106 protein-coding genes, 4 tRNA genes and 1 riboswitch (1 of these 111 cut by a window edge) are annotated in these 113,467 nt (G+C 71.0%); of the genes, 73 read left to right on the forward strand and 37 right to left on the reverse strand.

What is annotated here, in order from left to right; all coding sequences use genetic code 11:
• On the forward strand, positions 1-715 hold a 715-nt coding region (locus AC1DP1_RS12040; protein WP_477507055.1), incomplete at its 5' end, for a pirin family protein.
• Between the two features lie 14 nt (positions 716-729).
• A complete protein-coding gene (locus AC1DP1_RS12045) occupies positions 730-1,299 on the forward strand; it encodes a DNA-3-methyladenine glycosylase I (protein WP_477507056.1) in 570 nt (189 codons plus the stop codon).
• A gap of 12 nt (positions 1,300-1,311) precedes the next feature.
• Here AC1DP1_RS12045 and AC1DP1_RS12050 read toward each other — a convergent pair whose 3' ends face one another.
• Positions 1,312-2,043, reverse strand: coding sequence for a class I SAM-dependent DNA methyltransferase (locus tag AC1DP1_RS12050; RefSeq protein ID WP_477507057.1), 732 nt, complete (start codon positions 2,041-2,043; stop codon positions 1,312-1,314).
• Positions 2,044-2,130: 87 nt separating this feature from the next.
• On the opposite strand from AC1DP1_RS12050, the gene AC1DP1_RS12055 reads away from it, so the two are divergent.
• The 7 genes from AC1DP1_RS12055 to AC1DP1_RS12085 all read left to right on the forward strand — a co-directional run bounded on the left by AC1DP1_RS12055 (position 2,131) and on the right by AC1DP1_RS12085 (position 5,965).
• Positions 2,131-3,537 carry an amidase gene (locus AC1DP1_RS12055; RefSeq protein ID WP_477507058.1) on the forward strand — a complete coding sequence of 469 codons (1,407 nt, stop codon included), beginning with the start codon at positions 2,131-2,133 and terminating at the stop codon, positions 3,535-3,537.
• A 94-nt stretch (positions 3,538-3,631) separates the two neighbouring features.
• A tRNA-Thr gene (locus tag AC1DP1_RS12060) sits at positions 3,632-3,704 on the forward strand.
• A gap of 36 nt (positions 3,705-3,740) precedes the next feature.
• A tRNA-Met gene (locus AC1DP1_RS12065) sits at positions 3,741-3,817 on the forward strand.
• A 48-nt stretch (positions 3,818-3,865) separates the two neighbouring features.
• Positions 3,866-4,036, forward strand: a complete 171-nt coding sequence (gene rpmG / locus AC1DP1_RS12070) for a 50S ribosomal protein L33 (protein ID WP_056907127.1) — start codon at positions 3,866-3,868, stop codon at positions 4,034-4,036.
• A gap of 69 nt (positions 4,037-4,105) precedes the next feature.
• The gene (locus AC1DP1_RS12075) at positions 4,106-4,513 is read left to right on the forward strand and encodes an FAS1-like dehydratase domain-containing protein (RefSeq protein ID WP_477507059.1); all 408 of its coding nucleotides are present in this window, start codon (positions 4,106-4,108) and stop codon (positions 4,511-4,513) included.
• On the forward strand, positions 4,510-4,914 hold the full coding sequence (locus AC1DP1_RS12080) for a MaoC/PaaZ C-terminal domain-containing protein (RefSeq protein WP_477507060.1): 405 nt from the start codon (positions 4,510-4,512) through the stop codon (positions 4,912-4,914). The genes AC1DP1_RS12075 and AC1DP1_RS12080 overlap by 4 nt, the downstream gene beginning before the upstream one ends.
• The gene (locus AC1DP1_RS12085) at positions 4,907-5,965 is read left to right on the forward strand and encodes a UDP-N-acetylmuramate dehydrogenase (RefSeq protein ID WP_477507061.1); all 1,059 of its coding nucleotides are present in this window, start codon (positions 4,907-4,909) and stop codon (positions 5,963-5,965) included. The genes AC1DP1_RS12080 and AC1DP1_RS12085 overlap by 8 nt, the downstream gene beginning before the upstream one ends.
• A gap of 10 nt (positions 5,966-5,975) precedes the next feature.
• On the opposite strand, the gene AC1DP1_RS12090 is transcribed toward AC1DP1_RS12085, so the two are convergent.
• A complete protein-coding gene (locus tag AC1DP1_RS12090; RefSeq protein WP_477507062.1) occupies positions 5,976-7,025 on the reverse strand; it encodes an adenosine deaminase in 1,050 nt (349 codons plus the stop codon).
• A 149-nt stretch (positions 7,026-7,174) separates the two neighbouring features.
• Between AC1DP1_RS12090 and AC1DP1_RS12095 the strand changes: the two genes are divergently transcribed.
• From AC1DP1_RS12095 to AC1DP1_RS12120, 6 genes are all read left to right on the forward strand, one after another.
• Positions 7,175-7,247 (forward strand) — tRNA-Trp (locus tag AC1DP1_RS12095).
• Between the two features lie 39 nt (positions 7,248-7,286).
• Positions 7,287-7,544: a preprotein translocase subunit SecE gene (gene secE / locus AC1DP1_RS12100; RefSeq protein ID WP_191194464.1), complete on the forward strand. Its 258-nt coding sequence runs from the start codon at positions 7,287-7,289 to the stop codon at positions 7,542-7,544.
• Positions 7,545-7,594: 50 nt separating this feature from the next.
• Positions 7,595-8,428 carry a transcription termination/antitermination protein NusG gene (gene nusG / locus AC1DP1_RS12105; RefSeq protein WP_477507063.1) on the forward strand — a complete coding sequence of 278 codons (834 nt, stop codon included), beginning with the start codon at positions 7,595-7,597 and terminating at the stop codon, positions 8,426-8,428.
• Positions 8,429-8,531: 103 nt separating this feature from the next.
• The gene (rplK, locus tag AC1DP1_RS12110) at positions 8,532-8,960 is read left to right on the forward strand and encodes a 50S ribosomal protein L11 (RefSeq protein WP_056907132.1); all 429 of its coding nucleotides are present in this window, start codon (positions 8,532-8,534) and stop codon (positions 8,958-8,960) included.
• A gap of 65 nt (positions 8,961-9,025) precedes the next feature.
• Positions 9,026-9,748: a 50S ribosomal protein L1 gene (rplA, locus tag AC1DP1_RS12115; RefSeq protein ID WP_191194465.1), complete on the forward strand. Its 723-nt coding sequence runs from the start codon at positions 9,026-9,028 to the stop codon at positions 9,746-9,748.
• A gap of 173 nt (positions 9,749-9,921) precedes the next feature.
• Complete coding sequence (locus AC1DP1_RS12120) at positions 9,922-10,779, forward strand: SCO4651 family lipoprotein (RefSeq protein WP_477507064.1); 858 nt, start codon at positions 9,922-9,924, stop codon at positions 10,777-10,779.
• Between the two features lie 27 nt (positions 10,780-10,806).
• On the opposite strand, the gene AC1DP1_RS12125 is transcribed toward AC1DP1_RS12120, so the two are convergent.
• On the reverse strand, positions 10,807-11,796 hold the full coding sequence (locus AC1DP1_RS12125; protein ID WP_477507065.1) for a DnaB-like helicase C-terminal domain-containing protein: 990 nt from the start codon (positions 11,794-11,796) through the stop codon (positions 10,807-10,809).
• A gap of 288 nt (positions 11,797-12,084) precedes the next feature.
• Between AC1DP1_RS12125 and rplJ the strand changes: the two genes are divergently transcribed.
• The 3 genes from rplJ to AC1DP1_RS12140 all read left to right on the forward strand — a co-directional run bounded on the left by rplJ (position 12,085) and on the right by AC1DP1_RS12140 (position 14,232).
• A complete protein-coding gene (gene rplJ / locus AC1DP1_RS12130) occupies positions 12,085-12,750 on the forward strand; it encodes a 50S ribosomal protein L10 (RefSeq protein ID WP_191194468.1) in 666 nt (221 codons plus the stop codon).
• Between the two features lie 76 nt (positions 12,751-12,826).
• Complete coding sequence (rplL, locus tag AC1DP1_RS12135; RefSeq protein WP_457185752.1) at positions 12,827-13,219, forward strand: 50S ribosomal protein L7/L12; 393 nt, start codon at positions 12,827-12,829, stop codon at positions 13,217-13,219.
• A 167-nt stretch (positions 13,220-13,386) separates the two neighbouring features.
• A complete protein-coding gene (locus AC1DP1_RS12140; RefSeq protein WP_457185754.1) occupies positions 13,387-14,232 on the forward strand; it encodes a methylenetetrahydrofolate reductase in 846 nt (281 codons plus the stop codon).
• Here the strand turns inward: AC1DP1_RS12140 and AC1DP1_RS12145 are convergent.
• The 5 genes from AC1DP1_RS12145 to AC1DP1_RS12165 all read right to left on the reverse strand — a co-directional run bounded on the left by AC1DP1_RS12145 (position 14,229) and on the right by AC1DP1_RS12165 (position 19,237).
• On the reverse strand, positions 14,229-14,804 hold the full coding sequence (locus tag AC1DP1_RS12145; protein ID WP_477507066.1) for a DUF1638 domain-containing protein: 576 nt from the start codon (positions 14,802-14,804) through the stop codon (positions 14,229-14,231). The genes AC1DP1_RS12140 and AC1DP1_RS12145 overlap by 4 nt on opposite strands.
• Positions 14,805-14,823: 19 nt before the next feature.
• Positions 14,824-16,812, reverse strand: coding sequence for an ASKHA domain-containing protein (locus tag AC1DP1_RS12150; protein ID WP_477507067.1), 1,989 nt, complete (start codon positions 16,810-16,812; stop codon positions 14,824-14,826).
• Positions 16,813-16,899: 87 nt separating this feature from the next.
• Positions 16,900-17,781: a dihydropteroate synthase gene (locus tag AC1DP1_RS12155; RefSeq protein ID WP_457185760.1), complete on the reverse strand. Its 882-nt coding sequence runs from the start codon at positions 17,779-17,781 to the stop codon at positions 16,900-16,902.
• On the reverse strand, positions 17,778-18,443 hold the full coding sequence (locus AC1DP1_RS12160; RefSeq protein WP_457185761.1) for a corrinoid protein: 666 nt from the start codon (positions 18,441-18,443) through the stop codon (positions 17,778-17,780). Before AC1DP1_RS12160 ends, AC1DP1_RS12155 begins: the two co-directional genes overlap by 4 nt.
• Entirely contained in the window at positions 18,440-19,237 is a 798-nt protein-coding gene (locus AC1DP1_RS12165; RefSeq protein WP_300049513.1) for an IclR family transcriptional regulator, read from the reverse strand. The genes AC1DP1_RS12160 and AC1DP1_RS12165 overlap by 4 nt, the downstream gene beginning before the upstream one ends.
• Before the next feature lie 50 nt (positions 19,238-19,287).
• Between AC1DP1_RS12165 and AC1DP1_RS12170 the strand changes: the two genes are divergently transcribed.
• Positions 19,288-20,814 carry a trimethylamine methyltransferase family protein gene (locus AC1DP1_RS12170; protein WP_477507068.1) on the forward strand — a complete coding sequence of 509 codons (1,527 nt, stop codon included), beginning with the start codon at positions 19,288-19,290 and terminating at the stop codon, positions 20,812-20,814.
• A 119-nt stretch (positions 20,815-20,933) separates the two neighbouring features.
• Here AC1DP1_RS12170 and AC1DP1_RS12175 read toward each other — a convergent pair whose 3' ends face one another.
• Complete coding sequence (locus tag AC1DP1_RS12175) at positions 20,934-22,613, reverse strand: formate--tetrahydrofolate ligase (protein WP_477507069.1); 1,680 nt, start codon at positions 22,611-22,613, stop codon at positions 20,934-20,936.
• 29 nt (positions 22,614-22,642) lie between these two features.
• Positions 22,643-23,491 carry a formyltetrahydrofolate deformylase gene (purU, locus tag AC1DP1_RS12180; protein WP_457185768.1) on the reverse strand — a complete coding sequence of 283 codons (849 nt, stop codon included), beginning with the start codon at positions 23,489-23,491 and terminating at the stop codon, positions 22,643-22,645.
• Between the two features lie 75 nt (positions 23,492-23,566).
• Here purU and AC1DP1_RS12185 point away from each other — a divergent pair, with 75 nt between their 5' ends.
• From AC1DP1_RS12185 to AC1DP1_RS12245, 13 genes are all read left to right on the forward strand, one after another.
• Positions 23,567-24,349 (forward strand): IclR family transcriptional regulator, encoded by a 783-nt coding sequence (locus AC1DP1_RS12185; RefSeq protein WP_477507070.1) that lies wholly within the window; start codon positions 23,567-23,569, stop codon positions 24,347-24,349.
• 120 nt (positions 24,350-24,469) lie between these two features.
• Positions 24,470-25,939, forward strand: a complete 1,470-nt coding sequence (locus AC1DP1_RS12190) for an aldehyde dehydrogenase family protein (protein WP_477507071.1) — start codon at positions 24,470-24,472, stop codon at positions 25,937-25,939.
• Between the two features lie 11 nt (positions 25,940-25,950).
• Entirely contained in the window at positions 25,951-27,675 is a 1,725-nt protein-coding gene (betA, locus tag AC1DP1_RS12195; RefSeq protein ID WP_477507072.1) for a choline dehydrogenase, read from the forward strand.
• A complete protein-coding gene (locus tag AC1DP1_RS12200) occupies positions 27,672-28,742 on the forward strand; it encodes a quaternary amine ABC transporter ATP-binding protein (RefSeq protein ID WP_477507073.1) in 1,071 nt (356 codons plus the stop codon). Before betA ends, AC1DP1_RS12200 begins: the two co-directional genes overlap by 4 nt.
• Positions 28,739-30,817: an ABC transporter permease gene (locus AC1DP1_RS12205; RefSeq protein WP_477507074.1), complete on the forward strand. Its 2,079-nt coding sequence runs from the start codon at positions 28,739-28,741 to the stop codon at positions 30,815-30,817. The genes AC1DP1_RS12200 and AC1DP1_RS12205 overlap by 4 nt, the downstream gene beginning before the upstream one ends.
• A 60-nt stretch (positions 30,818-30,877) precedes the next feature.
• Positions 30,878-31,867, forward strand: coding sequence for an ABC transporter substrate-binding protein (locus tag AC1DP1_RS12210; RefSeq protein WP_477507075.1), 990 nt, complete (start codon positions 30,878-30,880; stop codon positions 31,865-31,867).
• A 118-nt stretch (positions 31,868-31,985) separates the two neighbouring features.
• Positions 31,986-33,689, forward strand: coding sequence for a BCCT family transporter (locus AC1DP1_RS12215; RefSeq protein ID WP_477507076.1), 1,704 nt, complete (start codon positions 31,986-31,988; stop codon positions 33,687-33,689).
• A gap of 156 nt (positions 33,690-33,845) precedes the next feature.
• The gene (locus AC1DP1_RS12220) at positions 33,846-36,371 is read left to right on the forward strand and encodes a GcvT family protein (RefSeq protein ID WP_477507077.1); all 2,526 of its coding nucleotides are present in this window, start codon (positions 33,846-33,848) and stop codon (positions 36,369-36,371) included.
• Positions 36,372-36,459: 88 nt separating this feature from the next.
• Entirely contained in the window at positions 36,460-37,233 is a 774-nt protein-coding gene (locus AC1DP1_RS12225; RefSeq protein ID WP_477507078.1) for an electron transfer flavoprotein subunit beta/FixA family protein, read from the forward strand.
• Positions 37,230-38,210, forward strand: coding sequence for an electron transfer flavoprotein subunit alpha/FixB family protein (locus AC1DP1_RS12230; RefSeq protein WP_477507079.1), 981 nt, complete (start codon positions 37,230-37,232; stop codon positions 38,208-38,210). Before AC1DP1_RS12225 ends, AC1DP1_RS12230 begins: the two co-directional genes overlap by 4 nt.
• 107 nt (positions 38,211-38,317) lie before the next feature.
• Positions 38,318-39,814, forward strand: a complete 1,497-nt coding sequence (locus AC1DP1_RS12235) for an amidase (protein ID WP_477507080.1) — start codon at positions 38,318-38,320, stop codon at positions 39,812-39,814.
• A 122-nt stretch (positions 39,815-39,936) separates the two neighbouring features.
• Positions 39,937-41,289, forward strand: coding sequence for a carotenoid oxygenase family protein (locus tag AC1DP1_RS12240; RefSeq protein ID WP_477507081.1), 1,353 nt, complete (start codon positions 39,937-39,939; stop codon positions 41,287-41,289).
• Between the two features lie 24 nt (positions 41,290-41,313).
• Positions 41,314-41,700, forward strand: a complete 387-nt coding sequence (locus AC1DP1_RS12245) for a cupin domain-containing protein (protein WP_477507082.1) — start codon at positions 41,314-41,316, stop codon at positions 41,698-41,700.
• Between the two features lie 30 nt (positions 41,701-41,730).
• Here the strand turns inward: AC1DP1_RS12245 and AC1DP1_RS12250 are convergent, their stop codons facing one another.
• Together AC1DP1_RS12250 and AC1DP1_RS12255 are read right to left on the reverse strand one after the other, a co-directional pair.
• Positions 41,731-42,744, reverse strand: a complete 1,014-nt coding sequence (locus AC1DP1_RS12250; RefSeq protein WP_477507083.1) for an NAD(P)-dependent alcohol dehydrogenase — start codon at positions 42,742-42,744, stop codon at positions 41,731-41,733.
• A gap of 81 nt (positions 42,745-42,825) precedes the next feature.
• Positions 42,826-44,046 carry a lysylphosphatidylglycerol synthase transmembrane domain-containing protein gene (locus AC1DP1_RS12255; RefSeq protein ID WP_477507084.1) on the reverse strand — a complete coding sequence of 407 codons (1,221 nt, stop codon included), beginning with the start codon at positions 44,044-44,046 and terminating at the stop codon, positions 42,826-42,828.
• A gap of 121 nt (positions 44,047-44,167) precedes the next feature.
• Here AC1DP1_RS12255 and AC1DP1_RS12260 point away from each other — a divergent pair, with 121 nt between their 5' ends.
• The 15 genes from AC1DP1_RS12260 (at position 44,168) to AC1DP1_RS12330 (ending at position 65,508) form a co-directional block, all read left to right on the forward strand.
• Entirely contained in the window at positions 44,168-45,124 is a 957-nt protein-coding gene (locus AC1DP1_RS12260; RefSeq protein WP_477507085.1) for an ABC transporter ATP-binding protein, read from the forward strand.
• Positions 45,125-45,131: 7 nt separating this feature from the next.
• Complete coding sequence (locus tag AC1DP1_RS12265) at positions 45,132-45,917, forward strand: MlaE family ABC transporter permease (RefSeq protein ID WP_457185801.1); 786 nt, start codon at positions 45,132-45,134, stop codon at positions 45,915-45,917.
• A gap of 3 nt (positions 45,918-45,920) precedes the next feature.
• Positions 45,921-46,745 carry an MlaE family ABC transporter permease gene (locus AC1DP1_RS12270; protein ID WP_457185803.1) on the forward strand — a complete coding sequence of 275 codons (825 nt, stop codon included), beginning with the start codon at positions 45,921-45,923 and terminating at the stop codon, positions 46,743-46,745.
• Between the two features lie 7 nt (positions 46,746-46,752).
• A complete protein-coding gene (locus AC1DP1_RS12275; protein ID WP_300049558.1) occupies positions 46,753-48,027 on the forward strand; it encodes an MCE family protein in 1,275 nt (424 codons plus the stop codon).
• On the forward strand, positions 48,024-49,061 hold the full coding sequence (locus tag AC1DP1_RS12280) for an MCE family protein (protein WP_477507086.1): 1,038 nt from the start codon (positions 48,024-48,026) through the stop codon (positions 49,059-49,061). The genes AC1DP1_RS12275 and AC1DP1_RS12280 overlap by 4 nt, the downstream gene beginning before the upstream one ends.
• A gap of 64 nt (positions 49,062-49,125) precedes the next feature.
• Positions 49,126-50,088 carry an MCE family protein gene (locus tag AC1DP1_RS12285; RefSeq protein ID WP_477507087.1) on the forward strand — a complete coding sequence of 321 codons (963 nt, stop codon included), beginning with the start codon at positions 49,126-49,128 and terminating at the stop codon, positions 50,086-50,088.
• 3 nt (positions 50,089-50,091) lie between these two features.
• The gene (locus tag AC1DP1_RS12290; protein ID WP_477507088.1) at positions 50,092-51,252 is read left to right on the forward strand and encodes an MCE family protein; all 1,161 of its coding nucleotides are present in this window, start codon (positions 50,092-50,094) and stop codon (positions 51,250-51,252) included.
• Positions 51,249-52,706 carry an MCE family protein gene (locus tag AC1DP1_RS12295; RefSeq protein WP_457185811.1) on the forward strand — a complete coding sequence of 486 codons (1,458 nt, stop codon included), beginning with the start codon at positions 51,249-51,251 and terminating at the stop codon, positions 52,704-52,706. Before AC1DP1_RS12290 ends, AC1DP1_RS12295 begins: the two co-directional genes overlap by 4 nt.
• Positions 52,703-54,016, forward strand: a complete 1,314-nt coding sequence (locus AC1DP1_RS12300; protein WP_477507089.1) for an MCE family protein — start codon at positions 52,703-52,705, stop codon at positions 54,014-54,016. Before AC1DP1_RS12295 ends, AC1DP1_RS12300 begins: the two co-directional genes overlap by 4 nt.
• A gap of 58 nt (positions 54,017-54,074) precedes the next feature.
• Positions 54,075-54,764: a hypothetical protein gene (locus AC1DP1_RS12305; protein ID WP_477507090.1), complete on the forward strand. Its 690-nt coding sequence runs from the start codon at positions 54,075-54,077 to the stop codon at positions 54,762-54,764.
• The gene (locus AC1DP1_RS12310) at positions 54,761-55,576 is read left to right on the forward strand and encodes a J domain-containing protein (protein ID WP_477507091.1); all 816 of its coding nucleotides are present in this window, start codon (positions 54,761-54,763) and stop codon (positions 55,574-55,576) included. Before AC1DP1_RS12305 ends, AC1DP1_RS12310 begins: the two co-directional genes overlap by 4 nt.
• A gap of 257 nt (positions 55,577-55,833) precedes the next feature.
• The gene (gene rpoB / locus AC1DP1_RS12315; RefSeq protein ID WP_457185819.1) at positions 55,834-59,409 is read left to right on the forward strand and encodes a DNA-directed RNA polymerase subunit beta; all 3,576 of its coding nucleotides are present in this window, start codon (positions 55,834-55,836) and stop codon (positions 59,407-59,409) included.
• A gap of 84 nt (positions 59,410-59,493) precedes the next feature.
• Complete coding sequence (locus AC1DP1_RS12320; RefSeq protein WP_477507092.1) at positions 59,494-63,339, forward strand: DNA-directed RNA polymerase subunit beta'; 3,846 nt, start codon at positions 59,494-59,496, stop codon at positions 63,337-63,339.
• 91 nt (positions 63,340-63,430) lie between these two features.
• Entirely contained in the window at positions 63,431-64,678 is a 1,248-nt protein-coding gene (locus tag AC1DP1_RS12325) for a geranylgeranyl reductase family protein (RefSeq protein WP_477507093.1), read from the forward strand.
• Positions 64,675-65,508 (forward strand): lysophospholipid acyltransferase family protein, encoded by an 834-nt coding sequence (locus AC1DP1_RS12330; protein WP_477507094.1) that lies wholly within the window; start codon positions 64,675-64,677, stop codon positions 65,506-65,508. Before AC1DP1_RS12325 ends, AC1DP1_RS12330 begins: the two co-directional genes overlap by 4 nt.
• Here AC1DP1_RS12330 and AC1DP1_RS12335 read toward each other — a convergent pair.
• Positions 65,438-66,466 carry an acyltransferase family protein gene (locus tag AC1DP1_RS12335; RefSeq protein WP_457185829.1) on the reverse strand — a complete coding sequence of 343 codons (1,029 nt, stop codon included), beginning with the start codon at positions 66,464-66,466 and terminating at the stop codon, positions 65,438-65,440. The genes AC1DP1_RS12330 and AC1DP1_RS12335 overlap by 71 nt on opposite strands.
• Before the next feature lie 31 nt (positions 66,467-66,497).
• Here AC1DP1_RS12335 and AC1DP1_RS12340 point away from each other — a divergent pair, with 31 nt between their 5' ends.
• The 3 genes from AC1DP1_RS12340 (at position 66,498) to AC1DP1_RS12350 (ending at position 70,018) form a co-directional block, all read left to right on the forward strand.
• Complete coding sequence (locus AC1DP1_RS12340; RefSeq protein WP_477507095.1) at positions 66,498-67,400, forward strand: NUDIX domain-containing protein; 903 nt, start codon at positions 66,498-66,500, stop codon at positions 67,398-67,400.
• A complete protein-coding gene (locus AC1DP1_RS12345; protein ID WP_477507096.1) occupies positions 67,393-68,661 on the forward strand; it encodes a hydroxyacid-oxoacid transhydrogenase in 1,269 nt (422 codons plus the stop codon). The genes AC1DP1_RS12340 and AC1DP1_RS12345 overlap by 8 nt, the downstream gene beginning before the upstream one ends.
• A gap of 145 nt (positions 68,662-68,806) precedes the next feature.
• Positions 68,807-70,018 carry a class I SAM-dependent methyltransferase gene (locus AC1DP1_RS12350; RefSeq protein ID WP_477507097.1) on the forward strand — a complete coding sequence of 404 codons (1,212 nt, stop codon included), beginning with the start codon at positions 68,807-68,809 and terminating at the stop codon, positions 70,016-70,018.
• A gap of 34 nt (positions 70,019-70,052) precedes the next feature.
• Here the strand turns inward: AC1DP1_RS12350 and AC1DP1_RS12355 are convergent, their stop codons facing one another.
• Both AC1DP1_RS12355 and AC1DP1_RS12360 read right to left on the reverse strand, forming a co-directional pair.
• Entirely contained in the window at positions 70,053-70,208 is a 156-nt protein-coding gene (locus AC1DP1_RS12355; RefSeq protein WP_457185837.1) for an MFS transporter small subunit, read from the reverse strand.
• Positions 70,205-71,599, reverse strand: coding sequence for an OFA family MFS transporter (locus tag AC1DP1_RS12360; RefSeq protein ID WP_477507098.1), 1,395 nt, complete (start codon positions 71,597-71,599; stop codon positions 70,205-70,207). The genes AC1DP1_RS12355 and AC1DP1_RS12360 overlap by 4 nt, the downstream gene beginning before the upstream one ends.
• 128 nt (positions 71,600-71,727) lie before the next feature.
• Between AC1DP1_RS12360 and AC1DP1_RS12365 the strand changes: the two genes are divergently transcribed.
• On the forward strand, positions 71,728-72,606 hold the full coding sequence (locus tag AC1DP1_RS12365) for a hypothetical protein (protein ID WP_477507099.1): 879 nt from the start codon (positions 71,728-71,730) through the stop codon (positions 72,604-72,606).
• Between the two features lie 29 nt (positions 72,607-72,635).
• On the opposite strand, the gene AC1DP1_RS12370 is transcribed toward AC1DP1_RS12365, so the two are convergent.
• Positions 72,636-73,325: an aspartate/glutamate racemase family protein gene (locus AC1DP1_RS12370; protein ID WP_477507100.1), complete on the reverse strand. Its 690-nt coding sequence runs from the start codon at positions 73,323-73,325 to the stop codon at positions 72,636-72,638.
• Positions 73,326-73,405: 80 nt separating this feature from the next.
• Entirely contained in the window at positions 73,406-74,158 is a 753-nt protein-coding gene (locus tag AC1DP1_RS12375) for an SDR family NAD(P)-dependent oxidoreductase (RefSeq protein WP_457185845.1), read from the reverse strand.
• 25 nt (positions 74,159-74,183) lie between these two features.
• Here AC1DP1_RS12375 and AC1DP1_RS12380 point away from each other — a divergent pair, with 25 nt between their 5' ends.
• From AC1DP1_RS12380 to AC1DP1_RS12395, 4 genes are all read left to right on the forward strand, one after another.
• A complete protein-coding gene (locus tag AC1DP1_RS12380) occupies positions 74,184-75,077 on the forward strand; it encodes an RNase H family protein (protein ID WP_477507101.1) in 894 nt (297 codons plus the stop codon).
• Positions 75,078-75,148: 71 nt separating this feature from the next.
• On the forward strand, positions 75,149-75,520 hold the full coding sequence (locus AC1DP1_RS12385) for a hypothetical protein (protein ID WP_477507102.1): 372 nt from the start codon (positions 75,149-75,151) through the stop codon (positions 75,518-75,520).
• 96 nt (positions 75,521-75,616) lie between these two features.
• Positions 75,617-76,873: a D-inositol-3-phosphate glycosyltransferase gene (gene mshA, locus AC1DP1_RS12390; protein ID WP_477507103.1), complete on the forward strand. Its 1,257-nt coding sequence runs from the start codon at positions 75,617-75,619 to the stop codon at positions 76,871-76,873.
• On the forward strand, positions 76,870-77,391 hold the full coding sequence (locus AC1DP1_RS12395; protein ID WP_477507104.1) for a type III secretion system chaperone family protein: 522 nt from the start codon (positions 76,870-76,872) through the stop codon (positions 77,389-77,391). Before mshA ends, AC1DP1_RS12395 begins: the two co-directional genes overlap by 4 nt.
• A gap of 158 nt (positions 77,392-77,549) precedes the next feature.
• Here the strand turns inward: AC1DP1_RS12395 and AC1DP1_RS12400 are convergent, their stop codons facing one another.
• The 3 genes from AC1DP1_RS12400 to AC1DP1_RS12410 form a co-directional block, all read right to left on the reverse strand.
• On the reverse strand, positions 77,550-78,467 hold the full coding sequence (locus tag AC1DP1_RS12400; protein ID WP_477507105.1) for a DMT family transporter: 918 nt from the start codon (positions 78,465-78,467) through the stop codon (positions 77,550-77,552).
• Between the two features lie 141 nt (positions 78,468-78,608).
• On the reverse strand, positions 78,609-79,286 hold the full coding sequence (locus AC1DP1_RS12405; protein WP_300049600.1) for a response regulator: 678 nt from the start codon (positions 79,284-79,286) through the stop codon (positions 78,609-78,611).
• Positions 79,287-79,353: 67 nt separating this feature from the next.
• Positions 79,354-80,586 carry a sensor histidine kinase gene (locus AC1DP1_RS12410; protein WP_477507106.1) on the reverse strand — a complete coding sequence of 411 codons (1,233 nt, stop codon included), beginning with the start codon at positions 80,584-80,586 and terminating at the stop codon, positions 79,354-79,356.
• Positions 80,587-80,706: 120 nt separating this feature from the next.
• Here AC1DP1_RS12410 and phoU point away from each other — a divergent pair, with 120 nt between their 5' ends.
• A complete protein-coding gene (gene phoU / locus AC1DP1_RS12415) occupies positions 80,707-81,357 on the forward strand; it encodes a phosphate signaling complex protein PhoU (RefSeq protein ID WP_300049603.1) in 651 nt (216 codons plus the stop codon).
• 177 nt (positions 81,358-81,534) lie between these two features.
• Here the strand turns inward: phoU and AC1DP1_RS12420 are convergent, their stop codons facing one another.
• From AC1DP1_RS12420 to AC1DP1_RS12430, 3 genes are read right to left on the reverse strand one after another with little or no spacing between them, the layout of a single operon-like run.
• Complete coding sequence (locus AC1DP1_RS12420) at positions 81,535-82,278, reverse strand: phosphoglyceromutase (protein WP_477507107.1); 744 nt, start codon at positions 82,276-82,278, stop codon at positions 81,535-81,537.
• On the reverse strand, positions 82,275-82,760 hold the full coding sequence (locus tag AC1DP1_RS12425) for a hypothetical protein (RefSeq protein ID WP_457185861.1): 486 nt from the start codon (positions 82,758-82,760) through the stop codon (positions 82,275-82,277). Before AC1DP1_RS12425 ends, AC1DP1_RS12420 begins: the two co-directional genes overlap by 4 nt.
• A gap of 21 nt (positions 82,761-82,781) precedes the next feature.
• Positions 82,782-83,492, reverse strand: a complete 711-nt coding sequence (locus tag AC1DP1_RS12430; RefSeq protein WP_477507108.1) for a UbiA family prenyltransferase — start codon at positions 83,490-83,492, stop codon at positions 82,782-82,784.
• Positions 83,493-83,649: 157 nt separating this feature from the next.
• On the opposite strand from AC1DP1_RS12430, the gene AC1DP1_RS12435 reads away from it, so the two are divergent.
• Together AC1DP1_RS12435 and AC1DP1_RS12440 are read left to right on the forward strand one after the other, a co-directional pair.
• Positions 83,650-84,135, forward strand: coding sequence for a CarD family transcriptional regulator (locus AC1DP1_RS12435; protein WP_191194532.1), 486 nt, complete (start codon positions 83,650-83,652; stop codon positions 84,133-84,135).
• Positions 84,136-84,137: 2 nt separating this feature from the next.
• Positions 84,138-84,731 carry a 2-C-methyl-D-erythritol 4-phosphate cytidylyltransferase gene (locus AC1DP1_RS12440; RefSeq protein ID WP_477507109.1) on the forward strand — a complete coding sequence of 198 codons (594 nt, stop codon included), beginning with the start codon at positions 84,138-84,140 and terminating at the stop codon, positions 84,729-84,731.
• Here the strand turns inward: AC1DP1_RS12440 and AC1DP1_RS12445 are convergent.
• Both AC1DP1_RS12445 and ispF read right to left on the reverse strand, forming a co-directional pair.
• Positions 84,712-85,395 carry an IspD/TarI family cytidylyltransferase gene (locus AC1DP1_RS12445; protein ID WP_477507110.1) on the reverse strand — a complete coding sequence of 228 codons (684 nt, stop codon included), beginning with the start codon at positions 85,393-85,395 and terminating at the stop codon, positions 84,712-84,714. The genes AC1DP1_RS12440 and AC1DP1_RS12445 overlap by 20 nt on opposite strands.
• 10 nt (positions 85,396-85,405) lie before the next feature.
• Positions 85,406-85,891, reverse strand: coding sequence for a 2-C-methyl-D-erythritol 2,4-cyclodiphosphate synthase (gene ispF / locus AC1DP1_RS12450; protein WP_477507111.1), 486 nt, complete (start codon positions 85,889-85,891; stop codon positions 85,406-85,408).
• A 37-nt stretch (positions 85,892-85,928) separates the two neighbouring features.
• Between ispF and AC1DP1_RS12455 the strand changes: the two genes are divergently transcribed.
• Positions 85,929-87,446, forward strand: coding sequence for a molybdopterin-dependent oxidoreductase (locus tag AC1DP1_RS12455; protein ID WP_477507112.1), 1,518 nt, complete (start codon positions 85,929-85,931; stop codon positions 87,444-87,446).
• 47 nt (positions 87,447-87,493) lie between these two features.
• On the opposite strand, the gene AC1DP1_RS12460 is transcribed toward AC1DP1_RS12455, so the two are convergent.
• Complete coding sequence (locus AC1DP1_RS12460) at positions 87,494-88,696, reverse strand: peptidase C39 family protein (RefSeq protein ID WP_477507113.1); 1,203 nt, start codon at positions 88,694-88,696, stop codon at positions 87,494-87,496.
• 110 nt (positions 88,697-88,806) lie between these two features.
• On the opposite strand from AC1DP1_RS12460, the gene cysS reads away from it, so the two are divergent.
• The 3 genes from cysS to AC1DP1_RS12475 are packed head-to-tail and all read left to right on the forward strand — an operon-like array spanning position 88,807 to position 92,703.
• Positions 88,807-90,222 (forward strand): cysteine--tRNA ligase, encoded by a 1,416-nt coding sequence (cysS, locus tag AC1DP1_RS12465; protein WP_477507114.1) that lies wholly within the window; start codon positions 88,807-88,809, stop codon positions 90,220-90,222.
• 1 nt (position 90,223) lies between these two features.
• Complete coding sequence (gene rlmB / locus AC1DP1_RS12470; RefSeq protein ID WP_457185877.1) at positions 90,224-91,180, forward strand: 23S rRNA (guanosine(2251)-2'-O)-methyltransferase RlmB; 957 nt, start codon at positions 90,224-90,226, stop codon at positions 91,178-91,180.
• A gap of 2 nt (positions 91,181-91,182) precedes the next feature.
• On the forward strand, positions 91,183-92,703 hold the full coding sequence (locus tag AC1DP1_RS12475) for a metallophosphoesterase (RefSeq protein ID WP_477507115.1): 1,521 nt from the start codon (positions 91,183-91,185) through the stop codon (positions 92,701-92,703).
• Here the strand turns inward: AC1DP1_RS12475 and AC1DP1_RS12480 are convergent.
• Together AC1DP1_RS12480 and AC1DP1_RS12485 are read right to left on the reverse strand one after the other, a co-directional pair.
• Positions 92,687-93,895 (reverse strand): DUF4032 domain-containing protein, encoded by a 1,209-nt coding sequence (locus tag AC1DP1_RS12480; protein ID WP_477507116.1) that lies wholly within the window; start codon positions 93,893-93,895, stop codon positions 92,687-92,689. The two genes, AC1DP1_RS12475 and AC1DP1_RS12480, sit on opposite strands and share 17 nt — an antisense overlap.
• Positions 93,896-93,958: 63 nt before the next feature.
• Entirely contained in the window at positions 93,959-95,800 is a 1,842-nt protein-coding gene (locus tag AC1DP1_RS12485; RefSeq protein ID WP_477507117.1) for a glycoside hydrolase family 13 protein, read from the reverse strand.
• Between the two features lie 49 nt (positions 95,801-95,849).
• On the opposite strand from AC1DP1_RS12485, the gene AC1DP1_RS12490 reads away from it, so the two are divergent.
• A tRNA-Thr gene (locus AC1DP1_RS12490) sits at positions 95,850-95,925 on the forward strand.
• Positions 95,926-96,048: 123 nt separating this feature from the next.
• Here the strand turns inward: AC1DP1_RS12490 and pdxY are convergent.
• The 6 genes from pdxY to AC1DP1_RS12520 form a co-directional block, all read right to left on the reverse strand.
• On the reverse strand, positions 96,049-96,912 hold the full coding sequence (gene pdxY / locus AC1DP1_RS12495) for a pyridoxal kinase PdxY (protein WP_477507118.1): 864 nt from the start codon (positions 96,910-96,912) through the stop codon (positions 96,049-96,051).
• Positions 96,913-96,921: 9 nt separating this feature from the next.
• A complete protein-coding gene (locus AC1DP1_RS12500; RefSeq protein ID WP_477507119.1) occupies positions 96,922-97,695 on the reverse strand; it encodes a dioxygenase family protein in 774 nt (257 codons plus the stop codon).
• A gap of 97 nt (positions 97,696-97,792) precedes the next feature.
• Positions 97,793-98,503 (reverse strand): uracil-DNA glycosylase, encoded by a 711-nt coding sequence (locus AC1DP1_RS12505; RefSeq protein ID WP_477507120.1) that lies wholly within the window; start codon positions 98,501-98,503, stop codon positions 97,793-97,795.
• Positions 98,500-99,948, reverse strand: coding sequence for a pyridoxal phosphate-dependent decarboxylase family protein (locus tag AC1DP1_RS12510; RefSeq protein ID WP_477507121.1), 1,449 nt, complete (start codon positions 99,946-99,948; stop codon positions 98,500-98,502). Before AC1DP1_RS12510 ends, AC1DP1_RS12505 begins: the two co-directional genes overlap by 4 nt.
• The gene (locus tag AC1DP1_RS12515; protein ID WP_477507122.1) at positions 99,945-101,294 is read right to left on the reverse strand and encodes an MFS transporter; all 1,350 of its coding nucleotides are present in this window, start codon (positions 101,292-101,294) and stop codon (positions 99,945-99,947) included. Before AC1DP1_RS12515 ends, AC1DP1_RS12510 begins: the two co-directional genes overlap by 4 nt.
• The gene (locus tag AC1DP1_RS12520; protein WP_477507123.1) at positions 101,291-102,454 is read right to left on the reverse strand and encodes an alpha/beta fold hydrolase; all 1,164 of its coding nucleotides are present in this window, start codon (positions 102,452-102,454) and stop codon (positions 101,291-101,293) included. Before AC1DP1_RS12520 ends, AC1DP1_RS12515 begins: the two co-directional genes overlap by 4 nt.
• 112 nt (positions 102,455-102,566) lie before the next feature.
• Here AC1DP1_RS12520 and AC1DP1_RS12525 point away from each other — a divergent pair, with 112 nt between their 5' ends.
• Genes AC1DP1_RS12525 through AC1DP1_RS12540 form a run of 4 tightly spaced genes read left to right on the forward strand, consistent with a single transcriptional unit; the run spans position 102,567 to position 106,198 of the window.
• The gene (locus tag AC1DP1_RS12525; protein WP_477507124.1) at positions 102,567-103,205 is read left to right on the forward strand and encodes a fasciclin domain-containing protein; all 639 of its coding nucleotides are present in this window, start codon (positions 102,567-102,569) and stop codon (positions 103,203-103,205) included.
• 38 nt (positions 103,206-103,243) lie between these two features.
• Complete coding sequence (locus tag AC1DP1_RS12530; protein ID WP_477507125.1) at positions 103,244-103,873, forward strand: RNA polymerase sigma factor; 630 nt, start codon at positions 103,244-103,246, stop codon at positions 103,871-103,873.
• On the forward strand, positions 103,860-104,576 hold the full coding sequence (locus AC1DP1_RS12535) for an anti-sigma factor (protein WP_477507126.1): 717 nt from the start codon (positions 103,860-103,862) through the stop codon (positions 104,574-104,576). The genes AC1DP1_RS12530 and AC1DP1_RS12535 overlap by 14 nt, the downstream gene beginning before the upstream one ends.
• A gap of 59 nt (positions 104,577-104,635) precedes the next feature.
• A complete protein-coding gene (locus tag AC1DP1_RS12540; RefSeq protein ID WP_477507127.1) occupies positions 104,636-106,198 on the forward strand; it encodes a glutamate synthase-related protein in 1,563 nt (520 codons plus the stop codon).
• 45 nt (positions 106,199-106,243) lie between these two features.
• Here the strand turns inward: AC1DP1_RS12540 and AC1DP1_RS12545 are convergent, their stop codons facing one another.
• Entirely contained in the window at positions 106,244-107,686 is a 1,443-nt protein-coding gene (locus AC1DP1_RS12545; RefSeq protein ID WP_477507128.1) for an alpha,alpha-trehalose-phosphate synthase (UDP-forming), read from the reverse strand.
• Between the two features lie 206 nt (positions 107,687-107,892).
• On the opposite strand from AC1DP1_RS12545, the gene AC1DP1_RS12550 reads away from it, so the two are divergent.
• The 5 genes from AC1DP1_RS12550 (at position 107,893) to AC1DP1_RS12570 (ending at position 111,500) form a co-directional block, all read left to right on the forward strand.
• Positions 107,893-108,186 (forward strand): DUF3263 domain-containing protein, encoded by a 294-nt coding sequence (locus tag AC1DP1_RS12550; RefSeq protein WP_300049655.1) that lies wholly within the window; start codon positions 107,893-107,895, stop codon positions 108,184-108,186.
• Between the two features lie 61 nt (positions 108,187-108,247).
• The gene (locus AC1DP1_RS12555) at positions 108,248-108,790 is read left to right on the forward strand and encodes a LytR C-terminal domain-containing protein (protein WP_477507129.1); all 543 of its coding nucleotides are present in this window, start codon (positions 108,248-108,250) and stop codon (positions 108,788-108,790) included.
• Between the two features lie 76 nt (positions 108,791-108,866).
• On the forward strand, positions 108,867-109,697 hold the full coding sequence (gene otsB, locus AC1DP1_RS12560; RefSeq protein WP_477507130.1) for a trehalose-phosphatase: 831 nt from the start codon (positions 108,867-108,869) through the stop codon (positions 109,695-109,697).
• Positions 109,698-109,773: 76 nt separating this feature from the next.
• Positions 109,774-109,913, forward strand: a riboswitch (SAM riboswitch).
• Positions 109,914-109,923: 10 nt separating this feature from the next.
• The gene (gene thrC, locus AC1DP1_RS12565; RefSeq protein WP_457185910.1) at positions 109,924-111,207 is read left to right on the forward strand and encodes a threonine synthase; all 1,284 of its coding nucleotides are present in this window, start codon (positions 109,924-109,926) and stop codon (positions 111,205-111,207) included.
• A gap of 17 nt (positions 111,208-111,224) precedes the next feature.
• The gene (locus tag AC1DP1_RS12570; RefSeq protein ID WP_457185912.1) at positions 111,225-111,500 is read left to right on the forward strand and encodes a MoaD/ThiS family protein; all 276 of its coding nucleotides are present in this window, start codon (positions 111,225-111,227) and stop codon (positions 111,498-111,500) included.
• Positions 111,501-111,519: 19 nt separating this feature from the next.
• On the opposite strand, the gene AC1DP1_RS12575 is transcribed toward AC1DP1_RS12570, so the two are convergent.
• Both AC1DP1_RS12575 and AC1DP1_RS12580 read right to left on the reverse strand, forming a co-directional pair.
• Positions 111,520-112,017 carry a GDYXXLXY domain-containing protein gene (locus AC1DP1_RS12575; RefSeq protein ID WP_477507131.1) on the reverse strand — a complete coding sequence of 166 codons (498 nt, stop codon included), beginning with the start codon at positions 112,015-112,017 and terminating at the stop codon, positions 111,520-111,522.
• Positions 112,014-113,252, reverse strand: a complete 1,239-nt coding sequence (locus tag AC1DP1_RS12580; protein ID WP_477507132.1) for a DUF2157 domain-containing protein — start codon at positions 113,250-113,252, stop codon at positions 112,014-112,016. Before AC1DP1_RS12580 ends, AC1DP1_RS12575 begins: the two co-directional genes overlap by 4 nt.
• A 124-nt stretch (positions 113,253-113,376) precedes the next feature.
• On the opposite strand from AC1DP1_RS12580, the gene AC1DP1_RS12585 reads away from it, so the two are divergent.
• A protein-coding gene (locus tag AC1DP1_RS12585) for an SGNH/GDSL hydrolase family protein (RefSeq protein WP_477507133.1) crosses the window boundary here: on the forward strand, positions 113,377-113,467 show its 5' portion. 749 nt of this gene lie beyond the right edge of the window; only the first 91 of its 840 coding nucleotides appear in the window; it begins with the start codon at positions 113,377-113,379; the stop codon falls past the right edge of the window.

Consider the following 113,467-nt stretch of genomic DNA (forward strand, 5'->3'; position numbering starts at 1 on the left):
CCGTGACTCCGTCGGCAGCCTGGCCACCGTGCGTCCCGGCGAGCTGAACCTGATGACCGCCGGTCGTGGGATCAGCCACACCGAGGTCTCCACGCCCGACACCACCACGCTCCACGGCGCCCAGCTCTGGATCGCGCTCCCCGACCACAGCCGCCATGTCGAGCCCCGCTTCGAGCACTTCGTCCCCGAGCCGGTCCGCGGACCGGGGTGGGAGGCCCGGGTCTTCATCGGGTCGCTGCTCGGCGCCACCTCGCCGGTCCACGTGCACACGCCGCTCCTCGGTGCCGAGATCATGCTGGCCCCGGGCAAGAGCCTCGAGGTGGACATCGACCCGTCGTTCGAGCACGGGGTGCTCCTCGACGTCGGCGCGATCGACGTCGACGGCCAGGAGCTCGCGCCCAGCGACCTCGCCCACGTCCCGCACGGCAGGTCGACCATCGCCGTGACGGCCCAGGAGGAGGCCCGGCTCCTGCTCCTCGGTGGCCCGCCCTTCGGTGAGCCGATCGTGATGTGGTGGAACTTCATCGGCCGGAGCCACGACGAGATCGCCGCCTACCGCCAGGAGTGGCAGGACCAGATCATGGTGGGCGAGCACGGCGACGTCGTCGCCGACGGACGTGAGGTCGCCGAGGGCCGGTTCGGCACGGTCGACCTCGGCATGCAGCCCATCCCCGCGCCGGTGCTGCCCAACGTGCGGCTCAAGGAACGGCACTGAGCGGCGCCGGCCCCGTGGTCGGCGCCGACGGGATCGCGCGCTGCCCCTGGGGCGCGGGCGACCCCGTCAACCTCGCCTACCACGACACCGAGTGGGGGCTGCGCGTCGACGGCGAGGCGGCCCACCTCGAGCGGCTGACGCTGGAGGCCTTCCAGTCGGGCCTGTCGTGGCGCACGATCCTCGACAAGCGGGACAACTTCCGCTCCGCGTTCGCCGGGTTCGACGCCGACGCGGTGGCCGCCTTCGACGACCGCGACGTGGAGCGGCTGATGGGCGACGCCGGCATCGTCCGCAACCGCCGCAAGGTCGACGCGGCGATCACCAACGCCCGTGCCACCGTCGTGCTGCGCGAGCAGGGTGGGCTGGAGGCGTTCATCTGGTCCTTCCGGCCCGAGCCGGGTCCGGCGCCGCGCACCACCGTCGACGTGCCCACCACCTCGGCCGAGTCGGTCGCGCTGTCCAAGGCACTCAAGAAGGCGGGCTTCGCCTTCGTGGGTCCGACGACGATGCACGCCCTGATGGAGGCCGTCGGCCTGGTCGACGACCACCTCGAGGGGTGCCACCGGCGCGGGTGCGCCGGCTGACCTTGCTCGGGGTCAGGCGGGCTTGCGCCACACCGAGACGTGGCTCTCGCTGTCGTTGGTGAAGGGCGCCCCGTGCCAGTCCGCGACGCGGCGCTCCAGCTCCATCCCGGCGAGCTGGGCCATCAGGTCGCACTCGGCGGGCCAGATGTAGCGGAAGTTGCTCTCGCCGTAGGTGACGGTGCCGTCGTCGCGCCGGTGGTAGTGATGGGACGTGCCCTGCTGCGTGGTCATGTCGTAGGTGTCGAACCCGACGTGGCGACGCCCGACGTGGAACGGCACCGCGGCCTGGCCGGGCGGGAAGCGCCGGATGCCGGGCACCCACAGCTCGACCACGAAGCGGCCACCCGGCGCGAGGTGGCGAGCAGCGTTGCGGAAGCACGCGACCTGCTCGGCCTGCGTGCGCACGTTGCCGATGCTGTTCCAGACGACGTACACGAGGTCGAACTCGCCGTCGACGCAGGTCGTGGCCATGTCACCCACCGCGACGGGGATGTCCGCCTGCTTGCGGTGGAGCTCGTCCGTCATCGGCTGCGACAGCTCGATACCCGCGACCCGGACGCCGCGCTCGGCCAGAGGGATCGCGACCCGCCCGGTGCCGATGGCCATCTCGAGGGCGCCACCGTCGCCGGCGAGCGCGGCCAGGAAGTCGACCGCCGGGTCGAGGACCTCCGGCGCGAACATGAAGGCCGAGCCCTCGTCGTACGTCGCCGCGGTCTCGGCGTCCCAGTAGTCGCTGCTCGTCATGCCGGCCACGCTGCACCACCGGGGCGGTGTGGGCCACCGAATTCCACCACTGCCGCGCGTCCCGCTCAGTCCGTAGGCTGCCCGTCCATGACGCGCGTGCACGCCTTCTCCGCCGACGACGCCCTCACCGACCTCGACGCCACGGGCCTCGTCGAGGCGCTCCGCTCCGGCCTCGTGTCGGTACCGGAGGTCGTCGAGGCCGCGATCGCCCGCACCGAGCAGGTCGACGCCGCTCTCGGCGCCGTGGCGTACGCCGCCTACGACCGCGCCCGGGAGGAGTCCCGGCACCCGCGCGGAGGCTGGTTCGCGGGCGTCCCGACGTTCGTCAAGGACAACGTCGACGTCGCCGGCATGCCGACCCAGCACGGCTCGGACGCGTTCAGCGCCCAGCCGCAGGCGGCCGACGGCGACTTCGCCCGGATGTACCTCGCCACCGGGCTCATCCCGCTCGGGAAGACGCAGCTCTCGGAGTTCGGCTTCTCCGGCGCCGCCGACCACGTGCGCCTCGGGCCGGTCCGCTCCCCGTGGAGCCCCGACCACTACGCCGGCGCGTCGTCCGCGGGCTCCGCCGCCCTCGTCGCCGCCGGTGCGGTGCCGATCGCGCACGCCAACGACGGCGGCGGCTCGATCCGGATCCCCGCCGCGGTCAACGGGCTCGTGGGCCTCAAGCCCACCCGCGGTCGCCTGGCCCAGGACCGGATGATGCGCGACATGCCGGTGCGGATCGTCTCCGACGGTGTCCTGACCCGCAGTGTCCGCGACACCGCCGCGTTCTACCGCGAGGCCGAGAAGGTCTGGCGCAACCCGCTCCTCGCGCCGGTCGGCGACGTCACCCGCCCGAGCCGGGCCCGGCTCCGCATCGCGGTCGTCACCGAGGGGATCGGCCGCTCGTGCAGCCCCGAGGTGCGGGAGCTGACGCTGCGCACGGCCGCCCTGCTCGAGCGGCTCGGCCACCACGTCGAGGAGGTCGACAACCCGGTGCCGGACAGCTTCCCCGAGCACTTCGTCCGCTTCTGGTCGATGCTCGCGCTGGTCATCGCCCGCCGGGGCAAGAAGGACTTCGGCCCCACCTGGGACCCGACCAAGCTGGACAACCTGACCCTCGGCCTGGCCCGGCACGCCGCGCGCAACCTGCACAAGCAGCCGTACTCGATCGCCGTGCTCCGTGGCTCGCAGAAGCTCGCGGCGCGGCACCGGGCGTCGTACGACATCACCCTGACGCCCACCCTCGCGACCGAGACGCCACGCGTCGGCCACCTGCGCCCCGACCAGGACTACGACGAGATCATGAACCGGCTGATGGCGTGGGTGGCGTTCACACCGCTGCAGAACGCGACCGGCGAGCCGGCCGTCTCGCTGCCCCTCGCCACCACTGCCGCCGGGCTGCCGCAGGGGATGATGCTCGCCGCCGGAGCAGGTCGCGAGGCACGCCTGCTGGGGCTGTCGTACGAGCTCGAGGAGGCCGTCGGATGGCCTCGGATCCAAGCGTCCTGATCGGCGTCCTGATGGGCGTCCTGAACGACCGGATCGGGGGGAGGAGCAGCCGATTTTTCAACACGGCGGGCCGTGTGTATCGTTCTCCGTCGTTGCCCCTTTAGCTCAGTCGGCAGAGCGTCTCCATGGTAAGGAGAAGGTCTACGGTTCGATTCCGTAAAGGGGCTCTGGGTCGGATCTCCTCCGGGAAGTCCGTCCTCCGCGGCGGGGTAGCTCAGGTGGTTAGAGCACACGGCTCATAATCGTGGTGTCGCGGGTTCGAGTCCCGCCCCCGCTACCACCAAATCGCAGCAGCCCCCGCACCACTCGCAAACCCAAGGATCTCCTCATGGCCAGCAAGAGCTCTGACGTTCGCCCCAAGATCACGCTCGCGTGCACGGAGTGCAAGGAGCGCAACTACATCACCAAGAAGAACCGTCGCAACGACCCGGACCGGATCGAGCTGAAGAAGTTCTGCCCGCGCGACCGCCGGCACACGATCCACCGCGAGACCCGCTGACGTCGTTCTTCGTCACACCCGACCCGTCCGAGCACTCGGACGGGTTGTCGTGTTTGTAGGCTCGGCCCCATGCCCGTCGACCCCTCGCTGGTGGGGCGCGCGTTCCCCGCACCGGCGCCCCTGTCCGTGACCCCCGAGCGGGTCAACGCCTTTGCCGCCTCCGTCGGCCACCCCGGCGCCGAGGGTGGGGCGGTCCCGCCGACCTTCCCGATCGTGCTGGCCTTCGACGCGATGCAGGCCTTCCTCGATGCCGAGGCGATCGACCTGCACCGGATCGTCCACGGCGAGCAGCGCTTCGCCTACGTGCGCCCCCTGGCCGTCGGCGACGAGCTCAGCGCGACGCTGACCGTCACCGGCCTCCGCCAGATCGGCGGCGCCGACATCATCGCCACGACCAGCGAGATCACCGACGCCACTGGCGCGGTCGTCTGCACCGGCAAGGCCACCCTCGTCCACTCGTCCGGAGGTGCCGCATGAACGCCGGTGACGTCCTCGAGACGTTGACCTTCACGGTCACTCGCGCCGACCTCGTCGCCTATGCCGACGCCAGCGGCGACCACAACCCGATCCACCAGGACGAGGACGTCGCGCGCAGCGTCGGCCTCCCCGGCGTGATCGCCCACGGCATGTACACCCTCGCGCTCGTCGGCCGCGCGGTCGCCGAGTGGACCGGCGGCGCCGAGGTCGTCGACCTCGGGTCGAAGTTCACCAGCCCCGTCGTCGTACCCGCCGAGGGTGGCGCCGACGTGGTCGTCGGCGGCACCGTGAAGTCGGTGGCCGACGGCCTGGTCACGCTCGCGCTCGAGGTGACGTGCGAGGGCAAGAAGGTGCTCGGCATGCCCAAGGCCGTGGTGCGCGAGGCCACCGTCCGTGCCTGACCTGCGCGACCACACCACCCTGCGCCTGGGTGGCCCCGGCCGCGAGTGGGTGCGCGCCACCACCGAGGCCGAGCTGGTCGCCGCGGTGACCGATGCCGACGCCGCCGGCACGCCCGTGCTGCTGCTGGCGGGCGGCTCCAACCTCGTCGTCGCCGACGCCGGGTTCGACGGCCTGGTCGTGGAGGTCGCCACCACCGGCGTCGACGCCGACACCGACACCTGCGACGTCGACGCCCTCGCCCAGTGCGGGGGAGTCGTGCTCACGGTGGCGGCCGGTGAGGACTGGGACGAGCTGGTCGCGCACGCCGTCGACCAGGGGTGGGCGGGCATCGAGGCGCTCTCCGGGATCCCCGGGGCGGTCGGCTCGACCCCCATCCAGAACGTCGGCGCCTACGGGCAGGACGTCTCCCAGACCATCGCTCGCGTCCGCACCTGGGATCGCGTCGACCGCACCCAGCGCACCTTCGCCGCCGCCGACTGCGGCTTCGGCTACCGCCACAGCCGCTTCAAGGCCGAGCCCGGGCGCTACGTCGTGCTCGAGGTGACCTTCCAGCTGCGACAGGGCGACCTGTCCGAGCCCGTGGCCTACGCCGAGCTCGCCCGCACCCTCGGTGTCAGGGCTGGTGAGCGCGCCCCGCTGCAGGCCGTGCGCGACGCGGTGCTGGCGCTGCGCTCGGGCAAGGGCATGGTGCTCGACGCCGACGACCACGACACCTGGAGCGCCGGGTCGTTCTTCACCAATCCGTTCCTGACGCCGGACCAGGCCGCGGCGCTGCCGGAGGACGCCCCGCGGTGGGAGCAGGCCGACGGCACCGTCAAGTCGAGCGCCGCGTGGCTGATCGAGCACGCCGGCTACGGCAAGGGCTACGCCAGCCCGGCCGCGGGGGAGCGGGTGCGGCTGTCCACCAAGCACACCCTCGCCCTCACCAACCGCGGCGGCGCCACCACCGAGGAGCTGCTCGCCCTCGCCCGGGAGTTGCGCGACGGGGTGCGCGAGCGCTTCGGCGTCACGCTCGTGAACGAGCCGGTGACGGTCGGCTGCTCCCTCTGACCTCTGCGGGTCAGGCGAGCCACGCGGCGATGTCCCGCTGGGCCGCGGCCACGACGTCGGACGGCGCCTGGGAGGCCGTGAACGACATCTCCGCCAGCCGGGCCAGCGTCGCGTCGTCGAGGTCGTGCGCGGCGCGCATCGTGGCGTACTGGCCGGCGAGGCGGGAGCCGAAGAGCAGCGGGTCGTCGGCGCCCAGGGCGACCGTCGCGCCCGCGGCGAGGAGCTGGGGCAGCGGGACCGACGTGAGGTCGCTGTAGACGCCGAGCGAGACGTTGGAGACCGGGCACACCTCCAGCGCGACGCCGGACTCGACGAGCCGGTCGAGCAGCGCCGGGTCCTCCACGCTGCGGACGCCGTGCCCGAGCCGGTGGGCGCCGAGGCCGTCGAGGCACTGCCGGACGTGGTCGGGTCCGCGCAGCTCGCCGCCGTGCGGCACGAGCAGCAGGCCGGCCCGGTCGGCGATCCGGAAGGCGCCCTCGAAGTCCGCGGTGCGGCCGCGGCGCTCGTCGTTGGAGAGCCCGAACCCGACGACACCCCGTCCGGCGTACTGGGCGGCCAGGCGTGCGAGCGTACGGGCGTCGAGCGGGTGGCGGGTGCGGTTGGCAGCGATCACCACCGCCATGCCGAGCCCGGTGCGCTCCGACGCGTCGCGCACGCAGTCGAGGACCAGGTCGGTGAACTCGGTGATCCCGCCGAACCTCGCCGCGTAGCCGCTCGGGTCGACCTGGATCTCCAACCACCGGCCGCCGTCCCGGACGTCGTCCTCGGCCGCCTCGAGCACGAGACGTCGTACGTCGTCGGGCGTGCGCAGCACCGAGCGCGCCACGTCGTAGAGGCGCTGGAACCGGAACCAGCCCTTCTCGTCGGCGGCGCTGAGCTGCGGCGGCCAGTCCTCGACCAGCGAGTCGGGCAGCACGATGCCGTCGCGCTCGGCCAGCTCGAGCAGCGTGCCGTGGCGCATCGACCCGGTGAAGTGGAGGTGGAGGTGCGCCTTGGGGAGCCGCGACACCTCGCGACGCGACTCCGCACCCTCCGCCGGCCCCGCCCCCGCACCTGCCATGCCCGCATCGTAGGGGGACGCGGTGTCCCTCCCCGCGCCCGGTGGGGTGCCTCGGTTCGACTGGGACTGGGACTGCCCCGTATGCTTCCGGACTGGTGGTTTCGCCACATGCTTCGGCATGCCCCCAGTGATGGGGATGGAACCACCGGAGGGCACTAGCTCAACTGGCAGAGCATCGGTCTCCAAAACCGAAGGTTGGGGGTTCAAGTCCCTCGTGCCCTGCGAGGAACACTGCACAGCAACAACGAGAAGGTGGATGACGTGGCTGACGGCAACGCGGTTCAGGACCGGCGCGACTCGCGCGGCGACGACCGTGGGCGCACCAGCCCCGCCACGTTCCTGCGCCAGGTGGTGGCCGAGCTCCGCAAGGTGGTGTGGCCCACCCAGCAGCAGCTGATCACCTACTTCTTCGTCGTTCTGGTCTTCGTCGTCGTGGTGATGGCGCTCGTGACGGTCCTCGACCTGGCTTTCGGAAAGCTGGTCTTCGAGGTCTTCACCGGTGGCGGCAGCGTCCAGTGACGACGGGGGAGACAGTTCCCCGCCCCCCGCTACGAACTACGGAGTGAGACGTGTCTGAGAACAATGACGTGGACCAGGTCGACGACCAGGTCGAGTCCGTCGACGAGGCGACCCCGGAGGACGCCGTCGAGGACGTCGTCGAGGACACCCCCGCCGACGAGGACGTGACCGACGAGGTCACCGAGGACGTGGCCGACGAGGCTGACGACGAGTCCGCCGAGGACGACGCTGACGAGGACGCCGCGGAGGCCTCCGCCGAGGAGAACGACCCGCTCGAGGCGTTCCGCCGCGAGCTGTGGGCCAAGCCCGGCGACTGGTTCGTCGTGCACACCTACTCCGGCATGGAGAAGCGGGTCAAGCACAACCTCGAGAACCGCATCATCTCCCTCAACATGGAGGACTACATCCACGAGATCGTGGTCCCCACCGAGGAGGTCGCGGAGATCAAGAACGGCCAGCGCAAGATGGTCACCCGCACCGTCCTGCCCGGCTACGTCCTGGTCCGCATGGACCTCACCGACGAGTCCTGGTCCGCCGTGCGCCACACGCCGTCGGTCACCGGCTTCGTGGGCCACAGCCACCAGCCCGTGCCTCTGAGCATGAGCGAGGTCGAGGACATGCTCGCGCCGGCCGTCGTGGCCGTCGCCGAGGCCGAGGCCGCCGCGTCGGGCGAGAAGGGTGCGTCCACCACGCCCCGCAAGCCGGTCGAGGTCGCCGACTTCGACGTCTCCGACTCGGTCATGGTCGTCGACGGGCCGTTCGCCACGCTCCACGCGACGATCACCGAGATCAACGCCGAGTCGCAGCGCGTCAAGGCGCTCGTCGAGATCTTCGGCCGCGAGACGCCGGTCGAGCTCAGCTTCAGCCAGATCCAGAAGGTCTGACGATTTCCGTCGGTCCGCTCTCCGGGCCGACAATGAACGAGCGACAACCCGTGGCAGGGGGCAGGTGCCCTCGTCATGACCACACGAGAGAAAGTAGAAGGCAATGCCTCCCAAGAAGAAGATCGCCGCACTCGTCAAGGTGCAGCTGCAGGCCGGTTCGGCCACCCCGGCCCCGCCGGTCGGTACGGCGCTCGGTCCGCACGGCGTCAACATCATGGACTTCTGCAAGGCCTACAACGCCCAGACCGAGTCCATGCGCGGCAACGTGATCCCCGTCGAGATCACCATCTACGAGGACCGCACGTTCGACTTCATCACCAAGACCCCGCCGGCCGCCGAGCTCATCAAGAAGGCTGCCGGTCTGTCCAAGGGTTCTGGCGTCCCGCACAAGGACAAGGTCGGCAAGCTGACCAAGGACCAGGTCCGCGAGATCGCGACCACCAAGCTGCCCGACCTCAACGCCAACGACATCGACGCGGCCATGAAGATCGTCGAGGGCACTGCGCGCTCGATGGGCGTCACGACCGACTGAATCCCTGTGGGAGAGCCGCGCTGGCTCGCTGACCACATCCTTCGCACCACAGAAACGAGAAGACTATGCAGCGCAGCAAGACCTACCGCGCGGCCGCCGAGACGTTCGACATGGACGAGCTCTACGCGCCGCTGGCCGCCATCAAGATCGCCAAGGGTGGCTCCAAGAAGAAGTTCGACGAGACCCTCGACGTCGTCATGCGCCTGGGTGTCGACCCGCGCAAGGCCGACCAGATGGTCCGCGGCACCGTCAACCTCCCGCACGGCACTGGCAAGACCGCCCGTGTCCTCGTGTTCGCCAACGCCGACAAGGCCGACGCTGCCCGTGAGGCCGGCGCCGAGTTCGTCGGTGGCGACGAGCTGATCGAGAAGGTCGCCGGCGGCTGGCTCGACTTCGACGCCGTCGTCGCGACGCCCGACATGATGGGCAAGGTCGGCCGCCTCGGTCGCGTCCTCGGCCCGCGCTCGCTCATGCCGAACCCGAAGACCGGCACGGTGACCCCCGACGTCGCCAAGGCCGTCACGGACATCAAGGGCGGCAAGATCGAGTTCCGCGTCGACCGCCACTCGAACCTGCACTTCATCATCGGCAAGGCGTCCTTCTCCGAGGCCCAGCTCGCGGAGAACTACGCCGCCGCCCTCGAGGAGGTGCTGCGTCTCAAGCCGGCCAGCTCCAAGGGCCGCTACATCAAGAAGATCACCGTCTCCACGACGATGGGCCCCGGCATCCAGGTCGACCCCAACCGCGTGAAGAACGTCGCGTCGGAGGACGAGGCCGTCCAGGCCTGATCCACCACGCACCGCTCGGCCCGGTCGCCCCTCGGGGGCGGCCGGGCCGTTCTGCGTCCCGACCGCGTGCCCTCCTGCCGTTTGGCTGCGGGGCCATCGGGTAGAACGTCAGTGGCACACCTGCCGCAGACAGCCTCGTACAACCGTCGTACCACTCGTTCCAGGAGACACACATGCGCGTCCCGTCCCTCGCCCGCCGCCTCGGCTCCGCCGCCCTGGTGCTGACCATGGGGGTCGGGCTCGCCGCGTGCAGCGACGACTCCGGTTCCACCGACTCCTCGAGCTCGGCCACGGACGAGAGCACCGAGGACGCCACGACGACCGACGACGGCGCCGACGAGAGCGAGGAGCCGGCCGAGGCCTCGCTCGCCGAGCTCTCCGCCGACGACTTCTACCCGGCGGTCATGGACGCGATGCGCGGGGCGGAGACCTTCGCCTTCGAGACCACCTCGGGCTCTGCCGGCCAGACCCAGACCATGACGGGCGAGGCCCGCTTCGGCGACGACGGCGTCGAGATGAAGGCCTCCAGCACCGGCGCCCAGGCCATGGAGATGATCCTGGTCGGCAAGGCGATGTACATGAAGTCACCGGAGCTCGGCACGGGCGACAAGTGGCTCAAGATCGACCTGAGCGACCCGAACTCACTCTTCGGGATGATCGGCAAGGCGACCGATCCCGAGGTCATGTTCAAGGCCATGGAAGCGCCGAAGAAGCTCGAGCTCGTGGGAGCCGAGGACGTCGACGGGGTCGAGACCAACCACTACCGGATCACCCTCGACCCGAATCAGTACCTCAAGGCCATGGAGTTCCCGGCCGCGATGGCCGACATGCTGCCCGACGAGCTGGTGACCGAGATGTGGGTCGACGCCGACGACCTGCCGCGCAAGTTCACGCAGACCATGGAGATCCCGGCGGCGGGCGGCGGCAAGCCGACCACCACGACCACCGAGGGCACCTACTCCGACTTCGGCACCGACGTCGAGATCGAGGCGCCCCCGACCAGCGAGGTCACCGAGCAGCCCGGGATGTGAGCGACGGCGGGCGGGGCGCCCGGGAGGTCAGTCCCGGAAGATCCGCTCGTCGATCAGCTGCTCCTTGACCTCCGCGCCCTCGGGCTCGTAGCGGCCCTGGTCGAAGCGGGTGCGGTACTGCAGCACCGCCCCGTCGCGACCGAAGCGGTTCTTCTCGAGCGTCAGGATGGCGTACTCCCGGAACCGCTCGGCGTTGCCGAGGTCGTAGGTCAGGTGGTGGCGCGCGACGATGTCGAACTTGTTGTTGAGCACCAGCACGACGTCGGCCTCGTAGGCCAGGGCGCTCGACCCGCGCAGGTCGTTGGCGCGCATCCGCTTGCCCGAGCGCAGGGCGTCCTTCTCGGCCGCGGCGATCGCGAGGACCGGGGCGCCGATGTCGATGGCGAGGTCCTTGAGGCCCTCGACGATCTCGGTGGTGCTGGACTCCTCGTCGGGGTGGCTCGACTTCACCTTCTGCAGGTAGTCGACGATCACGAGCGGCGTCGAGCCCGACAGCTCGCGCACCGCCACGATCGCGGCCTGGATCGCGGCGAGGTCGGTGCGCGATCCCGTCGAGCGGTGCACGAAGAGCATCTCGGAGTACTGCGCGACCCGGGTCAGCGCCTCGACGCCGGCGGGGACCGTCTCGAGGCGGTGCTCGAGCGAGCTCACCCAGAGGTCGTCGAAGATCGACCGGATGCTGGTGATCCGCACCTGGTCGGAGTCGTCGAGCTCGCCCGCCTCCATGGCGATGAGCTTCTGCGTCAGGTCCTCGGCGTCGTGCTCGTAGGAGAAGTAGAGGACCGGGCGGCCGGTGGCGGCGTTGTTGCGGGCGACCTGCAGCGCGAACGTCGACTTGCCGAGGCCCTGCGGCCCGGCGAGCAGCACGAGGGAACCGGCTCGCATCCCGCCGCCGATCAGGGGGTCGAGGCCCCCGAAGCCGGTCTTCCAGAGGCGTCCGGCGGCGTTGCGTCCGGTGAGCATGCGTTCGTCGCTGCGGGCCAGGGAGGCACCGACGGTCATGAGCTGGTGATCCACGGGGCCATTGCACCAGTGTTGGGCGACCGGCGTAGGAGGATTGGCTGGTTTTGCAGGACGGCTCCGCCGATTTGTCTCGTCCGCGCCCCGACGCGTACTGTTCCATCTCGAAACCAGAGACCGCAGGTTGTCACGAGCTCCTCGCCCGTGACTGAAGGTCCGCAGCAGCGGACGGCCGGCGCAGGATTTCAGAGCAGCGGCCTTCGCCGCATCCACGCCCTGAGCCTGTGCTCAGGGCGTTCCGTCTTTGTGGGCCGGACGCCGGTGGTCAACCCCGGAAGGAGACCCATGGCGCGGGCAGAAAAGACTGCCGCCGTCGCGGAGATCGTTGACTCGTTCAACGACTCGGCCGGCGCTGTACTGACCGAGTACCGCGGGCTCACCGTGAAGCAGCTGCAGGACCTGCGGCGTGCCCTCGGCGAGAACGCCAACTATGCCGTGGTCAAGAACACGCTGGCCAAGATCGCCGCCACCGAGGTGGGCATCGAAGGCTTCGACGACCTGCTGACCGGCCCCACCGCCATCGCCTTCATCAATGGAGACGTGGTCGAGGCCGCCAAGGGTCTGCGTGACTTTGCCAAGGCGAACCCCGCCCTTGTGATCAAGGGTGGAGTCCTGGACGGCAAGCCGCTCGACGCTGCCGAGGTGGCCAAGCTGGCCGACCTCGAGTCGCGCGAGGTGCTGATGGGCAAGCTGGCGGGCGCCATGCTCGCGAGCCTCTCCCAGGCCGTCTACCTGCTCAACGCGCCGATCGCCCAGGCCGCCCGTCTCGCGGGTGCGCTCCAGGCCAAGGCCGAGCAGGACCCCTCGATCCTCGCAGGTGGTGCCGGTACTCCGGCTGCTCCGGCTGCCGAGGACGCCCCGGTCGAGGAGGCCCCCTCTTCGGAGGAGGCCGCCGAGCCCGAGGCGACCGACGAGGCAGCCGAGCCGGCCGCCGAGTCCACCGACGCCTGACCAGGCCGACGTACACCACCTGAAACCCGGCGCAGTCGCACACCGCGACAGCGCCACAGACGAAAGGTTTGCCATCATGGCGAAGCTCAGCACCGACGAGCTCCTTGACGCGTTCAAGGAGATGACCCTCATCGAGCTCTCCGAGTTCGTGAAGCAGTTCGAGGACACCTTCGGCGTGACCGCCGCTGCCCCCGTCGCCGTGGCCGCCGCCCCGGCCGCCGGTGGTGCCGCTGGTGGCGACGCCGCCGCCGAGGAGAAGACCGACTTCGAGGTCGTCCTCGAGGCCGCCGGCGACAAGAAGATCAACGTCATCAAGGAGGTGCGCGCCCTGACCTCCCTCGGCCTGAAGGAGGCCAAGGACCTCGTCGAGGCCGCGCCCAAGACGATCCTCGAGGGCGTCGACAAGGCTGCCGCGGACAAGGCCAAGGAGGCCCTCGAGGCCGCCGGCGCCACCGTCACCGTCAAGTGACGACCTGCTGGCCCTTGGGCTAGCACCCGCTGCTCCGCAGCAACCGTCGAAGGGCGGTCACCCCGGTCCGGGGTGACCGCCCTTCGTCATGCGCGCGACCCTTCTCCTGCGGTCCCCGGACCATTACAGTGAGCACTTCTGATGCGTATCACGAGATGAGTTGCTCCATGCGCAACAAGCGATCAGCCGCCACGCTCATCCGGCTCCTCGAGCACGCTCGCTACGAGGTCCTGCCGACAGCCTCCACGGAGGAGAAGGTGCTCGAGCACCTGCCACGCGACCGCGTGGTCACGGTGACGGCATCGCCGGGCAAGGGCCTGGAGGCGACCTTCGACCTCGCCGAGCGCCTCACCGGCCACGGCTACGTCGTGGTGCCCCACCTCGCGGCGCGGATGGTCACCGGCCGGACCGAGCTCCAGGAGATCGCGGACCGGCTCGTCGGCAAGGGCATCAGCCGGGTCTTCGTGCCCGGTGGCGACGCCGAACCGGCGGGCGACTATCCCGACGCGCTCGCGCTGCTGCAGGACCTCCGCGAGATCGGGTCACCGTTCGCCCACGTCGGCATCACCGGCTACCCCGAGTCCCACCCGACGATCAACGACGACCTCACCGTCCAGTCGATGTGGGACAAGCGGCACTACGCCACCCACATCGTCAGCAACCTGACCTTCGACCCCACCCTCGTCCGCGACTGGATCCGCCGGCTCCGCAACCGCGGTGTGGCCATGCCGCTGCTGCTCGGCATCCCGGGGCCGGTCGAGCGCGCCAAGCTGCTCGGCATGGCCACCCGCATCGGGGTGGGGGAGTCGACGAAGTTCCTCGCCAAGAACAAGGGGCTGTTCGCCCGGCTCGCGGCACCCGGTGGGTTCACCGGCGAGAGCTTCCTGGAGAAGTGCGCACCGGCCCTGGGCGAGGAGGGTGCGCTCGTCGAGGGCCTCCACGTCTTCACCTTCAACCAGATCGGCGAGACCGAGGCCTGGCGCACCGACCTGCTCCGTCGGCTCGGCGACTAGCGCACGAGGTCGGCGAGCGCCTGCTCGAGGCCGTGGTCGCCCGTCGCCACCACGGTGAGCGGCAGCCCGAGGCTCTCCGCCGCCTCGGCGGCCTGGGCGCGGAGCTCCCCGTCGGGCTCCTGGGCCAACCAGACGACGCGCGTGTAGTGGCCGAAGTAGGTGTCGCGGAGCTCGGGGTGGCGGTCGAGGCCCAGCTCCTGGATGACGGTGCGGTCGAACGACCGGACGAGGAAGTCGGTCAGGAGATAGGTGCCCGGCTGCTCGTCGAAGAACCGCTCGAGGCGCGACTGCCCGGCGAAGACGTCGTAGCAGTGCAGCCCCGGAAGCCGCTGGATCCCGAGGTCGTCGCAGACGCCGTCGAGGGCGCCGTACGTCCCGCAGTCGGCGTAGCCGACGACGACGCGACCGTAGGACGGCCCCAGCCTGGCGGCCAGAGCGCGCACCTGGTCGGCGATCCGGTCCGGGTGGTTGTGCAGGAGCGGGGGAAGGGGGTGGACGTCGACGGGCCAGCCGCGCCGCGCGACGACCGCGGCCGCCGGCTGGGCGATCGCGCCGCACGCGATCAGTGCCACGCGGCCCTCAGGGAGGGCCTCAGGGATTGAACGAGAGCTGGTCGACGAAGGCGTCGTTGAAGCCGGGACGGTCGGAGAGCTCGACATAGGTCACCTCCTCGAGCAGCGCCCGCGCCCCGGCCCGCTCGCGCACCGAGAGGAGCGCCATCTTGGCGCCCTCGCCGGCGACGTTGCCCGCGGCGACGATCCGCAGGACGGGCAGGCGGGGGACCAGGCCGATGCGGACGGCCGATGCGGGGGAGAGGTAGCTGCCGAACGAGCCCGCGAGGAGCACCTGCTGCACGTCGCGGTGCTCGAGGCCGAGCTCCTCGAGGAGCAGGGACCAGCCGGTGGAGATGGCTGCCTTGGCGAACTGCAGCTCGCGCACGTCGCGCTGGGAGAGGTAGACGCACTCGGCCGTCTCGGCGTCAGGCGTGGGCCGGTGCAGGATGAACACCCGCTCCTCGCCGATCCTCGACATCCGGTCGGCGAGGGCGGGGGCGATGCCCTTGGCGTCCTCCTCGGGCACCAGCCGCCCCGTGGCGTCGAGGAGGCCGACGCGGACGAGCTCGGCGACCGCGTCGACCAGGCCGGAGCCGCACAGCCCCCGGGGCTCGACGTCGCCGATGACCTGCAGCGTGACGGCGGGGTCCTCGCCCTCGGCGTGGGGGTCGACCTTGACGACCTCGATGGCGCCGTCGGCGGCCCGCATGCCGCACCGGATGGCCCCGCCCTCGAACGCCGGACCGGCGGGCGCGGCCGTGGACAGGATGGTCTCCCCGTCGCTGAGCACGATCTCGCAGTTGGTGCCGACGTCGATGAACAGCCGGGTGCGCTTGTCGCGGTCCATCCCGCTGGCGAGCATGCCCGCGACGATGTCGCCACCGACGTAGGCGCCGAGGGCGGGGAAGAGGAAGGCGCGCGCCCGCGGGTGCAGGCTCAGGCCCAGCTCGGAGGCGAGGACCGACGGCGGCTGCGCGGCCGACATCACGAACGGGGCGACGCCGAGCGGCTCGGGGTCGATGCCGAGCGCGAGAGCCGTCATCGTCGCGTTGCCGGCGACGGCCACCTCGTAGACGTGCGCGGGGTCCACCCCGGCCTCGCGGCACACCTCCGCAGCCAACGAGGACAGCGTGCTGCCGGCGAGCTGCTGCAGGCGCCCGAGGGCCTCGGGATCCATCATCGTGGCGCTGATCCGGGTGATGACGTCGCCGCCGAAGGGCTGCTGGGCGTTGAGGGCCGAGGCGACGGCAAGCGGGGTGCCGGTGCCGACGTCGAGGAGCGTGCCGACGACCGTCGTGGTGCCGAGGTCGAACGCGATGGCGTAGCGCGCACCCGTGGTGTCGCCGGGCTCGACGTCGACGAGGGCCTCGTCGAGGATGACCGCGGTGACCTTGAAGTCGGCCGCTCGCAGCACCGTGGACAGCCGGCGCAGCACGTGGAGGTCGGCAGTGAGCTCGAGGTCGTCGATGGCGTCGGTGAGGCGTACGAGGTCGGTGCGCTGGTCGGCGAGGGTGGCCTCGTCGAGCTCGACGTAGCGCTTCTGGAGGGCCGGGCGCAGGATCACCTGACGCCCGATGCCGACGGTCGCGGCCTTGGGCCTGGTGGTCAGCGGAGGGACCTCGACGGCGAGGTCGCGGGTCGCGTGGAGCAGGCAGCCGAGGCGCCAGCCCTCGGCGAGCTGCGCCGCGGTGAAGGTGCGCACGTCGTGGCGGGTGATCGGGGTCGCGGTGTCGGAGGTGACCCGGATGCGGCACTTGTGGCAGGTGCCGTGGCCGCCGCAGGTGGAGTCGATCGCGATGCCGTTCCACGACGCGGCGTCGAAGACGGTCACCCCGGGCGGCACGCGGACGTCGCGCAGCGCCGGCGGGACCTCCGCCCCGTCCTCGGCCTTGGTCATGACGGTGAACGCGAGGGCGACCCGGCCGGTCCCGTCGTGGGCTGCGGGCTCGGCGCCCGGCCTCTCGATGAGGCCCTCGCGGGCCACGTCGGCGAGCGAGAAGTCGGGCCCGTCGGGAGGCCCGCTCATAGCGCTGCGCGGTGGGCTGGAGTCACGGGGTCCCCGCGGCGTTGTCCGGGGGAGCGCAGCGGCGGAGGAGAACGTCGTGGGGTGTCTTCACGCTCGCTCGGCCTCCTGCTTCGCCCGGTGCGCGGTGATCCACGCCATGCCCCAGTCGTCGTGGCCGAGGAACACGTCGGCCGCCTTGACCGCCTCGACGACGTGGGGCGTGCGGGCGTCCATGATCGCGCTCGTCAGCCCCGAGGTCATCGCCATGGGGAGCCACGTGCCGTTGAGGGTGTGCCGGCCCGGCATCCCGAAGGAGACGTTGGAGGCGCCGCAGGTCATGTTGACGCCGAAGTCGTCGCGGATGCGTCGCATCACCTCGAAGGTCACCAGGCTCGTGCTGGTGTCGGCCCCGATGGGCATGGCCAGGGGGTCGATGACGATGTCGGCCTGCGCGATGCCGTACTCCTGCGTGGCGACGCGGACGATCTTGCCGGTGAGCTCGACGCGCTTGTCGGCCTCCATCGGGATCTCGTCGTGGTCGTTGGGCAGGGCGATGATCGCCGCGTCGTACTTCTTGACCAGCGGCAGGATCGCCGCCATGCGGTCGTCCTCGGCGGTGATCGAGTTGACCAGCGCACGGCCCTGGTAGACCGAGAGGCCGGCCTCGAGCGCCTCGACGACCGAGGAGTCGATGCAGATCGGGAGGTCGGTCAGCTCCTGGACCATCTGGATCGCCTTGGCCAGCAGCTCGGGCTCGTCGGTGAGCGGGACGCCCATGTTGATGTCGAGCACGTCGGCGCCGCCCTCGACCTGCGCCTTGACGTCGCGCTCGATCGCCGAGAGGTCGCCGTCGCGGAGCTGCTGCTGGAAGATGCGGCGCCCGGTGGGGTTGATCCGCTCGCCGATGAGGGTGAAGCGCGTGTCGTGCCCGATGACCACCTCGCGGGTGGCCGAGCGCAGGACCGTGCGCAGCGGCTCGGCGGGGCTCACGCTGGCACCTTGGTGCGCTTGGCCTCGATCAGGCTCTTGGCGCGCTTGACGGTCTGGGAGGCGTCGGCGGCGTAGCCGTCGGCCCCGACCGCGTCGGCGTACTCCTGGGTGACGGGTGCGCCGCCGACCATCACGATCACCTCGTTGCGGATGCCGGCCTTCTCGAGGGCGTTCATGTTGGCCTTGAACATCGGCATGGTGGTGGTGAGGAACGCCGAGAAGCCGACGATGTCGGGCTGGTGCTCCTCGATCGCCGCCACGAACTTCTCCGGGGCCACCTGCACGCCGAGGTCGATCACCTCGAAGCCGGCGCCCTCCAGCATGATGTTGACGAGGTTCTTGCCGATGTCGTGGACGTCCCCCTTCACCGTCCCCATCAGGAACTTGCCGACGGTCGCCACGCCCGTCTCGGCCAGCAACGGCCGGAGCCGCTCCATCGCGCCGGCCATGGCGCGCCCGGCGATGAGCATCTCCGGCACGAAGAAGTCACCGCGCTCGAACCGCGCACCGACCTCCTCCAGCGAGGGGATCAGGGCGTCGAAGAGCAGCGTCTGCGGCTCCATGTCGAGGCCGAGGCCCTCGTTGGTCAGCTCGAGCACACGCGGGGCGTTGCCCACGAGGGTCTCGTCGTAGAGGGCCTGAAGGATGTCCTCGGGGGTCATGCGACCACCTCCTGGGTGCGGGCAGCTCGGTGTGCGGGGTCGGTGTGGGCGGGACCGCGAAGCAGCGTGGACAGCGCGGTGGACTGGTCGAGCAGGTGGCGTCCGAGCTCGTCGAGCCGCTCGGCCAACCGGGCCGTGGGGCCCGAGATCCCGAGCGAGGCGACGACGTCGCCGCGGAGGCCGAAGACCGGGACGGCGATGCCGGTGAGCCCGATCTCCAGCTCGTCCTCGGTGACGGTCCAGCCCCGGTCGCGGGCGCGCCGGCCGTCACGGCGTACGGCGTCGGCGTCCGGCAGCGTCGCCGGGGTGAGCTGCTCCAGCTCGCCCTCGGGGAGGTCGAGCGCGCCCCAGGCGAGGAGCACCTTGCCGAGCGCGGAGCAGTGGGCGGGGACGTCGATCTCGGTCCAGTCGCGGGTGCCGAGGAGGTAGGTCGAGTCGATCTGGGCGACCTGGACCACCCGGTCGCCACGGGCGACGCTGAGGTGGACCGTCTCCCCGGTGTCGGAGCCGATGCGCTCCATGACCGGGCGGGCCAGCCGGACCAGCTCGTCCCACGGATCGTGCCGTGCGGCGTAGAGCCAGAACAGCCGGCCGGCGACGTAGGACCCGGAGCCGACGCGCTCCAGCAGCCCCGACCGCTCGAGGGCGGCGAGCAGCCGCGAGGTCGTCGACTTCGCCAGCCCGCTCGCGTCCTGGAGCTCGGCGAAGGACATCGGCTCGTCGGCGTGGACGACCGTCGCGACGAGGTCGGCGGCGCGGTCCAGTGCTCGCGTCCCGGTGGCGGACTCGCTCACGGACGGCTCCTTCGGTCGAGGGGTTCACAGGCGTTCCATGATGTGGAACCGTGGTTCCACATCATGAGGCTAGAAGCCGCCGCGAGCCGAGGTCAAGGGGTCAGCGGAGTCGAGCCGCGAGCGACCCAGGAGGTCCCGTGTTCCGCAACGCGATGCCGCGCTACGAAGTTCTGTCCCAGGAGGCGATGGCCACCCTCGACAAGGGGTGGCGGCGGCTGATGACCGAGATCGGCGTCGAGTTCATGGACGACCGCGCGCTCGAGCTGTTCCGCAAGGCCGGCCAGCGGGTCGAGGACAACACGGTCTTCCTCGATCCCGACTTCGTCCTCGAGCAGGTCGCCAAGGCGCCGCGCGAGTTCGACGTGCAGGCCCGCAACCACGACAACGACATCCACATCGGCGGCGACTCGATGGCGTTCGGCGCGGTCTACGGTCCGCCGTTCGTGCGCCAGGGCGACGTACGACGCGACGCGACGATGGACGACTTCCGGAACTTCACCAAGCTCGCCCAGTCGTTCGCGGTGCTCGACTCGGCCGGCGGCGTCATCTGCGAACCCAACGACACTCCGCTCGACAGTCGGCACCTCGACATGACCTACGCGCTCCAGACGCTGACCGACAAGATCTACATGGGCAACGTGGTCTCGGGGGTCAACGCCGCGGACACCATCGCGATGAGCTCGATCCTCTTCGGGTCCCGCGAGGCGATCGAGGAGACCCCGGCGACGATCTCGCTGATCAACTGCAACTCGCCCCTGCGCTGGGACGACCGGATGCTCGAGGCGCAGTTCGAGTACTCCGGTGCCGGCCAGCCCGTCGTGCTGACCCCCTTCATCCTGATGGGCGCGATGTCGCCGGTGACCATCCCGGCGGCCCTGGTGCAGCAGATCGTCGAGGCCCTGTCGGGGATCGCGCTTTCGCAGCTGATCCGTCCCGGGACCCCGGTGATCTTCGGGTCGTTCCTGTCCAACATCGACATGCAGTCGGGTTCGCCGACCTTCGGCACTCCGGAGTCCGGGCTCGGGCTGCTCTGCACCGGTCAGATCGCGCGGCACTTCGGGCTGCCGTTCCGCACCGGCGGCGGCCTGACCTCCTCGCAGGTGGCCGACGCGCAGGCCGGCTACGAGGCGCTGATGACCCTGATGCCGACCTTCCTCGCCGGCGCCAACTGGGTGATGCACTCCGCCGGCTGGCTCGAGGGCGGCCTGGTGGCGGGCTACGAGAAGTTCATCGTCGACATCGAGCTGCTCCAGATGCTGCGCCACGAGTTCACCCCGCTCGAGATCGACGAGGCCTCGATGGCCTTCGACGCACACCAGGAGGTCGGCCACGGTGGCCACTTCCTCGGCGCGATGCACACGATGGAGCGCTTCCGCACCTGCTTCTACCGGCCGCTGCTCTCGTCGTCGGAGAACTACGAGCGGTGGATGCGCAACGGCGGTCACGACGCCAACCACCGGGCCCAGGTCACGTACCAGAAGACGCTCGAGGACTACGAGCAGCCCGCGCTCGACGACGCGATCCGCGAGGAGCTCGAGGACTACGTCATCCGCCGGCGCGCCGAGCTCGGCGACTGACCGCCGCGGTCGGACGACCATAAGTCGGACGCGCACGCGGGGCGTACACGTGGGTAGGCGGACGACAGCCACTTCTGGTCGTCCGACGCGCCGCGGCTGCGGGGCGATGACCAGCGGGGTCAGCTGAGGCCGAGGATCGTCCCGTCGTCGGCGAGGTCGATGCGCGCGGCCGAGGGGTCCCGGGGCAGGCCAGGCATGGTCATCATGTCGCCGCAGACCACGACGACGAACCCGGCGCCGGCGGAGAGGCGTACCTCGCGCACGTGCAGCTCGTGACCCGACGGCGCACCCAATGACGTGGGGTCGGTCGAGAAGGAGTACTGGGTCTTGGCGACGCAGACCGGGAGCCCGGCGTAGCCGTCGCGCTCGATGCGCAGCAGCCGGCGGCGGGCCTTGGCGTCCCACGTGACCTGCCCGGCGCCGTAGAGCCGGGTGGCGATCGCCTCCACCTTGGCCGTCAGCGAGAGGTCGTCGTCGTAGGTGAAGGAGAACTCGTACGGCGACGGCTGCGCGAGCGAGGCGAGCACGCCCTCGGCGAGGTCCTTCGCGCCGTTGCCGCCGTCGACGAAGTGCGTCGCGGGGAAGGCGCGGACGCCCTCCTCGGCCACGAGCTCGACCACCCTGGCCACCTCCCGGTCGGTGTCGGTGGGGAAGCGGTTGACCGCGACGACGGCGGGGATGCCGTAGACGTCGCGGATGTTGGCGAGGTGGCGGCGCAGGTTGACCATGCCGGCCTCGACCGCGGCGACGTCCTCGGTGCCGAGGTCCGCGAGCGGCACGCCGCCGTGGTACTTCAGGGCGCGCACCGTCGCGACCACGACGGCCACGTCGGGCCGCAGGCCGGACTTGCGGCACTTGATGTCGACGAACTTCTCCGCCCCCAGGTCGGCGCCGAAGCCGGCCTCGGTCACGACGATGTCGGCCAGCCGTAGTCCCGCGCGGGTCGCCATCACCGAGCTGCAGCCGTGGGCGATGTTGGCGAACGGGCCGCCGTGCACGAAAGCAGGGGCCCCCTCGAGCGTCTGCACGAGGTTGGGTGCCAGCGCGTCGCGGAGCAGGGCTGCCATCGCGCCGTGCGCACCCAGGTCGCGCGCGGTGACGGGCTTCGTCGAGCGGTCGTAGCCGATGACGATGTCACCGATGCGGCTCTTGAGGTCGGCCCAGGACTCGGTCAGGCAGAAGATCGCCATCAGCTCGGAGGCCACCACGATGTCGAAGCCGTCCTCGCGGGGGAAGCCGTTGGCGTGGCCACCCATCGCCACGACGACCTCGCGCAGGGCGCGGTCGTTGGTGTCGAGCACGCGCTTCCACGTCACGCTGCGGACGTCGATGTCGAGCTCGTTGCCGTGGTGGACGTGGTTGTCGATGAGGGCCGCGAGCAAGTTGTTGGCCGCGGCGATCGCGGCGAAGTCGCCGGTGAAGTGCAGGTTGATGTCGGTCATCGGCACGACCTGGCTCCAGCCGCCGCCGGCCGCACCGCCCTTCATGCCGAAGACGGGCCCCATGGACGGCTCGCGCAGGCAGGCGACCGTCCGGTGGCCCAGGCCGTGGAGCGCGTCGGTGAGCCCGACGGTGGTGGTCGTCTTGCCCTCGCCCGGCGGGGTCGGGGACAGCGCGGTGACGAGGACCAGCTTGCCGAGGGGGCGGTCGGCCAGGGAGGTGAGGTAGCCGATGTCGACCTTCGCCTTGTAGTGGCCGTAGGGCACGAGGTGGTCCTCGCCGATCCCGAGCGTCTCGTCCGCGATCTCGCGGATGGGCCGCAGGACGGCGGCGTTGGCGATCTCGATGTCGGACTGCATGGTGCTCCTTCGGGTGGTTGCCAACGGGGTCAGCGGAAGACGACGGTGCGATCGCCGTTGAGCAGGACACGTGACTGCGCGTGCCAGCGCACGGCGCGGGACAGGACCTGTGCCTCCACGTCGCGTCCTGCCGCGACGAGCTGGTCCTGGTCGTAGCCGTGGTCCACGCGCAGGACGTCCTGCTCGATGATCGGTCCCTCGTCGAGGTCGGCGGTGACGTAGTGCGCCGTCGCGCCCACCAGCTTGACCCCGCGGTCGAAGGCCTGGTGGTAGGGCCGGGCGCCCTTGAAGCTCGGCAGGAACGAGTGGTGGATGTTGATCGCGCGTCCGGACAGCCGTCGGCACAAGTCGTCGGACAGCACCTGCATGTAGCGGGCCAGCACGACGAGGTCGCTTCCCGTGGAGTCCACGATCTCCATGAGCTGGTCCTCGGCGTCGGACTTGGTCGCCGACGTCACGGGGACGTGGTGGAAGTCGATGCCGTACGACCGGACGAGCGGACCGGCGTCGGGGTGGTTGGAGACGACGGCCGGGATCTCGATCTGCACCGCCCCCGTGCTGGCGCGGAAGAGCAGGTCGTTGAGGCAGTGCAGGTGTTTCGACACCATGATGAGCGTCCGGTATGGCGCGTCCGCCGCCCACAGCTCGAAGTGCATGCCGAACCTCTGGGCGGTGTCGGCGAACGCCTCGCGCAGGGGAGCGGGGTCGGTCGGGGTGGCGGTGGTGAAGGAGATCCGCATGAAGAAGCGGCTGGTCAGCCGGTCGCCGAACTGCTGGCTCTCGACGATGTTGGCGCCGTGCTCGACGAGGTAGCCGCTGACGGCGTGGACGATCCCCGGACGGTCGGGGCAGGACAGGGTCAGGACGAAGTCGCTCACGCCGCCTCCGATCAATGTTGCGCTTGACGAAACAGAGTTTGCGATACGCAACAGCTGCTGCGCTAGTGTCGCGTCATGCGCAACAGCGACGAGACGGGCTCCGGAGGCGGCGGCGTCCAGTCCGTCGACCGTGCGCTGAGCATCCTGGAGGTGCTGGCGCGCACCGGTGAGGCCGGGGTCACCGAGATCGCGAGCCAGCTCGGCGTCCACAAGAGCACGGCGTTCCGCTTGATGGCGACCCTCGAGTCGCACCGCCTGGTCGAGCAGACGGGTGACCGCGGGCGCTACCGGCTCGGTGTCGGCATCCTCCGCCTGGCCGGCGCCACCACGGCGCGGCTCGACCTCGTGCAGGAGGCGCGTCCGATCTGCCGTCAGCTCGCCGCCGACACCGGCGAGACGGTCAACGTCGCGGTGCTCGCCGACGGGTCCGCGCTCTACCTCGACCAGGTGGCCGGCACCTCGGCCCTGCAGCCCCACAACTGGGTCGGCCAGCACATCCCGTTGCACGCGACCAGCAACGGCAAGGTCCTCCTGAGCGGCCTCGACGAGGCGGAGCTCGAGCAGGCGCTCGGCGCGCTGACGACGTACACCGCCCAGACGATCACCGGGCTCCCGCAGCTGCGCGACGAGCTCGCCCGGGTGCGCGATCAGGGCTACGCCGTCGCGATCGACGAGCTCGAGGTCGGGCTGACGGCCGTGGCGGCCCCGGTCCGCAACGCCCACGGGGACGTGGTGGCGTCGATGAGCGTGTCGGGACCGTCGTTCCGCCTCGGTCCGGACCGGATCGACGAGGTCATCACCCTGCTCGAGGAAGCCGCCGGTGAGGTGTCGCACCGGCTCGGCTGGGGTCATCGATAGTCGGCACGTGAACCGCTTGGCCCTTGACGACCACGGGTCGTCGCAGGATCCTGCGAACGTGGCTGGTTGCGCTCGGAGCACCCGGTTGCGACATACGCAACAATTGCCCGAGGTGGTGTGATGCCAGAGCTGTACGTCGACGGAGCGTGGACGAGCGCTGTCGCGGGTGGTCGACGCGAGATCCGGTGCCCCGCGGACGGCTCGCTGGTGGCCGAGGTCGACGAGGCCGGGGCGGAGGACACCGACGCCGCGATCGCCGCGGCGCACCAGGCGTTCCACGACGGCGACTGGCCGACCACGTCCGGTCGTGATCGCGGCGACCTGCTCCTGCGCCTGGCCGACCTCCTCGAGCGCGACGCCGACGACGTGGCCCGCATGGAGTCGCTCGACACCGGCAAGCGCTTCGTCGAGAGCCAGTACGACGTCGCCGACGTCGTCTCGGTCTTCCGCCACTACGGGCGGGTGGCTGCCGAGGACGCCGGCCGCGTCGTCGACACCGGGAACCCCGACGTGGTCAGCCGCATCGTCCACGAGCCGATCGGCGTGTGCGGACTCATCACGCCGTGGAACTACCCGCTCCTCCAGGTCTCGTGGAAGGTCGCGCCCTGCCTCGCGGCGGGCAACACCTTCGTCCTCAAGCCCAGCGAGCTGACGCCGCACTCCGCGATCCACCTGATGCGCCTCCTGGAGGAGGCCGGCCTGCCCGCGGGCGTCGGCAACCTCGTGCTGGGGGCCGGCGCGAGCGCGGGCGCCTCGCTCTCCTCGGACCCGCGCGTCGACCTGGTCTCGTTCACCGGCGGGCTGGAGACGGGCCGGGCGATCATGGCGACCGCCGCGGCGACGGTGAAGAAGGTGGCCCTGGAGCTGGGCGGCAAGAACCCCAACATCGTCTTCGCGGACGCCGACCTCGAGGTCGCCCTCGACTTCGCGCTGACCGCGGTCTTCCTGCACTCCGGCCAGGTGTGCTCCGCGGGCGCCCGGCTGCTGGTCGAGGAGTCGATCCACGACTCCTTCGTCGACACCCTCGTCGAGCGGGCGGGCGCGATCCGTTTGGGCGGCCCCTTCGACGACAAGGCCGAGACCGGCCCGCTGACCAGTGCCGCCCACCGCGACAAGGTGGAGGCGTACGTCGCCCGCGGGCTCGCCGAGGGAGCGGTGCTGCGGCTCGGGGGAGCGCGCCCCGACGACCCCGCCCTGAGTGACGGCTTCTACTACCTCCCGACGATCCTCGACGCCTGCACGACCGGCATGGCGGTCACCCAGGACGAGTCCTTCGGCCCGGTGCTGACCGTGGAGACGTTCCGCGACGAGGACGAGGCGGTGCGCATCGCCAACGACTCGATCTACGGCCTGGCCGGGGCCGTCTGGACCCAGGACGCCGGCCGGGCGCAGCGCGTGGCCGGGCGGCTGCGCATGGGGACGGTGTGGATCAACGACTACCACCCGTACGTCCCCCAGGCCGAGTGGGGCGGCTACAAGCAGTCCGGCACCGGGCGCGAGCTCGGGCAGGCCGGCCTCGACGAGTACCGCGAGACCAAGCACGTGTGGCACAACATCCGCCCCGTGCCGCAGCGCTGGTTCGGCGGATAGGGGCGACGACCATGGGAGCGGACCGGTACGACGTCGTCATCGTGGGAGGTGGCTCGGCCGGGTGCGCGCTCGCCAACCGGCTCTCCGCCGATCCCTCCACCTCGGTGCTGGTGCTGGAGGCGGGACGCACCGACCGGTTCGACCCGCTGATCCACGCCCCGGCGGCCCTGCCGTTCCCGATCGGCAACCCGCTCTACGACTGGAAGTACGAGAGCGAGCCGGAGCCGGCGATGGACGGTCGCCGGATCTACCACGCCCGCGGCAAGGTGCTCGGCGGGTCGTCCTCGATCAACGGGATGATCTTCCAGCGCGGCAACCCGATGGACTACGAACGATGGGCCCGCGAGCCCGGCATGGAGTCCTGGGACTACCGGCACTGCCTGCCCTACTTCAAGCGGATGGAGTCGCTCGTCCTGCCCGACGGGCAGGTCGGGGCCGACGCGTGGCGCGGCGGGTCGGGGCCGCTGAAGCTGGAGCGGAGCCCGGCCACCAACCCGCTCTTCAGTGCGTTCTTCGAGGCGGCCCAGCAGGCCGGCTACCCCTTGACCGACGACGTCAACGGCTACCGCCAGGAGGGCTTCGGGCGCTTCGACCGCAACATCGTCAAGGGCGTGCGGATGTCCGCGGCCCGCGCCTACCTGCACCCGGTGATGAAGCGCAAGAACCTCACCGTCGAGACGTTCGCCCACGCCACGCGGATCCGCTTCGAGGGCCGCCGGGCCGTCGGCGTCGACTACCTCCGCGCCGGCCGACGGCACGAGCAGGTCCGGGCGGGCGAGGTCATCCTCTGTGGCGGCGCGATCAACTCCCCGCAGCTGCTGCAGCTGTCGGGCGTCGGCAACCCCGAGCACCTCCGCCCGCTCGGGGTGGAGATGGTCCACGACCTTCCCGGCGTGGGGGAGAACCTGCAGGACCACCTCGAGGTCTACATCCAGTACTCCTCGCTGATGCCCGTCTCCATCGTGGAGGGCCTCAAGTGGCGCAACCGCCCGCTCGTCGGGCTCGAGTGGCTGTTCAAGCGGACCGGGACGGCCGCGTCCAACCACTTCGAGGGTGGCGGCTTCTGCCGGTCCAACGAGGATGTCGACTGGCCCAACCTGATGTTCCACTTCCTGCCCATCGCGATCCGCTACGACGGCTCGGCGCCGGCCGGGCAGGACAAGTACGCCCACGGCTACCAGGTCCACATCGGCCCGATGTACGCCGACACCCGCGGGTGGGTGCGCATCTCCYCCACGGACCCGCGGCAGAAGCCGAAGATGCTCTTCAACTACCTGTCCACCGACAACGACCGGCGCGAGTGGGTCGAGGCGGTGAGGGTGGCGCGCGACATCCTCAACCAGCCCGCCTTCGCGCCGTTCAACGGCGGCGAGCTCTCGCCCGGGCCGGTGGTGGGGACCGACGAGGAGATCCTCGACTGGGTGCGCAAGGACGCCGAGACCGCGCTCCACCCCTCGTGCACCGCGAAGATGGGCACCGACGACATGTCGGTCACCGACCCCACCAGCATGCGCGTGCACGGCACCGAGGGCCTGAGGGTCGTCGACGCCAGCGTCTTCCCCTTCGTCACCAACGGCAACATCTACGCCCCCGTGATGATGGTCGCCGAGAAGGCGGCCGACCTGATCGCGGGCAACACGCCGCTGCCGCCCGCCGACGTCCCGTACTACCGCCACCGTGACGGCGTGCCGCTGTACCCGCCCGGCGATCCCCGCAACGACCAGGAGCAGCCATGAGCACCACGACCGACCGGGCGACCGGAACCAGCGCGGCCAGCGACGAGTCGGCGCTCTCGGTGCGCAACCTCTGGAAGATCTTCGGCAAGGGCGCGGACTCCATCATCGGCACGGCTGACGCCGACCTGTCGCGCGCCGACCTCAAGGCCAAGACGGGATGCGTCGTCGGGGTCAAGGACGTGTCCTTCGACGTCGCCCCGGGCGAGGTGTTCGTGGTCATGGGCCTCTCCGGGTCCGGCAAGTCGACGCTGGTGCGCCTGCTGACGCGACTCATCGAGCCGACGAGCGGCTCGGTGTCGCTCAACGGCATGGACGTCACGTCCGCCTCTCCTGGTCAGCTGCGCGACGTCCGCCGCAACCAGGTGTCGATGGTCTTCCAGCACTTCGGCCTGCTGCCCCACCGCCAGGTGATCGACAACGTCGCCTACGGCCTCGAGGTGCGCGGCGTCGCCAAGAAGGACCGCCGCGCGAAGGCCGGCGAGATCGTCGACCTCGTCGGCCTGACCGGCTACGAGAAGTCCTATCCCGACCAGCTCTCCGGCGGCATGCAGCAGCGGGTCGGCCTGGCCCGGGCCCTGGCGGGCGACCCGGAGATGCTGCTCTTCGACGAGCCGTTCTCCGCGCTCGACCCGCTCATCCGGCGCGACATGCAGAACGAGGTCATCCGCCTGCACCGCGAGCTCGGCAAGACGATGGTGTTCATCACCCACGACCTCGCCGAGGCGCTCAAGCTCGGTGACCGGATCCTCATCATGCGCGACGGCGCCATCGTCCAGATCGGCTCGCCCGACGAGGTCGTCGCGCGGCCGGCCGACGACTACGTCAAGGACTTCGTCTCCGAGGTGCCCAAGTCGCACGTGCTGACCCTGAAGTGGGTGATGCGCGAGCCGCGGCCAGGTGAGTCCCTCGAGGGCCCTGCGCTGCCGATCACCACCATCGTCCGGCAGGCCGCCCGGGCCGCCATCGCGTCGGAGCACCCGATCCGCGTGATGGACGGCGACCAGATGGTGGGCGTCGTCGACGAGGAGGACATCATGCGCGTGGTCGTCGCCGAGGAGGAGTCGTGACCGCCACCGCCCCGGCTCCCGCCGCCCGCAAGCCCGTCGAGCCCGGGGCCGAGCCGCCGCCCCCGGAGCGCGCGTCGGTCAGCCGCTGGATCCCGGCCGTCGTGATCGTCGCCGTCTGGATCGTCGTCTACTTCCTCACCGAGGGCACCGACACCCTGGCCCTGCCCGGCGTCGCGCGCACCGACCTGCACGACCGGCTCACCGAGTTCAACAACGACCTCCTCGCGAGTCGCGACACCAACCCGATCATGCAGTTCACCAACTCGATCTCCGACCTGTTGCGCAGTGTCTTCGAGTGGGTGCAGCGGATGGTCGTCGTGCCGAACCCGCCCCGCCCCGTGCCCGAGATCGGCTGGCTGGGCGTCGTGGCGATCGCGACGTACGTCGGCCTCGTGATCGCCAACTGGCGTATCGCGATCCTGGTCTGCCTCTCGTTCCTCTCCTTCGGCGTCCTCGGCTTCTGGCAGGACTCGCTCGACCTCCTCATCGTCACCGGCATCTCGGTGGCGATCGTGATCCTCCTCGGGATGCCGCTGGCGGTCCTGGTCGGCACCAGCGCGCGGGCCAACAAGGTGATCACCGTGATCCTCGACCTGATGCAGACGATGCCGACGTTCGTCTACCTCCTGCCGGTCGTGCTGTTCTTCGGCATCGGGGTGAGCGCGGCCGTCGTGAGCACGATGATCTACGCCCTCCCGCCGCTCGTCCGGATTGCCGGCTTCGGGATCCGGGAGGTCCCGACGACCACGATCGAGGCCACCGACTCGGCTGGCCAGACCTACTGGCAGCGGTTGTTCAAGGTGCAGCTGCCGATGGCCCGCAAGACCATCATCGTGGGCCTCAACCAGACCACGCTGGCGGCGCTGTCGATGGCCACCCTGGCGGCCTTCGTCAACGGCCCGGGTCTCGGCAAGCCCGTCCTGGCCGGCCTGCGGATCAACGACGTCGGGGCTGCGTTCGTCCCGGGCGTCCTGATCGTGGTCATGGCCGTCATGCTCGACCGGACGACGACGGCGGCCAGCGAGCGGTCCGAGAAGGTGGCCCGCGGCGGCGGCGGCAACGTCCGGCAGCGGCGCATCCTCCTCGCTGCTGGCGGCGTCGGCACCCTCGTCGCCGTCTACCTCTCGCGCACCTACATCGGGCTCGCCGAGTTCCCCGTCTACACGATCGGCGACAAGCTGGCCACCGTCGTCAACGACGTCATGGACTGGGTCACCAGCACCTTCGGCGGGGTCACCGGCGCGTTCAAGGACTACGTGACCGAGTGGCTGCTCAACCCGATGCAGTCACTCCTGGCGGAGTCGCCGTGGTACGTCTCCTTCGTCGGGATCGCCGCGCTCGCGTTGGTCTTCGGCGGTGCCCGGGCGTTCGTGTCCGCCCTCGTGTGCCTGACCGGCATCTGGTTCTTCGACCTGTGGCACGACGCCATGATCACCCTCACCATGACGCTGGTCGCCACCGTGCTGGTGATGATCCTGGCCCTGGTCTTCGGGGTCTGGATGGCCCGCGACCGCAAGGTCGACCTCGGCATCAGACCCCTGCTCGACGCAGGGCAGACGATCCCGCCGTTCGTCTACCTGATCCCGGTGCTCGCCCTCTTCGGACCGTCCCGCTTCACCGCGATCGTCGCGGGCGTCGTGTACGCCGCACCCGCCGCGATCAAGCTGGTGGCCGACGGCGTCAAGGGGGTCTCTCCGACCACCATCGAGGCGGGCCGCTCGACCGGCCAGACGACGTGGCAGGAGATCAGCAAGGTCCAGCTGCCGATGGCCAAGGGCTCACTCGTCCTCGCCACCAACCAGGGCCTGCTCTACGTGCTGTCCATGACCGTGATCGGCGGCCTCGTCGGCGCCGGCGCGCTCGGCTACGACGTCGTCTACGGCTTCTCGCGCAGCGAGGCGTGGGGCAAGGGCCTGGCCGCGGGCATCACCATCGTGCTGCTCGGTGTGATGCTCGACCGGATCACCCGGGCTGCTGCCGACGTACGTCGTGACGACGGGGCCGGGCCGCGGCGGGCGTTCCACACGCGACTGCCCATCGGCTTCCCCGGCGACCGGAAGGTCGTCGAGACCTGACGCCCGCGAATCGGAGACCCCAACGATGTGCCGATCCATCACCAGATGAGGAGAACCACCATGAGAACTGCCCGCAGCCGGGCTGCGCGACTCGGGGCAGTAGCCGCCGTCGCCACGCTCGCCCTCTCCGCCTGCGGCGGAGGTTCGATCGACGAGCAGACCAAGGCCAACGAGTCGCAGGCCGCCGAGGGTGGTGGCGAGTGCGGTGACCTCAGCATGGCCGTGAACCCGTGGGTCGGCTACGAGGCCAGCGCCTACGTCGTCGGCACGGTCGCCGAGCAGGAGCTCGGCTGCTCGGTCGAGTACAAGGAGCTCAAGGAGGACGTCTCGTGGCAGGGCTTCGGCACGGGGGAGGTCGACGTCGTCATCGAGGACTGGGGTCACCCCGACCTTGAGAAGAAGTTCTTCGCCGAGCAGGGCGACGGGACCGCGACGGACTTCGGCCCGCAGGGCAACGTCGGCATCATCGGATGGTTCGTCCCGCCGTGGCTCGCCGAGGAGCACCCGGACATCCTCGACTACAAGAACCTCAACAAGTACGCCCAGGAGTTCGCGACGTCGGAGTCCGGCGGCCAGGGCCAGTTCCTTGGCGCCGACCCGTCCTACGTGCAGTTCGACGAGGCGATCGTGAGCAACCTCGACCTGGACTTCAAGGTCGTCTTCTCCGGGTCGGAAGCCGCCTCGATCGAGGCGTTCCGCAAGGCCGAGGAGAACAAGGAGTGGGTCATCGGCTACTGGTACGAGCCGCAGTACTTCAACGCCGAGGTGGCGATGCAGCGCGTCGCCCTCCCGCCGTACGAGGACGGCTGCCAGGACGACCCGCAGACGGTCGCCTGCGACTACCCGGAGACCGAGCTGAAGAAGATCGTCAGCACCGAGTGGTCCGAGGGCGACTCCACCGCCGTCGACCTGGTGCAGAACTTCACCTGGACCAACGAGGACCAGAACGTCGTGGCCGGCTACATCGCGTCCGACGGCATGTCCCCCGAGGACGCGGCCGCCAAGTGGGTCGACGAGAACCAGGACAAGGTGGACGCCTGGCTCGGCTGACGCTGTTCGGTGGCCCTCCTCCGTGCGACCCTTGACAGTCGCTTGGGGGAGGGTCATCGTACGTTCGTTGCAGGTCACGCACTAGGTTGCGCAAGACGCAACCGGATGGGTAGGCGACATGGCTCTCCGGGAACCGGTCGATCAGTCCCTGGTCCCACCGCACGGGGAGGGTCGCGACCTCTCCCTCGACAAGGTGACGTTCGGCGTCGCGGCGGCCCTCGCGATCGCCTTCCTCGTCTGGGGGGTCGTCGACTCCGAGGGGATGGGCACGACCACCGGCGAGCTGCTCGGGTGGCTGGAGACCACGTTCGGCTGGCTGTTCATCCTGGTCAGTGCGTCGTTCCTGCTCTTCTCCGCCTACCTCGCGGTGAGCCGCTACGGCAACATCCGGCTCGGTCCCGACGACTCCGAGCCGGAGTTCTCGACGTTCTCCTGGGTCTCGATGATGTTCGCGACGGGCATGGGCATCGGCCTGATGTTCTGGGGCGTCGCCGAGCCGCTGACCTACCTCACCGCGACCGACGCCTCGAGCATCCCGCCGGGCCGCGGCGACCCGTCGACCCCCGACAGCGCCCGGGTCGCCATGGAGTACGCCTTCTTCCACTGGGGCTTCCACCCGTGGGCCATGTATGCCGTGATCGGGCTCGCGATCGGCTACTTCGCCTACCGCAAGGGCACCGGCAACCTGGTCTCGGGCGCGTTCGGCCCCCTCCTCGGGCGCCGCGCGACGGAGGGCACGGGCAAGGCGATCGACGTCATCGCGATCTTCGCGACGCTCTTCGGCTCCGCCACCTCCCTGGGCCTGGGCGCCCTCCAGATCACCGGCGGCCTCGACGACGTGTTCGCCACCGGTGAGTCCAAGTGGCTGACCGTGGTGGTGATCGCGGTCCTGACCACCTGCTTCGTGCTCTCCGCCGTGACCGGCATCGAGAAGGGCGTGCAGTTCCTCTCCAACGCCAACGCCATCGCGGCCCTGCTCCTGGTCTTCTTCCTCTTCGTCGTCGGCCCGACGGTCTTCATCCTCAGCACCTTCACCGAGTCGCTGGGCGGCTACCTGACGCACCTGCCGACGATGGCGTTCCGCACCGGGGCCTTCGGTGGTAGCGAGTTCCTCGACACCTGGACGATCTTCTACTGGGCCTGGTGGATCTCCTGGACGCCCTTCGTCGGGATGTTCATCGCACGCATCTCCAAGGGACGCACCATCCGGCAGTTCGTCGTCTACGTGATCCTGGTGCCGAGCGTGGTGTCGTTCGTCTGGTTCTCGATCCTGGCCGGCTCGGCGTTCGACCTGCAGCTCTCCGGCGCCAAGGACCTGGGCGCCGTGCTCGCGAACGAGGGCACCGAGAGTGCCCTCTTCGCCACGCTGCGGGAGTACCCGCTGTCGAGCATCACGGTCGTGCTGGCGGTGTTCCTCGTCGCGATCTTCTTCATCACCGGCGCCGACTCGGCCTCGATCGTCATGGGGATGCTGAGCCAGCACGGTGAGGAGCACCCGATGCGCTGGCTGGTCATCTTCTGGGGCGTCGCCCAGGGAGCGGTGGCCGGGGTGCTGCTGTTCTCCGGAGGGCTCGGGGCGCTGCAGACACTGGTGATCATCGTGGCCGGGCCGTTCATGCTGGTCATCTGCGCCATGTGCGTGTCCCTGATGAAGGCGCTGCGCGAGGAGCCCTACGAGTCGACGCTCCCCTCGCGGGTGCGCAAGGCCGTGCTGCACGCCCAGAAGTACGACTCGGTGGAGAACCACTCGGTCGCCCTGGCCGCGCTCGGCGCGGACCCGGAGGAGGTCACCAGCACTCCCGAGGAGGACGCGAAGGCCTGAGGCCCGACCTCTGGCCCCGGACTGCCGTCCGCCGCCGTCCCGAGCACCCTTGACAGTGCTCCGGGGCGGCGGCGTACATTTCGTGCAATCGCGTATGACGCAACCTGTTGCGTGATGCGCAACCCGCTGCAGGAGAAGGCCCTCAGGAGACCCGTCATGGCAGACGTCCCCACGACCGCAGGTGTCGTCGTGATCGGTGCCGGCATCGTCGGCAACAGCCTCGTGCACCACCTCACCCGGCTCGGGTGGACCGACGTCGTGCAGATCGACAAGGGCGCGCTGCCCAACCCCGGTGGGTCGACGGGCCACGCGTCCAACTTCATCTTCACCGTCGACCACTCGCGCGAGATCACCGACCTGACGCTCGACTCGGTCGCGCAGTACCAGGAGATGGGCGTCTTCACGCAGTCCGGCGGCTTCGAGATCGCGCGCACCGAGGAGCGCATGGAGGAGCTGCGGCGCCGCATGTCGAGCGCCAAGGCCTGGGGGATCGAGTCCGAGCTCGTCAGCCCCGCCTTCGTGAAGGAGAAGGTGCCCTTCATCGAGGAGGACCAGTTCATCGGCGCGTTCTGGACGCCCGGTGTGGGCGTGGTCGACTCGCTCCGCGCCGGCACCATCATGCGCGAGCGGGCCCTTGCCACGGGCGAGCTCACCGTCGTACCGACCGTGGAGGTCACCGGCCTCGACACCGAGGAAGGCCCCCACGGCCGGCGCCGGATCACCCGGGTGCGGACGTCCGGCGGCGACATCGAGGCGAAGGTCGTCGTCATCGCGGCCGGCGTGTGGAGCCCGAAGCTCGGCGACATGGCCGGCATCAGCATCCCGCTGACGCCCGCGGTGCACCAGATGATCAGCGTGGGGCCCTGCCCGCAGCTGGCGGAGACGGAGGGGGAGATCTCCTTCCCGATCGTCCGCGACATGGACACCTTCTGCTACGAGCGCCAGCACGGCGCCGACATGGAGGTCGGCTCCTACGCCCACCGCGCGATCCTCCACGAGCCCGAGGACATCCCGTCGATCGAGCAGGCCAAGCTCTCGCCGACGGAGATGCCCTTCACCTCCGACGACTTCGACCCCCAGCTCGAGCAGGCCTACGAGCTGATGCCCGAGCTGCTGGGCGCCGAGGGCGCGGAGATGCGCTACGCCATCAACGGCCTGCTCTCGCTGACCTGCGACGGCAACCCGATCCTGGGTGAGAGCGAGGTCGCCGGGCTCTGGACGGCTTCGGCGGTCTGGATCAAGGAGGGTCCGGGTGTCGGCCGCGCTGTGGCCGAGTGGATGACCGACGGCCACTCCGAGATCGACCTGCACCACAGCGACATCGCGCGCTTCCACGAGCACCAGAAGCGCCGCGAGCACACCCGGCTGCGCACCACCGAGTCGTTCATCAAGACCTACGGCATCGTCCACCCGGGCGAGCAGTACGAGTCCGACCGCGACCAGCGACTCTCCCCGATGCACGACTCCCAGGCGAAGCTCGGCGCCGTCTTCTTCGAGACCGCCGGGTGGGAGCGCCCGTTCTGGTACGAGACCAACGCGTCCCTGCTCGAGACGTACGGCGACGCGGTGATGCCGCGTGAGCACGAGTGGGACTCCCGCTGGTGGAGCCCGATCATCAACGCCGAGCACCTCCGCATGCGAGAGGCGGCCGCGGTGATCGACCTGTCGGCGTTCTGCATCTTCGACATCAAGGGCCCAGAGGCGCTCGACGTGGTGCAGAAGACCTGTGTCGCCCAGTGCGACGTCGCGGTCGGCAAGGTCGTCTACACGCCCGTCCTGGACGCGAAGGGCGGCTTCCGCTCCGACCTCACGGTGATGCGGCTGGGCGACGAGCACTACCGGGTCGTCACCGGCGGCGCACACGGCATGGCCGACCGGGCCTGGTTCTCGGGGCACCTGCCCGAGTCCGGTTCCACGACGCTCACCGACCTCACCGACGACGTGTCCACCATCGGCATCTGGGGACCGCGGGCACGTGACATCGTCTCCTCGCTGACCTCCGACGACGTCTCCGACGCCGGGTTCGGCTTCCTCTCCTGCCGGGAGATCGAGCTCGCCGGCACGTCCGTCCTCGCCTCCCGCATCTCCTACGTCGGCGAGCTGGGCTGGGAGCTCTACGTCCCGATGGAGCACGCCGCCGGGCTGTGGGAGGCACTGCTCGAGGCGGGCGCGCCCCACGGTGCGGTGCCTGCCGGCATCGGCGTCTACGGCACGACGGGCCGCATCGAGAAGGGCTACCGGGCCTACGGCGCCGAGCTCGACAGCGAGCGCACCATCATCGAGGCCGGCATGCAGCGGCCCAAGGTCAAGGCGGCCGACTTCGTGGGCAAGGAGGCCTACCTCGCGCAGCGGGAGACGGCTCCCAGCACGGTGCTGTGCACGCTCACGGTCGACGACCACACGTCCGCCTCCGGCACCCAGCGCTACATGCTCGGCGGGGAGCCGATCCTGACGCGCGACGGCGGCACGCTCACCGACGGCCACGGGCACCACCCCTACGTCACCAGCGCCGGGTCCGCGCCGTCGCTCGGCAAGCACGTGCTGCTCGCCTACCTGCCGCCCGACCAGGCCGTCATCGGCAACCAGCTCGCCGTCTCCTACATGGAGGAGCTCTACCCGGTCACCGTCGGCTCGGTCGACGCCACCCCGCTCCTCGACCCGACCAACGAGAGAATTCGTTGATCACCCCACGACGTTCTTCGTCTCCCCCGCTTCGCTCCTCCGTCGAACAACGCCGCGGGGACCCCGATCCCTCCCAAGAGGTGTCCATATGAGTGTCCACCCGCTGGTCTGCGTCAAGCGCGTCGTCGACGCGACGAGCGAGGTCGTCCTCACCGAGGACGCCCAGGGCGTCGACGGGCGCTACGCCGGCTTCACGACGAGCGCGCACGAGGAGTGCGCGGTCGAGCTCGCGGTCCGCATCGCCGCCGACGGAGGCGCCGCGACCGTCGTGACGCTGGGCGACGACGACGCCGTCGAGCAGCTCCGAGCCGCGCTCGCCGTGGGCTGCGCCGCGGCCACCCACGTGGTGGCCGACCCACAGTCGTTCGGGCCCGCCGACGTCGCCCGCGAGATCGCCGCCGTCGTCCGCGACCACGAGGCGGCGGGCACGCCCCACGAGCTCGTGCTGCTCGGCAACGACGCGGCCGACACCGGCGACTTCCAGGTCGGCATCCGCCTCGCCTACGAGCTCGGCTGGCCCGTCGTCAACGGCGTCAGCACGGTCTCGGTCGCCGACGGCGAGGTGACGGCGACCGGGTCCGGCCCCGACGGCCACGAGACCTTCCGCCTGCCCCTGCCTGCGGTGGTCACGGTCCTCGAGGGCGGTGTCGAGCCCCGCTACCCCAGCGTCCCCGGCCGGATGAAGGCCAAGAAGGCGCCGATCGAGGAGCGTCGGCCCACGGCCGACCCGGTCGGACCGTCCCGCGTCCGACTGGTGCTGCCCCCTCCCTCCCCGTCGACCGTGCAGGTACTGGGCGAGGGCCCGGCGAGCGCACCCGCGGTCGTCGACCTCTTCGAGCAGCTGGGGGTGCTCGCCCGATGATCATCGTCCTGGTCGAGGTCACGCCGACAGGTGAGGTCGTGGAGACCTCCCGCGAGGCGATGACCTTCGCGCGCGACCTCGCCGCCGCCGGGGGCGGTGTGCCCATCGACGCGGTCGTCGTCGGCCACCCCGACGACGCGCTGGTCGGCACCCTGGCGTCGTACGGCGCCCGCCGCGTGCACGCCCTCACCGGTGCGGCCTACGACTCGTTCTCCGGCGCCGCGTGGGCGGCCGGGCTGATGGCCGTGCGCGAGCGCGCGGGTGCGGTCGTCGTCACCGCCGCCGGCACCCCGCGCGGCAACGAGGTACTGGCCCACGTCGCGGCCCGGTCCGCGCTGCCGATGGCCGCCAACGTCGTGTCGTTCAGCAGCCTGTCGCCGTTCACGGTGACCCGCCAGGTCGTCGGCGGCGCCGCGCTCGAGGAGATGAGCCTGTCCCAGAGGCCGGCGATCTTCACCCTGGCCGGCCACGCGGTGGAGGCCACCCCCGCCGCCACCGCGGGTGCCGGTGAGCTGGTCGTCGAGACACCCGACGTCGCCGACGCCGACCTGCTGGCCCGGGTCGTCTCCACCGAGGAGCCGGAGCCCGACCTCTCGGGCACCCTGAAGTCGGCCCGCGTCGTCGTCGGCGCCGGTCGCGGTGCCGGGTCGGCGGAGGGCTTCGACGACCTCCTCGAGCTCGCCGAGCTGCTCGACGCCCCGCTGGGCGTCTCCCGCGTGGTGACCTCCCTGGGCTGGCGGCCCCACCACGAGCAGGTGGGACAGACCGGCAGCCGGATCTCGCCGGACCTCTACATCCCCTGCGGCATCAGCGGTGCGATCCAGCACTGGGCCGGGTGCAGCAGCGCCAAGGTCATCCTCGCCATCAACACCGACCCCGACGCCCCGATGGTCACCAAGGCCACCCACGCCGTGATCGGCGACCTCCACGAGATCATCCCGGCGGTCAACGCCGAGATCCGCCGCCGCCGCGCCTGAGGGCGCGGGTGACGGCCGCCCGGGTGCCCTGCACGCACGTTCGGGGGCCCACATGGCGGCGGCCCATTCCTCACTCCTGAGGGATGGCGCGCTCCTACACTCGCTCCGTGCACCTTGACGACTACCTGACCACTGACGCGACCGGCCTGGCAGCCCTGGTTGCCGACAAGCAGGTCACTCCGGCTGAGCTGCTGGCCCTGGCACGCCAGCGTGCCGACCAGGTGAACCCGAGGATCAACGCGATCGTCAGGATGCTGGACGATGTGGCCGATGCTCGGGTCGCCGAGCCGCTGAGCGGCCCCTTCGCGGGCGTGCCCTTCCTCGTGAAGGATCTCGCGCAGGAGTACGCCGGGTTCCCCACCACCAACGGCTCGCACGCGCTGGTGGACGACGTGGCCGATGAGCATGCACTCGTCACGCAGCGCTTCCTCGACGCCGGACTCGTTGTCTTCGGCAAGACCAACACCCCTGAGTTCGGAGCGAAGGGCATCACGGAGGACGATCTGCTGGGACGGGCCCGCAATCCGTGGAACCTGGCCCACACTCCGGGCGGCTCGTCCGGTGGCTCGGGCGCCGCGGTCGCCGCGGGCATCGTCCCGGCGGCCGGCGCCAACGACGGCGGCGGGTCGGTCCGCATCCCCGCGGCCTGCAACGGCCTGGTCGGGTTGAAGCTCAGCCGTGGCCTCACGCCCTACGGTCCCCAGGGCACCGAGACCATGTTCGGGATGGTCACCCAGGGCGTGGTCTCCCGCAGCGTCCGGGACAGCGCCGCACTGCTCGATGCGATCGTCGGCGCGCCGACCCGCTACGCGGCGTACGCCGCTGCGACCCCCGATCGGTTCCTTCCGGGGCTCGACCGCCCGCCCGCGCGTCTGCGGATCGGTTTCACGGTCTCCTCGGCCATCAACCCCAGTCCAGACCCCGAGGCGGTCGCCGCCGTCGAGGGTGCCGCTCGCCTGGTCGCCGAGCTCGGCCACGAGGTCGAGGAAGTCGACGCGCCGCACGACGACGACGCCCTGGCCCGTGACTTCCTGAGCATCTGGTTCGCCCAGCTCCACGGTCAGATCAGCCAGATCAAGCACAGACTCGGCTCGCCCGACAGCGCCTTCGCTGCCGACTCGCTCGCGGCAGCCGAGATCGGCCGCGCCGCCGGCGTCGGGGCGCTCTTCGCCGCGCTGGAGAACGTCAACCGGCACGTCCGCGCGCTCGACGACTTCCACCAGCGCTACGACCTGCTGCTCACCCCGACCTTGGCGAAGCCGCCGCTGGAGGTGGGCTCGGTTGATACCCCGCCGTTGCTGCAGCGGGCCTCGCGGATCATCGCGAAGGTGCACGCCGGCAAGCTCCTCAACGCGACCGGCATCCTCGACCAGCTCATCACCGACAACCTGGGCTGGGTGCCCTACACCCAGCTGGCCAACCTCACCGGTCGCCCCGCGATCTCCGTGCCTCTGCACTGGACCGCCACCGGCCTGCCCCTGGGCGTGCAGTTCGTCGGCTCCCTTGCCTCGGACGGTCTCCTGCTGCGGCTCGCCGCGCAGCTGGAGCAGGCACAGCCATGGTTCCACCGGTACGCCGATCTCGACCAGGCGCTCACCGCCTAGCGCGCGGATCCGCGCGGATCCGCGCGGCCGCGGGTCAGCGCAAGAGCGGCTGATTGACGCGTAGCGGGTGAGGGTGTCTATTGGTGGGGCCGGCTCAGCGGCCCGATGCCAGGGAGCAGACGATGACTGCAGCCACCTACCTCGACGGCAACTTTGCGCCGGTGGCCACTGAGTTGACCGCAACGGATCTCGACGTCACTGGCGCGGTGCCAGCGGCTCTGGCGGGCAGGTACATCCGCACCGGACCCAACCCGTTCGCAGCCGACGCTGAGACGTACCACTGGTTCGCGGGCGACGGGATGGTGCACGGCGTCGACCTGCACGGCGGCCGGGCACGCTGGTACCGCAACCGCTGGGTGCGCAGCCCGGAGGCCAGCGCGCACCTCGGTGAGTCCCCGGTGCCCCACGAGGACGGCGGGTGGTACCCCGGCTCGGGCAACACCAACGTGTTCGCCCACGCCGGCCGGATCCTGGCCGTGACCGAGGGGTCGCTGCCCTACGAGCTGACCTGTGACCTGGACACGGTCGCCACGCGCAACTTCGGCGGCCCTCTCCCTGCCGGCATCAACGCTCACCCCAAGTTCGACCCGAACACCGGCGAGATGCACGTGATGACCTACGGCTTCGACAACCCCGCGTTGCGTTATCACGTGATCGACTCGTCCGGGGAGCTCGCCAGCACCGTCGACATCGACCTTCCGGCCCCGGTGATGCTCCACGACATGGGCCTGACCGCCTCCCGGGTCGTGCTGCTCGACCTGCCTGTGCTCTTCGACCTGGAGCTCGCGCTCCAGGGTGTTTCCCTGCCCTTCCGCTGGCGCCCCGACAACGGGGCCCGGGTCGGGCTCCTGCCCCGGGCCGGCACGGGGACCGACGTCGTGTGGATCGACGTCGAGCCGTGCTTCGTCTACCACCCCCTCAACGCCTTCGACGACGGCGATCGGGTGGTCATCGACCTGGTGGTGCACGACCATGCCTTCGCCGAGGACGGCGAGCCCCTTTCCGATCGCCCCCGTCTGGAGCGCTGGACGATCGACCCGCAGGCACGCAACGTCCTCACCGAGACCATCGACGATCGCGGCACGGAGTTCCCACGCGCGGACGAACGACTCACGGGCCGCCGCCACCGCTACGGCTACACGATCGGCGCATCGTCGGTGCGCGACCTGGGCGCGCTGGGCGATGACCCCCGGACAGCTGTGCGCAAGCACGACCTCGTCGGCGGCACCACCGTCGAGGTCGACCTGGGCTCCGGCCGCATCGCCAGCGAGATGGTGTTCGTCCCGGCGGGCAGCGCGGCGGGCGAGGACGACGGTTGGCTCATGGGCTACGTGTACGACGCCGCGCGCGACGCCAGCGACCTGGTGATCATCGATGCCCACGACTTCAGACATCCGGTGGCCACGATCCATCTGCCGGCCCGGGTGCCGCAGGGATTCCACGGGAACTGGATCCCCGACTCCGCCCTCGCCTGAGCAACGAATGGGGATCCTGAACTGATGAGCGGTGAGCTGCCACGGCCCGTACGGGTCTTCACGCCGGCTGACCTGGCTCCAGCAGACCCGACGCCTGGCATGAACCGCGCCTTGGCATTCGAGCTGCCGCTGCTCTGGGCCGGCCAGGTCGAGACCGAGCCAGGAGCGGTGTCGGGCTGGCACCACCACGAGCGCAACGAGTCGAGCCTGTACATCGTGCGCGGCGTGCTGAGACTTGAGTTCGAGGGCCACGACGGCTACATCGATGCTGGCTCGGGCGACTTCGTGCACGTCCCTGCCTGGACCGTCCACCGTGAATCCAACCCCAGCCACGAGCCATCCTTCGCGGTGATCGCCCGGGTGGGCGGCGGCATCCCGACCGTCAACGTCGAAGGGCCCTCAGGGCGCTGACGCGCGACCGCGGCGGGGTGAGCCACCACCTCAGTCGTCGATGCGGAGAACGATCCGTCCCACGGGCTGGCCGGACATGAGGTGTCGCATCGCCTGCGGCGCCTGGCTCAAGGGATAGGTCCGGTCCACCACCACGCGCAGCTGGTCGCTCTCCATGAACCGCGCAAGCGTGTCCATCAGCTCCCTCTTGTCCGGTGGCGCGAACGACCCGCCGCGCAGCTGGGGGGACACCGCAGAGCGTGCCACGAGTCCGAGGAGGCGCGGGATGCTGCCCAGCCAGCGATGTCCCGTCGCTCCGAATGCGTCGTGCGCGATCAGGATGTAGCTGCCTCGCGGGTCCAGTGCGCGGCGCGTCGCCCGGAAGGAATGGTTCCCGGGCACGTCGAAGATGAGGTCCCACTGCTCGCCGCCACGTGTGAAGTCCTCGGCCGTGTAGTCGATGACTCGGTCCGCGCCGAGGGAGCGCACGAGCGTGAGCTTGCTCGAGTGATCGACACCCGTGACGTGCGCGCCATATGCCTTGGCGAGCTGCACGGCGATCGCGCCCACGCCTCCCGCGGCGCCGTTGACCAAGACCCTCGAACCCGTCGGTACCCGACGTTGGGGCAGGTTGTTCAGAGCGATGAGGCCGGCGGTCGGCACTGCCGCCGCCTCCTCGAAGCCGACGCTGGGTGGCTTGAGCGCCACCCCCACCTCGGGGGCCGTGGCGTACTCGGCGAACGCACCGCCGTTGCGCCACTGGACACCGCGAACAGTCTCCCCGAAGACCTCGTCACCTGGCTTGAACCGGGTCACCGCGCTGCCCACCGACTCCACCACCCCAGCGACGTCGGTCCCGGGCACAGGCTCACGGGGGCGTCTGACCCCGGAGCCCATGAGGCGGAGCACCGCGGGCCGGCCGGCTACGACGTGCCACACATCGGGATGGACAGAAGCCGCCCGGACTCGCACCAACACCTCGTCCGCGGCGGGCTCCGGCCGGGGGACCTCACTCACGGTGAGGTCGTCGACGGAGCCGTAGCGCTTCTGGACGACTGCTCTCATGCCCGGACCGTACTGGAGCGGCCCCACCTCGATGCGCGGAAGCCACACGTGGTCCCGCCCCCGAATGGGCTTGATCCTGCGCTAGCCGATGTCCGTCAGTCGGCGATCCGCTGCCTGGTGGTGGATCCGCCACCAACCCCAGGCCAGCCCGCCGATCGGGATCGGCAGCCAGAACGAGAAGAGTCGGTAGAGCAGCGTGCCGATGAGCGCGGTGTCGGCCGGGACGCCGACCAGGACCAGGAGCGCGGTCAGTCCCGCGTCGACGAAGCCCACACCACCGGGAGTGATCGGGATGATCGCGAATGCCTGCGCGACCACATATGCGAGCAGCACCTCGGAGGGACGCACGTGCGCCCCGAATGCCACCAGGGCGGCAACCAGAGCGGCGTAGTCCAACATGCGGTTCGCGGCCGCAGCGAACACGGCCGTCCACCAACGACCGCGAAACGCAGCGGCGACCCGCGCACGCTGCGCCAGGAGCCCGTCCGCAAGACCGCGCGGCGTCACAGACTTCCGAAAGACGTGGACCACACGTCCGGTGATCATGCCCGTCGCGGCCACGACTGATGGCCAGGTCAGCGCCGTGACCCCGATGGCGACGATGACTGCTGCCAGGATCAACGAGACCAGCAACCCCAGCTGCAGCTGCTTCGCCGGCGGCGGCCCGATGATCAGGGCCGGGATGGTGAGCACGGGCAGGATCAGCAGCACCGCTGTCCCCAGCAGGTTCGTGGCCGTGAGCCCCGACGCCACCGCTCCGGCTCGCTGCCCGGACTGGATGAGGACCTTGCCCTGGACGACTCCGCCGGTGGCGGCACCCCCCGGGACGACCTTGCTGGCGGCGTTGCCAGCGAGCTGGGCAGCCGCGGCTGTCCCCCAACCCAATCGAGGCGGCGCCTGGGCCTGTTGATCTGCCGCCCCGTCAGGGACCGGGTCACCGGGACTCGCCAGCGCGATCCGCGCCAGCCACCACAGACAAGCAAGGCTGCAGGCCTCGAGCACGGCGAGGATGACGAACCACGGCTCGTCGACGTCCGCGAGTCGGGGCCACGCCCCGAACATGGTCAACAGGCTCGGCGTCACGATGTACAGGCCGACGCCCGTGACAGCCAACCCGACTGCACGACCACCCCACCGACGAACCAGGCCCTTGCCGGTGATGCTCATGCTCATCCGCCTGCCGCCGAATCGCCCATCCGCGCCGAAACCCGCACCGTGCACGCCCAGTCTCCAGAACTGCGTGGAAATGGACAAGGAACACCGGCGAGTGGGACGGAACCCCCTCTCGCTCCCCGCATCCACGTTCAGTGACGACCGTCTCCTCCGCCCGTAACCTCCCGCGCCCTGCCGCGTTGTCCACCCCGTAAGCAGCGCGGGACGGGAGCCCGGCCAGGGCCACAGCCAGACGGCAGGGAGGGTGCACATGGGTGTCGAGATCCAGGTCAACGACCTCACCAAGTCCTTCGGCAAGCAGCTGATCTGGGGCGACGTGACCCTGACGATCCCTGCGGGCGAGATCTGCGTGATGCTCGGTCCGTCGGGCACGGGCAAGTCCGTCTTCCTCAAGACGCTCATCGGCCTGCTCAAGCCCGACAACGGCTCGATCCTCATCGAGGGCACCGACATCGCGAGCTGCTCCGAGCGCGACCTCTACGAGATCCGCAAGCTCTTCGGCGTGCTGTTCCAGGACGGCGCCATGTTCGGCTCGATGAACCTCTACGACAACGTCGCCTTCCCGCTGCGCGAGCACACCAGGAAGTCCGAGTCCGAGGTCCGGGCCATCGTGATGGAGAAGATGGACCTCGTCGGCCTCCTCGGCTCCGAGGACAAGCTGCCCGGCGAGATCTCCGGCGGCATGCGCAAGCGTGCCGGCCTGGCGCGGGCGCTGGTGCTCGACCCCGAGATCGTGCTCTTCGACGAGCCCGACTCTGGCCTCGACCCGGTGCGGACGGCGTTCCTCAACCAGCTCATCATCGACCTCAACGCGCAGATCGACGCCACCTTCCTCATCGTCACCCACGACGTGAACACGGCCCGGACGGTGCCCGACAACATCGGTCTCCTCTACCACCGCCACCTGGCGATGTTCGGCCCGCGCGAGCAGCTGCTGAGCTCGGAGGAGCCCGTCGTACGACAGTTCCTCAACGCCCAGCGCGTCGGCCCGATCGGCATGTCCGAGGAGAAGGACGCCGACGAGCTCGCGGCGGAGGAGGGTCAGGAGCTGCCCCCGCTGCCGCCCATCCCGCTCCAGCAGGAGCCGTCCAACGGCATCCCGCGCCGCAGCCAGCGCCCGGCAGGGGAGTGGTGCCGCGAGAACGGCGTGACCCCGCCGCCGGGATCCTTCGAGACCAGCAACGCCGGCCTGGCGCCGGGGGCCTGAGGCGGTCATGTCCACGTCGACGTCCTCGCGCGCCCTCGCACCGATCGGTGCCGCGGGCAACCTGTTCGCCTTCGCCCTCGACGTCGGTCGCGGGCTCTTCCGGCGCCCCTTCCAGCTGCGCGAGTTCATCCAGCAGGCGTGGTTCATCGCCTCGGTCACCATCGTTCCCACCGCCCTCGTCGCCATCCCCTTCGGCGCGGTCATCGCGCTCCAGGTCGGCGGCCTGATCAAGCAGTTCGGCGCGCAGTCGTTCACCGGCTCGGCGTCGGTGCTCGCGGTCATCCAGCAGGCGGCCCCCATCGGCACGGCACTGCTGATCGCCGGGGCCGGTGGCTCGGCGATCGCGGCCGACCTCGGCGCTCGCAAGATCCGCGAGGAGCTCGACGCGATGATGGTGCTGGGCATCGACCCGATCCAGCGCCTCGTCGTGCCCCGCGTGCTCGCGTGCATGCTCGTGGCGTTCTTCCTCAACGGCATGGTGAGCGTCGTCGGGGTGAGCGGCGGCTATGTCTTCAACGTCATCCTGCAGGACGGCACCCCCGGTGCGTACCTCGCGAGCTTCACCGCGCTGGCGCAGCTGCCGGACCTGTGGATCGGGCTGGTCAAGGCGCTCGTCTTCGGCCTGATCGCCGCGGTCGTGGCGTCCTACAAGGGGATGAACGCCAAGGGCGGGCCGAAGGGCGTCGGCGACGCCGTCAACGAGTCCGTGGTCATCACGTTCCTGCTGCTCTTCGTGGCCAACTTCGTCCTCAGCATGATCTACCTGCAGGTCGTGCCCCCGAAGGGCGGATGAGCGATGGCCCTACGAGACGTATACGCCAAGCCGCTCGCCTCCCTCGACGACCTGGGAGGCCAGCTGGCCTTCCACATCGCGGTGCTCAAGGCCGTGCCGCGCTCGGTCACCCGCTACCCGCGCGAGATCATGCGGATCCTCGCCGAGGTCACCCTCGGCTCGGGTGCTCTCGCCGTCATCGGCGGCACCGTCGGCGTCATCATCGGCATGACCTTCTTCACCGGTGCGCAGGTGGGGTTGTCGGGATACGCGGCGCTCAACCAGCTCGGCACCGCTGCCTTCTCCGGCTTCGTCTCCGCCTACTTCAACACCCGCGAGATCGCGCCGCTCGTCGCGGGCATCGCGCTCGCCGCGACCGTCGGCTGCGGCTTCACCGCCCAGCTGGGCGCCATGCGGATCTCGGAGGAGGTCGACGCCCTCGAGGTGATGGCGATCCCGTCGATGCCGTTCCTCGTCGCCACCCGCGTCGTGGGCGGTCTGATCGCGATCATCCCGCTGTACGTCGTCGGCCTGCTGTCGTCGTACTTCGCGAGCCGGCTGGTGGTGACCCAGTTCTACGGCCAGTCCGCGGGCACGTACGACCACTACTTCAACGCGTTCCTGCCGCCCGGCGACGTGCTGTGGTCCTTCGGCAAGGTGCTGGTCTTCGCGGTCACCGTCATCCTCATCCACTGCTACCACGGCTACAACGCCTCCGGCGGTCCCGCCGGCGTGGGCGTCGCGGTGGGGCGCGCCGTCCGGACCAGCATCGTCGCGATCAACGTGCTCGACCTGCTGATGTCCATGGCGATCTGGGGCGCGTCGACCACCGTGCGGCTGGCGGGGTGACGGGGCGATGAAGACGAAGTCCCTGGGAGTCGTGTTCCTGGTCCTCATGCTCGGCGCGGTGTGGGCGACGTACGGCGTGTTCACCAAGAAGTTCACCGACTACGACGAGGTCACGGTCAAGGCGTCCAGGATCGGGCTCCAGCTGCCGCAGCGCGCCGACGTCAAGATCAAGGGAGTGATCGTGGGCGAGGTGCTCGACTACGAGCCCACCGCGGAGGGCGCGGACATCACGCTCGGCCTCTACCAGGACCGCACCACCGACGTCCCTCGCGACGTCACCGCCTCGATCCTGCCCAAGACGCTCTTCGGCGAGAAGTTCGTCTCCCTGGTGGTCCCCGACGGCGGGTCGTCCGCCCAGCCGATCGCGGACGGTGACGTCATCCAGCGCACCGACCTCTCCATCGAGGTCGAGCAGGTGCTCAGCGACCTCTACCCCCTGCTGCGCGCGGTGCAGCCGGCCGACCTCAACACCACCCTCAACGCGGTCGCGACCGCCCTCGAGGGGAGGGGCGAGCAGCTGGGCGAGACGCTCGAGACGCTCGACGACTACCTGACCCGCTTCAACCCCGAGCTCCCCGCCCTCATCGAGGACCTGCGGCTCACGGCACGGGTCTCCGACACGTACGCCGACGTGCTGCCGGAGGTCGCCACGATCCTCCGCAACACCATCACCACCACGTCGACGCTCGAGGACCGCGAGGACCGGCTCAAGGCGCTGTTCAACGACGTGTCGAAGCTGGCCACCGTCGCCGATCGCTTCACCCGCGCCAACGGTGACAACCTGGTCCGGCTCGCGGACCTCGGTGCGGCACAGCTCGAGGTGTTCGCCCGCTACGCACCCGGGTACCCCTGCCTGCTCGGCGGCATCGTCGGGGCGGGCAAGCTCCAGGCCGAGGCGTTCCGCGGCTTCACCCTGCACATCGTGCTCGAGACGCTGCCCAACCAGCCGCGCGGCTACGGCCCGCAGGACGTCCCGGTCTACGGCGACAAGCGCGGCTACCACTGCGGCACGCTCCCGTCGCCGCCGTGGTCCCAGAGCAACCCGCTGACCTCCCAGCCCGACTTCGTCGACGGTGTCGACGAGCCCACCGGCAAGGGCACCAGCCGCGTGGGTCCGGGCTGGTCCGGCACCGCCGCCGGCTTCGCAGGCGGGCGCGACGAGTCGGCGCTGCTCAAGTCGCTGCTCGCCCCGGGCCTGGGCGTCAGCACCGACGACGTACCCGACCTCGGTGTGCTCCTGGTCGGGCCGATGGCACGCGGGGCGGAGGTGTCGCTGCGATGAGCCGGATCCTCGACCTCAGGACCTCGATCGACCTCGTCAAGCTGCTCGTCTTCGTCGTCGTCACCTCGCTCGCGACCGCGGTGCTGGTGGTGACCATCGGCAACCTCGACTTCGGGTCGTCGCGGGAGTACAAGGCGGAGTTCACCGACGCCACGGGCGTCAACAAGGGCGACGACATCCGCGTCGCCGGCGTCCGGGTCGGCACGGTCAGCGAGGTGGAGATCGTCGACCGGACCCGTGCGCTGATCACCTTCTCGGTCGACCGCGACACCTCGGTCAACGGTGGCACCAACGCCGCCATCCGCTACCGCAACCTCGTCGGGCAGCGCTACCTCTCGCTCACCCAGGAGGTGGGCGACACCCGGCGGTTGCCGGCCGGCTCGACGATCCCGGTGTCGCGGACCACGCCCGCGCTCGACCTCACGGTGCTCTTCAACGGCTTCAAGCCGCTGTTCGAGGCGCTCTCTCCCGACGACGTCAACCAGCTGTCGTACGAGCTGGTCCAGGTGTTCCAGGGCGAGGGCGGGACGTTGGAGGGGCTGCTCGCGCACACGGCGTCGGTCACGTCGACGCTCGCCGACCGCGACGAGGTGATCGGCGACCTCATCGACAACCTGTCGCTGGTGCTCGACCACGTCGCCGACCGCGACAAGCAGCTCACCCGGCTGATCCAGTCGTTCCGCACGCTCGTCGGTGGGCTGAAGAAGGACCGCAACGCGATCCTCGGCTCGCTGGAGGAGGTCTCCACGCTGTCGGTCGAGACCGCGTCCCTCATCGACGGCATCCGCGAGCCCTTCGTGAAGGACATCAAGGAGCTGCGCGCGGTGGCCGGCAACATCGACAAGAACAAGGCCGAGCTCGACCGCGCCATCCAGGTGCTGCCGATCAAGCTGAACAAGATCGGACGCACCGCGATCTACGGCTCGTTCTTCAACTTCTACCTCTGCGAGTTCCAGGGGCGCGTGAACCTGCCCCGCGACGTCTCGATCCCGGTGAAGTACAACACCGGCTCCGACAGGTGTGATCTGGGATGAAGTCACCCCACGCCGTTCTTCTCCCCCGCTTCGCTCCTCCGAACAACGCCGTGGGGACCCCGACATGAAGCCATTTCGCGAGCGCAACCCCGTCGTCGTCGGGGCCATCAGCCTCGTCGTCCTCGCCGTGACGCTGGTCGCCGCGCTGCGCGCCGACGACCTGCCGATCATCGGCGGCGGCGACACCTACCACGCGATGTTCACCGAGGCCGGCGGGCTCAAGGTCAACGACGAGGTCCGCATCGCCGGCGTGCGCGTGGGCAAGGTCGACGAGGTCGAGCTCGCGGGCGACGAGGTGCGGGTGAGCTTCAAGGTCGACGACGCCGCCGCCTTCGGTGGCGAGACCCGCGCCGCGATCAAGGTCAAGACGATCCTCGGGTCGATGTTCCTGGCGCTCGAGCCCGCCGGCAGCGGCCGGCTCGACGAAGGGGCCACCATCCCGGCGGCGCGCACCTCCTCGCCGTTCGACGTGGTCGAGGCCTTCGAGGGCCTCGCCTCGACCTCCGCGCAGATCGACACCGACCAGCTCGCGGAGTCGCTCACCACGCTGGCCGACCTCACCCGCAACACCCCCGAGGAGTTCCGGGGCGCGCTCGACGGCCTGAGCCGGCTGTCGTCCAACGTCGCAGCGAAGGACGAGCAGCTCAACACCCTGCTGGTCAACCTCGAGCGCGTCTCGACCGTCCTCGACGAGCGCGACCAGGACATCGTCAAGCTGATGGAGGACAGCGACGTGCTGTTCCGGGCCCTGGTCGCTCGCCGCGAGGCCGTGCACGACCTGCTGGTGTCCAGCACGACGCTCTCCCAGGAGCTCACCCGGCTCATCGACCAGTCGCGCGAGGACCTCAAGCCGGCGCTCGCCCACCTCGAGAACGTCGTCGCGGTCCTCAACAAGAACGAGGACAACCTCGACAGCAGCCTGCGGCTGATGGCGCCGTTCTACCGCGTCTTCGCCAACACGCTCGGTACCGGTCCGTGGTTCGACACGTGGATCTCCAACTTCCCGCCCGTCCCGCAGGTGGGCTGACCCATGGACCTCGTGAAGCGCCTCCTCGTCCCGCTCGTCGTGCTGGGCTTCGTCGTCGCGGCGGCCGTCAGCTTCCTCGGCGGCGACACGTCCAAGACCCTCGTCGCCCACTTCCCGCGCGCCATCTCCGTCTACGAGGGCAGCGACGTGCGGGTGCTCGGCGTCGCCGTCGGGACGGTGGTGCGCGTCGAGCCGACCGGCACCGACGTGACCGTGACGATGACGTACGACGACGAGGTGAAGCTGCCGGCCGACGCCCGGGCGGTGATCATCGCGCCGTCGGTGGTGGGCGACCGCTACGTCCAGCTCACACCCGCCTACCCCGGCACCGGCAAGGTCCTCTCCGACGGCGCCGAGCTGACCGTCGAGGAGACGGCGCAGCCGCTCGAGCTCGACCAGATCTACGACAGCCTCGACCGCCTCAACGTCGCCCTCGGGCCCCGCGGCGCCAACAAGTCCGGCGCCCTCTCCGACCTGCTGTCCGTCACCGCCGACAACTTCGGCGGCCAGGGCACGACCTTCCGGCAGACGGTCAAGGACTACTCCCGGCTCAGCTCCACGCTCGCCGACAACAAGGAGGAGCTGTTCGGCTCGGTCGAGGCCCTCGGTGGCTTCATGGAGACCCTCGCCGACAACGACCAGACGGTCCGCCAGTTCAACCAGTCCCTCGCCGACGTCTCCACGATGCTGGCGGGGGAGCGCGAGGAGCTGGTCGCGGCGACGCAGAACCTCTCGGTGGCGCTCACCTCGGTCAAGGAGTTCGTCCAGGAGAACAAGGGCTCGCTGAGCCGCAACATCACCGGGATCAACCGGGTCGCCAAGGTGCTGGTGCGCCAGCGTGCGGCCCTCGACGAGATCCTCCACGTGGCACCCGGTGCGCTCAACAACCTCGCGCTGACCTACAACCCCCAGGCCGGCACGCTCGACACGCGCGCCAACTTCGGCGAGTCCATCAACCAGCTCGAGATCGACCCGGCCGCGTTCCTGTGCGGCTTCGTCGGCCAGGTCGAGCGCTCGGGGCAGGTCTGTGACCGGATCACCGAGCTGCTCGCCCGGCCCCGCGCCGGTGCGCTCGACCGAAAAGCGGCGCGGCTGCCCGCGCAGGACGTCTTCGACCCGACCCTCGGCGGCCTGGTCGCGCCGGACACGGAGGTGGAGCGATGACCCGGCTCAAGGTGCTCGTCCTCGGCGTGCTCGTCACGCTGTTCCTGTCAGCGTGCGAGGCCAGCGTCTACTCGCTGCCGCTCCCGGGCGGACCCGACGTGGGCGAGGACCCGATGACGGTCAAGGTGGAGTTCGCCGACGTCCTCGACCTGGTGCCGCAGTCGACAGTGAAGGTCAACGACGTGAGCGTCGGCAAGGTGTCCGCCATCGACCTCGAGGGCTACCAGGCCCTCGTCACGCTCGAGATCCAGCGCGACGTGGACCTGCCCGGCAACGCGGTCGCCGAGCTGCGCCAGACCAGCCTGCTCGGCGAGAAGTTCGTCGAGCTGAGCGCCCCCGACAAGGGCGCGATCGAGTCCCGGCTCCGGGACGGAGCGGTCATCCCCATCGAGCGGGCCGGTCGCAACCCCGAGGTCGAGGAGGTGCTGGGCGCCCTGAGCCTGCTGCTCAACGGCGGCGGCGTCGCGCAGCTCAAGACCATCACCCAGGAGCTCAACCGGGCACTCGAGGGCCGGGAGGACTCCGCGCGCTCCGTGCTGCGCAACCTGCGCACCTTCACCGGCCAGCTCGACGAGAACAAGACCGACATCGTCGACGCCATCGAGTCCCTCAACCGGCTCGCGCTGGCGGCGGAGAAGCAGCTGCCGACGATCGACAAGGCGCTGGACGAGCTGCCCAGCGCGCTCGACTCCATCGACCGCCAGCGCGACGACCTCGTCGAGATGCTCGCCGCCCTCGACCGGCTGTCGTCGGTCGCGGTCGACGTGATCACCCGCTCCAAGGGCGCCACCATCACCTCGCTGCAGCGCCTCGATCCGGTGCTGACCCAGCTCGCCGCGTCCGGTGACGACTTCACCAACGCGTTCCACGTCTTCCTCACCTACCCGTTCGTCGACGAGGTCGTCGGCCGGGACCCCCAGGTGGCACGCAACCTGCACATGGGCGACTACACCAACCTGTCGATCACCCTCGACGTCGACCTGACCGGGATCCCGACGACGATCCCGACCACGCTGCCGACCGAGGCGTGCATCCCGCTGAGCGCCCTGCCGCAGGACGGCCCGCTGCCCGACACCAGCAAGCTGTGCCAGGACGCGATCGACGCGATCAACGACTGCCTCGAGGGACTGCGTCGCGGCGACGCGGCGGCGTGCGTCGGCCTGCCGGGCTCGGTCATCAGCGTGGTGTGCAAGCAGTACCCCGTGCCCGGCCTCTGCGGGGGCTCGGGCGACCCGACCGTGCCGCTGCCGACGCCCACGCTGCCGACCGTCCCGGTCCCGACGCTGCCGACGATCACCGTTCCCGGCCTGCCCCTTCCCGGCCTGCCCCGGCCCGGGGCGTACCCCGCCGACGCCCCACCCGACAGGGGACGCGGACCGACGATCGGCGAGCTCGCCGAGGTGTACGACCCCGCGCTCGTGAGCCTCCTCGTCCCGGCGATGGTGACGCGATGATCACCCGCCGGACCAAGCTGCAGCTGCTCGTCTTCGCGATCATCACGCTGGTGGGCGTCAGCTTCGTGGGCGCCCGCTACGCGCGGCTCGACCGCCTCGTCATGGACCAGAGCTATGCCGTGGTGGCGCACTTCGCCGACTCGGGCGGCGCCTTCGCGGGGGCGGAGGTGTCCTACCGCGGGGTGCGCGTGGGCGAGGTGAAGGAGCTGGTCCTCACCGACGACGGCGTCGACCTCGTGCTCGACATCGAGGACGAGCACGACGACATCCCGGCCGACGCGCACGCGCTGGTCGGCAACCGGTCGGCCGTGGGCGAGCAGTACGTCGAGCTGCAGCCGCAGAGCGACGACGGGCCGTACCTGAAGGACGGCTCGGAGATCGCGCGGGACGTGACGACGACGCCGATCCAGACCGACACCCTGCTGACCCACCTCGACGAGACGGTCCGCAGCGTCGGCCAGGACGACCTGCGCACCGTGACCTCGGAGCTCGGTCTCGCGTTCAACGGAGCCGGCGACGACCTGCAGACCATCCTCGACAGCAGCAGCGAGTTCATCACGGCGGCGGAGCAGAACTTCGACGTCACCGTCGACCTGATCCGCGACAGCAACACCGTCCTCAACGGTCAGATCGACTCCGAGCGCGCGTTCCGCCGGTTCGCGCGGGACCTCTCGGTGTTCTCCACCACGGTGGCGAACCACGACCGCGACCTGCGCCGGCTGATCGAGGACGGCTCGCTCGGCGCCAACGAGCTGCGCGTCTTCCTCGAGGACAACGAGGTGGAGCTCGGCGACCTCATCAACAACCTGGTGACCACCGGCGAGATCGTGGTCAAGCACCTCGACGGCATCGAGCAGCTGCTGGTGATCTACCCCTACGTCGTCGAGGGCGGCTACACCGTCGTGTCGAGGTCACCCGGCACCGGCCTGTACGACGCCCACTTCGGCATGGTGCTCACCCAGGACCCGCACGTGTGCCTGGGCGGCTACGAGGGGACCGACCGCCGCTCTCCTCTCGACGGCAGCGACGCCGCGATGGACGAGGGCGCCGGCTGCACCGAGCCCGCCTCGAAGTCCAACGCCCGCGGCGCGCAGAACATCCAGGCGCCCCGCGCGGCCACCGGATGGGGTGCCGCGGACTTCGCGTACGACCCGGAGACGGGCGCCGTGACGTCCGACCCCGCAGAGATCGAGCGGCTCACCGGGTCGCGTGCGGCGGCGCCGCGCACGCTGGGCGAGGACAGTTGGAAGTGGCTCTACCTCGAGCCGTTGCTGGGCGAGGGCGTGACGTCCGGGGCAGCGGGTCGTTGACCCTCCAGACCCCTTGGAGGAGGGGTCGCAGCTCCAGACGCAGGTACAGGGAGGGAACATGTCCGTGCTGACCGACCTCGCCCGACCGGGCGAGTCCGTCGAGACCGGGTCCGTCGGGACCGGGTCCGCCACCGGCGACCCCGAGCGGCCGTCGCGGTGGCGGACCGTCCTCGCCGTCGCGCTCACGCTCGTCGTCGTGGCCTGCGTCGCCCTGCTCGTCTGGCTGACGGCCGGCGGGCGCGCGAGTGCCGACGGCGGCCTCGACCACTCCGAGGAGCGCGAGCAGGTGATGAGCCTGACCGACCAGTTCGTGAAGCGGCTCGGCACCTACAGCCCCGACATGCTCGACGACTCCGGGCAGATGCCCGACTACCGCGACCAGGTCCGGGAGGTGATCACGCCCAAGTTCGCCGCCGACTTCGACAAGGAGGTGGCCACGGCCGAGCAGCTCGTCGCCCAGGGGGGCATCACCCGCACCGCTGACGTCTTCGCCACCGCCGTCTCCTCCGTCGACGACGACTCCGCCCGGGTGCTGGTCGCCGGGGCGTTCACCGACAGCTACTCGCAGGGCGCGGGCAAGCAGGGTTCGGGGAAGGCGCGGACCGTCGACCAGGAGCCGCTGCCGTTCCGCTTCACCGTCGACCTCGTGATGATCGAGGGGGAGTGGCTCGTCGACGACTTCACCCCCGTGAGCGCGCCCGCCGAGCCCGGGGCCGGCGACGGCACCACCGAGGGGAGCGCACCGTGAACGACGCACCCACCTGGTACGACGTCCTCGATGTGCCGCGCGACGCCTCGAACGAGGATGTCCGCGCCGCCTGGAAGGACCGGATCGCCGACCTCGAGCCGGGCGACCGCCGCTTCGACACCCTCAACCGGGCCGCGAAGGTGCTCCTCGACCCGCCCGCACGGGAGGCGTACGACGAGACCCTCCCGGAGGCCACAGCTGAGCCCGAGGTGGCCGACGAGCCCCCGCTGGCCGAGGCCGGCGCCCCGGCGCCCGTCACGAGGCCGGCCCGGACACAACCCGGACTCGTGACACGACTTCGTCGTTCCTCGACCAGCGGATCGAGCGGGGTGCCGACCTGGCTCCTGGCTGGCCTGGGCGTCCTGGCGGCCGGTCTGGTGGTCGCGACCGCCTGGACGTGGACGCAGGGCGCCGCCGCCGGGGACGACTCGGCTGCCCGGGCCGCCCAGGTCGCCGCCGAGCGCGCCGTCGTACCCGTGCTGTCCTACGACTACGAGTCGCTCGAGGCCGACCAGCGGGAGGCCCAGGCGCTGATGACCGGGGGCTACCGCGAGGAGTACGACAAGCTCTTCACGGTCCTGGAGGACAACGCGCCGCAGACGCAGACGAAGGTCAGCGCCTCGGTCGTCGCCTCCGGGGTCGTGCGGGCGAGCGACGACCGGGTGCAGGTGCTGGTCTTCGTGGACCGCCCCACGACCAACAAGCTCAACGCCGAACCGGTGGTCTACAAGGACCAGGTGACCGTGTCGATGCAGCGCGTGGACGGCGACTGGCTGGTCGACGACCTGATCACGTCTCCCACCCCGGGGTAGGTGCGGCGCAGGCGACGGTCGGCAGAACGGGTGCCAATCGGCGCGTTCTGCTTGACCCGGGGCGGTGTGGCGTTCATAGTCATGGCCAACGCGTGGAGCTGACCCTCTGGGAAATCGACCCCGCGTTTGTGGCGTGTCCTGAGTTGCGCTATCGTGTCTCCTTGCGCCTGCCCTCAGATGCCCGACGCCTTCCGGACGGCTGTTGCGGTGGTCGGCGGCGCCGATCACTCGCTCATCTGTGAGGACACCTCTTGGCCGTGCGCAGCTCTGCTGGTAACCACCGTCGCACCTCTTTCGCAAAGATCACCGAACCTCTCGAGGTTCCCCCCCTCATCTCGCTCCAGACGAGCAGCTTCGACTGGCTGGTCGGCGGCGAGCGCTGGGAGGCGGAGGTGGCTGCCCGTCGGGCTGCCGGTGAGGACGTCTCCGAGAAGACCGGTCTGCAGGAGATCTTCGAGGAGATCTCCCCGATCGAGGACTTCTCCGAGACCATGATGCTCTCCTTCGACAACCCGGTCTTCCTCGACGAGAAGTACACCGAGGAGGAGTGCAAGGAGAAGGACTTCACCTACTCCCGCCCGCTCTACGTCTCGGCCGAGTTCATGAACCACGAGACCGGTGAGATCAAGGGCCAGACGGTCTTCATGGGCGACTTCCCCATGATGACCCGCAAGGGCACCTTCATCATCAACGGCACCGAGCGCGTCGTCGTCTCGCAGCTCGTGCGCTCGCCCGGCGTCTACTTCGAGTCGAGCCCCGACAAGACGTCCGACAAGGACATCTTCACCGCCAAGCTCATCCCGAGCCGCGGCGCCTGGCTCGAGTTCGAGATCGACAAGCGCGACCTGGTGGGCGTGCGTCTGGACCGCAAGCGCAAGCAGAACGTCACCGTCCTGCTCAAGGCGCTCGGCTGGACCACCGACCAGATCCGCGAGGAGTTCGGTCAGTACGAGTCGATGATGCTGACCCTCGAGAAGGACAGCGTCCGCTACGAGGTCGTCTACGAGGAGCTGCAGAAGAAGGCGCGGGGCGAGGCCCCGACCGCCGAGCAGGTCAACGACGAGGTCACCCGCCTCGCGCTGCTCGACATCTACCGCAAGCTCCGTCCGGGCGAGCCGCCGACGGCCGAGGCCGCGCAGACGCTCCTCAACAACTACTACTTCAACCCGAAGCGCTACGACCTGGCGAAGGTCGGCCGCTACAAGATCAACAAGAAGCTCGGTCTCCACGAGGCGTTCGACCAGCAGACGCTGACCATCGACGACGTCGTGGCCGCCATCCGCTACGTCGTGCAGCTGCACGCCGCGGGTGTCCAGGCCGACTCGCCCGACCTGGTCGACGCCGAGGGCAACGTCGTCGAGGGTCCTGACGGTGCTCCCGTCAAGGTCCAGCCCGACGACATCGACCACTTCGGCAACCGCCGCATGCGCACCGTGGGCGAGCTCATCCAGAACCAGCTCCGCACGGGCCTGGCCCGCATGGAGCGCGTGGTGCGTGAGCGGATGACGACCCAGGACGTCGAGGCCATCACGCCGCAGTCCCTGATCAACATCCGTCCCGTGGTCGCGGCGCTGAAGGAGTTCTTCGGCACCTCGCAGCTCTCGCAGTTCATGGACCAGACCAACCCGATCGCCGGCCTGACGCACAAGCGTCGCCTGTCGGCCCTCGGTCCCGGTGGTCTGTCCCGCGACCGCGCCGGCATGGAGGTCCGTGACGTCCACCCGTCGCACTACGGCCGCATGTGCCCCATCGAGACTCCTGAAGGCCCCAACATCGGCCTGATCGGCTCGCTGGCCTCCTACGGTCGGATCAACCCGTTCGGCTTCGTCGAGACCCCCTACCGCCGCGTGGTCAAGGGTGTCGTCACCGACGAGATCGACTACCTGACCGCCGACGACGAGGACCGCTACGTCATCGCCCAGGCCAACGCGCCGCTCGACTCGAAGATGAAATTCGTCGAGGACCGCGTCCTGGTGCGTCAGCAGAAGGGTGAGGTCGACGCGATCCTGGCCGAGGAGGTCGACTACATGGACGTCTCGCCGCGCCAGATGGTGTCGGTCGCGACGGCCCTGATCCCCTTCCTCGAGCACGACGACGCCAACCGCGCGCTCATGGGCGCCAACATGCAGCGTCAGGCCGTCCCGCTGGTCGTCAGCGACAGCCCGCTCGTCGGCACCGGCATGGAGTACCGCGCCGCCGTCGACGCCGGTGACGTGGTCGTGGCCGACAACGCCGGAGTGGTGAAGGAGGTGTCCGCCGACGCCATCGAGACGATGAACGACGACGGCACCTACCAGACCTACAAGCTGGCCAAGTTCAAGCGCTCCAACCAGGGCACCTGCATCAACCAGCGCCCGCTGGTGAAGGCCGGCGACCGTCTCGAGGTCGGCACGCCGATCGCCGACGGTCCCTGCACCGACGACGCCGAGATGGCGCTGGGCACCAACCTGCTCGTCGCCTTCATGCCCTGGCAGGGTCACAACTACGAGGACGCGATCATCCTCAGCCAGCGCCTGGTGCAGGAGGACGTCCTCACCTCGATCCACATCGAGGAGCACGAGGTCGACGCCCGCGACACCAAGCTCGGCCCCGAGGAGATCACGCGGGACATCCCGAACATCTCCGAGGAGGGCCTGGCCGACCTCGACGAGCGCGGCATCATCCGCATCGGCGCCGAGGTCACCACCGGTGACATCCTGGTCGGCAAGGTCACGCCCAAGGGCGAGACCGAGCTCACCCCCGAGGAGCGCCTGCTCCGCGCGATCTTCGGCGAGAAGGCGCGCGAGGTGCGCGACACCTCGATGAAGGTGCCCCACGGTGAGTCCGGCACGGTCATCGGCGTGCGGGTCTTCGACCGCGAGGAGGGCGACGACCTTCCCCCCGGCGTCAACCAGCTGGTCCGCGTCTACGTCGCCCAGAAGCGCAAGATCTCGGTCGGCGACAAGCTCGCCGGACGCCACGGCAACAAGGGCGTCATCGCCAAGATCCTGCCCGTCGAGGACATGCCGTTCATGGAGGACGGCACCCCGGTCGACGTCGTGCTCAACCCGCTGGGTGTGCCGCGACGGATGAACATCGGCCAGATCCTCGAGCTCCACCTCGGCTGGCTCGCCAAGCAGGGTTGGGACCTCGACCTGTCCGGTGAGAAGGGCAACGCCGACTGGAAGCAGCGCCTGATCGACATCGGCGCCGACAAGGCCACGCCCAACACGAAGGTCGCCACCCCGGTGTTCGACGGTGCGCGCGAGGACGAGATCACCGGCCTGCTCGGTGCGACGCTCCCCAACCGCGACGGTGAGCGGATGGTCAAGGAGGACGGCAAGGCCGCCCTCTTCGACGGTCGCTCGGGAGAGCCGTTCCCGGAGCCGGTGGCTGTCGGCTACATGTACATCCTCAAGCTGCACCACCTCGTCGACGACAAGATCCACGCTCGCTCGACCGGCCCCTACTCGATGATCACGCAGCAGCCCCTGGGTGGTAAGGCCCAGTTCGGTGGCCAGCGGTTCGGTGAGATGGAGGTCTGGGCGATGGAGGCCTACGGCGCCGCCTACGCCCTGCAGGAGCTGCTGACGATCAAGTCGGACGACGTGCCGGGCCGCGTGAAGGTCTACGAGGCCATCGTCAAGGGCGAGAACATCCCCGACTCCGGCATCCCCGAGTCGTTCAAGGTGCTCGTCAAGGAGATGCAGTCGCTCTGCCTCAACGTCGAGGTGCTGTCGCAGGACGGCAGCGCGATCTCGCTCAAGGACGCCGAGGAAGACGTCTTCCGGGCGGCCGAGGAGCTTGGCATCGACCTGTCCCGTCGCGAGCCCAGCTCCGTCGAAGAAGTCTGAGGTGACGTCCGGGCGGCGCTCGCGCCGCCCGGACTCCCCAGTCCCACAGCTACCTGACTCAAACAGCAACCAAAGGAACACATCTTGCTGGACGTGAACTTCTTCGAGCAGATCCAGATCGGCCTGGCCACTGCGGACGACATCCGCACGTGGAGCCACGGCGAGGTCAAGAAGCCGGAGACCATCAACTACCGCACGCTCAAGCCCGAGCGTGACGGCCTCTTCTGCGAGAAGATCTTCGGTCCCACCCGGGACTGGGAGTGCTACTGCGGCAAGTACAAGCGCGTGCGCTTCAAGGGCATCATCTGCGAGCGCTGTGGCGTCGAGGTCACCCGCTCCAAGGTCCGCCGTGAGCGCATGGGCCACATCGAGCTCGCCGCTCCCGTGACCCACATCTGGTACTTCAAGGGCGTCCCGTCGCGCCTGGGCTACCTGCTCGACCTGGCGCCGAAGGACCTCGAGAAGGTCATCTACTTCGCCGCCTACATGATCACCTCGGTCGACGAGGACTCGCGCCACCGCGACATGGACTCCCTGGAGAACAAGGTCGGCCTGGAGCGCGAGCGCCTGGAGAAGCGCCGCGACACCTCCGTGGAGGACCGCGCCAAGAAGCTCGAGGACGACCTCGCCACCCTCGAGGCCGAGGGTGCCAAGGCCGACGCCAAGCGCAAGGTGCGCGACGGTGCCGACCGCGAGATGAACCAGCTCCGCGACCGCGCCAACCGTGAGATCGCGCGTCTCGAGGAGGTCTGGGACACCTTCAAGAGCCTCAAGGTCCAGGACCTGCTCGGCGACGAGCTGCTCTACCGCGAGATGAAGACCTGGTTCGGCAAGTACTTCGAGGGCCACATGGGCGCCACGGCGATCCAGAAGCGCCTCCAGGACTTCGACATCGAGGCCGAGGTCGAGTCGCTGCGCGACACGATCGCCAACGGCAAGGGCCAGCGCAAGGTCCGCGCCCTCAAGCGCCTCAAGGTCGTCGACGCGTTCCGCAAGACCGGCAACCAGCCCATCGGCATGGTGCTCGACGCCGTCCCGGTGATCCCGCCGGACCTGCGTCCGATGGTCCAGCTCGACGGTGGCCGCTTCGCCACCTCCGACCTGAACGACCTCTACCGCCGCGTCATCAACCGCAACAACCGCCTCAAGCGACTGCTCGACCTCGGCGCGCCCGAGATCATCGTCAACAACGAGAAGCGGATGCTGCAGGAGGCCGTGGACAGCCTCTTCGACAACGGTCGTCGCGGTCGTCCGGTCACCGGCCCGGGCAACCGGCCGCTGAAGTCGCTCTCCGACATGCTCAAGGGCAAGCAGGGTCGCTTCCGCCAGAACCTGCTCGGCAAGCGCGTGGACTACTCGGGCCGTTCGGTCATCGTGTCTGGTCCGCAGCTCAAGCTGCACCAGTGCGGCCTGCCCAAGCAGATGGCGCTCGAGCTGTTCAAGCCGTTCGTCATGAAGCGCCTGGTCGACCTGTCGCACGCGCAGAACATCAAGTCCGCCAAGCGGATGGTCGAGCGCGCCCGCCCGGTCGTGTGGGACGTCCTCGAAGAGGTCATCACCGAGCACCCCGTGCTGCTCAACCGCGCGCCCACCCTGCACCGCCTCGGCATCCAGGCCTTCGAGCCGCAGCTGATCGAGGGCAAGGCCATCCAGATCCACCCGCTCGTGTGCGGCGCGTTCAACGCCGACTTCGACGGCGACCAGATGGCCGTGCACCTGCCGCTGTCCGCGGAGGCGCAGGCCGAGGCCCGCATCCTGATGCTGTCGACCAACAACATCCTCAAGCCGTCGGACGGCCGTCCGGTGACCATGCCCTCGCAGGACATGATCATCGGCCTGTTCTGGCTGACCGCCGACCGCGAGGGTGAGCCCGGCGAGGGCCGCGTGTTCTCCAGCCCGGCCGAGGCGATCATGGCCTTCGACCGTCGCGAGATCACGCTGCAGAGCAAGATCAGCATCCGCCTCACCGACGTGGTGCCGCCGCTCGACCTCGAGCTCGGCGCCGACTGGGAGGAGCGGACCGCTCTGCGGCTCGACACCACCCTCGGCCGTGTCCACTTCAACGACACGCTCCCGGCGGACTACCCGTTCGTCAACGAGGAGGTCGGCAAGAAGCGCCTCGGCTCGATCGTCAACGACCTCGCCGAGCGCTACACCAAGGTGCAGGTCGCTGCCTCGCTCGACGCCCTCAAGGACGCCGGCTTCCACTGGGCCACGCGCTCGGGTGTGACCGTCTCGATCGACGACGTCACCACCCCCGACAGCAAGGCCGAGATCCTGGCCCGCTACGAGGCGCAGGCCGAGAAGGTCCAGAAGAACTACGAGCGCGGTGTGATGACGGACGACGAGCGTCGTCAGGAGCTCATCGAGCTGTGGACCCAGGCTGCTGCCGAGGTCGGTCGCGCGATGGAGGCCAACTTCGACCGCAAGAACCCGATCTACATGATGGTCGACTCGGGTGCCTCCGGAAACATGAACCAGATCCGGCAGGTCGCGGCCATGCGTGGTCTGGTGGCCAACCCGAAGGGCGAGATCATCCCGCGCCCGATCAAGGCCAACTTCCGCGAGGGCCTGACGGTGCTCGAGTACTTCATCGCCACCCACGGTGCCCGCAAGGGTCTCGCCGACACCGCTCTCCGCACCGCCGACTCGGGTTACCTGACCCGTCGTCTGGTGGACGTGTCGCAGGACGTCATCATCCGTGAGGACGACTGCGGCACCGAGCGTGGCCTGCCCAAGCGGATCGACGACGAGCACGTCGAGACCTCGGCCTACGCCCGCTCCTCGGCGACCGAGATCCTCCACCCGGAGTCGGGTGAGGTGCTCGCCACCGCCGGCGAGGACCTGGGTGACGTCAAGATCGGTGAGCTCGTGGCCGCCGGTGTCACCGAGGTCAAGGTCCGCTCGGTCCTGACCTGCGACGCCCGCACCGGCACCTGTGCCAAGTGCTACGGCCGCTCGCTGGCCACCGGCAAGCTGGTCGACATCGGTGAGGCGGTCGGCATCATCGCCGCCCAGTCCATCGGTGAGCCCGGCACGCAGCTGACGATGCGCACGTTCCACACCGGTGGTGTGGCCTCCGCCGACGACATCACGCAGGGTCTGCCCCGTGTGGTCGAGCTCTTCGAGGCCCGCTCGCCCAAGGGTCGTACGCCGATCTCGGAGTCCGCCGGTCGCGTGAAGATCGAGGAGACCGACAAGGCCCGCGTCGTCGTGGTCACCCCCGACGACGGCTCCGAGGTCCAGGAGATCCCGGTGTCGAAGCGTTCGCGCCTCAACGTGGAGGACGGCGACCACATCAACGTCGGCCACCACATCACGTCCGGTACCCCCGACCCGCAGGACGTCCTGCGCATCCTCGGTGTCCGGAAGGCCCAGGAGCACCTCGTGGACGAGGTCCAGGAGGTCTACCGGTCGCAGGGCGTGGCGATCCACGACAAGCACATCGAGATCATCGTGCGGCAGATGCTGCGTCGCGTGACGGTCATCGAGTCCGGTGACACCAACCTGCTCCCGTCCGACCTGGTCGACCGGGTGCGGTTCGAGGAGGAGAACCGTCGCGTGGTCTCCGAGGGCGGCAAGCCGGCCTCGGGTCGCCCGGTCCTCATGGGCATCACGAAGGCCTCGCTCGCGACCGAGTCGTGGCTCTCGGCGGCCTCCTTCCAGGAGACCACCCGAGTGCTCACCGACGCCGCGATCAACGGCCGCTCCGACAGCCTCCGTGGCCTGAAGGAGAACGTGATCATCGGAAAGCTCATCCCGGCCGGCACCGGCCTCGAGCGCTACCGCAACATCCGGGTGGAGCCGACCGAGGAGGCGCGTGCCGCGGCCTACTCGGTCACCGGCTACGACTCCTACGACTACGACTTCGGTCCGTCGTCGCAGGCTGTCGCGCTCGACGACTTCGACTTCGGTTCCTACCAGAACTGATCGAGTCACCTCCGCGCCCCGGTCTCCCGCAAGGGAGGCCGGGGCGCGGTGCATTTCGGTGGATGCGGGACCGCCTGAGAGAATTCCCGGCGTGACGACCCCCTCCTCGCGCCCCACCTCCGCCGATGTGCTGGTGGTCGGCGCCGGCCCCGCCGGCTCGGCCGCCGCGGCGTGGGCCGCCCGTGCCGGGCTCGACGTCGTGCTGGCCGACGCGGCGACGTTCCCGCGCGACAAGACGTGCGGTGACGGGCTGACCCCGCGCGCGATCGGGGAGATGCAGAAGCTCGGCCTCGAGGACTGGCTGCGCGCCCACACCGTCAACGAGGGCCTGCGCGCCCACGGCTTCGGCCAGACGCTCCTGCTGCCGTGGCCGGGCGGCTCGCTGCCCGACTGGGGCTCGGCGGTCGCCCGCACCGAGCTCGACGACCACCTGCGCACGGTGGCGATCAAGAGCGGCGCGCGTGCCGTCGACGGCGCCCGCGCGGTCGGCGTACGCCGCGAGGGGGAGCGGGTCGCGGCGGTCGAGCTGCGCGACGCCGACGGCACCTACGAGGTCGCCTGCCAGTGGCTGGTCGTGGCCGACGGCGTCCGCTCGCCGCTCGGCAAGCTCCTCGGGCGCGAGTGGCACCGCGACACCGTCTACGCGGTGGCCGGTCGCTCCTACGTCGACTCGGAGATGAGCGACGACCCGTGGATCAGCTCGCACCTCGAGCTGCGCGACGACCAGGGCGAGCTGGTGACGGGCTACGGGTGGATCTTCCCGCTCGGCGACGGCACCGTGAACCTCGGCGCCGGCACGCTGGCGACGAGCCGACGGCCGGCCGAGGTCGCCATCAAGCCCCTGATGCAGACCTACGCCGACACGATCGGCGCCGACTTCGGGCTGTCGGGCGAGCTCCGGTCGCCGACCTCGGCGCTGCTCCCGATGGGTGGCGCGGTCAGCAACGTCGCCGGTCCCAACTGGGCCCTCATCGGCGACGCCGCCGCATGCGTCAACCCGCTCAACGGCGAGGGCATCGACTACGGCCTCGAGACCGGTCGCCTCGTCGCCGAGCACATCGCGAGCGGCGTCGGCCTCGGTGAGGCGTGGCGCTCGACGCTTGTGGAGCACTACGGCGAGGCGTTCTCCATCGCCCGCCGCCTCGCCGGGATCGCCACCCAGCCGACGGTCGTGTCGGCGCTCGGCCCGGTCGGGATGCGCTCGGACTGGCTGATGACGCTGGCCCTGCGCTGGATGGGCAACCTCGTCGACGACGCCGACCGCGACCGCGCGGCACGGGTCTGGCGCTGGGCCGGCCGCCGTTCCGTGGCGCGCGACGCCCGGCCACCCTTCGCGTGAGCCGGGAGCACACCTACCGGGCGGCCGTCGCGCTCGGTAGGGCCGGCATGCGCGCGCTCGGGATGCAGGTCACCGGCCTCGGTGCCGAGCACGTGCCGACCAAGGGCCCCGTGCTGCTCGCGGCCACGCACGTGTCGTACCCGGACTTCGTGTTCGTGCAGGACGCTGCCCGGTCGTCGGGCCGCTACATCCGGTTCATGACCCGCCACGACGTGTGGCAGGTGCCCGGCGTGGCGCGGGCGATGAGCGCGATGCGGCACGTCCCGGTCGACCGCGAGGCCCCGGCCGGGGCGTACGTCGTGGCGCGCCGGCTGCTGCGCGACGGAGAGGCGGTGTGTGCGTTCCCCGAGGCAGGGATCAGCTACTCCTACACCGTCCGGTCGCTGATGCGCGGGGTGGCGAGCCTGGCCCGGGAGACCGGCGTCCCCGTCGTTCCTGTGGCGCTGTGGGGCTCGCAGCGGGTCTACTCCGTCGGCATGCCCGACGGGCGCGGTCGCGAGCCGCGTCCCGACCTCACCCGCGGTCGTCGGATCGACGTCAGCTTCGGTCCGCCTCTGACGATCGGGCCCGACGACGACCTCACCGCGTGGACGCACCGGCTGGGCGCTGTGCTCACCGAGCAGCTCGAGGAGCTCCAGCAGCTGTCGCACCACCGGCCGCGGCCCGACGAGCACGCGCCGTGGTACCCCGCGCACCTCGGCGGGCACGCACCGACCCGCCTCGAGGCCGCCCACCTCGACGTGGTGCCGCGCGCCGCGGTCAGACCGACGTGGGGGCCGAGCCAGCCCGAGCCCGGCGGCGCGCCTCCAGCCAGCCGAGCGGGTTGGTGAACGGCTCGAGCACCCGCCGCACGGGCGGGCAGGCGAGGAAGAAGGTGAGGCCGACTGCGCCGATGACGGTCAGCACCAGGCCGATCGTCGGGTAGGCGGCTGTGAAGTCGGGCCAGCCCAGCGCCATGAACGTCTTGATGACGAAGCCGTGGAACAGGTAGATGACCATCGTGGCGCTGCCCATCGTGGTGAACCAGCCGAGGTTGCGCCGCGGCACCAGCGACATCGCCGAGAAGGCGCCGAGCAGCCCGACCATCATCACGGTGAGGCGGGTCTGGAAGACGATCTCGTTGTCGATCGGGATCTCGGAGTACCCGGTGTCGTACCAGAGCAGCGCCGACTCCGCCCAGGTGTCGGTGTAGAGCGCCATGATCCCGATGCCGACGAGCATCGGCACTGCCGCGATCTTCACCCACACGTCGTCGAGGTGCGCGAGGTGCCGGGGCTTGAGGTGCAGGCCGAGCACGAAGAACGGCAGCAGGCCGAGGAAGCGCGGGATCATCAGCGCCTCGGTGTCCCAGACCCCGCCGACCAGGCTGACGATCACCGACAGCGGCAGGAAGAGCCAGTGCAGCTTGAGGATCGGGGTGATCAGGCGCCACATCAGCAGCACGATGAGGTACCACATGGTCCAGTGCGGCTCGATCCACAGCGGTCCCGTGACGCCCTCGCCGACGACCTCGCGGCGGTAGTAGAACAGGGCCGGCTCGAACAGCAGGTAGGGGACCAGGAGCGTGTAGACCAGGCTCTTCATCCGGCGGCGGTCCCACTCGAAGGACTTCGAGAGGTAGCCGCTGACGAAGACGAAGGCCGGGATGTGCCACAGGTAGATGAAGTCGTAGACCCAGTGGCTGCCCGCGCTGGCCTCGACCAGCCCGATCGAGTGCCCCACGACGACCAGCGTGATCAGGACCATCTTGACGTTGTCGAGCCACGGATCTCGGGACGCGGGGGGCACGGCGCTCACCGTACTTCACTAGGTTGGGCGCATGGGATCCCTGCCGAGGCGACAGCGGGTGGCGGCGTACGCCGTCATCCTCCGCGAGCGCGGCGGTCGGGTCGAGATCCTGCTGAGCCGCCTCGCGCCGCGGGTCTCGCGCTCCGAGCTGTGGACCCTCCCGGGGGGCGGGGTCGACCACGGCGAGGACCCGCGCGACGCCCTGATCCGCGAGGTGCAGGAGGAGGCGGGCCTCGACGCCACGGTGGGGGACCGGGCCCGGGTCTACAGCGCCCACATGCCCCGCTCGCCCCGGGACGGGCAGCTCGTCGACGCCCACGCGATCCGGCTGGTCTACGAGGGCTGGGTGCCACCCGACGCGCCCACCCCGCGGGTGGTCGAGGTCGACGGCTCCACGGTCGAGGCCGCCTGGAAGGCGCTCGACGACGTCGCCTCGGGCGCCGTCCCGGTGTCGTCCGTCGTGACCGAGGCCCTCGTCGACCACCAGCCGTTCCGGCTTCAGCGCGTCGCGGCGTACGCCGTCGTCACCCGCTGCGCCGGAGGCGACAACGAAGTGCTCTTGACCCGGCTCTCGTCCACCGCCGCACACCCCGGGCGGTGGACGCTGCCCGGCGGGGGCGTGGACCACGGCGAGCACCCGTCGGTCGCGCTGGCCCGCGAGGTCGAGGAGGAGTGCGGGCTGCCGTGCGAGGTCGGCGCTCTGCTCGGCGTGCACGACACCCACTTCTCCGGCACCGCCCCGTCGGGGCGGATCGAGGACTACCACGGCGTGCACCTCGTCTACCGCGCGAGCGTCGCCGACGGGGAGCCGCGGGTGGTGGAGGTGGACGGCACCACCGACGCCGTCGCGTGGGTGCCCACGGCACGGATCGCATCGGGCGAGGTCGACGTGCTCGACGTCGTCACCTACGCGTTGGGAGCAGAGCGTGACTGAGAGCGTCTTCACCTACGCCGCACCCGGGCTGAAGTTCGGCCGCGGCGCCAGCGACGAGATCGGCTGGGACGTCCAGCAGCTGTGCCGCGACGTCCCGGGCGAGGCGGCGCGGCGGGTTCTGCTCGTCACCGACCCCGGCGTCGCTGCCACCGGGCACCCCGATCGGATCGCCGACGGCATGCGGTCCCGCGGTCTCGAGGTGGTGGTCTACGCCGAGGCCCGCGTGGAGCCGACCGATGCCTCCCTCGAGGCAGCCGTCGCCGCGGCTCGCGCGAGCGGTCCCTTCCACGCCGTGGTGGCGGTCGGGGGCGGCTCGTCCATCGACACCGCCAAGGCGGTCGACCTGATGCTGACCAACCCCGGCGAGCTGATGGACTACGTCAACGCCCCGGTCGGCGGCGGCCGGGCGCCCGAGCACCCGCTCCTGCCCCTCGTCGCCGTCCCGACGACCACCGGCACCGGAGCCGAGTCCACGACCATCTGCGTGCTCGACGTCCTGGCGCTCGAGGTGAAGACCGGCATCTCCCACGCCCGGTTGCGGCCCACCCTCGCCGTCGTCGACCCCGACCTGACCATGACGCAGCCCGCGATGGTGACAGCGTCGGCGGGCATGGACATCCTCTGCCACGCGCTCGAGAGCTGGACGGCGCGGTGGTTCGCCGACTTCGACGCCAAGCAGCCCGAGCAGCGGGTGCCCTACTGCGGCGCCAACCCCATCGCCGACATGTGGGCCGAGAAGTCCCTGTCGCTCCTCGCCGGAGCGTTCCGGCGCGCGGTCCGCGACGGCTCCGACGTCGAGGCGCGCGAGCAGATGGCCCTCGCCGCCACCTTCGCCGGGCTGGGCTTCGGCAACGCCGGCGTCCACGTGCCGCACGCCTGCGCCTACCCGATCGCCGGCCGGGTCCGCGACTACCGCCCCGAGGGCTATCCCGCGGACGAGCCGATCGTCCCGCACGGGATGGCCGTCGTGATGACCGCGCCCGCCGCCTTCGCGTTCCTCCACGACGCGGCGCCCGAGCGCCACCGCCGTGCGGCCGAGCTCCTCGGCGGCACCGGCGAGCCGCTCCCCGACGTGCTGCGCCGGCTGATGCGGGACGTCGGCCTGCCGAGCGGCCTGGCCGAGCTCGGCTTCGGCCAGGCCGACGTCGACGACCTGGTCGAGGGGGCGCTCAAGCAGCAGCGCCTGCTCGCCACCGCACCCGTGGAGGTCACGGCCGAGGACCTGGCCACCGTGTTCCAGGAGTCCCTCGAGCACTGGTGACCCCGCCTCCGGGCGGCGACGCGCGAGGAATGAGTGGCCGCCCCGCCGGTCACTAGGATGGGGGCATGAACCCCCGCCACCGTCGACTCGTGATCCCGGTGGCGCTGGGGGCACTGATCCTCATCGTCGTCCTCGCCGCCGTCCTGTGAGCACTCCTGCGGAGGCAGGGCTCGCCACCGTCCGCTCGGCGATCCTCGACGCCGACCACTTGGTGCGCGCGCTCGCGAGCGGTCGGCGCAAGGGCCACCCGGTGCCCGTCGTGGAGGGACGCGAGGTGCGTCGAGTCGAGCTGCGGGTCGTCGACCTGCGGGCCGGGCGCCACCTGCAGGTGACGTCGTACGACGCCACGCAGGCGCACACCACCAACCACCTCGTGGGCGAGGCGGCCGAGGCGGCGGTGGACGCGCTGCTCGCGGAGCCGTTCGCCAACTGGCACGTCGACACCGCCACCGAGACCCACCAGCTGCGGGTGACCAAGAAGGGCGTGCCGCTGCTGCACACCTCGACGCGCACCGACGAGGTCGCGCCGTCCCGGGGTCACGACCGGCCCAAGGACCGGCTGCTCGCCGAGGACCACCCGGTGCTCGTCGCGCTCGGGATCAGCGACGCGCAGGGGCGGGTCAAGCCGACCCGGCAGGCGAAGTACCGCCAGGTGGAGGAGTTCGTCCGGCTGCTCGACGCGAGCCTCACCGAGGCCGTCGCGCAGGGGCGGGTGCGCACCCCGACCGCTGACGACCCGCTGCGGGTGGTCGACCTGGGCTGCGGCAACGCCTACCTCACGTTCGCCGCCCACGCCTACCTGTCCGACCGCCTCCCGGTGCGGGTCACCGGCGTCGACGTCAAGCAGCAGTCCGCCGACCACAACGCGCGCGTCGCGGCCGACCTCGGCATCGACGCGGACTTCGTCGTCGGGTCGATCGCCGATGCCCGGCTCGACCAGGCGCCCGACGTCGTGCTCGCCCTGCACGCCTGCGACACCGCGACCGACGACGCCCTCGGACGCGCGCTGGAGTGGGAGGCCCCTCTGGTCCTCGCCGCCCCCTGCTGCCACCACCACATCGCCGCCCAGCTCCGCACGACGGACGTGCCCGAGCCCTACGCGATGATCACCCGCCACGGCATCCTGCGCGAGCGCTTCGCCGACACCCTCACCGACGCCCTCCGCGCCGCGCTGCTGCGCCGGGAGGGTTATCGCGTCGACGTCGTCGAGTTCGTCGAGAGCGCCCACACGCCGCGCAACACGCTGCTGCGGGCGGTGCGCACCGGGGCCGACGGCTCCGACGCCGCTCGCGAGTACGACGACCTGCTCGCCGCCTGGGCCGTGAAGCCCCGGCTCGGCGAGCTGCTCGGCCCGTGACCGGGCGTTGACCCGGCGCTGACCCAGCGGAGGATCAGCCGGTGAAGAGCGCCGAGGCCTTCACCAGCGTCTGCCACAGGCCGTAGGCCAGGGGGATGCCCACGAGCAGCCAGGCGAGGGCGATCAGCAACGGGCTCGTCGTGGCCGGGTCGGTGGTCGGGGCAGGGCTGGTGTTCGCGTCGGTGCTCATCGGGTGGCCCCCAGTCGGTCGGAGATGCGGTCCTCGTTGGCCGCGTGCGCGTCGTGGTCGAAGTGGGTGTCCGAGACGGGTCTGATCATCAGGTTGGCCACGAACCCGACGGCGAGCACGCCGGCCATCGTCAGCAGCGCGGGCCGGTAGTCGGCCGCGACCAGCGAGCCGGGTTCGCCGGCCTGGTCGAGGAACCCGTTGACGATGAGGGGGCCGGCGACGCCCGCGGCGGCCCACGCGGTCAGCAGGCGCCCGTGCACGGCGCCCACCTCGAGGGTCCCGAAGAGGTCCTTCAGGTAGGCAGGCACGGTCGCGAACCCACCGCCGTAGTAGGAGATGATCACGGCCGCGAGCGCGACGAACACGAAGGTGCTGGAGCTGCCGAACAGTGCCAGCAGCAGGTAGAGCACGAGTCCGACGCCGAGGTACATCACGTACGTGCCCCTGCGCCCGATCCGGTCGGACAGGCTCGACCAGACGAACCGGCCGATCATGTTGGCCAGCGACAGCACGCCGACGAAACCGGCCGCGGACGCGGCCGAGATCGAGCTGACCCCGTCGACCCGGAAGAAGTCCTGGATCATCGGTGCGGCCTGCTCGAGGATGCCGATCCCGGCGGTGACGTTGCAGAAGAGCACGACCCACAGGAGCCAGAACTGAGGGGTCCGGACGGCATTCGACGCGCGCACGAGAGCGCCGTTGGTGCCGGGAGAGTGCTCGGCAGTCTGGTCGTCACCATGGCCGGGTGGCACCCGGATCAGGGCGGCGCCGATCAGCATGAACACGGTGTAGACCACGCCGAGCGTGACGAAGGTCTGCGACAGGGCCGATGCCGACGCCACCGCACCGGGCTCGGTGGGCACGAAGCCGGGGTCGAAGGCGCCCATCAACCGGTTGGAGAGTGGTGAGGCGATGAGTGCGCCGCCACCGAAGCCCATGATCGCCAGGCCTGTCGCCAGTCCCGGCCGGTCGGGGAACCACTTGATGAGCGTCGAGACCGGTGAGATGTAGCCGATGCCGAGGCCGATGCCGCCGATGACGCCGTAGCCGAGGTACAGCAGCCACAGCTGGCCGGTCGCGATGCCGGCCGCGCCGACGAAGAAGCCCGTGCCCCAGCAGAGGGCGGCCGCGAGCATCGCCTTGCGGGGCCCGGACCGCTCCACCCAGGTGCCGAGCACCGCGGCGGAGAGCCCGAGCATCACGATCGCGAGCGAGAACACCCACCCGATCGCGGTCAGGCTGGTGTCGAAGTCGGCCACCAAGGAGTTCTTGAAGACCGAGAACGCGTAGACCTGGCCGATGGAGAGGTGGACAGCCAGAGCGGCCGGCGGGATCAGCCAACGGCTGTAGCCCGGACCGGCGACGATGGCCTGCTTGTCGAGGCGCGACATGCGCATCCTTTCCCGAGATGACCCGCGTCACGTTACGGACGGGTGGTCGACCTGTCCCCACACCTGAGGAGGAGGCGCGGCGAGTGGTCGTCCGGGTAGGACGAACGGCCCACGGCTACGGTGTCGGGGTGAAGGGGACGCATCTGCTGCTGGGTGCGGTCGTGACCGTCCCGTTCCTCGTCGGTGCCGCTGCCGGCGTTCCGGACGCGGCGGACGAGGTGGCCTTCCGGTTCACCGACCCCGACATCGTCGAGTCCAGCGGGCTGGTCGCCGTGGACGGCCTCGTCGTGACCACCAACGACTCCGGCGACTCGGGCCGGGTCTTCGCCGTCGACCCCGCCACCGGCGCCACGGTCGGCATCACCAGGTGGGCGACCGATCCCGAGGACGTGGAGGCCCTGGCCCCCGCCGGCCCGGGCCACGTGTGGGTCGCCGACATCGGCGACAACCAGCACGCCCGCGCGTCGGTGTCGGTGCTCCGCGTGCCGGTCGGGCGCGGCGACCGCGACGTCGTGGCGGAGGCCTACGAGCTCGTCTACCCCGACGGCGCGCGCGACGCCGAGGCGCTGGTCAGCCACCCCGTGACCGGCCAGCTCTTCCTTGTCTCCAAGGGCGTCTTCTCCGGCACGGTGTACGCCGCCCCGCATCGGCTGCGCGCCGACCGGCCCAACCGCCTGACCGAGGTCGGCCAGGCGCCGGGCATCGTCACGGACGCCACCTTCCTGCCGGGCGGCGGAGGGGTGGTCATGCGCACCTACACGACGGCCCACCTGTCGGCGTTCCCGTCGTGGCAGGGCGTCGAGTCGTGGCCGCTGCCCGACCAGGACCAGGGCGAGGGCATCGCCCTCGCCGGGGACGAGCTGCTGGTCAGCACCGAGGGAGCCCGCTCCCAGGTGCTCCGGGTCGGCCTGCCGGCGTCCGCCGGCGCGACCGACCTGCTTTCGCCCGCGTGGACCAGCCTGCGCTGGCTCTCGACGGCGTACGGCCTGCCGCTGCCCGCTGGTTGAGGAGGTCGCGGAGCGACCGTCACGAAGCCTCAGGCGAGGGCCGCGTCGAGCGCGGCCTGGACGTGCAGCGTCGTGCAGGGGAAGACCGGCAGCTCGACGTCGGCCTGCTTGACCAGCAGCTCGAGCTCGGTGCACCCGAGCAGCACGCCGCCGGCGCCGGCGTCCCACAGCTCCTCGATGATCGACACGACCCGGCCGCGCGTGCGGGGGAGCACGACACCGTGGACCAGCTCCTCGTAGATCGCGTCGTTGAGGAAGTCGTGGTGGGAGGTGTCGGGCACCACGACCGACAGGCCGTGGGCCTCCAGGCGGTCGACGAAGAACGGCTCAGACATCGCGACCTTGGTGCCGATCAGCCCGACGGTCTCGACCCCCGCGGCCTTGACCGCCTCCGCGACGACGTCGCCGAGGTGGAGCAGCGGGATGCCGACGGCCTCCTCGACCTGGTCGGCGACCTTGTGGAACGTCGTGGTGCACAGCAGCAGGAAGTCGGCACCGGCCCGCTCGACCCCGCGGGCGGCGTCGGCGAGGAGCGCCCCCACCTGGTCCCAGCGCTCGTCGTCCTCGAGGTGGGTGACCTCGGCGAAGTCGACCGTCGTGAGCGCCAGCCTGGGTGAGGACAGCCCGCCGAGGCGCTCCCGCATCCCGAGGTTGAGGTCGCGGTAGTAGACCGCGCTGCTCTCCCAGCTCATGCCGCCGACGAGTCCGATGGTCTTCACGCGCGGCAGTCTTCCATGCACACGCCCGCGCCCGCCGCCGTCTCGCCTGCTGCGCAGACGTCCGGCGACGGGCCCGGGCGTCAGGAGCGGTGGACCTTGTGTGCCGCAGCTTGGGCACGCGGCTTGATCACCAGCTCGTCGATGTCGACGTGCGAGGGCCGGGTGGCCACCCACGTGATGGCGTCGGCGACGTCCTCGGCCAGCAGCGGCTGGTCGACGCCGGCGTACACCGCGTCGGCCTTCTCCTGGTCGCCGTCGAAGCGCACGAGCGAGAACTCGTCGGTCCGGACCATCCCGGGGGCGACCTCGCTGATGCGCACCGGCTCGCCGTTGAGCTCGAGCCGCAGCGTCTCGGTCACCACCTTCACGCCGTGCTTGGCGGCGGTGTAGCCCGCGCCGCCCTCGTAGGCCCAGCGCCCGGCCGTCGACCCGACGTTGACGATCACCGCGTCGCCGCTGGCGCGGAGGGCGGGCAGCAGCGCCTTGGTCACCCGGACGAGGCCGAGGACGTTCACGTCGTACATCCAGCGCCAGGCGTCGAGGTCGGCCCCGTCGACCCGATCGACCCCGACGGCGCCGCCGGCGTTGTTGACCAGCACGTGGCAGGCCGGCACCGCCGCGGCGAGCGCGTCGACCGACGCCTGGTCGGTGATGTCGCACGTGATGGCCTCGCCCCCGATCTCGGCGGCGAGGTCCTCGATGCGGTCGGTGCGGCGGGCGGCGCAGACGACGCGGAAGCCCGCCGCCGCCAGGGCGCGGGCCGTCGCGGCACCGATGCCGCTCGAGGCCCCGGTCACGACGGCGGTGCGGGGCTGGGTGCTGTCAGTGCTCATGCGGCCATCCTGCCAAGATGTGCCCGTGATCTTCGCGGCGGCCGACGGTTCGGCACTCGGCAACCCCGGCCCGGCCGGCTGGGCGTGGTACGTCGACGACGACTGCTGGGCGTCCGGCGGCTGGCCGCGCGGCACCAACAACATGGGCGAGCTGATGGCGGTCCTCGACCTCCTCCAGCAGACGGCGCACGTCGACGACGAGCTGCACGTGTTCTGCGACAGCAAGTACGTCATCGACTCCGTCACCAAGTGGATGCCGGGCTGGAAGCGCAAGGGCTGGAAGAAGAGCGACGGCAAGCCCGTGCTCAACGTCGAGCTGATGAAGGCCCTCGACGCTGCCATGGACGGCCGGCGCGACAGGGTCCGCTTCGAGTGGGTCAAGGGCCACGCCGGCCACGAGCTCAACGAGGCGGCCGACAAGCGCGCCAACGCCGCTGCGTCCGCCTACCAGCGCGGTGTGGAGCCCGATGCCGGGCCGGGCTTCGCCGGCAGCAGCACCGCCCACCCCGCCGCGACGGTCGGGCAGGTCGAGCAGGAGCCCGACCTGTTCAGCGACCTCGCCGACCAGGCCGGGCAGGTGGAGTCGACCGACGAGGAGCACGTCGTCGCGATGGAGCGGGCGCTGCTGAGCGACGAGGTGCGCGGCGACCGGGCCGCCGTCGCGGGCCTGCTCCACCCGCAGTGGCAGGAGGTCGGGCGCTCGGGTCGCTTGTGGACCCGCGACGACCTGCTCGCCGAGGTCGGCCCGATCGAGCCGGTCAGCCTCGACGTGGTGTCGGTCGAGCGGGTCGACCGCGACACGATCCTGCTCCTCTGGCGCGCGCTGGCAGACGAACGGTCGACGCTGCGCAGCAGCCTCTGGGTGCGCGCCGGCGGACAGTGGCAGCAGCGCTTCCACCAGGGCACCGACGAGCCCTGACGGACCGGCCCGAGGGTCTGCTCGACGGCCCCAGGACCGCCCATCGGGGTGAGACGTGGCACACTCGCCCGATGCCTCCTGCGAAGCTCGCTGCGTCGCTCGCTGTCCTGGGCGGCGTGCTGTGGATCCTGCACGCGCTGCTCGGCGGCGGCGACGGTTCCGTCCTCGACGTCCTGCACGGCATCGGCCTCGCGTGCCTGATGGCAGCGTCTGCCGTCTTCGGAACCACGCTCGTGAAGGGCGACGCGGTGGCCGTGCGCGCCGTCGTCGGCGTCGCGTCCGCCCTCCTGGCGCTGTCGGTCATCGAGGCGTTCCGGCCCGACGGCGCGTCCTGGTACGACGGCTTCTGGGGCGTCGTAGCGGTGGTCCTCGGGGGGCTCGCGCTCGCACGCGGCCGGGGCCGCTCGGCCAGCCGTCGCCCGGCCGGCGCCCACGCCCGCTGACCCGCGGGAATTCACGAGGGAATCCCAGCGGACCTCCCGGGGTTGTGCCTGAGATGCCCTGACCAGGGCACGCAGTCGAGGTCTCGAGGAGGCAACGTGGGCGAGCGGGTCGCGATGATCAGCCTGCACACCTCACCGCTGGACCAGCCCGGGACGGGCGACGCCGGCGGGATGAACGTCTACGTGATCGAGCTCTCGCGACGCCTGGCCGCCCAGGGCATCGCGGTCGACGTCTTCACGCGGGCCACCTCCTCGTCCCTCCCGCAGGTCGTCGAGGCCGCCGACGGTGTGCTCGTGCGCCACGTCGCAGCCGGCCCGTTCGAGGGGCTCACCAAGGGCGAGCTGCCCGGTCAGCTCTGCACCTTCGCGCGCGAGGTGCTGCGCACGGAGGCGATGCAGCCCCTGGGGCACTACGACGCGGTCCACTCCCACTACTGGCTCTCCGGTCAGGTCGGCGCGCTCGCCCGGGACCGGTGGAACGTCCCCCTCGTGCACTCGATGCACACCATGGCCAAGGTCAAGAACGAGGCGCTGGCCGACGGCGACACCCCCGAGCCCGTGTCCCGCGTGATCGGCGAGGAGCAGGTGGTGGAGGCCGCCGACCTCCTCGTCGCCAACACCGACACCGAGGCCCGCCAGCTCATCGACCTCTACGACGCCAGCCCCGACGCCGTCGAGGTGATCCACCCCGGCGTCGACCTCTCGGTCTTCGCCCCGCGTGGCCGGGCGGCGGCCCGCCGCGAGCTCGGCCTGCCCGAGGACGCGGCCGTGCTCCTGTTCGCCGGCCGGATCCAGCCGCTCAAGGCACCCGACGTGCTGCTCCGCTCGGTCGCGGTGCTGCTCGAGCAGGACCCGTCCCTGCGGCACCGGCTCGTCGTACCCGTGGTGGGCGGACCGTCCGGCTCCGGGCTCGAGCACCCCACGGCCCTGGCCGACCTGGCGACCGGCCTCGGCATCGACGACGTGGTGCGGTTCGTCCCGCCGGTCAGCCAGGCCGAGCTGGCCGTGTGGACGTCGGCCGCCACCGCGGTCGCGGTCCCGTCCTACAACGAGTCGTTCGGCCTCGTCGCCGTCGAGGCCCAGGCGACCGGCACCCCGGTGGTGGCCGCCGCGGTCGGCGGTCTCACCACGGTGGTGCGCGACGGGGTGAGCGGCATCCTCGTCGACACCCACGAGCCCCGTGACTGGGCCGCCAGCCTGCGCCGCCTGATCGACGACCCGGAGCTGGTCGAGCGGCTCGGCCGCGGCGCCGTGGCCCACGCGCAGGACTTCTCGTGGGAGCGCACTGCCGCCCGCACGCTGGACGCCTACGAGCGTGCCAGCGGGCGCATGCGTGCTGAGATGGCCTCATGAGCGCCACGTCCCCGTCTGCCACCGCGACGGCCGTCGACGCCGTCCGCGACTACCTCGTCGCCAACGAGATCGAGCACGACGAGACCGCCCGCGAGGGCGTCGAGGGCGCGCGTTTCTCGCTGACGCTGCCGGGGGAGAAGAAGCTCCAGACGCCCGTGCGCCTCGACGTCGGCGCCCACGCGCTGGGCGTGCACGCCTTCGTGTGCCGCAATCCCGACGAGAACCACGCGCGGGTCCACCGCTGGCTGCTGGAGCGCAACCTCAGGATGTACGCCGTCTCGTTCGCCGTCGACCGCCACGGCGACATCTACCTCGAGGCGCGGCTGCCACTGGCTTCGGTCGACCCCGACGAGCTCGACCGCATCCTCGGCTCCGTGCTCGCGAACGCCGACGAGTCGTTCAACGCGATCCTGGAGCTCGGGTTCGCCACGTCCATCCGCAAGGAGTGGGAGTGGCGGATCTCCCGCGGCGAGTCGACCCGCAACCTCGAGGCGTTCCGCGGCTGGCTCGAGGCCTAGGGCGTGTCCCTCAAGTCCATGGCCTGCTGTGCGGCGTCATGAACGCACGCTGGCTACGTTGTCGTCAGTCGCCATGGCTCCGCCATGTCTCCCTCCTCCGCCTTGCCATCGCACGCCCCTGACGCCGCTCGCGAGGGCCGAGACTTGAGAGACACGCCCTAGCGCGCCACCCGCGGCTTCCGGCGCGTCATCAGCACGCCGACGATGGCCAGCGCGCCGCCGACGAAGCTCAGGGTCGGCGGCACCTCGTTGATGGTCAGCCACGCCACGAGCGTGGCGATGCCCGGCACGAGGAACGTCGTCAGCGACAGGGCTCCGGCGTCGGTGTGGGTGAGCGCGTAGGCCCACGTCGTGAAGGCGACGGCGGTGGGGAACACGCCCAGGTAGACGATCCACCACAGCTCGGCGCCCCCGTTGGCGACGATGCCCGGGAGGTCGCTGGAGAAGGGCAGGCAGATGAGCGCGCCCATCACGAACGAGACGAACACGACCTGCACGGACGGCAGCCGGCGCAGCAGGACCTTCTGGGTCAGCACCCCGACGGCGTACATCACCGCGGCGACGAGCACGAGGCCCACTCCGAGGAGGCTGGCGTCGGCGTCGGTCGAGGACCCGCGGGCGATGACCGCGACGCCGGCGAAGCCGACGAGCATGCCACCGAGCAGCCACCCGTGCATCCGCTCGCCGAACAGCGGGACCGCGAGCAGGGCGACGATGACCGGGCCGATCTGGATGATCATCGCGGCGGTGCCGGCGTCGACGTGGCGCTCGCCGGCGTTGAGGGCCAGGTTGTAGATGCCGAACCAGCCGATGCCGCCGGCCGCCAGCAGGGTCCACTCACGACGGGTGGGGCGCACCCAGCCGCGGCGCAGCACCAGCGGCAGCACCACCAGCGCGGCGACCAGCAGGCGACCCGATCCGAGCGCCCCGGGGCTGACGTCGTGCGCCACGTGCCGGATCACCACGAACGCCGACGCCCACATGACCAGCGTGACGGCGCCGGCGGCGACCGGCAGCCACGGGGCGGGGGAGGTCGTGGTGGGCTCGCTCGCGGCGGTCGGGGTCGTGGTCGTCACAAGTCAAGGCTAGGTACGGTCATGACTCGCCGCCAGCGCTTTTCGGACGTCGTACGCCGACATCCCGTCACCCCTCAGAGATCGGAGATCTCGACACGTCCCTCGCTGCCCAGCGCGGCGCGCTGGACCTCTTCCCTTCGGTCAGAGGTCCAGCTTGTAGCCCAGGCCGCGGACGGTGACGAGGTACTTCGGCTCGCCCGGGTCGGGCTCGAGCTTGGCGCGGAGCCGCTTGACGTGCACGTCGAGCGTCTTGGTGTCGCCGACGTAGTCCGAGCCCCACACGCGGTCGATCAGCTGGCCCCGGGTGAGCACGCGGCCGGGGTTGCGCAGGAACATCTCGAGCAGCTCGAACTCCTTGAGCGGCAGCCGCTGCTCGGTCCCGTCGACGGTGACGACGTGGCGCTCGACGTCCATCCGGACCGGGCCGGCCTCGAGGGTGTCGGGCATCAGGTCGGGCTCGTGGCCGCGACGCAGCACGGCGCGGATGCGGGCGACCAGCTCGCGCGGTGAGTAGGGCTTGGTGACGTAGTCGTCGGCGCCGAGCTCGAGCCCCACGACCTTGTCGACCTCGTCGTCCTTGGCGCTGACCATGATCACCGGGACCGACGACGTCTGGCGGATCTGGCGGCAGACCTCCGTGCCGGGGATCCCGGGGAGCATCAGGTCGAGCAGGACGATGTCGGGACCGAAGCGGTCGAACTCCGTGAGGGCGGTGTTGCCGTCGGCGGCGATCGCCACCTCGTAGCCCTCCTTGCGGAGCATGTAGGCGAGGGCGTCGCTGTAGCTCTCTTCGTCCTCGACGACGAGTACGCGGGTCATGCGGGGTCCCCTCGGTGTTGTTCGGCGGAGGAGCGAAGCGGGGGAGGCGAAGAGCATCGTGGGGTGCTCATCTATTGGTCTCCTGCTGTGCTCTGCGTGGTCCGGGATCGGTGCCGGCGGAGGGCCGCACGGGGGCGACGACCTCGACCGGGGTGGTGGTGCTGCCGGTGCCCGGGGCGGGCTCCGAGCTGCGGGGGAGCGTGAGGGTGAAGGTCGAGCCCTGTCCCTGCACCGACCACACGGCGATGTCGCCGCCGTGGGTGGCCGCGACGTGCTTGACGATCGAGAGGCCGAGGCCGGTGCCGCCCGTCGAGCGGTGGCGCGCGGGGTCGACGCGGTAGAAGCGCTCGAAGATGCGGTCGATGTCGCCGGCCGGGATGCCGATGCCCTGGTCGACCACCGAGATCTGGACGTGGTTGCCCTCGGACCTGGTCGTGACCACCACGCGCGAGCCCGCGTTGGAGTAGGCGACCGCGTTGGCGACGAGGTTGCTGATCGCGGCGCCGATCTGCTCCTGGGACCCGAAGACCTCCAGGTTCGGCTCGCCGCGGGACTCCACGGTGATCTGCTTGGCGGCCGCCTCCATGGCGCTGGTGTCGACGGCGGTCGCGACCGCGGCGTCGAGGTCGACCATGACGGGCCGCTCGAGCGGGTCGTGGCCCTGTAGCCGGGACAGCTCGATGATCTGCTGCACGAGCTTGGAGAGCCGGTCGCTCTCGGTGAGCATCCGCCCGGCGAAGCGTTGCACGGCCTCGGGGTCGTCGGCCGCGTCGGTGACGGCCTCGGCGAGCAGGCGGATCGCGCCGACCGGGGTCTTGAGCTCGTGGCTGACGTTGGCCACGAAGTCACGGCGGACGGCCTCCACGCGGCGCTCGCGGGTGCGGTCCTCGACGAGCGCCAGCACGAGCCGGGCTCCGAGCGGTGCCACCCGCGCGGTCAGCGTGCGGGTGAACCCGCCGTCGAGCGCGGGCATGTCGATGTCGCTCTCGCGGATCTGCCCGTCGCGTCGCACCTGCGCGATGAGGTCGAGCAGCTCGGGCAGCAGGACGATGTTGCCGCGCACCAGCCCGAAGGCGTACGCCGGCGCCGAGGCCTTGAGGACGTGGTCGGACTCGTCGACCACCACGGCGCTGGAGCGCAGGATGCTCAGGACGGCCGCGACGCCCGCCTGGACGACGGGCGGCTCCGCCTCGGGAGCCGTGTGGCGCTGCCGGTCGCTGATGTGCCACGCGAGGACCGCGCCGCCCGCCACGATGGCCCCGACGAGCGCCGCCAAGGCAGCCTGCGTCGTCGGATCCACGCTCACATCGTACGCACCGCGGACGTGCGTCCTGACCGGATGGACGGGCGGCACGCAGTGTTCACCCCTCGTTCATCGACCACGCACATCTGTTCGCTTCGGCTGCCTACAGTGCCCGACATGCGTGAGGCTTTCCATGACCAGCTCGACGGCATCTTCGCCGACCTGTCCGACATCTGCGGACAGGTCGAGATCGCCGTACGCGAGGCCACCAAGGCGCTGCTGAGCGGCGACGTGCACACCGCGGACCAGGTGATCAGCAACGACAAGGCGATCGACGCGGCTCGCGAACGGGTCGACGACACCGCGTTCGCCCTGCTCTCGCTGCAGCAGCCGGTGGCCGGCGACCTGCGGATGATCGTCTCCGCGCTGCGCATGGTCAGCGAGCTCGAGCGAATGGGTGACCTCTCGGTCCACGTCGCGAAGATCGCCCGCCTGCGCGTGCCGTCGGTCGCGGTGCCCGACGAGCTGCGCCCGACCATGGAGCAGATGGCCCGCACGGCCGAGGACATGGTGCGCCGGGTGCGGGACATCATCGTGGACCGCGACGTCGAGGCGGCCATCGAGCTCGGCCGCGACGACGAGGTGATGGACCAGCTGCGGCGCCGCAGCTTCACCGAGCTGCTCTCCACCGACTGGCAGCACGGCGTCGAGGCCGCGGTCGACATCGCCCTGCTCGGCCGCTACTACGAGCGGATCGCCGACCACGCCGTCTCGGTCGCCAACCGGGTCGTCTTCGTCGTCACCGGCGACCTGCCCCCGCGCGACTGACGTACGCCGCTGCTTCCGCTCCGTGGAGCGGTGCCTGACCCACATTCCGAAGGCTCAGGACGTGGGTGGGGCACCGCTCGCCGGCGTGTCGTACGACGGCGCGCGCCCGGGCGGTGCCTGACCCACATTCCGGAGGCCCGGCACGTGTGTGGGCCACCGCTCCGGCCGAGGAAGCTGTCAGCGACCCTGGTTGGCGACGGCTGCGGCAGCGGCCGCGGCCGCCTCGGGGTCGAGGTACTCGCCGCCGGAGACGGTGGGACGCATGCCCTCGTCGAGGCGGTAGACCAGCGGCATGCCCGTGGGGATGTTGAGGCCGGCGATGTCCTCGTCGCTGATCTGGTCGAGGTGCTTGACCAGGGCGCGGAGGCTGTTGCCGTGGGCGGCCACGAGGACGGTCCGGCCGGTCTGGAGGTCCGGCACGATCTCTGCCTCCCAGTAGGGGAGGAAGCGGGCGATGACGTCCTTGAGGCACTCGGTGCGCGGCAGCTCGTCACCGAGGTCGGCGTAGCGCGGGTCGGCGGCCTGCGAGAACTCCGAGGAGTCGTCGAGCGGCGGCGGCGGGGTGTCGAACGAGCGGCGCCAGAGCATGAACTGCTCCTCGCCGTACTCCTCGAGCGTCTGCTTCTTGTCCTTGCCCTGGAGTGCACCGTAGTGGCGCTCGTTGAGGCGCCACGAGCGCTTCACCGGGATCCAGTGGCGGTCGGCGGCGTCGAGGGAGAGGTGGGCGGTGGTGATCGCCCGGCGCTGCAGCGAGGTGTGCACGATGTCGGGCAGCAGCCCGGCCTCGACCAGGAGCTCGCCCCCGCGGACCGCCTCGGCACGGCCCTTCTCGGTGAGGTCGACGTCGACCCAGCCGGTGAAGAGGTTCTTGGCGTTCCACTCGCTCTCGCCGTGGCGGAGCAGGACGAGCGTGTGTGTCATGAGGCGTCCATGCCTTCCCAGTAGCCGAAGTCGTCGGGGACGACGGGGACGTTCAGCGAGACGCGCTCGCCGTTGCCGAAGTCGACGGACAGCGCGAGGAAGTCGCCCGCGGCGAAGTCGCCGGTCAGGACGATGTCGGCCGGCGGCTCGGCCAGGTTGACCAGGCCGGCGGCCGGGACGACGACGGGCTCGAACTCGGCGGCCTCGACGGTCGTGCCGTCACTGCCGGGGTCACCGCCGGAGATGCCGGTGAGGCTCTGCTCGTCGACGTTGTCGTTGTTGGACAGCGAGGCCACGAAGGTGCCGGACCCCTCGGCGCTGGAGACCACCACGGCGGAGAGCAGGTCGACCACGCCCTCGCGGTTGTTGGCCCCGCCGGCGGGGGTGTAGTCGCGCTCGGTGGCGTAGCTGAACCCGCACGAGGTCAACGGAACGGCGAGAGCGACGACCGCGGCGGCAGTCGCGAGGGATCGGAGTCGCATGGCCGACAGCCTAGCGTCGGCTCAGGTCAGTCCGACGGTCCGCCCTGCGATCAGGATCGCGGCGACGACGAGGCCCGTCCACACGCCCGCCAGCAGCAGGAGGCGAGGGGTGCCGGTGCGCAGTGCCACCAGCATCGGGAACGACTTCTCGCCCTCCTCGTGGTCGTGCACCAGGCCCGGCAGCGCGAGGAGCACGTGGACGCCGAGCCCCAGCGCTGCCGCCAGGGCGACCATCAACGGCGTGGGCGGTGTCGGGGAGCCGACCCCGCCCCAGCCGCCGTACGCCAGGAACGCGGGGTAGAGCGCGAAGCTCGCCATCCACGGGACGAACGACAGCGCCCGTGCGTGCAGCAACCGGTCGCCGACCGCGGAGACCACGAGGAGCGCGAGGTAGGTCGCCCCGGCGCGGCGCCCGTTGGCCACGGCAAGGGGTACGACGAGCAGGAACGCGCACGTGAGCGCGAACCACACCGTGCCGGGGTCGAGCCGGCCCGAGGCGAGCGGCTTGTCGGGGCGTCGTCGGGCGTCGCGCTCCCGGTCGGAGAGGTCGTCGGCCCAGCCCAGCAGCGACTGGCCGACCAGCACGGTGGCGGCGACGAGGCCGACCTCGCGCAGCGGTCGTCCGGCGACGGCGGCGGCGGTGCCCAGCGCGGCCGCTGTCACGAGCGCCTGGCGCGGGTGGGCTGCCCGGACGAGGAGCAGCGACGGGGTCGTTGCAAGGGCCCGAGGCATGGGCCGCAGTATGGCCCAGCGGTGGGTCGGCGGGGGGCTCGCACCACAGCAACGGGTGACTTGTCAAGCCCGCATAGGGCCTCTGACCTGCACAAACGCGGCTGGAGGTACCTCGATCCCGTGTTAGAATGTTCACCTAGGAAGGGGAACTGAACATATGACTTTCACCGTTGGCGAAACGGTCGTCTATCCCAATCACGGGGCCGCTGTCATCGAGGAGATCGAGACGCGGACGATCAAGGGAGAGGACCGCGAGTACCTCGTCCTCCGGATCGTCGCCCAGCAGGACCTGGTCGTGCGTGTCCCGGCCTGCAACCTCGATCTGGTCGGCGTCCGCGACGTCGTCGACAAGGAGGGCCTCGACCGTGTGTTCGACGTGCTGCGTGCAGCCCACGTCGAGGAGCCGACCAACTGGTCGCGCCGCTACAAGGCCAACCTGGAGAAGCTCCACTCCGGTGACGTGATGAAGGTGTCGGAGGTCGTGCGCGACCTGTGGCGCCGCGAGCGTGACCGTGGGCTCTCCGCGGGCGAGAAGCGGATGCTCGCGAAGGCCCGGCAGATCCTGGTCTCCGAGCTCGCGCTCGCTGAGAAGACCAACGAGGACAAGGCCGAGGCCATGCTCGACGAGGTGCTCGCCTCCTGAGCGTGGACGACGCTGGCCGAGGCCCCTGGGACGACGTTCCCCGGGGCCTCGGTCTCGTTCTGGACGAGGACCGCGGCGCCCTGCCCTACGCACTGATCCACGGAGAGGCGCTGGTGGCCTGCGCCGCCTGGGCGCTGGGCGAGTCCGGGGTGGACATCCTCGACGCGTCCGTCTCGTGGGAGGGACTCGTCGAGTCCGAGGAGGACCTGGTCCTCCACGACGCCCTGTGCCCGATGACGCCGCCGGCCTTCATCGCCGCCTGCCTCGAGCACGCTCGTGGGACCGGGCGCCCCGTCGTGGGCGTCCGCCCGGTGACCGACACCGTCAAGGTGGTCGCTGACGGCGCGGCCGGACAGGTCGTGGGAGAGACGCTCGACCGCGACGCCCTGGTGGCCGTCGCCTCGCCCCTCGTCGTCCCGGCCGCCGTGCTGGCATCGCTGCCGCGGTGGCCGTCGACCGACCTCGCCAGGGCGGTCGCCGACCTGGCAGCCGCCGGTCACGCGGTCGAGACGCTCGAGGCGCCACCGGAGGGTCGGCGGGTGTCCTCGCCCGACGACGTACGCCTCCTCGACGCGCTCACGGCCCCGTCGGGCTGAGCTCGTCGGCCAGCGCGACGTCCTCGGGGAAGGTGACCTTGAGGTTGAGCGGGCTGCTGGGGACGGCCGCGACCTCGACGTCGCGGTAGGCCCCGACGCACGCCGAGGTGTCGGTGCCCTCGAAGCGGTCGGCCGACGCTGCCCGGTAGGCCGCCAGCACGTCGCGGGCGCGGAAGGCCTGCGGTGTCTGCACGCCGCCCACCCGCTCGCCGACGAGCCGCTGGTCCTTGGTCAGCAGGTGGGTCACCGGGACCACCGGGATCGCTCCGCCCACCTCGCGGGCGGCGGTGACCACCGCTTCCCACAGGGGACGCCCCGCCAGCGGCCGGGCGCCGTCGTGGACGACCACCAGGTCGACCTCGCCCGACTCGACGTCGGGGGCGAGCACCCGCAGCGCGGCCCACTCCGAGGCGTGCCTCGTCGCGCCACCGTCGACGACCAGCACCTCCTGGTCGCCGAGGTGGGGCGCGACAGCCGACTCGATCGCGGAGCGGTCCTCGGGGCGCACGACGAGCACGAGGCGGCGTACGTCGGGCAGCGCGAGCGCGTCGCGGACCGACCACACCAGCACGGGGACGCCCCGCAGCGGCAGCAGGACCTTGTTGACCTCGGCACCGACCCGGCTGCCCGAGCCGGCGGCGAGGATGACGACAGCAGTCGACACGCTGGCCTCCTCAGCGGGTCAGGAGCGCGGTGGCGATCGCCGCCACGCCCTCGCCGCGGCCGGTGAGGCCGAGGCCGTCGGTGGTGGTGGCGGACAGGCTCACCGGGGCCTCGAGAGCGGCGGTCAGGGCGGCGACGGCCTCGTCCCGGCGCGGGCCGAGCCGGGGGACGTTGCCGATGACCTGGACGGCGACGTTGCCGATCTCCCACCCCGCGGCCCGTACCCGGCGGGCCGTCTCCTCCAGCAGCGCGGCGCCCGACGCCCCGGCCCACTCGGGCGCGGAGGTGCCGAAGTTGCTGCCCAGGTCACCGAGCCCGGCGGCGGAGAACAGTGCGTCACACGCGGCATGGGCGGCGACGTCGGCGTCGGAGTGACCCTCGAGCCCGGCCGGCTCGTCCGGCCACGCGAGGCCGGCGAGGTGCATGGGAACGCCGGCGACGAGGCGGTGCACGTCGGTGCCGATGCCGATGCGGGGGGCGGGGAAGGGGGAGGTCACGTCGGCATCATGCCGGACCGCCCGTCACAATGGACCCGTGACCGCTCGCCGTGCTCCCTGGGTGCTCGCCGGAGTGCTGGCCGGTCTCGCCGGCCTGGCGACCAGCTATGCGACCGCGATGGTCCTCACCATCCGGGACGCGCCCGTGGTGGCGGTGGCGGAGGTGGTCATCCGGCTCACGCCCGGACCGATCGCCGAGCGGGCCATCTCGGTCCTCGGCCACTTCGACAAGCCGTTCCTCGTCGGCGTCGTCCTCTTCCTCCTCCTGGGCTGCTTCGCGCTGGCGGGGCTGCTGGCCCGCGGCGGCTGGTACCGGCCGCTGTTCGTCTGGTTCCCGCTCGCCGGCGTGGGCCTGGCCGCCGTCCTGAGCCAGCGGGGTGCCGGTGCGGTCGACACCCTGCCGGTCGCCGTCGGCCTGCTCACCTGGGTGACGCTGCACTCCGCGCTCACCGACGCCCTCGAGCGGGGGCGGGGCCGGCCCGACCTGGAGTCGCGCGAGCGACGCGTCTTCCTGATGGTCGCCGGTGCCGTGGCGGTCGCCGCGGTCGGCATCGCGGTCGCCGGGCGACTGGTGGGAGCAGGTCGCCGGCACGTCGAGGTCAGCCGGCGGCTGCTCCGCATCCCCGGCGTCACCCGGCGCCAGGCGCCCGCGAGCACCTCGGTCGGCCTGGCCGGCATCACGCCGTGGGAGACGCCCAACGAGGACTTCTACCTGATCGACACGACCATCGCGAAGCCCACCATCGAGCCGGAGGAGTGGTCGCTGCGCATCCACGGCATGGTCGACCGCGAGCTGACCCTCAGCTTCTCCGACCTGGTCTCCCGCCGGATGACGCAGTCGTGGATCACGCTCAACTGCGTGAGCAACGAGGTCGGCGGCGGCCTGGTGGGCAACGCCCGCTGGAGCGGCATCCGCATCGCCGACCTGCTCGCCGACCTCGGCGTCTCCGACGACGCCGACTGCGTGCTCCAGACCTCGCACGACGGCTGGACCTGCGCGACCCCGCTCGAGGCCCTCACCGACGACCGCGACGCCATGCTCGCGGTGGCGATGAACGGCCGCCCGCTGCCCATCGAGCACGGCTTCCCGGTGCGCACGATCGTGCCGGGCCTCTACGGCTACGTCTCGGCCACCAAGTGGGTCGTCGACCTCGAGGTGAGCACGTTCGCCGATTCGACCGGCTACTGGACGACGAAGGGCTGGTCCGCCGAGGGGCCGGTGAAGATCGCCTCACGGATCGACGTCCCGCGCTCCGGGGACGACGTCGCGGCCGGCCCCGTGTCCTTCGGGGGCGTGGCCTGGCACCAGCACACGGGCATCGACCACGTCGAGGTCCAGGTCGACGGCGGCGAGTGGACCCGTGCCGCTCTCGGCGGGGTGCCGTCGGTGGACACCTGGGTGCAGTGGGCCGTGACGATCGACGTGCCGGAGGGCGACCACGAGGTCCGGGTCCGGGCGACCGGCAAGGACGGCGAGACCCAGACCAGCGTCGTACGGTCCCCGGACCCGGACGGTGCGACGGGCTGGCACGCGGTCGAGTTCAGCGCCGGCTGACGATCGGGGAACGCCGGCCTGCTCGGGGCAGACCGGGACTCCCGATGTCAGCTGTTGCGGACGACGTACGCCGTCCCGCCGGAGGCGGCGATCCAGATCCGCTCGAACTGCGCCCGGTCGTAGACGCGGCGCACGTCGGCGTTGGTCGCACCAGCGGGGTCGTTGACCACGACGTCGCCGTCGGCCTCGAAGCCGACGACGACCAGCAGGTGGCCGTTGCTGGCGGAGATGGGTGCGCCGGTGAGCTGGTTGCGCCCGAAGGCGATCGAGACGATGAGCGGCACCCCGGCGACGATGTAGTCCTCGGCCTCGCGCAGGTCGCGCATCCGGGTGACGTAGGAGTCGCCGCCGGCGAGCGTGGCGGCGTAGGCGGTGTTGAAGGCCCAGTTGCCGGTGCCGCGGTAGCCGTTGTCGTAGACCATCTTGGCGGTGTGGTCGACGACGGCGTCGGTGTGACCGGCCGTGATGCCGGTGGGGGTCGGGGAGATGCCGTGGTAGGCGAGCACCATCGCCAGCGACGTGGGGGAGCACCACGCCTCGCCGCCACCGCCCCAGGCGGGGTAGTGGCCGCTGTGGACCATCTGGGAGTACGTCGGCACCGGCAGGACGGTGCCCGCCGCGGGGCCGGGCTGCGAGGTGGCACGCGGCGCCGAGGCGTCGGCGGAGGCGACGGCGCCGACCCGCTCGAGGCTGACGGCCTTGCTCGACCCCTTCGGCCGCATCAGGGTGACGCGCAGCTGGTACGCCGTCACGGCGGAGGTGGCGAACCAGGTGTCGGCGCTGACCCGGCCGAGGTCGTCGGTCTGGCCGGAGTAGGTGGTGCGGGGCACGGGGCGGTTGGTGCGCGCCCAGTCGGCCACCGTGTCCCAGGTGCCGGTGCGGCCGGTGGCGTCCTGCGCCCGCAGCTCCACGCGCACCAGGGTGCGGCCGGGGGTGGTGGCCTCCCACGACGGGATGATCGCGGTGGCGCCGAAGCCGGGCGTGGCCCATGGGGACGTCCAGGTGCCGGCCTCGTAGGACCTGCCCGCGACGGTGCGGGGCTTTGCCTTCAGCAGGGAGACCTGGCCGCGGCCCAGCTTGATGCCCTTGCGCTGCCCGGCCTTGAAGTCGGCGTAGCTGCTCCACGACGTGAGGTCGACCTGCGGCGTCGCGCGCTTCCGGGCCGCGGGCTCCTCGGATGCGCCCGCCACGGGGGCGAAGGAGGTGGCCAGCAGCAGGGGAAGGGCGAGGACCGCGAGACGTCGGAGCACCGGTCGACGATAACCCGGAAAGTCCCACACGTCTCAGGAGTCACATCCCTCGGCCGGCGGCGCCGCTCGCCGAAGCCGGAGGATCGGACCGCTCGCCCTAGACTTGCCCGGTGACCCTGAGGCTCCACGACACCGCGACGCGCGAGACCCGCGACTTCGTCCCGCTCACCCCGGGACGGGTCGGCATCTACGTGTGTGGGCTGACCGTGCAGTCGGAGCCTCACGTCGGGCACGTGCGCTCGGCGGTCAACTTCGACGTGCTCCGCCGCTGGCTCGCCGTCACCGGCCATCAGGTCGACTTCATCCGCAACGTCACCGACATCGACGACAAGATCCTCGCCAAGTCCGCCGAGCAGGGCGTGCACTGGTACGCCCTCGCGTCGGCGATGAAGCGCGAGCTCGACGCCGCCCTCGGCGCGATCAACGTGCTGCCGCCGACCTACGAGCCGGGCGCCACCGGCCACGTCCCGGAGATCCTCGAGCTCATCGAGCAGCTCATCGCCCGCGGCCACGCCTATGCCGCCGAGGACGGCAGCGGCGACGTCTACTTCGACGTCCGCAGCTGGGCGTCCTACGGCGAGCTGACCCGCCAGCGCGTGGAGGACATGGAGCCCGCCGGCGACGCCGACCCGCGGGGCAAGCGCGACCCCCGCGACTTCGCCCTCTGGAAGGGGTGGAAGAAGGAGTCCGAGCCACAGACCGCCTCCTGGCCCTCCCCGTGGGGCCCCGGCCGCCCCGGCTGGCACATCGAGTGCTCGGCGATGGCCGGCAAGTACCTCGGCCCCGCCTTCGACATCCACGGCGGCGGCGTCGACCTGCGCTTCCCCCACCACGAGAACGAGCAGGCCCAGTCGCGTGCCGCCGGCCGCCCGTTCGCGTCGTACTGGCTGCACAACGCCTGGATCACCACCGCCGGCGAGAAGATGAGCAAGTCGCTGGGCAACTCGATGCTCATCCCGTCGGTGCTCGAGCGCGTGCGCGGCATCGAGCTGCGCTACTACATCGTGGCGGCCCACTACCGCTCGCACGTCGAGTTCAGCTTCGAGGCGCTCGAGGAGTCGGCCAAGGCGTTCCGCCGCCTCGAGGACTTCCTCGACCGCGCCGCTCCCGTCGTCGGCTCGTGGTTCGCCTCGATGCCCGACGCCTTCCGCGAGGCGATGGACGACGACCTCGGCACGCCCGCCGCGGTGGCGGTCATCCACGACTCGGTCCGCGAGGGCAACCGGCTGCTGGCTGACGGGCCGTCCGAGGAGCTCAGCCAGAAGTTCGGCGAGGTGGTCGCGATGCTCGACGTGCTGGGGCTCAACCCCGCCGACCCCGCGTGGGCCACCGGCGGCTCCGACGACCGACTGACCGAGGTCGTCGACGCGCTGGTGAAGGGACTGCTCGAGGAGAGGACGGCGGCGCGCGAGGCCAAGGACTGGGCTCGCGCCGACGCCATCCGCGACCGGATCAAGGCGGCCGGCTTGGAGATCGAAGACACCTCGACCGGCCCACGGTGGACGATTGTTTTGGGGAGCGTGTGACATGGCCGGCAATTCGAAGCGCAAGGGCGCGATCAAGAAGACGGGCAAGGGCAACCCGACCGCCGGCTCGGGCGGACGGGTCCGCCGGGGGCTCGAGGGCAGGGGTCCGACGCCCAAGGCCAAGGACCGGCCCTACCACCAAGCGCACAAGGCGGCCAAGCGCGCCGAGCGCGACAAGACCACGCGGCCCAAGCGGCGTACGACCGCCGAGGCCGAGTGGGCCGCCGGTCGCAACTCGGTCGTGGAGCTGCTGCAGGCCGGCGTGCCGGTCACGGGGGTCTACGTCGCCGAGGGCACCGAGCGTGACGGCCGGATGCGCGAGGCGTTCAAGCTCGCCGCCGAGCAGGGGCTGACCCTGCTCGAGGTCACCCGCAACGAGATGGACCGGATGACCGGCGGGGCCGTCCACCAGGGCCTCGCCGCACGGCTGCCCGCCTACGAGTACGCCCACGCCGACGACCTGCTCGAGCGGGCGTCCGAGGCGAAGGAGCCGGCGCTGGTCGTCGCCCTCGACTCGGTCACCGACCCGCGCAACCTCGGCGCGGTCGTCCGCTCCGCGGCGGGCTTCGGCGCCCACGGCGTGCTGATCCCCGAGCGCCGGGCCGCCGGCATGACGGCCTCGGCCTGGAAGACCAGCGCGGGCGCCGCCGCGCGGCTCCCGATCGCCCAGACGGTCAACCTGACCCGCCAGCTCAAGGCCTACCAGGACGCCGGCTGCATGGTCGTCGGCCTGGCGGCCGACGGTGACATCTCGCTGCCCGAGCTGGTCGCACCCGGTGGCCTCGCCGAGGGCCCGCTCGTGGTCGTCGTCGGGTCCGAGGGCAAGGGCCTCGGCCGGCTCGTCGCCGAGACCTGCGACCAGATCGTCTCGATCCCGATGGCCGGTCAGCTCGAGTCGCTCAACGCCGGCGTGGCCGCCTCGGTCGCCCTCTACGCGATCTCGCAGGCCCGCTCGTAACGATGGGTTCCACCCCGCGGCGGCTGATCGTCGGTGCCGTGCTGCTCGTGGGCAGCGTCGCTCTCGGGCTCGCCGTGGCGGTGTCGCTGTTCCTCAACAGCAGCCGGACCGTGGTTCTGGTCGGTCACGACACCGTCGTACGCCCCACGCTGGCGCGCGACGCCGTGGTCGAGACCGGGCCGCTGCTGCCCGACCTGCGCTTCCGCGACGTCGGCCCGCTCGGCGTCACGTTGACGCTCGGCAAGACCGAGGTCGGGTCGATCGAGGAGCTGGTCGAGCGCTACGCGCTGATCGCGAGCGACCCGACCGTGCCGGCCGAGAAGGTGCAGGACGTCGTCCTCGACATGGCTGTCTCGGCTGCCCTCCGCGGCCTGGCGGTCGGGCTGCTGCCGGTCGCGGTCTTCCTGCTCCTGGGCCGGCACCGTCGCGGCGAGCTCTTCCGGGGGCTCGGGACGAGGCAGGGCCTGCTCGCCCTGGTGCTGCTGCTGGCGCTCCCGCTCCTCGTGTGGCAGCCGTGGGAGAGCGAGGAGGAGACCCAGGAGGACCAAGGGAGCTGGCAGACGCTGGCCGACCTGGCCGGCCCCGACGTCGAGCTCCCCGAGGAGGTCCGCGACATCGAGGTGCGCACCGGGCCGGTCACCACGCAGAGCAAGCGGCTGGTGCTGAGCGCCGTGGACACCTACGACAAGAGCAAGGAGTTCTACTCCACCGCAGCGGAGGCGGCCGCAGACCTGACCGATCAGGGCCTCCGCACGCCCGAGGAGGACGAGACCGTCGCCCTGCTGGTCAGCGACCGGCACGACAACATCGGGATGGACCGGGTGGCTCGCGCCATCGGCGAGGCCGCCGGGGCGAGCGTCGTGCTCGACGCGGGCGACGACACCTCGACCGGCCAGCCCTGGGAGGCCTTCAGCCTCGACTCGCTCCAGGCGGCGTTCGACGACTGGGACCGCTTCGGGGTCGCGGGCAACCACGACCACGGCACGTTCGTCAGCACCTACCTCGCCGACCTCGGGTGGACCATGCTCGACGGGGAGGTGGTCGACGCCCCGTGGGGCGGCACCCTGCTCGGCGTCGACGACCCGCGCAGCAGCGGTCTCGGCAGCTGGCGCGACGAGTCGGGGCTGAGCTTCGCCGAGGTGGGCGACCGGCTCGCCGATGGGGCCTGCGCCGCCGCTGAGGACGGCGAGCGGATCAGCACCATGCTGGTCCACGACGCCAACCTCGGTCGCGAGGCGCTCGCCCGCGGATGCGTGGACCTCGTGGTCGGCGGCCACACGCACGTGCAGAACGGTCCGGATGCCGTGGACGGCGAGGGCGACGCGACCGGCTACACCTGGACCAACGGCACGACCGGCGGGGCGGCGTACGCCTTCGCGCTGGGCAGCAAGCCGCGCCGGGACGCCGAGGTCAGCCTCGTCACGTACGCCGACGGGCGACCGGTCGGCCTGCAGTGGGTGCGGCTGCGCACCAACGGCACGTGGCAGGTCGGCGAGTGGGAGCCCGTCACACCTGGCCCGTGATCGCCTCGTCGGGCTTGGCGGTGAGGAAGCGGTCGATGTAGTCGCGCGCGGTCGCGTGGATGTTGACCTCGTGGCCGGCCTGCTCCGAGAGGTACCAGCGGTGCTCCAGGATCTCGTGGAAGATCTCGGCCGGCTCGAGCTTGCCGGTGGCGTCGGGCGGGATCATCGCCATGATCGGCTCGAAGATCTCGTGCATCCAGCGGCTCGCGACGACGTGGCGGTCCTCGCGGCCGAGGTCGTAGTGGGCGGCGAACGACGCGACGTCGTTGAGGATGCGGCGGGCCTGGTTGTCCTCGACGGTCATGCCGGTGAGGTCGCGCAGCTCGCGGGTGTGGTGGCCGAGGTCGACGACCTTGGGCTGGATGCGGATCRTGTCGCCGCCCAGGTCGGTGACGATGTCGAGCTCGTCGACGTCGAAGCCGAGGTCGTTGAGCCGCTCGACGCGGCGCTCGATGCGCCACATCTCGTCGGCGCCGAACTCCTCGAGGTCGGTCAGCTCGCGCCACAGCGCCTCGTAGCGTGAGCGCAGGTGCTCGATGATCGCGAAGCCGTCGATGGGGCGCTGGACCGCGCCGCTCGCGCTGAGGTCCATCAGCTCGGCGAAGATGTTCTCGCAGCCCACGGTGATGTCGTACTCCCGCAGCCGGTCGCCGACGGCCTCGTGCAGCTCGCCGGTCTCGGCGTCCACGAGGTAGGCGGCCAGCGCCCCGGCGTCGCGGCGGAAGAGCACGTTGGACAGCGAGACGTCGCCCCAGTAGAAGCCGGCGAGGTGCAGCCGGACCAGCAGCACGACGATCGCGTCGATGAGCGTGGGCACGTGCTCGGCGTCCATCCCGCGGCTGAAGAGGCTGCGGTAGGGCAGCGAGAACCGGAGGTGGTGGGTGATCAGCGCCGCGGGCAGGTCCTCGCCCTCGCGGCTCTCGCGGCCGGTGACGACGCCCTGCGGGACGACCGACGGCATCCCCATCCGCTGGAGGTCGCGCAGCATCCGGTACTCCCGGAAGGCGATGTCGTCGTTGGTCTCCTTGACGGCGTAGACGCTGCTGCCGAGCCGCACGATGCGCACCACGTGGCGCGAGAGGCCACGCGGCAGCGGGACGACGACGTCGTCCGGCCACTCCTCCAGCGGGAGGTGCCAGGGCAGGCGCAGGATGGCCGGGTCCGGCCGGCTGGCGACGATCCGCATGGCCATGGTCGCGACCCTAGCCGCGCACGAGGTGCGAGGGCGAGGTCTGGGGTGTCGGGCCGGGACCGGCTACGCGGTGATCTCCCAGACGTCGAGTCGCGACCCTGCCGACGCCGCGACCTCGACGCCGTCGGCGCCAGGGGCGAGGTCGGCGCCGCCCGGCTCGGACCCGAAGAGGTGCCGGCCCGCCCCGACCGGCAGGGTGAACGCGCCGCCCGCAGCGCGGCGCGCGACCACCAGCACGGTCTGGTCGGGGTGCTCGCGGAGGTAGGCGATGGTGTCGGTGTCGACATGGCCCCAGCGCAGCCCGCCCCGGCGCAGCGCCGGGTGCTCCCGCCGCAGCCGCGCAAGGTCGGCGTACGTCGTGAGCGTCTGCTCGTCCCACTCCTCGCGGCGGTGCCACGGCATCGGGCGGCGGGCGTCCTCGCCGTTGACGCCCTCGAGCCCGATCTCGTCCCCCGCGAAGATCATCGGGACGCCGGGCATCGTGAACTGCAGCCCGGCGGCGACGCGGTGGACGGCAGCGTCCCCGCCGACGAGGGTGCGGATGCGGGCGGAGTCGTGGGAGCCGAGGATGTTCCAGCTCGACGCGGTGGCGCGCCAGCCGAGTGCGCCCTGCCAGGCCCGGAACGTCTCGACGACGGGACCGCCCCCGCGACGCGGGACCGGCACCGGTCGGCCGAACGGGCGCGCCGGCGATGCGGGATCGCGCAGCCACGACCACACCGGCCAGGAGAAGCCGGAGTAGTTCATCGTGCCGTGCCAGCCGTCGCCGTCGACGTCGCCGCTGGCGTCGTGGTTGTGCTCGCCGATGACCCACGGGTCGTCGTGCAGCGCGGCCGCGGTGGCGCGCACGGTGCGGGCGACCTCGTGGGCCACGTCGATGGCACCGAGCCGGCCGGTCATGTTGGCGACGTCGATGCGCCACCCGTCGACGGCGTAGGGCGGTTGCAGCCAGCGACCGACCACGGAGTTGGGTCCGTCGACCATCGCGTGGCGGACGTCGAGGTTCGCGTGGTTGATCTTGGGCAGCGTGCCGTGGCCCATCCAGTTGGCGTAGGTGCCGTCGTCGCCGAAGTAGTAGAACGAGCGGTGCGGGTCGCGCGCGTCGTCGACCGCGCAGAGGAACCACTCGTGGGTATCGCCCGTGTGGTTGGTGGTCAGGTCGCCCAGGATCCGCCAGCCCCGCTCGTGGACGGCCGCGCTCAGCCGGGCGTACGCCTCGCTGCCGCCGAGCAGCTCGTCGACCTCGGTGAAGGTGGTCGCGTTGTAGCGGTGGTTGCTCTCGCCGGGGAAGACCGGCGTCGTGTAGAGCACGTCGGCCCCGACCGCGGCGACGTGGTCGAGGTGCTCGGTGATGCCGTCCAGGTCGCCGCCGTAGAGCTGCATGGGCGTGCGCGGGTCGCTGCCCTCGAAGACGACCTCGTCGTCCCACTCCGCCGGCAGCGCCCAGTCCGGGACCTCCCGATCGTCGGCCGCGGCCGAGCGGGCGAAGCGGTCGGGGAAGACCTGGTAGACGACGCCGTCGCGACCCCAGTCGGGTGCGGGCGGGTGGGCGGCCAGCCGGAAGTCGACGGCGTCGGGCAGGTCGTGGCCCACCAGCCCGGCGCCGGTCAGCCACTCCTGCTCGCCCTCCCCGTCGGCGAGGGCGCGCACGAGGAGGAAGCGGTAGTGCGTGACCGGGTTGTGCACCGGCAGCTCTGCCTCCCACCACACCACGTCGCCGGTGGTGGTCGACGTCGTCGGGTGGAAGACCGGCTCGGCGTCGTACGTCGTCCGCAGCCAGACCGCCTCGACCGGGTCGGTCGCGCTCGTGCGGACGCGCACGGTGACGGTCGCGCCGAGCTCCGGTGCCTCGTCGGAGACGTAGAGCGGGGACCCGTCGTGGTGGGGGTCGTGGAGGAGGCTCACGGGCCACATCTTCCCTCACCTAGGATGGCCGCCGCGCCCTCGGGCGCACGCCGGTGTAGCTCAGTTGGTAGAGCGCTTCTCTTGTAAAGAAGATGTCGCGGGTTCGACTCCTGTCACCGGCTCCATCACCCTCGCCGGTCGAGTAGCACGCGAGCGCCAGCGAGCGGCGGATCGAGACCCCCTCGTTGGGACGGGTCTCGATACGCGCCTCGCTCGTTCCTCGCTCGGCTACTCGCCCACCGATGGGGTCAGCGGACCTGCACGACCTCGAACTCGTTGGCCGGCGAGGCGATGGCGTCCTGGGCGGCGATCAGCCGGAGCTCGCGCTCGCCGGAGTCGAGGGTCTCCTTGAGGACGGCGAACACCGAGGACGCGGTCCTGGCGAGGGCGTCGGCGGGGGAGCCGGTCGTGCGCAGGTGTGCGGTGAAGAGCGCGGCGGTGATGTCGCCGGAGCCGTTGGCCTTCATCGGCAGGCGCGGGGTGGTGACGAGCCAGGCGCCGTCGGCGGTGACGGCGAGCATCTCGATGACGTCGTCGTCCGCACCCTCGCGGTCGACCGAGGTGACCAGCACGGTCGACGGGCCGAGACCCCGCACCTCGTCCACGGCGGACAGGATGTCGTCGAGCGACGAGGGACCGCTCAGGCCGTCACGGTCGGTGATGAAGCCGAGCTCGAACTGGTTGGGCGTCAGCACGTCGGCGACCGGGATCACCGTCGAGCGGTACTTCGGCGGGATCGCCGGGTTCACGAAGCAGCCCGAGGTGGCGTTGCCCATGACCGGGTCGCAGGTGTACGTCGCGTCGGGGTTGGCCGCCTTCACCTGCGCCACCGCGTCGGCGATCACGTCGGCGATCTCCGGGGAACCCTGGTAGCCCGAGAGGATCGCGTCGCACGTCTCGAACGCGCCCCGCTCGCCGATCCCGGTGATCACCGCGGCGACGTCCTCCGCTGCGATCAGCGGCCCGCGCCAGGCGCCGTACCCGGTGTGGTTGGAGAAGTTCACCGTCAGGACGGGCCACACCTCGTGACCGAGGCGCTGGAGCGGGAAGACGGCAGCGGAGTTGCCGACGTGGCCGTAGGCGACGTGGGACTGGATCGAGAGGACGCGCACGCACCGACTTTAGGCCACCTGGAGCGACCTCTTCGACAGGCCCATCCAGTAGCCGTCGATGACCTGGATGCCCGGCTCGTCGGCGGTCGTCGCCGCGCCGAGGGTCACGAACAGCGGTGTGTAGTGCTCGACGGTCGGGTGGGCGTACGGCATGCCGGGCGCCTTCGACCTGTAGGCGGACAGCGTGTCGACGTCGCCGCGGGCGAGGGCGTCGGCCGCCCAGAGGTCGAAGTCCACCGACCAGCCGGGGGCGGCGGCCTCGATGCGGAACTCCTTGAGGAAGGGCAGGCCGTGGGTGAGGAAGCCCGAGCCGATGATGAGCACGCCCTCCTCGCGCAGTGGACGCAGCCGCTCGCCGAGCTTCATCAGGCGGTGCGGGTCGTCGGTCGGGAGCGACATCTGGAGCACGGGGATGTCGGCCTCGGGGTACATGATCTTCAGCGGCACCCACGCGCCGTGGTCGAGCCCGCGCGACACGTGCTGGTGCACGGGCTCGCCGCTCGGCATCATCGCTGCGACGCGCTGGGCCAGTGCCGTGGCGTCAGGGGTCTCGTAGGTCATCTGGTAGTACCTCGGCGCGAATCCGCCGAAGTCGTAGACCAGGGGAGCGCCGCTCGCGGTCAGGCTCACCGGCGCCGACTCCCAGTGCGCCGAGACGATGAGGATCGCCTTCGGTCGCGGCAGGTCCTTCGCCCACGCCGCGAGCTGGCCGGACCAGATCGGGTCGTCGAGCAGCGGCGGCGCACCGTGGCCGATGTACAGGGCAGGCATGGGAGTGGTCATGACGTCCTCAATAGTTGTTGGTTCAACTATATTCCCCGCGGTAGTCCAGTGGCAAGTGGTCGGCGGCGGGCCGTTCGCGAGACCGTTCGCCACTGGACTACCGCGCCGGGACGTCGTCGTACGCCGGCAGGGTCCAGTCGACCGGCTCGGCGCCCTGGTCCTCCAGCAGCCGGTTGACCGTGCTGAAGGGCTTCGACCCGAAGAACCCTCGCCGGGCGCTCAGCGGGGAGGGGTGGACCGACTCCACGCACGGCACCTCGCCGAGCAACGACTTGAGCTTCTGCGCGTGCCGGCCCCACAGGACGGCCGCGCACGGACCGCCGCGCTCGGCGAGCGCGGCGATGGCCCGCTCGGTGATCGGCTCCCACCCCTTGCCCTGGTGGCTGTTGGAGTCGCCCGGCCGCACCGTCAGGGTCCGGTTGAGCAGCATCACGCCCTGGTCGGCCCACGCCGACAGGTCGCCGTGGCGCGGCGGAACGATGCCGAGGTCGTCGCGCAGCTCGACGTAGATGTTGAGCAGGCTCGGCGGCAGCGGCCAGACGTGCCGCTCGACGGCGAAGCTCAGGCCGATCGGGTGCGCGGGGTTGGGGTAGGGGTCCTGCCCCACGACCAGGACGCGTACGTCGGCGAGCGGGCGCTGGAACGCCCGGAAGACCCGGTCGGCGGCGGGCTGGTAGCCCCGGCCGGCGACGTCCTCGTCGCGCAGGAAGCGACCCATCGCCGCGATGTGCTCGTCGACCGGCGCCAGCGCCTCCGCCCAGTCGGGAGCCACCAGCCCCTTCTCGACCAGCCCGGCGAGAGCGCTCATCGGGGTGGTCGTCCCGCGTCCCCGCGGACGGGTCGCTGGAGCCGGTCGAGGAACGCCACCAGCAGTGCCTCCCGCATCGCCGGCGACGCGACGTCGAGCATCGCGTTGACCTCCGCCATCCGGCTCGGCAGCTCGAGCTCGCCGTCGGCGGACTCGCTCACGAGCCCCGATGCGGCGAGCAGGCCGTCGAAGTCGTCGTCGCCGAGCGCGGTCGGGTCGAGCGCCTCGATGAACCCGACCACGCCGGGGTCGACGGCCACCGGGCCGGCCGCCTGCGCCGCCGCCACGGAGGCGGAGAGCGCCGAGGCGAACTCCTCGACGTGCGCGTGCGTGCCGGCGCTCACCGACAGGTGGATGCTCGGCCCGTCATCCCCGAAGGACAGCTGTGGCTGGACGTACCACCCGAGGGCGACCAGCTCGTCGGTGAGGGTGAACGGGTCGCAGGACGCGTCGGTCGCCAGGGTCACGAGGGTGGAGTCGGGCGCCACCACCAGCCGGAGCGCCGGCTCGCCCTCGATGCACGCCACGATGGCGTCGACCGCGGCGAGGGCGCGCTCCGCGAGCGCGAGGTAGCCGTCGTCGCCGATGTGCTCCACGACCGCCCACGTGCCGGCGACGGGGCCGCCCGAGCGGGTCGACTGCGTCGTGGCGTTGAGCATCGTGTAGCCGGGCCACGCCGCGGAGGCGAAGAACTGCGGCTTGCGCAGCGCCGCGTCGCGGTGCAGCAGGAGCGAGGTGCCCTTCGGGGCGTAGGCGTACTTGTGGGTGTCGACGGAGATCGACGTGACTCCCTCGACGGCGAAGGTCCACGGCGGCACCGGCCGCCCCAGTCGGGCGGCGTACGGCAGCACCCACCCGCCGATGCAGGCGTCCACGTGGCAGCGGACCCCGCGGGCAGCCGCGGCCGCCGCGATCTCGGTCACCGGGTCGACGACCCCGTGGGCGTACGACGGAGCGCTCGCCACGACCAGCACCGTGTCGTCGTCGATGGCGTCGGCCATCGCCGCGGCGTCGGCCCGGAAGTCCGGCCCGGCAGGCACGAGGACGGCCTCGACGCCGAAGTAGTGCGCGGCCTTGTGGAAGGCGGCGTGCGCGGTGGCGGGCAGCACCATCCGCGGGCGTACGACGTCCGGGCGGCTGTCGCGCGCGCCCTGGACCGCCAGCAGGATCGACTCCGTGCCGCCCGACGTCACCGTCCCGACCGCGGAGGCCGGGGCGTCGAGCAGTCCGCAGGCGAAGCCGACGAGCTCGTTCTCCATCTGCAGCAGCGACGGGAACGCCGTCGGGTCGAGCGCGTTGGAGGCGGCGTAGGCCGCGACCGCCTCCCGGGCGACACGGTCGACCTCGGGGTCGCCGGAGTCGTAGACGTAGGCCAGCGTGCGGCCTCCGTGCACGGGCAGGTCCCGGCTCTGGAGGGCACTGAGCCTCTGGATCGCGTCGGTCACTGGACTGCTCCTTCCGCCGCCGCCACCTCGGCGGGGTCGAGGGTGTACTGGCGCAGCCACCAGAGGCTGACCAGCGTCAGGATCGCCGGCACGATCGAGAAGCCCAGCGCGATCGTCGTGAGTGCGGAGTCGGGCTGGCTGATCTCGCGGCCCTCGCTCGACAGGTAGCCGCCGAGCGCGAGCATCAGGGCGAAGAGCGCCGGGCCCATGGCGAGGCCGAGCGTCTCGCCGGCCGTCCAGACGCCGGTGTAGACCCCGGCCCGGTTCTCCCCGGTCCGGGCGGCGTCCACGGCGGCGACGTCGGGCAGCATCGCCATCGGGAACACCTGGCATCCGGCGTAGCCGACGCCGACGAGGCCCGTCGCCACGAACGTCCAGACGTCGTTGCCGCCTCGCGCCAGCACGGCGAGGGCGGCGCCCGCGGCGAGGAGCAGCGACGAGGCGACGTAGCCCTGCTTCTTGCCCACGCGCTCACCCCAGCGGGCCCACAGGGGCGTCAGCAGCAGCGCCGGCCCGACGAAGCAGACGAACAGGATGGTCGCCGCCGAGGTGCGACCCAACAGGTCCTCGGCGACGTAGGCGACGCCGGCGAGCATGCACCCGGTGGCGAGCGCCTGCAGGACGAAGGTGGTGAGCAGCACCCGGAAGTCGCGGGCCCGGGAGACCACCTGCAGCTGCTGGCGCAGCGTGCCGGCGCCCGCGCCCACCGCCCCGATCGGCGCGTGGCGGGTGCCCCACCAGGCGGCGAGGACACCGACGAGGATGACCGTGGCCATCACGACGCCCATCACGCGGTATCCGTCGCGCCCGCCGATCGCGTCCCGGATCACCGGCGCCGTCGCACCGGCCAGCATGATCGTGAAGGCGAGGATCGCGACCCGCCACGTCATCAGCCGGGTGCGTTCGTCGTAGGACGTGGTGATCTCGGCCGGCATGGCGACGTAGGGCACCTGGAAGAAGGCGTACGCCGACGCGGCGAGCACGAAGAAGACGAGCACCCACCCGGCCTCGAGCCACCGGCTGTCGAGGTCGGGCGCGGCGAAGATCAGCGCGAACGCCCCCGCCAGCATCAGCCCGGCACGGACCAGCCACGGGCGTCGCGGACCGGCCGGGTCGATCGTGCGGTCGCTGACCCGCCCGGCGATCGGGTTGAGGACGACGTCCCACGCCTTCGGCAGGAAGACGATCACGCCGGCCCAGAGCGCCGCGATGCCGAGCTCGTCGGTGAGGTACGGCAGGAGCATCAGGCCCGGCACCGTGCCGAACGCCCCGGTCGCGACCGAGCCGCTGCCGTAGCCGATGCGTACGCCGAGCGGCAGCCGCCCTGCGTCGACCGACGTGCTCATCGTCCACCCAGCGCGCGGGATCCGGCCGACCCATAGCGGCGCGAGGGGTTCGAGCCGATCGTCCCGCGGGACGCCTTGGCCTTCGGCAGCGGGCCGCGCGACCACTCGTCCACCCACTCGTCGATGGCGGTCCAGGTCGTCGATCGGGCGGCCCGGCCGGTGAGCATGCCGAGGTGGCCGCCGGGCACGACCTCGAAACGCACCTGCGGCGACCCGGTCAGCAACGGCACCACGGCGCGTACGGCAGGCAGCGGGGCGATGCCGTCGGTGTTGCCTGCGAACACCAACGTCGGGACCGAGATCGATGCGAGGTCGACGGTCCGGTCGCCGATCTCCATGCTGCCGGTCGCGAGGGCGTTGCCCTTGACGAAGCGGTGGTAGAGCTGCCCGAACGTGCGGCCCGGGTAGGCCGTCATGTTGGACATGAACCGGGTGACCGCCTCCATCTGGGCGAGGTAGTCGGTGTCGTCGAGGTGGGTCAGCACCGCGAGCGGCTTGGTGAGCACCTTCTGCGCGGAGGCGGCGGTGAAGGCCCAGCTGACGAAGGGGGTCGGCACGCCGCCGAGGACCCGGTAGGCGCGGGTGATGACGCCCCGGCCCTGCGTCAGGTTGAGCAGCGGCCGCACCGGCGCGACGAGCGGCACCTTGGTCACGTCGACCGGGGACCCCACGACGGTGATCGAGGCGATCGGCAGGTCCTGGCGATCCGCGGCGACGAGGAGGGTGAAGATCCCGCCGAGGCTCCAGCCGACGAGGTGCACCCCGCGGCCGCCCGCGTGCTCGCTGACGACGCGGATCGCCTCGGGCAGCACCTCGTCGACCCAGTGCTCCATGCCCAGCGACCGGTTCTTGAACGAGACCTGCCCGTACTCCAGCAGGTAGGTCGGACGTCCCTGCGTGACGAGGTGCTCGACCAGGGAGCAGTCGCGGCGCAGGTCGAAGCACAGCGAGGGCGCCGCCAGCGGCGTCACCAGCAGGACCGGGTCGCCGGTCTGGGGGACGCCCGCGGCCGGTCGGTAGTGGTAGACCTCGCGCAGCTCGCCGTCGTCGATCAGCGTCCGGGGCATCGGCCGCAGGTCGGCCAGCCCGCCGTAGAGCAGCGTGTGCGCGACGTTGCCGGCCGCGGCGACCACCTGGTCGGGCTTGGGGATGAGGTCCATGGGGGAAATCTACGTGCAGAAAATTTCGGGGGAGGTGCATCCAGTCGAGGGGTTCGTCCGGAGAAGAGGGGGACGGGCGCCAACGGGCGCCCCTGACGGAAGGACCTCCCTCATGAAGCGACGCGTTCCCGCCATCCTCGCGGCCTCGGCCCTCGCCCTGGGCGCGGTGCAGGCCACGGCCCCCGCCGCGAGCGCCAAGGCCGTCGGTGAGGACAGCCTCGCGGCCCTCCTCACCTCCGACGGCAACACGTTCGACAAGAACAAGAACGACTTCGACATCGTCACCGAGGCCGCCCTCGCCGTCGTCGGCGCCAAGCCCGACTCCCCGGTCGCGCTGCTGGCCGACGRCAGCAAGCGCCTCACGGTCTTCGCGCCCACCGACGAGGCGTTCCGCCTGCTGGCCAAGGACCTGACCGGGAAGACGATCAAGAGCGAGAAGAAGATCTTCGACGCGCTCGTCGAGCTCGCCGGCGTCGACATGATCGAGACCGTCCTGCTCTACCACGTCGTCCCGGGCAAGACGCTCACCAGCAACAAGGTGCTCAAGGCCAACGGCGCCAAGCTGACCACCGCCCAGGGCGGCAAGATCACCGTGAAGGTCAAGACCAAGCCGAGCGTGAGCGTCACGCTCAAGGACCGCGACAAGAACGCCCAGGACCCGAAGGCCATCCTCAAGGCCCTCGACCTCAACAAGGGCAACAAGCAGGTCGCCCACGGCATCGACCGGGTGCTCCGCCCGATCGACCTCTGAGGCCCGGCAGCACGGACGCCTGACGGGCGGAGGGCGCGATGACCATCATCCCGTTCTCCGCCCGCGCGGCACGCCGGTACGGTGGCCCGGTGGTCACCGAGGCGATGGCGTTCGATGACGAGCAGGACGCCGGCGTCCAGGCGCTCGCCGCTCGCCTCGTCGCGGGCGAGGAGGCCGCCCTCGAGGAGGTCTACGACCGGTGGTCGGCCCTCGTGCACACCTACGCGCTCCGTGCCCTGCGTGACGCACACGATGCGGAAGAGGTCACCCAGCAGGTGTTCGTCGCTGCGTGGCGCAGCCGGCGCACGCTGACCCCGAGTCCCTCCGCCCTCCCCGCCTGGCTGGTGGGGATCGCGCGCCACAAGGTGGCCGACGTACGAGCGGCCCGGGCCCGCGACGCCGACAGGATCGCGGCCGTGGTGTCGCTCCCCGGCGCCCACCAATCCGCCGACGAGGACGTCGCCGAACGACTGGTGGTCCGTCAGGCCGTCGAGGACCTGCCGGATCCCCGCCGCACCATCATGTTCCTCGCCTTCTGGGAGGGACACAGCCACGCCGAGATCGCCGAGAAGGTCGGCCTTCCGCTCGGCACCGTGAAGAGCCACGTCCGCCGTGGCCTGATGAAGCTCCACCAGCAGCTCGAGGGGGTGCGCCATGAGTCACGTTGATCCCGAGCAGCTCGCCGGGCTCGCCCTCGACCCCACCGACGGCCCCGTCGACGTGCGGGAGCACGTCGAGACCTGCCCCGAGTGCGCAGGGCTGGTCGCCGCGTTCACCGGCGTACGGCGCCGCGCCGGCGCCGACGCCCTGGTCCCGCCCCCCGCTGAGCTGCGCGCGAAGGTGATGGCGGAGGTCCGGTCGGGCGACGCCCCGCCGGTGCCGCTGCCCGCCCGCACCGAGCCGGTGCCCCGACGCGGCGTGCCGCTGTGGGTGGCCGGCGTCGCCGCCGCGCTCGCCCTCCTCGCCGGAGTCGGCCTCGGGCGCCTCGGCACCGGGACGGACGAGTCTCCTGAGGCCGTCAGCCCCCCGGCGGAGACCGGGACCGTCGTGGCCGCGACCCCTCTCACCGCCCTCGACAGCGACGCCGAGCGCGGCGAGGCGAGCGCCGTGAAGACCGACGACACCTTCACCATCCGGGTCAGCGCGAGCGAGCTCGGCGACGAGCCCGGCGTGCACGAGGTGTGGCTGATCAACGTCGACGGCAAGCGGATGATCTCCATCGGCCTGCTCGCCTCGGGCGACGAGGGGGAGTTCGCCGTCCCCATGGACCTCATCGACGAGGGCTACCGCATCGTCGACATCTCCGTCGAGCCCGACGACGGCGACCCCACCCACTCAGGGGTGAGCATCGCGCGCGGGGAGCTCGCCTGACCCCTCCATCGGGACGGTCTGTCCTCGACAACGCGTGACGGGAGGGCTAGGAACGGGTCATGAAGTGGAGGTACGCCATCCTCGGCGGCACGGCAGCGGCGGCGGCCGTGACGACCGTGCACGACCTGGTCCAGACGAAGCACGCGATCGTCCGCAACTTCCCGGTGATCGGGCACGCCCGCTTCTTCCTGGAGAGGTTCGGGCCCGAGCTGCGGCAGTACATCGTCACCAGCAACGACGAGGAGCGCCCGTTCAGCCGTGACCAGCGGCGCTGGGTCTACGCCAGCTCCAAGCTGGAGAACAACTACTTCGGCTTCGGCACCGACAACGACGTCGAGGGGCTCGCGGGCTACCCGATCATCAAGCACCGCACCTTCACCGGGCCGGGTGCGGTCACGATGCCGCACGCGCAGGAGGAGATCGTGCTGCCCTGCGCCAAGGTGATGGGCGCCGCGCGCGGTCGTACGCACGCCTTCCGGCCCTCCTCCGTGGTCAACATCTCCGGCATGAGCTTCGGCTCCCTGTCGGGCAAGGCCATCGAGGCCCTCAACAAGGGCGCGGCCATGGCCGGCTGCTTCCAGAACACCGGCGAGGGCGCCCTGTCGCCCCACCACCGCAACGGCGGCGACATCGTCTTCCAGATCGGCACCTCCTACTTCGGCTGCCGCGACGACCGCGGCCGCTTCGACATGGCACGACTGGTCGACGTGGTGCAGTCGGCACCGGTGCGCGCGATCGAGGTCAAGCTCAGCCAGGGCGCCAAGCCCGGGCTGGGCGGCATGCTCCCCGCCGAGAAGGTGAGCCGGGAGATCGCCGAGATCCGCGGCATCGAGGAGGGCAAGGACTGTGCGTCACCGAGCCGCCACACCGTCTTCCACGACATCGACTCCATGCTCGACTTCGTCGAGTCCGTGGCCCAGGCGACCGGCCTGCCGGTCGGGATCAAGTCGGCGGTCGGCAACCTGACGATGTGGGACGAGCTCGTCGAGGAGATGGGCTCCGGGACGCGCGGCGTCGACTTCGTCAACATCGACGGGGGCGAGGGCGGCACGGGGGCGGCGCCGATGATCTTCGCGGACTCCGTCGCCTACCCGTTCCGCATCGGCTTCAGCGAGGTGTGGCGCCGGTTCGCGACCGCCGGCCTCAGCGACGACCTCGTGTTCATCGGGGCGGGCAAGCTCGGCGTCCCGGAGAACGCTGTCGTCGCCTTCGCCCTCGGCGCCGACATGGTCAACGTCGGCCGCGAGGCGATGATGTCGATCGGTTGCATCCAGGCCCAGAAGTGCCACACCGACCACTGCCCGGTCGGCGTCGCGACTCAGAACCCGCGCTACACGCGGGGCCTCGACGTGGGCCTCAAGAGCGTCCGGGCGGCCAACTACGTCCGCTCGCTGCGACGTGACCTGCTCAAGGTCTCCGAGGCGGTCGGCGTCGTCCACCCCGGCCTGATCGCGCCCCGCGACATCGACATCCTCGACGGCACGCGGTCCGCGGTGGGCCTCGGCGAGGTCTACGGCTACGACCCGACGTGGCCGCGCCTCGGCGCACACCTGGTGAGCGAGATCGAGGCGATCATGGTCGCCCAGGACGAGACCGCACCGTCACGACGCACTCCCGCCTGAGCCTCGGTCCGCCGAGGCCGGGCCGAGCGGGGATCAGGGCGGCGGTCAGCGCGAGCGCGACTCGCGCACCGTCTTGTCGTGGTGCTCGGGCAGGTCCTCGAGCTCGCGCAGGAAGTCGGCGGCCCACTTCGCGACGTCGTGCTGGACGACGGTCCTGCGCATCGCCCGCATCCGCCGGGACGTCTCCTTCTTGTCCGCGGCGAAGGCGTCGAGCAGCGCGGACTTCATCCCGTCGATGTCGTAGGGGTTGACCAGCCAGGCCTGCCGCAGCTCCTGCGCCGCACCGGCGAACTCCGACAGCACCAGGGCGCCGTCGTCCTCGAACCGGCAGGCGACGTACTCCTTGGCGACGAGGTTCATCCCGTCGCGGAACGGAGTCACCACCATGACGTCGGCCGCCCGGTAGAACGCGGCCATCTCCTCGCGGGGGTAGGAGTTGTGGAGGTAGTGGATGGCCGGGTTGCCGATCTTGCCGTAGTCGCCGTTGATCCGCCCGACGAGCATCTCGATGTCGTCGCGCAGGATGCGGTACYGCTCCACGCGCTCGCGAGAGGGCGTCGCGACCTGCACGAAGACGGCGTCCTCGACGTCGAGGTGCCCGTCGCGCACGAGCTCGCCGAACGCCCGCAGCCGGGAGTAGATGCCCTTGGTGTAGTCGAGCCGGTCGACGCCCAGGAAGATCCGCCGCGGGTTGCCGAGCGCCTCGCGGATCTCGGCGGCCCGCTTCTCCACCGCCTCGGAGCGGGCCAGCTCCTCGAACCCGGCCGTGTCGATCGAGATCGGGAAAGCGGTCGCCTTCACGGGCCGACCGTCCGGGAGGTAGATGGTGTCGCGGTGGGTCTTGTGGCCCACCCGGCTGCGCACGAGGCGTACGAAGTTGGCGGCCGCACCCGGCAGCTGGAAGCCGATCAGGTCCGCGCCCAGCAGCCCCTCGAGGATCTGGCGGCGCCACGGCAGCTGGGAGAAGAGCTCGGCCGGCGGGAAGGGGATGTGGAGGTAGAACCCGATGCGCAGGTCGGGGCGGGAGGCGCGCAGCATCTGCGGCACCAGCTGGAGCTGGTAGTCCTGCACCCACACGGTGGCGCCCTCGGCCGCCACCTCGGCGGCCCGGTCGGCGAAGCGCTGGTTGACCGCGACGTAGGAGTCCCACCACTCGCGGTGGAACTCCGGCTTGGCGATGACGTCGTGGTAGAGCGGCCAGAGCGTGCCGTTGGAGAACCCCTCGTAGAACTCCTCGACCTCCCGGGCGCTCAACGCGACGGGGATCAGGGAGAGCCCGTTCTCCTCGAACGGCTCGAACTCGTCGTCGTCGGCCGAGCCCGGCCAGCCGATCCACGCGCCGTCGTTGGCCCGCAGCACCGGTTCGAGGGCGGTGACGAGCCCGCCGGGGGAGGGCCGCCACGACACCGAGCCGTCCGGCTGGCTCACCCGGTCCACGGGCAGCCGGTTGGCCACGATCACGAGGTCTGCCTGCGCCGCTCCACTCACGCCCGCAACCCTAGCGACGGCCGGTGAGACGCAGACCACCCCGCGGTGTCCCCGTCTCCCCGATCTGGCGGGCGCGCTCCACGAGACCGCCGCAGGTTTTGTCCAGACGACTCGCCGGAGGCGAATGACATCGTTGTCGTTCGTCGCCTAGACTCGTCCTCGTCCACCCGGTCACGGGTGGTGTGGGGTCGAGGAGGAGATGTCCGATGGACGCAGCCGAGCACATCACAGCCCAGCAGGCGACTGCTGCCGGGCTGAGCGAGCGTGACGGCGAGATCCTCGAGTTCGAGCGGCACTGGTGGAAGTACGCCGGTGCCAAGGAGCAGGCCGTCCGCGAGAAGTTCGACATGTCCTCCACCCGCTACTACCAGGTCCTCAACGCGCTGATCGACCGTCCCGAGGCGCTCGAGGCCGACCCGCTGCTCGTACGCCGCCTCCGCCGGCTGCGGGCCTCCCGCCAGCGGCAGCGCTCGGCGCGCCGCCTCGGGTTCGAGATCTGACACCAGCTGTGACTCACCTCTGACCCAACGGCCCGCCCTCTCACGATTGGTCACCTTCCCCATGGCCTCCTTCCCCAGCCCCGGCCGACCCGCGTCCCGTCGTCGTGACGAGCGCGGCGTCGCCTTCCCGTCCCCGCTCGTGATGCTGTCGGTCCTCGCCGTCGCGATGGCCTCGATCACCTTCGTCGCGACCCGCGACCAGGCGCCGACCGAGCGCCGCGTCGACACGGCCACGATCGCCAGCGCCGAACAGTCGCCCAGCGCCGAGCCGTCCCCGACGGTGGCCGAGACCCCGTCGCCCGAGCCCAAGCCCAAGCCGCAGGTCAAGCGGGGCGAGGTCTACGTCGAGGTCTACAACAACTCCGGCATCCGGGGGCTCGCCGCCGAGACCGCCGCGAAGGCCACCGGTGTCGGCTGGGCCGTGGTCGGCGAGGACAACTGGCAGGGCCTCATCCCCACCAGCACCGTCTACTTCCCGCCCCGGCTCAAGGCTGCCGGCAGGCAGCTCGCCCTCGACCTGGGGATCAAGCGCACGGCGCCGGCCGTCGGCGTGATGAAGCGCGACCGGCTCACCATCATCCTCACCGCCGACGCCCCGCGCTGACCCTCGGCCCTCCCTCGCCCCGATGCAACCGCGGGCAGGGTCGGCGCACGTGCGCCGCACGTGGTTGGGTTGACCCATGGAGTTCACCTCCGACGACGCGCGCGCCCACTACGACGCCGTACGCGACGTCCTCGATGGCGTCGTCGTCGGCCTCGACTTCGACGGCACGCTGTCGCCCGTCGTCGACGACCCCGAGGCGGCCCGCCTGCACCCTGCGGCCCCGGGCGCGCTGCTCGAGCTCGCCGAGGCGGTGCGCGCGGTCGCGGTGATCACCGGCCGGCCGGCGCGCCAGGCCATCGCCATGGGCGACCTCGACGCGCTCGGCAACGCCATGCTCGACCGCGGTGCCGAGCTGTTCGTCTTCGGCCAGTACGGCAACGAGCGCTGGTCGGCCACCGAGCAGCGCATCCGGTCGCCGCGGCCGCCGGCCGGACTGGCGAGCTTCGAGCGCGAGCTGCCGTCCGTCCTGCGCAGCGCCGGCGCTGCCGGGGCGTACGTCGAGGAGAAGGGCCTCGCGGTCGCCGTGCACACCCGCCGCATGGACGACCCGACCGGCACCTTCGAGCGGCTGGTGAAGCCCATCTCCGCCCTCGCCGAGCGCCACCACCTCACGATCGAGCCCGGTCGCAACGTCATCGAGGTGCGCTCGGGTGACATGCACAAGGGTCACGCCCTGCGGGCTTTCGTCGCCGAGCAGGAGGCCACCGGGGTGGTCTTCGGCGGCGACGATCTCGGCGACGTCGAGGCGTTCGAGGCGGTCCGCTCGCTGCGCGCCGAGGGCCTGCCCGGCCTGGTGGTGTGCTCGGCCTCCACAGAGCGACCCGACCTGATGCGGCTCGCCGACGTGGTCGTCGACGGACCACAGGGCGTCGTGGAGCTCCTGACCGCCCTCTCCACCCGCCGCTGACCGCTCCGCGGACGCCGTCCTGACCACATCGTGGACTAGATGTGCACATCGTGAGACGGCCTGCCTAGGCTGAGCGTGCTCATCACGAGGGACTGAGGGAACGGCCCGACGAAGTCCCGGCAACCACCCGCGAGCCTCCTGTCCGCCTCACGGCCGGCAGTCGCGGGAGCAGGTGCCAAATCCGACCCCAGCGAGAGTCGCGGGGACAGATGAGAAGGAGGACTTCATGAGCACCCTGCTGGACGAGAACACCACTGGCACCCCGTCGAGGGGCCTGCGCGAGGGTGCCTTCGGCAACGCCCGCGCCCTGGCCTGCCGCGAGTGCGGGCACGAGGTCGCTCTCGGCCCCTTCTACGCGTGTCCGGAGTGCTTCGGGCCGCTCGAGGTGGCCTACGACTTCCCGACGGTGACCCGCGAGGAGATCGCCGCCGGCCCCCGCAACATCTGGCGCTACAAGGCGCTCCTCCCGGTGCCCGACGACATCGAGCAGAGCCCCAACACCGAGCCCGGCTTCACCCGGCTGCTCGAGGCGAAGAACCTCGCCCGGGAGCTCGGCCTCGAGAAGCTGTGGGTGAAGGACGACTCGACCAACCCGACCAACTCGTTCAAGGACCGCGTGGTCGCCTGCGCCCTGAGCGCGGCCCGCGAGCTCGACGCCAAGGTCTTCGCCTGCCCCTCGACGGGCAACCTCGCCAACGCCGTCGCCGCTGCCGGCGCCCGGGCCGGGATCAAGACGGTCGTCTTCATCCCGAGCAACCTCGAGAAGCCCAAGCAGGTCAACTCGGCCGTCTACACCGACCGCCTCGTGGCGGTCGACGGCAACTACGACGACGTCAACAAGCTCGCCTCGGAGATCGCCGGCGAGGAGGAGGGCTGGGCGTTCGTCAACGTCAACGTGCGCCCCTTCTACGCCGAGGGCTCCAAGACGCTGGGCTACGAGATCGCCGAGCAGCTCGGCTGGCGGCTGCCCGACCAGATCGTCATCCCCGTCGCGTCCGGCTCGCAGCTGACCAAGGTCGACAAGGCCTTCAAGGAGCTCATCGCCCTCGGCCTGGTCGAGGACAAGCCCTACAAGGTCTTCGGCGCCCAGGCCACCGGCTGCTCGCCGGTCTCGGTCGCCTACAAGGCCGGCACCGACGCGATCCGGCCGGTCAAGCCGGACACCATCGCCAAGAGCCTGGCCATCGGCAACCCGGCCGACGGCATCTACGTCCTCGACATCTGTCGCCGTTCAGGCGGCGCGGTCGAGGACATCAGTGACGACGAGGTGCGCGAGGCGATCGTGCTCCTGGCTCGCACCGAGGGGATCTTCACCGAGACCGCCGGCGGCACCACCGTCGGCGTGCTGAAGAAGCTCGTCGAGTCCGGTCAGCTCGACACCTCCCTGGAGACGGTCGTCATCAACACCGGCCACGGCCTCAAGACACTGGACGCGGTGTCCGACCGCGTCGGTCCGGCCGCCACCATCGCCCCGTCCTACGACGCCTTCGTGGCGGCGGACATCCTCTGAGCACGAAGGAACGAGCCATGGCAGTCTCCGTCCGTATCCCGACCATCCTGCGCACCTACACCGGTGGTGAGTCCGAGGTCAGCGCCGAGGGCGACACGCTCGCGGCCGTGCTCGACGACCTCGACGCCCGCTACTCCGGCATCAAGGGCCGCATCCTCGACGAGGCGGGCAAGCTGCGCCGCTTCGTCAACGTCTATGTCGGCAACGACGACGTGCGGTTCCTCGACGAGCTGGAGACCGCCACGCCCGACGGTGTGCAGATCTCGGTGATCCCGGCGGTCGCCGGGGGCTGAGCCCCGGCGACCGTGCCGGTCATCGAGCGCGTACGTCGACCACGGCGGCGTTGCCGCGGTCGTCGACCCGCAGCTCGGCGACCGCGCCGTCGCGCAGCAGGTGCTCGGCCTCCTGGGCGTCGTCCTGCGGGAGGAACCAGCTCTCGATACCGCACCGGACCTGCCACGACCGGTCGTCGCAGGCGAGGTAGGGGCCGTCGTCGGGGCGTATGCGCGACCACGCTTCACCGATCCAGACGCCGTCCTCCTCGACCAGCGTGATGTAGACGTCGCCGGACTCCCCGTCCTCCAGCGAACCGAGCCCGGGCTCGACGAGTGACTGGGACCCGTCGTGGCGCAGGTCGGGGTAGTCGAGGGCGACGTACGCGCCGCGGAACGGGTCGATCGGGTCGACCGGTGCCACCCGCACCAGATAGGTGTCGCCGGCGATCCTGGCGGAGAGCTGCGGTGCGACGGCCAGGCCGACGAGCGCGAGCTGGCTGGTGGCGACGACCGCGGTGGTCAGGACGATCTTCATCGGTCGGTTCCCTTCGATGCGGTGTCGGTGGCGGTGTCGGCGGGGTCGAGGGCCTGCACCAGCTCCCGGCGGGCCCGGTCGAACAGGAAACCGGTGCCGAGGAAGACGGTGCCGAGCACGACGAACAGCCAGGCGCCGGTGACGATGGGTGCGAAGACGGCGAAGCTCTGGAAGGTCGTGAAGACGACCAGGCCGACCATCGCCATCCAGGTCAGGGCCTGGTGGTCGCGCACGGTGCCGAGCGCGACGAGGGCGACGGCCAGAAGCACGTAGGCGACGACGGAGATCGCCGCGTGCGCCCAGTCGGCCCCGTCGACAGCGGTCGTGTCGGTTCCAGTGGCCCACAGGCTCAGCGACGTGGCGGTCAGCAGCACGGCGATGGCGCCCAGCGGCTCGAGGATGCCTGCGCCGCGGCGGACGACGCCGGCGAGGACCGTCGCAGCTGCCGCGACGGCGACCGCGACTACGAGCCAGGTCGACCACGTCAGGCCGTCGCTGCCCGTGTCGGGGATCGCGGCGACGAAGAGCGCCGCGAGCGCCATGCCGCCGGCGACGGTGCGCCAGGTCCAGGCGAACCCGTCGATCCACCCGTCGTGCAGGACCGCGAGTGCTGCGGCGAGGACGGCGCCGGCGCCGAGCAGCACGACGACCGTGGTCCCGTCCTGGGCGTCCCACAGGGGCTGCATGAACCACCAGGTGACGCCGGTGACGACACCGACGAGGAAGGGCAGGTGGGCCCGCGTCAGGTAGGCGTGGATGAACGCGCCGACGGCCCAGAGGCCGATGAGTCGCGGCTCGTACGCCGGGACCTGCAGCGACTGGGCGGCCTGGAAGATGACGGCGCCGGCACCGAGTGCGGCGAGGAGTCGTGCGGCGCCGACCAGGGGCGGCGAGGCGTGGCGCGCCGCGAGCGTCTCACCGCCGACGAGGAAGGCCAGCCACAGGGCCGCCACAGCCGCGAAGCGTGCCAGGGGCGAGAGCTCGTCGAGGTTGGCGGCGACCAGCCAGATCAGCCCGACGCCGACGAAGCCGCCGCCGAGGTAGAGCAGGACCCGCCCCACGCTGACGCGGGCGTGGTGCTCGGAGCGGTAGCGCGCCGCGATGCGCGCGGCCTGCTCCTCGCCGATGAGGCCCTCCGAGGTCCAGTCGGCGAGCTCGTGGCGCAGCCAGGCGAGCTGCTGCGGCGCGACCGGTCGGGTCGCGAGGGCGGGTGCCGGTGACGAGGTGTCGGTCATGCCCCCACCGTGGCCCGGTGCGGCCGGGTTGTCCTGAGTACATCGACCCATATGTGGGGTGCCGTTGGGTGGCGGGATGCCCAGGGTTGCGCAGGCGTTCAGGTGGGTCTGGTTCACAGGGGGCGTGGGGAGCAGACACCTGACCCGGGCCGGCGTCGCGCTGGCCGTCCTCGGCGGCGTCGCGGGAGGGATGGCGTACGGCGCGCGCGAGCTGT

The sequence above is a fragment of the Nocardioides sp. P4_G10 genome (assembly GCF_056401175.1).

What these genes read in the sequence shown, in the direction of transcription:
- AC1DP1_RS12210 (WP_477507075.1), top strand. Translation starts at nt 30,878, where the DNA reads ATGAGAACTGCCCGCAGCCGGGCTGCGCGACTCGGGGCAGTAGCCGCC.
- phoU (WP_300049603.1), top strand. Translation starts at nt 80,707, where the DNA reads ATGCGTGAGGCTTTCCATGACCAGCTCGACGGCATCTTCGCCGACCTG.
- AC1DP1_RS12580 (WP_477507132.1), bottom strand. Translation starts at nt 113,252, where the DNA reads ATGACCGACACCTCGTCACCGGCACCCGCCCTCGCGACCCGACCGGTC.
- AC1DP1_RS12185 (WP_477507070.1), top strand. Translation starts at nt 23,567, where the DNA reads ATGCGCAACAGCGACGAGACGGGCTCCGGAGGCGGCGGCGTCCAGTCC.
- rpmG (WP_056907127.1), top strand. Translation starts at nt 3,866, where the DNA reads ATGGCCAGCAAGAGCTCTGACGTTCGCCCCAAGATCACGCTCGCGTGC.
- AC1DP1_RS12540 (WP_477507127.1), top strand. Translation starts at nt 104,636, where the DNA reads ATGAAGTGGAGGTACGCCATCCTCGGCGGCACGGCAGCGGCGGCGGCC.
- AC1DP1_RS12280 (WP_477507086.1), top strand. Translation starts at nt 48,024, where the DNA reads ATGAGCCGGATCCTCGACCTCAGGACCTCGATCGACCTCGTCAAGCTG.
- AC1DP1_RS12420 (WP_477507107.1), bottom strand. Translation starts at nt 82,278, where the DNA reads ATGACACACACGCTCGTCCTGCTCCGCCACGGCGAGAGCGAGTGGAAC.
- AC1DP1_RS12355 (WP_457185837.1), bottom strand. Translation starts at nt 70,208, where the DNA reads ATGAGCACCGACGCGAACACCAGCCCTGCCCCGACCACCGACCCGGCC.
- AC1DP1_RS12080 (WP_477507060.1), top strand. Translation starts at nt 4,510, where the DNA reads ATGAACGCCGGTGACGTCCTCGAGACGTTGACCTTCACGGTCACTCGC.
- AC1DP1_RS12190 (WP_477507071.1), top strand. Translation starts at nt 24,470, where the DNA reads ATGCCAGAGCTGTACGTCGACGGAGCGTGGACGAGCGCTGTCGCGGGT.
- AC1DP1_RS12300 (WP_477507089.1), top strand. Translation starts at nt 52,703, where the DNA reads ATGATCACCCGCCGGACCAAGCTGCAGCTGCTCGTCTTCGCGATCATC.
- AC1DP1_RS12120 (WP_477507064.1), top strand. Translation starts at nt 9,922, where the DNA reads ATGCGCGTCCCGTCCCTCGCCCGCCGCCTCGGCTCCGCCGCCCTGGTG.
- AC1DP1_RS12550 (WP_300049655.1), top strand. Translation starts at nt 107,893, where the DNA reads ATGGACGCAGCCGAGCACATCACAGCCCAGCAGGCGACTGCTGCCGGG.
- AC1DP1_RS12520 (WP_477507123.1), bottom strand. Translation starts at nt 102,454, where the DNA reads ATGGACCTCATCCCCAAGCCCGACCAGGTGGTCGCCGCGGCCGGCAAC.
- rplA (WP_191194465.1), top strand. Translation starts at nt 9,026, where the DNA reads ATGCAGCGCAGCAAGACCTACCGCGCGGCCGCCGAGACGTTCGACATG.
- AC1DP1_RS12515 (WP_477507122.1), bottom strand. Translation starts at nt 101,294, where the DNA reads ATGAGCACGTCGGTCGACGCAGGGCGGCTGCCGCTCGGCGTACGCATC.
- AC1DP1_RS12295 (WP_457185811.1), top strand. Translation starts at nt 51,249, where the DNA reads ATGACCCGGCTCAAGGTGCTCGTCCTCGGCGTGCTCGTCACGCTGTTC.
- rplK (WP_056907132.1), top strand. Translation starts at nt 8,532, where the DNA reads ATGCCTCCCAAGAAGAAGATCGCCGCACTCGTCAAGGTGCAGCTGCAG.
- rplL (WP_457185752.1), top strand. Translation starts at nt 12,827, where the DNA reads ATGGCGAAGCTCAGCACCGACGAGCTCCTTGACGCGTTCAAGGAGATG.
- AC1DP1_RS12175 (WP_477507069.1), bottom strand. Translation starts at nt 22,613, where the DNA reads ATGCAGTCCGACATCGAGATCGCCAACGCCGCCGTCCTGCGGCCCATC.
- AC1DP1_RS12530 (WP_477507125.1), top strand. Translation starts at nt 103,244, where the DNA reads ATGACCATCATCCCGTTCTCCGCCCGCGCGGCACGCCGGTACGGTGGC.
- AC1DP1_RS12055 (WP_477507058.1), top strand. Translation starts at nt 2,131, where the DNA reads ATGACGCGCGTGCACGCCTTCTCCGCCGACGACGCCCTCACCGACCTC.
- AC1DP1_RS12250 (WP_477507083.1), bottom strand. Translation starts at nt 42,744, where the DNA reads ATGAGAGCAGTCGTCCAGAAGCGCTACGGCTCCGTCGACGACCTCACC.
- AC1DP1_RS12360 (WP_477507098.1), bottom strand. Translation starts at nt 71,599, where the DNA reads ATGTCGCGCCTCGACAAGCAGGCCATCGTCGCCGGTCCGGGCTACAGC.
- AC1DP1_RS12200 (WP_477507073.1), top strand. Translation starts at nt 27,672, where the DNA reads ATGAGCACCACGACCGACCGGGCGACCGGAACCAGCGCGGCCAGCGAC.
- AC1DP1_RS12375 (WP_457185845.1), bottom strand. Translation starts at nt 74,158, where the DNA reads ATGAGCACTGACAGCACCCAGCCCCGCACCGCCGTCGTGACCGGGGCC.
- AC1DP1_RS12245 (WP_477507082.1), top strand. Translation starts at nt 41,314, where the DNA reads ATGAGCGGTGAGCTGCCACGGCCCGTACGGGTCTTCACGCCGGCTGAC.
- AC1DP1_RS12285 (WP_477507087.1), top strand. Translation starts at nt 49,126, where the DNA reads ATGAAGCCATTTCGCGAGCGCAACCCCGTCGTCGTCGGGGCCATCAGC.
- AC1DP1_RS12505 (WP_477507120.1), bottom strand. Translation starts at nt 98,503, where the DNA reads ATGAGCGCTCTCGCCGGGCTGGTCGAGAAGGGGCTGGTGGCTCCCGAC.
- AC1DP1_RS12270 (WP_457185803.1), top strand. Translation starts at nt 45,921, where the DNA reads ATGGCCCTACGAGACGTATACGCCAAGCCGCTCGCCTCCCTCGACGAC.
- AC1DP1_RS12260 (WP_477507085.1), top strand. Translation starts at nt 44,168, where the DNA reads ATGGGTGTCGAGATCCAGGTCAACGACCTCACCAAGTCCTTCGGCAAG.
- AC1DP1_RS12385 (WP_477507102.1), top strand. Translation starts at nt 75,149, where the DNA reads ATGCCTCCTGCGAAGCTCGCTGCGTCGCTCGCTGTCCTGGGCGGCGTG.
- AC1DP1_RS12290 (WP_477507088.1), top strand. Translation starts at nt 50,092, where the DNA reads ATGGACCTCGTGAAGCGCCTCCTCGTCCCGCTCGTCGTGCTGGGCTTC.
- AC1DP1_RS12475 (WP_477507115.1), top strand. Translation starts at nt 91,183, where the DNA reads ATGGGTTCCACCCCGCGGCGGCTGATCGTCGGTGCCGTGCTGCTCGTG.
- AC1DP1_RS12220 (WP_477507077.1), top strand. Translation starts at nt 33,846, where the DNA reads ATGGCAGACGTCCCCACGACCGCAGGTGTCGTCGTGATCGGTGCCGGC.
- AC1DP1_RS12230 (WP_477507079.1), top strand. Translation starts at nt 37,230, where the DNA reads ATGATCATCGTCCTGGTCGAGGTCACGCCGACAGGTGAGGTCGTGGAG.
- AC1DP1_RS12425 (WP_457185861.1), bottom strand. Translation starts at nt 82,760, where the DNA reads ATGCGACTCCGATCCCTCGCGACTGCCGCCGCGGTCGTCGCTCTCGCC.
- AC1DP1_RS12090 (WP_477507062.1), bottom strand. Translation starts at nt 7,025, where the DNA reads ATGGCAGGTGCGGGGGCGGGGCCGGCGGAGGGTGCGGAGTCGCGTCGC.
- AC1DP1_RS12305 (WP_477507090.1), top strand. Translation starts at nt 54,075, where the DNA reads ATGTCCGTGCTGACCGACCTCGCCCGACCGGGCGAGTCCGTCGAGACC.
- AC1DP1_RS12240 (WP_477507081.1), top strand. Translation starts at nt 39,937, where the DNA reads ATGACTGCAGCCACCTACCTCGACGGCAACTTTGCGCCGGTGGCCACT.
- AC1DP1_RS12225 (WP_477507078.1), top strand. Translation starts at nt 36,460, where the DNA reads ATGAGTGTCCACCCGCTGGTCTGCGTCAAGCGCGTCGTCGACGCGACG.
- AC1DP1_RS12275 (WP_300049558.1), top strand. Translation starts at nt 46,753, where the DNA reads ATGAAGACGAAGTCCCTGGGAGTCGTGTTCCTGGTCCTCATGCTCGGC.
- AC1DP1_RS12150 (WP_477507067.1), bottom strand. Translation starts at nt 16,812, where the DNA reads ATGAGCGGGCCTCCCGACGGGCCCGACTTCTCGCTCGCCGACGTGGCC.
- AC1DP1_RS12500 (WP_477507119.1), bottom strand. Translation starts at nt 97,695, where the DNA reads ATGACCACTCCCATGCCTGCCCTGTACATCGGCCACGGTGCGCCGCCG.
- AC1DP1_RS12435 (WP_191194532.1), top strand. Translation starts at nt 83,650, where the DNA reads ATGACTTTCACCGTTGGCGAAACGGTCGTCTATCCCAATCACGGGGCC.
- AC1DP1_RS12265 (WP_457185801.1), top strand. Translation starts at nt 45,132, where the DNA reads ATGTCCACGTCGACGTCCTCGCGCGCCCTCGCACCGATCGGTGCCGCG.
- AC1DP1_RS12570 (WP_457185912.1), top strand. Translation starts at nt 111,225, where the DNA reads ATGGCAGTCTCCGTCCGTATCCCGACCATCCTGCGCACCTACACCGGT.
- AC1DP1_RS12535 (WP_477507126.1), top strand. Translation starts at nt 103,860, where the DNA reads ATGAGTCACGTTGATCCCGAGCAGCTCGCCGGGCTCGCCCTCGACCCC.
- AC1DP1_RS12430 (WP_477507108.1), bottom strand. Translation starts at nt 83,492, where the DNA reads ATGCCTCGGGCCCTTGCAACGACCCCGTCGCTGCTCCTCGTCCGGGCA.
- AC1DP1_RS12575 (WP_477507131.1), bottom strand. Translation starts at nt 112,017, where the DNA reads ATGAAGATCGTCCTGACCACCGCGGTCGTCGCCACCAGCCAGCTCGCG.
- AC1DP1_RS12050 (WP_477507057.1), bottom strand. Translation starts at nt 2,043, where the DNA reads ATGACGAGCAGCGACTACTGGGACGCCGAGACCGCGGCGACGTACGAC.
- AC1DP1_RS12405 (WP_300049600.1), bottom strand. Translation starts at nt 79,286, where the DNA reads ATGACCCGCGTACTCGTCGTCGAGGACGAAGAGAGCTACAGCGACGCC.
- rlmB (WP_457185877.1), top strand. Translation starts at nt 90,224, where the DNA reads ATGGCCGGCAATTCGAAGCGCAAGGGCGCGATCAAGAAGACGGGCAAG.
- AC1DP1_RS12395 (WP_477507104.1), top strand. Translation starts at nt 76,870, where the DNA reads ATGAGCGCCACGTCCCCGTCTGCCACCGCGACGGCCGTCGACGCCGTC.
- rplJ (WP_191194468.1), top strand. Translation starts at nt 12,085, where the DNA reads ATGGCGCGGGCAGAAAAGACTGCCGCCGTCGCGGAGATCGTTGACTCG.
- thrC (WP_457185910.1), top strand. Translation starts at nt 109,924, where the DNA reads ATGAGCACCCTGCTGGACGAGAACACCACTGGCACCCCGTCGAGGGGC.
- AC1DP1_RS12555 (WP_477507129.1), top strand. Translation starts at nt 108,248, where the DNA reads ATGGCCTCCTTCCCCAGCCCCGGCCGACCCGCGTCCCGTCGTCGTGAC.
- AC1DP1_RS12215 (WP_477507076.1), top strand. Translation starts at nt 31,986, where the DNA reads ATGGCTCTCCGGGAACCGGTCGATCAGTCCCTGGTCCCACCGCACGGG.
- otsB (WP_477507130.1), top strand. Translation starts at nt 108,867, where the DNA reads ATGGAGTTCACCTCCGACGACGCGCGCGCCCACTACGACGCCGTACGC.
- AC1DP1_RS12140 (WP_457185754.1), top strand. Translation starts at nt 13,387, where the DNA reads ATGCGCAACAAGCGATCAGCCGCCACGCTCATCCGGCTCCTCGAGCAC.
- AC1DP1_RS12340 (WP_477507095.1), top strand. Translation starts at nt 66,498, where the DNA reads ATGGGATCCCTGCCGAGGCGACAGCGGGTGGCGGCGTACGCCGTCATC.
- AC1DP1_RS12160 (WP_457185761.1), bottom strand. Translation starts at nt 18,443, where the DNA reads ATGACCCCCGAGGACATCCTTCAGGCCCTCTACGACGAGACCCTCGTG.
- AC1DP1_RS12075 (WP_477507059.1), top strand. Translation starts at nt 4,106, where the DNA reads ATGCCCGTCGACCCCTCGCTGGTGGGGCGCGCGTTCCCCGCACCGGCG.